Raw genomic sequence first — 83,340 nt, 5'->3', positions numbered from 1 at the left:
ACCCGAACCCACCACCGCCGACCTCCGACACGCACCCACCGACACCGCCCGCACCCGAATCCGACTCCTCCGCCGAAAACTACGACAACACAAAAGCATCCAACGCCTCCGCGAACGAAAGAAACCACCACCCTTCTGATCGGCCGCGGGCGGGACACGAGCATCTAGTCTGGAGGTATGGCTCGGAAGAACTCGACAACTTCATCACTCGCTACTTCGGCTCTGGCGGCCGCAGGCCTGCTGGGCGGCTTTGCCGTTGCGCAGCAGACGAAGAATCGACAACTCGGCGGCGCTGTGTTGGCAGCTGCGGGTGTCGCGAGCACCGCGTCATGGAACGCGGCTGCCGGTCCCAAGGTCGCAGGTGCGCTGTTGGCGACGTACCTCGTCGGCTTCGGCGCATCGCACCCGCTGGCCAAGAAGATCGGAGCGTGGCCGGCGGTGAGCGTCGCCGCGGGAGCCACCGCGGCAGCGTCGCTGGTGCTGACGCGTCAGGGCTGAAACTCGCCCGTTCGTACGAAGCGTTCCAATTCCTCGGTCGGCCCGGTGAGATCCATGCCCTGCGATGCGACCCAGGCGTCGTCGAAGTACGTGTTGGCGTAGCGCTCACCGCCGTCGCACAGCAGGGTGACGACGCTGCCGGACCTGCCGGCTGCAATCATCTCGGCGATGACGCCGAATGCGCCCCAGATGTTGGTTCCGGTAGAGCCTCCGACGCTTTTGCCGAGGGCCGTCGATGCGTGCCGTGCGGCCGCTACCGAGGCAGCGTCGGGTACCGCGATCATTCTGTCGATGACCTGTCCGACGAAGGACGGCTCGACGATGGGACGGCCGATGCCTTCGATCCGCGACGGCTTTCCGGTGGAGAAGTCGGCTCGGCCGGTCTCGTAGCCACCGATGAAGGCGGAGTTCTCGGGATCGACGACGGCCAGTCGGGTGGAGTGCCGTCGGTATCGGATGTACCGACCGATCGTGGCGCTGGTTCCGCCTGTGCCCGCCCCGACGACGATCCACGTCGGGATCGGCGATTCTTCATGGGTGAGCTGATCGAAGATCGATTCCGCGATGTTGTTGTTTCCGCGCCAATCGGTGGCGCGCTCCGCGTGGGTGAACTGGTCCATGTAGTGGCAGTCCGGCTCCGCTGCGAGTCGGTGCGCCTCGGTGTACATGGCGGAAGGATCGTCGACGAAATGGCAACGCCCACCGTGTGATTCGATCAAGGCAACCTTCGTCGGCGACGTACTGCGCGGCATGACCGCGACGAATCGCAGACCGAGCAGCCTCGCGAAGTACGCTTCGCTGACGGCGGTGGATCCCGACGAGGCTTCGATGACCGTGGTGTTCTCGGTGACCCATCCGTTGCAGATCGCGTACAGGAACAGCGAGCGCGCCAGGCGATGCTTGAGGCTGCCGGTGATGTGCGTCGACTCGTCCTTGAGGTAGAGCTGCACTCCCCACGCCGCGGGAAGTGGGTACCGCAGGAGGTGTGTATCAGCCGATCGTTGAGCGTCGGCGTCGATGAGGCGGACCGCATTGTCGACCCAGTCGCGGGCCTCGGAACGGTCGACGACCTTCGACACTACTTGCCGTCCTCGCCGCGCAGTTTCGCCTGGAGGTCGGCTCGGGCGCGGCGTCGGCCTTCGTCGACGCCGGCGATCGACTCGTTGACGCGAATCCGGAGGGACTTGAACAGTACGAGCGAGAGGGGCAGCGAGATCAGTACTGCGAACACCGCGGCGACCAGTACGGGGATCTCGACGCCCACGAGCAGCCCGACTCCGACGATCACGGCGGCGATCACGAGGACCAGAAGCAGACGCGCTCCGCTGTAGATCGCGACGTCTCGCAGGAGGCGTCCTTTGGTCGCGGTGGGCTCGGGTGGTGTGTTGCGTTCGTTCACGGCCTTCAGGCTACCCGCCCTTCGACCTGCGGTTGGACACGCTGCAACGTCGCATATCGGACAGCCGGACTTGACCGATTTGTCTATTACCTCCCCTTTACCTTCTTTAGATCAGTCGAGTACCTAGGGGTTCGAGTGCCACCATGGTGCTCGAACACGAATTTGCTCCATCCACTGTCCGGTTCGTGACCCGCCTTCGGGCCGGGCCTACCGGACACCGCACGCAGGAGGACACGACCAAGATGAGCGCACCAACACTGCACAAGGCTCAGGATTCACTGCTCACACCGGGGCAGGTAGCGGCGCTCTTCCATGTCGATCCGAAGACGGTCACCCGTTGGGCGCACGCCGGTCGTCTCGGATCGCTGCGCACACCGGGCGGTCACCGTCGGTTCCGCGAGGCCGAGGTCATGCAGCTTCTGTCGTCTCTGACCACCGAGGCCGCTCACCACTGACCCCGTAGACCGACTACCGACGCCAGGTCGAACACAAGTGCATATTCTCAGGAACTTGCGAACCGCGTTGGGGTGCACACCGCATCCCAACGCGGTTACGCTGGTCTGAGGAGGTGCGTCGTGATCTATCTTTTGGCGTTGATCGGTTTGGTGGCAGTCATCGTCCTGTTCTGGAAGGCCTTCGGTCCGACTGCGCAGGCTCCGGCTGGACGGACCGTCGGTCCGGATGACGACCCGGAGTTCCTGTGGCGTATGAACCGAGATGTTCGACGGTCGGGCACGGACAGTCAGGACACGGGCAAGACCGAACCTACAGAATGAAGTACAGCAGCCCGCCTCACGAGGCGGGCTGTTTCGTTCGCCCATCGGGTGCGCCTAGCGCGTCCTCGACTCATGTGCGCGCTGAAGATCTTCCGGCCGGTTGCTGGGAAATCCGGACGCCACCGCCGCCGCCAATTCCAGCAGCGCGGCGCGAGTTCCGCTCTTCAACCTGTTCAAGTCGATCTCGGCGCCCTCCTCGAGGTGTGGGTCGAACGGGATCAACACGACCTGACGGCAGCGTTGCTCGAAGTGCTCGACGACCTTACCGAGATCTACTTTGCCTGCTCGCGGCCGAACTGCGTTGACCACTGCGACGGATGAGCGCACCAACTCGCTGTGACCGTGCGCGTCGAGCCAATCGAGTGTCGCCGAGGCGCTGCGGGCCCCGTCCACGGAACCGGAGCTGACCACGACCAGCGCGTCCGATCCGGCGAGGATGCTGTTCATTGCCGAATGCATGAGCCCCGTACCGCAGTCCGTGAGCACGATGCTGTAGAACTTCTCGAGCAGTTCCACCGCGGTGTCGTAGTCCTGGCCGCTGAACGCCTCGGACACGGCGGGGTCGGTGTCCGACGCAAGTACCTCGAGACGGTGCGCATTCTGCGAGGTGTATGCCCGTACGTCGCTGTAGCGATTCAAATCCTCGATGTCCCGCAGCATGTTTCGAACCGTCGCGGGCGTCTCCAGCGGTACCTTCTGGCTCAGTGTTCCGCGGTCCGGGTTGGCGTCGACGGCAATGACGCGGTCCCCGCGAATGGACGCGAACGTCGATCCGAGCGATGCCGTCGTCGTCGTTTTACCGACGCCGCCCTTGAGGCTGAGTACCGAAATGCGATAGCAGCCGACGAGGTGGCGCTCCGCCTGCCGAGAGAGCCTGGCCAGACGCTCGTCGCGATGACTGTTGCCGAGATTGACCCGACGCAGCGTCACGTCGTAGACCCACTTCCGCCACCCGGACACAGGCGGCGGCGAAACCTGCCTCACGAGAAGGGCATTGGTGAGATCCGACGCCGACGCCGACGCGACCGGAGGCAACTGCCCCTGCGTTCCGAGGTCCGGTGGAGTCGGCGTGGGTTCTGCACTGTAGGTAGTCGATGCAGGCGGCATCGGGACCGGGATCGAGCGGAATCCCCCTGTTCTGGGCCCGGCACTCGCAGGCTCGACAGGCGACCCGGACTCCTCCGTCGGCGCTGCTTTCTCCGAAGCCACTGCTTTCTCCGAAGGCACTGTTTTTGCCGAGGTCACTGCTTTCGGCTTCTCACTCGGAGCTTCGGCGCGTCGCTGCCAGGGCGAGGCGTCCGGCTCGGAGACGTCAGGTTTCTGGGATGCCCCGGTCCCCGCCCCAGCCCCGGTCTCGGCCCCAGCCCGGGTCTCGGCCGAAGCAGTGCTCTGCGGTGGCGCGGTGGGTGCGTCGTCCTCCCCCGGCTCCGCCGGACGTACCGGCTGCCACGAACTCATCTGCCACTCGGCCATGGCGTTTCCCCCCGTCATCCGACTCCCCAGTCGGAGGGTGCGCGCCCCCGGCGCACCCGTCACCGCCGGACGTTACCAGCTGAGCCGGCGAGCCCTCGCCCGCGACCGATGCGGCCGAGCGGCTAGGTGAGGCCTGCGTAGGAGTGCAGTCCCGAGACCACCATGTTGATGATGAAGAGGTTGAACAGCATTGCCGCGAACCCGGTGATGTTGATCCACGCCGCACGGGTGTTGCGCCAACCGGACGTTGCGCGGGCATGCAGGTATGCGGCGTAGATGATCCAGGTGATGAAAGACATCGTCTCCTTGGGATCCCAACCCCAGAAACGGCCCCACGCTGCTTCGGCCCAGATGGCGCCCAGGATGACGCCTGCACCGAAGAGTGGGAACGCGACGATCGTGGTCTTGTAGGCGAGCCGGTCGAGCGCCTGGGCGTCGGGAAGCCTGGATGCGAAACGCCCCCAGAAGCTGCTGTTCTCTTCGCCTGCCGGCTGCTTCATGCGGAGCAGGAACAGCAGGCTGGCGACGCCGGAGACCAGGAAGATTCCGCTGCCGACGCTGACGATGGTGACGTGGATGGGCAGCCAGAACGAGCGAAGTGCCGGCACGACGGGTGCGGCGTCGGCGTACAACTTGGTTGCAGCCATGAACATCAGGACGATGATCGGTGCGAGGACGAAGACGATCATCGGTCGCATCGTCTTCTTGCGCAGCAGCACGATCGAGGTGAGCGTTGCGGCGGCGGTGGCCATGGTCACGAACTCGTACATGTTGCCGAGCGGGAACCGGTGTGTAGCGAAACCTCGAAGTACGACCGATGCCACGTGCAACACCAGTGCCAGGATCAGCAGCGCAAAGCCCATCCCTGCCAGTCGCTCCGACAGTGGACGCTTGGGGGTCTCGACGACACGTCCGGGTACGCCCGCCCCGAGTGGAGCGGGAGCGCCGCTACCGACGAGTTCGCGCGCCTGAACCTTGGTGGCCCGTTGCGACGCGTACTGCGCGATCAGCAGAACGAACGCGAGGACGTAGATGGCGAACGCGGATTCGAAGGACCAGTCGCTGTACTGCGAGAGCGTCTCGTTGATCGGCATCGGTCAGTTCTCCTGCTTGTCTGTGTTCACTGTCTTGACTTCGCCGATCAGCCGCTCACACAACCGGTCGAATTCTTCTCCCCAGCCCGCCTGATCGGTTCGGGCGAGTCCACCGAGTTCTACTACAGTATGTCGTGAGTCCGAATCGGTGTGCAGCCGGACCCAGACTCTGCGTCGTTTGATCACCAACGACACGAGCAGCCCGCCCATCATCGTCAGGGCGAAGACCAGTACCCAGTTCTGGGCTGGATCGTGCGATACCTGCAGGTTGACGAACTCCTCGGCGCCGTCGAAGCGGACGTTCGTGCCGTCGGACAGAGTCGAGGACTCTCCTGGCTTCAGGTTGACCCGGTCCTGCTTGACGAGCCTGCCCTGGTTGACCATTTCCTGGTTCAGGGAGAACAACGACTGCGGGTATCCGGTGTCCAGTCCGGTGTCACCTTTGTAGATGTCGATCGCGACGGCGGGATCCGTCATCGCGGGGTAGCTCGACGACAGTAGGTTGCCGTGGAAGAACGCCGTCGGCGCGAACAGACCTTCGATGGCGATCTGGTTCTTGCGACGCTCGGTCGCTTCCGGGTACAGGCCACCGGGCGGGTCGATCCGAAGGACTCCGCTGGAGAGGAACGTGGTGGCGTCGGTCGGTTGCCACTGGATCGTCTCGGTGCGTGTCTCGCCGCCCGGGAACGTCACGGTGAACGTCGGTGCGTATCCGTGGCCCTGCAGGTAGACGCGGTCGCCTGCTACGCGGAGCGGGTGGTTGACCTGCAGGACGTCGTCGCGCCAGGTGTTGTTCGCCAGATCCTCGCCCGCCTGGTACTCGATGTTCGACGTGAACATCTCGGCCTGACCGTTCTCGAGGTAGTCGGCCTTGAAGTCCTTCACGCGGATGCACAAGGGCTCGAGTCCGGTGCCGTCGACGAGTTGGCCGGCGCGGAAACCGTCGTAGACGGCGGGTGTCGTGCTGCAGAAGCCCGGACCGTCGTTGGCGATGACCACGACGTTGCCTTCGTATCCGAGCAGCTTGCCCAGAGCGATGGCCGCGAGCAGCCCGACGAGTGAGAGGTGGAAGACGAGGTTGCCGAACTCGCGGAAGTATCCCTTCTCGGCGGACAGCGTCACCTCGCCCTCGCCACCGGTACGCTGCGCGACGCGCCACCCGCGTAGCTGCGCCTTGACCTTCGCCGCGGTGTCCTCGGCGGATTCGTCGGACACGTACTGGCGGTGGTGGGGCAGACGGGACAGGTTGCGGGGCGTCGGGACGGGCTTGGTGCGCAGGGCTTTGGCGTGTTCGACGCATCGCGGCACGATGCAGCCGATCAGTGAGATGAACAACAACGCGTAGATCGCGGTGAACCAGAAGCTGGAGAAGACGTCGAACAGTTCGAGCCTGTCCATCCACGGACCGAGGGTCGGCCTGGCTGCGATGTATTCGTCGACCTTGCCGGAGTTGAGGCTGCGCTGCGGAACCAATGCGCCGGGGATCGCGGCGAAGGCGAGCAGGAACAGCAGCACCAGCGCGGTGCGCATGCTCGTCAGCGATCTCCAGGTGTTGCGTGCCAATGCGAGAGCACGCCCGGGCAGGGACTGCTTCTGCGGGGCGACGCGAGTGTCGAGGTCGGTCATATGGGAAGCACCACGTCGGACACGAAGGCGTCGCGAACCCAGCTCACGAACACGTCCCACGCACCCGTGACGAGTGCAATTCCTACTGCTATCAACATGATTCCGCCGAACACCTGTATCTGTCGTGCATGGGTGCGAAGCCAACCGACTCCGCGTAGAGCGCTTGCCGAGCCGAACGCGAGGATCACGAACGGCAGACCGAGGCCGAGGCAGTAGGCGACGATCAATGCGACACCGCGCACAGCTGTCGCACCTTCGGTTCCTGCGGCCAGAGAGATGACGCTTGCCAATGTCGGCCCGAGGCACGGCGTCCATCCGAGGGCGAACACTCCGCCCAGCAACGGAGCGCCGAACAGGCTGCCGACTCGGCGTGGTTCGAATCTGACGTCGCGTTGCAGTGCCGGTACCAGGCCGATGAACACCAGACCCATCGCGATGGTGACGACCCCGCCGATGCGCATCAGCAGTTCACGGTTGACCGACAACACCGAGATCGCGCCGAACACCGTGGCCGTTGCGAGGACGAAGACGACGGTGAATCCGAGGACGAACAAGCCTGCGGCGCCCGCGACTCGCAACTTGCTGGCCGTGCGCACCTTCGTCGTCGACGCTTCCGCCGCGGTGACGGCAGGCGCGTCGGCACCGACCACTCCAGCCAGGTAGGACAGGTAACCGGGAACGAGAGGTACGACGCACGGCGACGCGAACGAGACGAGGCCGGCGAGGATGCAGACACCGAACGCGAGAACGAGCGGCCCGGAAGCCGCCGTGGTCTGGAACGTCTCGCCGATGCCTGCCGCGTACAACTCGATCACTGGCTTTCCGTCTCCTCGCCCGCGATCCGCTCGACGACGGGTTGCAGGTCCTCGGCGAGCAGCTCACGCAGGTACACCGCAGCCACGCGGTGCTGCTTGTCCAGGACGATCGTCGTCGGGACGACCGATGTGGGGATGCCACCGAGGGCGGTGAGGGTGCGCATCGGCGGGTCGTAGATGGACGGGTAGGTCACTTTGTTGTCGATGACGAAGTCCTGCGCTTTGTCCTGCGCGTTGTCGCGAACGTTGATGCCGAGGAACTGGACGCCGAGGTCCTTGGTGTTTTCGAAGACCTCTTCGAGATCGTCGGCTTCACCACGACACGGCCCGCACCACTGGCCCCACACGTTCAGTACGACGGCCTGGCCCTCGAAGTCCGCGAGCGACGTCGTCTTTCCGTCTTCCATCAGGTCGGGGCCGGACAGTTCGCCGATGGTGCCTCGATCGGACGGGGGGTCGTAGAAGATCTCGGTCTGGCCGCCGGGTGAGACGAAGTCGAAGGTTCCGCCGGTGGCGACAGCGTCGGTACCCGTCGCGCAGCCTGCGGTGACTGCGACGACGGCCAGAGCCGAAGCGAGTACCTTACGCACCGGTGACTCGTGGATCGCTGGCGCCCGCGGGCTCGGAGTAGACGATGTCGACGAGCGTGTCTCCCTCGTAGACAAGGGAAGTCAGCGACGCGAGACCGCACTGACGGTGCCGAGGGTCGTGCCACAGACGCTCACCCTGCAGGAATCGACGCAGGGTCCAGACGGGGAGCTGGTGGCTGACGACCACGGCTTCGTGGCCGACGGCTGCGACACGTGCCGCGTTCACTGCCGCCAGCATCCGGTGCGCGATCTGCAGGTACGGCTCACCCCACGACGGCGTGAACGGGTCCCGAAGCTTCCACCAGTGCCGTGGCCTACGCAGTGCCCCGTCGCCGACGGCGACCCGGAGGCCCTCGAACTCGTTGCCGGCCTCGATGAGGTTGTCGTCGGTGGCGATGTCGAGTCCGTGCGCCTTCGCGATAGGACCTGCCGTCTCCTGCGCCCGCTGGAGTGGGGAGGCGATGACGGCGGTGATGTCGTGTCCGGCAAGCGCATTCGCCACAGCGGTCGCCTGCGTCTGCCCCTTCACCGACAGTCGGAACCCGGGGAGGCGTCCGTAGAGGATGCCCTTGGGGTTGTGGACCTCACCGTGCCGCAACACGTGGACGATGGTGCGCGTCGTCTGATGCGGATGTGCCTCCGGTGTACTCACTTGGTTCCTGCTTCGGCTCGGGCCGCTGCACGTGCGGCGTGGGGAAGGGCGTCGGCGATCTTCTCGAACGCAGCGTCGTCGAGGGCAGCGGAGACGAACCATGCTTCGAACGCGCTCGGCGGCGGGTAGACCCCGCGCGCGAGCAGTGCGTGGAAGAAGGCGGGGTATCGCCACGTCTCGGCTGCTTTTGCGCCTGCGTAGTCGGTGACGGGCCCGTCGGAGAAGAACACACTCACCAGTGTGCCTGCGAACTGGACGTGGTGACGAACGCCTTCGGCGGTCAGGGCGTCACCGAGCAGCCCGCCGAGTCGCTCCGCGTTGTTCTGCAGCTTCTCGTAGACGGACGCGTCGGCCAGTTGCAGGCTCGCGAGACCGGCCGCGACGGCGACGGGATTACCGGACAGGGTGCCTGCCTGGTAGACGGGACCGGCCGGTGCGAGGTAGGCCATGACGTCGGCGCGCCCACCGAAGGCTGCGGCGGGCAGGCCGCCGCTCATGACCTTGCCGAAGGTGTACAGATCACCCGCGACTCCGTCGATGCCGTACCACCCCGCTGCGCTCACGCGGAAGCCCGTCATCACCTCGTCCATGATGAGTAGGGCGCCGTTGTCGGTGGCCAGGCGTCGTAGCCCCTCGTTGAAGCCGGGAACCGGCGGAACTGCCCCCATGTTGCCCGCGGCGGCCTCGGTGATGATGCACGCGATCTGCCCGGCGTTCTCGGCGAAAGCGTGCTCGACGGCGGCAAGGTCGTTGTAGGGCACGACGATGGTGTCCGACGCCTGCGCACCCGTCACCCCGGGAGAGGTGGGCAGGCCGAAGGTGGCGAGTCCGGATCCGGCGTCGGCCAGAAGCGCGTCGACGTGGCCGTGGTAGCAGCCGGAGAATTTCACGATCTTGGTGCGCCCGGTGAAACCACGGGCGAGGCGGACGGCGCTCATGGTCGCCTCTGTGCCGGAATTCACAAGCCGAACCTGGTCGACCGGGCCGACGCGGCGGACGATTTCTTCCGCGAGTGCGATTTCTCGCTCGGTCGGAGCGCCGAACGACAGACCGGTTTTCGCGGCCTCCTGCACAGCCTGCACGACGACGGGATGAGCATGGCCGTGGATCATCGGGCCCCAGGACGAGATCAAGTCGACATAGGAGTTCCCGTCGGCGTCGATCATGGTGTATCCGCTGGCCTCGGTGATGAAGCGCGGCGTTCCGCCGACCGAATGGAACGCGCGAACCGGGGAGTTCACCCCACCCGGGATCACTGCGCTCGCGCGCTCGAAGAGCTGGGCAGATACAGGTGCGTCGTCGCCGGGGGAAACAGTCACGACCCCCAGTGTCCCAGGTTCGTCGATTTCGCCAACTACAGGGCGTAATAATTCAGGACTTCTCGTCCTCGTCGTCGTCCTTGTCCTCGGGCATGACCGCCATCGCGACGAGGATCAGCGCCCAGATACCGATGGGCCACCCGGGCCAGTACCCGTTCAGCTCCCCGTCGGAGATGGACTGAAATCCCCAGATTCCGGTCATGATGATGACGCCGCCGAGCCACCATCGCCATTCGTCCCAGTACTCGCGCCACTCGCGGGCATCCTTCGACTCCGCAGGCTCCGCGGTCTGCGTGGGCACAGGGAGATCGTCGGTCACTTTCGCGAGTTCGCCTCGCGTCGCTGATTTCCACACCAGGTCGAGGCGCTGCTCGTATTCCACGAGAGTCAACCTGCCGTCCGCCATCGCGGTGCCGAGAAGCTGCGCCGTGGCCTCGCGCTCCGCGGTGCTGACGCGCAGCTTCTCCATATCGGAACCCATGGACAAGCACCCCATCTCGGTCGGTGTCCGAAATGCCAGGTTATCGCGGATCGCCGACGAGTTCAGCCCGATAACGATCCAATCGGTCTGCAAGTTCGGCCGGCCTGGACAGGGCGACGAGATGGCCACCGGGCATCTCGTCCACCTCGATTCCCAACCTGTCGCGAACCACGCGTCGCTGAAACTCGACAGGGAAGAACCGATCGTCGACGCCCTGAAGAAAACGCGTCGGAATGTCGGGCCACGCCGTGAGCGGCCATGGCAGTGCGAATGGGCCGTCCGATTGGTCCGGTGCCGTGCCGCCCAACTCTGCGACGACATCGGCCGGAACGTCGTGCAGGAAGACATCCGCAACCAGATCCTCGGCGTCCAGGTCCCGCCCATCGCGCTCGGCTTGGACGACGCGTGCCTGCCCGAAACCCGTGGCTTCCCACCACTCCCCCGGAGTCTCACCGGGTTTCGGGGTCATCGCGTTGAGCAGGACGATCAACGACGCCTGGACCCGCGAGGCGACGAGCGGCGCAGTGAACCCGCCGAGGGACTGCCCGACGACGGTCACGCCTCGAAGATCGCCGACAGCGTCGACAACGACGTCGGCGTACTCGGCGAGCCCGGCGCTCGGATCCGACGCGGGAAGAGTCGCGGCAACGACGTGATGGCCGCGGTCGAGCAGTTCGGGCCCCAACCGCGACCAGTACCGCGCGTCACCGCCCGCACCGGGGATGAGAACGAATGTGTGCATCGCCGCTGAGCGTAGGCGCGTGCACATTCCGGCGACAACCAATTACGGCTGGCGATGCTCGCCGACGTGGTTGTTGTCGGTGCGGGGGTCGATCTTGCTGCCGCGAGGATCGAGCGGGTTACCGGGGTTCTGCGTGGCACTGTGGGTCGGGTTCTGCGTGGCACTGTGGTCGCCCGAGCGCGCGTCCTGGTGCACGATCTTCTCCGCCGATGCCTTGTCCACGTCACCCGAGCGAGAGCGGGTCTTCACGTCGGGATCGATCTTGTTGGCGCGTGCGAATTCCGCGTCCAGTTCGTCGCGGGAGGACGCTGCGTCGCCCTGGTGGTTCTCGGCCTGCAGTGTGAGCCTGCGCGCTTCGGCTGCTTTTGCCTCGGCGTCGGCTTGTGCACGCCGCGCTTTGGCGGCGCTTTCGTCCGCGCGTGCTTGACGCTCTTCGACTTCCGTTGTTCGGTCGGCGGCCTGCTCACGGATGCGTTCGGCCTCGACCCGTCGGCTTGCTTTCTGCTTCTTCGACAGGGCCAGAGCAACGGCCACGACGAGAAGTACGACTACGACTGCGATGACGATCCATACTGCTGTGTTCATTGTGGAGCCCCCAACTGTTGGTAGATGAGTTCGAGTACCCGCACCGGGGTTCGACAAACTACGAACCGGCGGATCGACGGTTCAGGATGTCGGCGACGGCCTTCGAGTCGAACCAACCAGGTGCATCGGCACAGAACTGCTCTCGACGTGCACTGCCTACCCCCGCCGGGATGCGGCCGAGGATCGGCACACCCGCTACGTCGGGAAGTTCGAGGAGGTTGGTTCGAGCAGCAAGGTCGGGCTCCGATGGCCACGATCCCACGATCAGGCCTGCGCAGAAGACCCCTGCCCGGTCGAGCGCCCCGACTGTCAGCGCGGTGTGGTTGAGGGTTCCGAGCTCGACGCCGCACACCACCACGACCGGTGCGCCTGACGTCGCCGCAACGTCGAGCAGCGTGAACCCCCCGGCGCCGAGCCGGACGAGGAGGCCACCGGCACCTTCCACCAGGACGACGTCCTCGGTCAGCGAGACGATGTCGTCCACCACCGAGCCCAATTCCAGAGCCGGCATTCCGGCGAGACGGGCTGCTACGTCGGGCGCGAGCGGGTCCGGATAGCGCGCAGTTTCCACGGTCCTGGTGATCCCGGTCAGCCGCTCGATGTCCTCGAGATCGCCCGCCTCCCCGCCGCACAGACCTGTCTGCGCCGGTTTCACGACGGCGACCGATACCCCGAGAGCAGAGGCAGTTGCCGCGATCGCTGCTGTGGTCACAGTCTTTCCGACGTCGGTGGACGTGCCGGTCACGACAAGAATCGTCATACCGCAGCCCGGTGGAGAACTGCATCGAGGACGTCCGCGACAGCCGCAAGCTCGGGGTCGGTGAGGTTCGCGCGAGCGGTCAACCGAAGTCGGGAGGTCCCCTCCGGCACGGACGGCGGCCGGAAACAGCCGACGTGTACGCCTCGGCGTAACGCTTGCTGCGCTGCGTCGTACGCCCGCTGCGGATCGCCGAGAACGACGGAGACGACGGCCGACTCGGAAGGCTCGACGCCGGCGATGTCGGCAAGGTGGTCCGCGCAGCGACGCACGGCCACCGACCGTTCCGGTTCTCGTTCCAGGATCGCCAGTGCCGCCCGAGCTGCTCCTGCAGCCGCGGGAGCCAACCCGGTGTCGAAGATGAAGGGCCGCGCGACATCGATCAGATGATCGCGCACCGCGTGCGTCCCGAGCACCACACCACCCTGCGAGGCAAGAGACTTGGACAGCGTCGCGGTGACGACGACGTCGGGCAGGCCCTGTAATCCCCGTTCGTGCACCAGACCACGGCCACCGGACCCACGGACGCCGATTCCGTGAGCCTCGTCCACGAGCAGGGCAGCCGAATACCGTCGGCACAGTCCGTGAAGCTCTCGCAGAGGCGCGAGAGAACCGTCGGTGCTGAACACAGAATCGGTGACGACGAGCGCGCGGTCCTCGGGACGTGTTCGGAGCACGTGTTCGACGGCGTCCAGGCGCGTGCCGTCGAACACCTCGATCCGAGCCCTCGACAACCTGCATGCGTCGATCAACGACGCGTGCGACGCGGAATCGGACAGCACCAGCGAACCCCGTCCGGCCAGCGCGGCGACGGCACCCAGGTTGGCGGTGTACCCGGAGGAGAACACCAGCGCGGATTGGGCGCCGGCGAACCGAGCCAGGTCCTCCTCCAACTCCTCGTGCAGCGTCGTGGTGCCGGTGACCAGCCTCGAGCCCGTTGCGCCCGCACCCCACCGGTGCACCGCAGCGCACGCGGCGTCCACCACCTCGGGGTGACGTGAGAGGCCCAGGTAGTCGTTCGAGGCGAGATCGATCACCGGGCCGTGATCATCGGGCTGCGCAGGGCGCGGACGCAGCGTTCGGTGAACCCCGCGGTCGCTGCGCAGGCGTGCTGCTTCGGTCAACCAGTCGAGTGCCGCCACATCGGCGACCCTACTTGAACGCCGTTCAAGTTCGCGCGACGGCCCCGATCGCACGTGCGATCCGTGCCACGTCCTCGGCCGCACAGACGTACGGCGGCATCGCGTACACCAGCTTCCCGAACGGCCTGAGCCACACCCCTTCGCCGACGGCGGCATCGGTCGCACGCTGCATGTCGACGGGCTCGTCCATCTCCACCACACCGATCCCGCCCAGGACACGGACGTCGGCGACGCCCGGAAGATCCTCCACCCCGGCCAGACCGTCGCGCAGGCCCTTCTCGATGCCTGCGACCTCGGACCTCCAGTCACGTCCCAGCAGCAGCTCCACCGCGGCGACGGCGACGGCGCACGCCAGCGGATTGGCCATGAACGTCGGGCCGTGCATGAGCCCGCCTGCCTCACCCTCGCTGATGACCTCGGCGACGTGCGATGTCGTCAGTGTCGCCGCCAGTGTCATGTACCCGCCGGTCAACGCCTTGCCCACACACATGACGTCAGGGGTGACCGCGACGTGATCGGCGGCGAACAACTCACCGGTACGCCCGAATCCGGTGGCTATCTCGTCGAACACCAGCAGTACGTCGTGCTCGTCGGCCATCCGGCGAAGCTCGGTGAGATACCGCCGGTCGTGGAACCGCATGCCTCCCGCGCCCTGCACGAGAGGCTCGACGACGATGGCCGCGATCTCGTCGGACCTCGCCGACAGGATGGCCTCGAACTGTGCGACGTAACCGGCGTCGAACTGCCTCGGCGGGGCGGGCGCGAAGATCTGCCGGGTGAGGACGCCGGACCACAGCGAGTGCATCCCGCCGTCGGGATCGCAGATACTCATCGGCGCGAACGTGTCGCCGTGGTAGCCGCCGCGCCAGGTCAGCAGCCGGTTCTTCGACGGCTTGCCGCGCCCGCGCCAGTACTGCACGCACATCTTGACTGCGACTTCGACGGACACCGAACCGGAGTCGGCGAAGAAGACCTTGTCGAGGCCGTCCGGGGCGATGCTCACGAGAAGCTCGGCCAACCGCGCCGCGGGTTCGTGCGTGAGCCCGCCGAACATCACGTGACTCATCCTGTCGATCTGGGCGTGCGCGGCTGCGTCGAGCACCGGATGGCGATACCCGTGCACCGCCGCCCACCACGAACTCATCCCATCGACCAGTTCGCGCCCGTCGGCGAGCGTCAACCGCACGCCCGATGCGCCCGCGACGACGAGCGGCGACGTCGTGGATGGAAATCCCCCGTAGGGATGCCACACGTGTTGCGCGTCGATTCCGGCGATCTGTGCTGCGTCCAAGCTGAAGTCCGTTCTCGTTCGGGGCGAAGCCGAGCATGTGGAACATGTAACACCCGTGTTACGCCTGCATTACACTCGCCTGCATGGAGGCACAACACGAACCGGCCAGGTACTCGTGGCCCGACGGGTTCCGCGAGCACCTGATCCGCGAGTTCGACGGGTACAGCCCTCTCGTCACACGTGCGCTCGAGGACAACGGCGCCTCGGTCTTCGGCGACGGTCCGTACGGGCGGAGCAAGTTCTGGTCTCGGCTGCGCAAGTTCGGCCGCGAATATCTGTGGCCTGCCTGAGCAAGCCGGATCCGTAGGTTACCGTCGAGTATGGCAACCACTTCGGAGCATCTGCGTAACACATTGGACGGCCGTTGGCGCGACGTGAAGAACGAAGCGCGCGCTCAACTGGTTCGCGACGAATTCCGTCCTCACTACACCCCCAACACCGTGATCGCGCGCACCAAAGCGCTGGAGCAGCTCAAGCTGCTGGCCCAGCACGGCGCTGCGGACGATGGTTTCAAGAAAGAACACGGAGGCACCGGAGACGTCGGAGCCGCGGTCACGATGATCGAGATGCTCGCGATGTCGGACCTGTCGCTGATGGTCAAGGCCGGAGTCCAGTGGGGGCTCTTCGGCGGGGCCATCGAGAACCTGGGCACCGAGCGTCACCACGACGCCTACGTGCGGCGCCTCATCGACCTCGACTTGCTCGGATGCTTCGCGATGACCGAGACCGGTCACGGCAGCGACGTGCAGTCGCTCGAGACCACGGCGACCTACGACCGTGAGACCGACGAGTTCGTCGTCCACTCCCCCACACCGTCGTCCCGCAAGGACTACATCGGCGGTGCAGCCGAAACAGCAACGGTGGCAGCAGTGTTCGCGCAGCTGATCACCGCGGGCCCGGGTGAGGAACCCGAAGGACACGGCGTCCACTGCTTCTTCGTCCCGTTGCGAGACGAGGACGGCAACGATCTCCCCGGCATCACCACCTCGGACTGTCAGTACAAGGGCGGACTGCCCGGTGTCGACAACGGCCGCATCATGTTCGACAACGTCCGCATTCCGCGGGACAACCTGCTGAACAAGTACGCGGACGTCTCCTCCGACGGCACGTACTCCTCGCCCATCGAGAACCCGAGCCGACGCTTCTTCACCATGCTCGGAACACTGATTCGTGGCCGTGTCACGGTCGGCGGGTCCGCGGCCGCTGCCGCTCGGGTGGCACTCGACATCGCTACGCGATATGCGCTGCAGCGCAGGCAGTTCTCGGCACCGAAGTCCGACGACGAGGTGCTCATCATGGACTACCTCGTGCACCAGCGCCGGTTGTTCCCGTTGATCGCGAAGTCCTACGCGCTGCAGTTCGCGCAGAACGAACTCGTCGCAAAAATGCACGAGCTGCAGACCTCGGACAACCCCGACGCCGAAGAGCAGCGTGAACTGGAATCCCGAGCCGCCGGACTCAAGGCTTCCAACACCTGGCACGCCACCAGAGCGATCCAGGAAGCACGCGAAGCATGCGGCGGCGCAGGCTATCTCGCAGAGAACAGGCTGATCTCGCTCAAGGCCGACACCGACGTGTTCACCACCTTCGAAGGCGACAACCACGTGCTCACCCAGCTCGTGGCGAAGGAACTGCTCACCGCGTACGCCGACGACGTCAAGTCCATGAGCCCCGTCGAATGGGTGCGGTTCGCCGCGGAGTTCGCCGGCGAACGCGTCGTAAAACGCACTGCGGCGCAGACGATCATGCAGACCATCCTCGACACCCGCCAGGACAACGAAGAAGAGGGCTCGCTGTTCAACCGCGGCACCCAGGTCAAGATGTTCGAGGACCGCGAGGACTACCTGCTCTCCACCGTCGCTCGCAGGCTGCAGAGCAAATCGAAGGAAACGAGCGCGTTCGACGCCTTCAACGCGGTTCAGGACCACGTGCTGCACGCAGCCAGCGCGCACATCGATCGCATCATCCTCGAAGCCTTCGTCGCCGGCATCTCTTCCTGCGAGGACGAGGCAGCCAGGGAACTACTCGAGCAGGTCTGCGACCTCTATGCGCTGTCGGTCATCGAGGAAGACAAGGCGTGGTTCATCGAACACCGCTACCTCTCCACCGAACGCTCCAAAGCCGTCACCCGCGGCATCAACGAGCGCTGCCGCACCCTCCGTCCGCACGCCCTCGAACTCGTCGAGGGCTTCGGCGTTCCCGAACAGCTCCTCGGCGCGGCCATGCTCGGCCACCCCCAGGCCGGTAGCGACGAGGAGTCCGCCTCGAACCCCAGCAAGGCCTGAGCACCTCCGCACCGGAGCGAACGTGCCGTTCAGTCACTTCAAGTGACTGAACGGCACGTTCGGTCTCGAAAACGGGGGGCCTCCGGGAGCCGGCGGGTCAGGCTCCGGCCGGTGTGACGCGGAGGATTCGGTCACCCGAGCCGTTGTCGGTGGTGAGCAGGAACGACCCGTCGCCAGTGGAGGTCAGGGAGCGCAGGCGCCCCCACTCTCCTTCGAGCGCGTCCACTTCCTGCTCGACGGAGATTCCGTCGGCGCCGAGTTTCAGGAACACCAGTTTCTCGCCCTGCTGGCTGGAGATGACAGCCGCGCCGGACCAGTCGCCCCATGCCGCACCGTCGACGAAGGTCAGTCCGGGGGTCGCGATGGTCGACTCGCCCGAGCTCCAGACTGCTTCGATGGCGTCGGGGACGCGCTCGGTGTCGGTCATCGGGACCGACTCGTCGTAGATCAACGGGTTCCGATCCGGCTTCCAGCCGTAGTTTCCGCCCGCGACCAGTAGGTTCAGTTCGTCGTCGCGGGTGGAGCCTTGTTCCACCTCGTACAGGCGGCCGGTGCCGGGTTGGAATGCGAGACCCTGAACGTTGCGATGCCCGAGCGTGTAGACGCGGCCGGGTGCATCCGCTGCGGCGGTGCCGTCGGTTGCATCGACGTGGAGCACCTTGCCACCCAGCGAGTTCGGATCCTGCGGCACGGACGGGGACGCTGTGTCTCCGGTGCCCACGTACAGGGTTCCGTCCGGTGCGGCCAGGATCCGGCAGCCGCCGTGCCTGCCACTGGACGAAACGGGAATGTCGTCGATGATGGCGCGGTCTCGCGTCAACGTCGTCCATGCTTCGTCGACGGTCCATCGGATGACCGCGATGTGATTGCCGCTTCCACCCTGCGAGCTACCGGGCGCTGCGCTTCCGGTGTCGACGCCGGCTCCCTCGACGCCCTGGCACGTGAACAGCGCCCGCGAGTCCTGGAAGTCCTGGGCGAGTTCGATTCCCATCAGCCCGGTCTCACCCTGGGCGTAGAGATCGTCGAGGTCCGCCGCCAGTTCACCGACCGACCCGTCCGCACGCTTGACGACGAATCTTCCGCTGCGTTCACCGGTGAGGATCGTCCCGTCGGGGGCCTGGACGACGTCCCACGGCCGGGCGAGCCCGTCGAGTTCGGTGGTGACGGTCAACCCGACGCCGCCTTCCGGGGGCTGAGCCACTGCCCCCGTCGAACACGCGAGTGTCAGAGAAAGACTGGTCACCAGGATTCCGGTACCGGCCAGCAACTTGTTCACAGATCGTCTCCTCGAAAGCGAGCAGGGATGATCTATGACCTGTACCACGAACCACGGCCGGTAAACCGGACATTTCTACGACACGAGACGGTAGCCCGCTTCGCTGACAGCACCGGCGATCGAATCTCGCTCCAGCGCAGCATCACTGGTCACCACCACTTTGCCCGACGCCACGTCCACCGTCACTCCGGTCACGCCACCGATCTCGGAAATCTCCTCCGAAACCGAAGCGGCACAGTGCTGGCAGGTCATTCCTTCGACGATGTAACTGTTCTCCACGCTCGAAACCTTCTTTCCGTTGGCTGCGACTTCAGGACCGAACGAGTCGTGCGATGGCGTCCGATGCCTCTTTCACCTTCGCGTCCGCGTCGGGACCGCCACGTTTGGCGGCCTCGACGACGCACCCCGCGAGGTGCGCGTCGAGCAGCTTGAGCGAGACGGACTGCAGCGCTTTGGTTGCCGCCGAGACCTGGGTCAGTACATCGATGCAGTACCGATCCTCGGCCACCATGCGCGAGATGCCGGCGATCTGACCTTCGATTCGACGTAGCCGCTTCAGCAGATCGTCCTGCTCGCTCGTGTAACTACTCATGCCGTCGATGATACCCCTACCGGGTATGGGAACGACCCGGGAACCGAACTCTGACTGCGTCGACCAGCAGTAGAAACGCGACGGTCACGCAGGCGGCACCTGCTGCTATCCAGGAACCGGAGTATCGAACCGCCACGAACTCCGGCCCGCCCTCGTCCGTGGCCGCGAACAGATGTTCCGTCGCGCCGAGGTTCCAACACACGACGGCCGCCGCGAACAACAGCAGGGCACCGAGAACCTCCACCGCGGATCTCATCGGTCGCTCACCACCACTTCTTCCAGGGCCTCACGCAAGCCGTCGTCGTCCTTCGCCCAGGCCTGAACCAGGCCGCCTCCCACCAGCCGCAACCCGATGCCGTGGCGTCGGCGAGGGATGCCGGTGAGTTCACCCAGCACCCGGGCCGTCTCCCACTTCTTCGGCTCGTACTCGCCCGCGGAGTACTCGGGCGCCGGAAAGACGACGGCGATGTCCGCTATGGACAGCCTTTCGGTGCCCTGGCGAAGCTCTGTCGCCGTGAGTGCCACGCTGACATGGCGGCGAGCCGCGCTGACCTGCACGTACGTGAAGCCCGTCAGCACGACGGCAACCACCGCGAGCGCAACCCAGTGGACAACAGGACCCGTCAGCATCTCGAACACCAACACCGCCGCGCAGAAGACAGGCCCCCACAGCAGCGATCGCCACCGAGCACCCGGCTCTTCGAACAGCGCGTCGTCGTTCGAGTCAGTCATGGGCGAACCACGGTGTCGCCGACGGCCGGTAGATCACCACACAGGCCGCGATCAGGACGAGGGCGACTGCGAGAAGTTCGGAGAACAGGCCGAACCCGAAAACCACCACGAGGAGTAGCAGGACGGTGACCAGCGACAGGAGGACGGACACGGCCCGCATCCTGGCGTGTCCGGCGCGCACGGGTCCGGCGAGGAATCCGAGCACGAGGCCCAGGAGTCCGCAGCCTGCACCGAGAAGACGAAGGGTGCCGAGGTAAGAATCGATCTGAGCGGGTGTGTTGCCCTCGTCGGCGAGCGAGGTGCGCAGTGGGTCCACCGGCACGGTCAGTGTGATCAATGCGACGAAGACGAGCAGTACCGCAGCGATCAGCCATAGCAGGTATGCGGCGGTGACGACGCGCGGGCGTGCGGTCCTGTCCGAATTCACGACTTCATAGTGCCCGGTTGCGCGTGAACGAACCACAGTGGGTCGGCCGAGTCTGCCGCGCGAAATTGTCAGTGCGAGACGAGCGCAGGAATGACGATTGCGACCGACGCGAGGACGCCCAGCGCAACCACGAGCGCGATCAGGAAGAGCTCTCGAGTGACACCGTGTTCGACGGGAATCGTGTGCTCGGCGGGTGGGGCGATCCGCCTCGAACTTGCCTGAACCATGGGTTCACCTCATCCTGGCACGCGGGCCTCTGCAGTGACAATTGTCACCGTACACTCGGGCGGGTGCTCACCCTAATCACCAGGTCAGCCGGCACTGAACCCCATACTGACGATCAGCACGGCTACCGAGACTGCAGTGAGCAGACCGAGGAGCGCCCACAACGGACGGCCGCGCTCGGGCTCGGGAACTTCGGATAGGGCCATGACATGTCCGATCTACTCGACGGGTTCCCCCATCGCGTGATCGTAGTCACATGTTACGCGTGTGGCTGGTGTGACACGCGGAGTGTCTGCCGAGTGTCAGCGCTTCCGCGCGGCCAGGAAGTACGCCTGCGAGTCCTTGCGATGCATCAGATAGACCGCCCCGCCCGCCAGGACGCCCTGCAGAATGCCCGCGACGCTCATGAGGATCTGCATGGCTCCACCGTCGACACCGAAGGCGAACAGTTGCGGGACGGCCAGCACCACCGTGACGGTTCCGATGACGGTGAGCACGGTTCGCGCCCAGAGCCGTCCGAGTCGCATCTTGTTCACCCAGTACAGGAACAGTCCTGCGAACGCGATGCCGATGACAGCCATCAACACCAGGGCGCCGGTCAGGTAGCTTTCCGCGGATTCGAGCGTCAGCGGCAGCGACGGATCCTGTCTCGCGACGTCGTCGACCAGTTGCTGGGCGAACGGCGTGCGATCGGAGTTCACCATCATCAGGGTCAGGATCAAGCTGATCAACCCGAGTGCGGTCACACCCCACCACAGGTGCCGAGACGTCTCGATGTCCAGAGGAGCCGAACTGCGGGCCGCGGGCCGTTCGGGCTGCTGCGGCGGGGTGGCGTCGAATCCGACGGGGCCGTGTTCGGCTTCCCAGCGTGCCCAATCGGGCTCCGGCGGGCGTTGTCCGTCATTACTCACAGCCAGCCCGCCGCTTCCGTCGCCCAGTAGGTCAGCACCACGTCCGCGCCTGCCCGGCGGATGCTGGTCAACGACTCCAGAATTGCCGCGTCGCGGTCGATCCACCCGTTCTGGGCGGCCGCGGTGATCATCGAATACTCGCCGGAGATCTGGTACGCCGCAACCGGAACGGTGGACATGTTCGCGACGTCGCGCAGAATGTCGAGGTAGGACATTGCAGGCTTGACCATCACCATGTCCGCGCCCTCGTTCAAGTCCAACTCCACCTCGTGCACGGCCTCGCGGCGGTTCGCCGAGTCCTGCTGATAGGTGCGGCGATCGCCCTGCAGCGACGAGCCGACAGCCTCACGGAAGGGACCGTAGAACGCCGACGCGTACTTGGCCGAGTACGCCAGTTGGCCGATCTCGCGGTGCCCGGCGGCGTCGAGGGCCTCACGGATGACGCCGACCTGCCCATCCATCATTCCGCTCGGTCCGAGTAGGTGAGCCCCTGCATCGGCCTGCGACAGCGCCATGTCCACGTAGCGCGTCAGCGTCGCATCGTTGTCGACCGCACCGTCCTCGGTGAGGACTCCGCAGTGACCGTGGTCGGTGAACTCGTCGAGGCACGTGTCGGCCATGATGACCGTCGCGTCGCCCAGATCCGACTTCAGCCGCCTCAGACCGCGATTGAGAATGCCGTCCGGATCGCTCGCGCCGGAACCCTCTGCGTCCTTGTCCTCCGCCTTCGGCACGCCGAACAACATGACGCCCCCGACGCCTGCCGCGACGGCCTCCTCCGCGGCCTTGCTCAGTGAGTCGAGCGTGTGCTGGAAGACCCCAGGCATCGACGAGATCTCACGAGGCTCGGCGATACCGTCGGCGACGAACATCGGCAGCACCAGGTGCCGTGGCTGCAGCGATGTTTCGGCGACCAGGCGCCGGAGCGCCGGGGTACGTCTGAGCCTGCGGGGACGGTCTACGGGAAACATCGGCCTCAGCGCCTACGGGACTTCTTGCGAGGAGGAGGCAGTGCACCTTCCGCGCGCAACCGGGCTGCGTGCTCGGCGAGCGCTTCGATGAGCGGACCGACCTGCGCCGTCTCCGGCTGCACGTCGACGCGCAGACCGAATTCCACCGCCGTCTCGGCCGTCTTGGGTCCGATGCACGCGACGAGCGTGCGCGCATGCGGCTTTCCGGCGATACCGACGAGATTGCGGACCGTGGAGCTCGATGTGAAGCACACGGCGTCGAACCCACCGGTCTTGATCATCTCGCGAGTCTCGGCGGGCGGCGGCGCCGCACGCACCGTGCGGTAGGCGGTGACGTCGTCGATCTCCCAGCCACGTTCGCGCAGGCCCTCGGCCAGGGTCTCGGTGGCAATGTCCGCGCGCGGCAACAGAACTCGGTTGACCGGGTCGAACACCTCGTCGTACGGCGGGAAATCCTCGAGCAGGCCGAGCGAGGACTGGTCGCCCGACGGCAGCAGTTCCGGATTGATTCCGAACGAGCGGACCTTGTCCGCGGTCGCTTCACCGACGCAGGCGATCTTGACGCCCGAGAACGCGCGAGCGTCCAGACCGAACTCCTCGAACTTCTCCCACACTGCGCGGACGGCGTTGGTGGAGGTGAAGACGACCCACTGGTAGCGGCCGTCGACAAGACCCTTCACCGAGCGTTCCATCTGCGCGGGGCTACGCGGCGGCTCGACGGCGATGGTCGGAACCTCGATCGGGATCGCACCGTGCGTGACGAGCCGATCGCTCATCTCACCGGCCTGATCCTTCGTCCGAGGCACCAGCACGGTCCACCCGTACAGCGCCCGAGATTCCCACCAGGACATCTTGTTTCGGCCGGACACGACCTTTCCGACGGTCACGACGAGCGAGCCGACGAGTTCGCTGCCCGCGTCGTTGAGCGTCGCGAGGGTGGCCTCGACGGTCCGCTGCTGACGGGTCGTACCGCGAACGGTGATCGCGGCAGGTGTCTGCGGGGCGAGCCCGTGCTCGGTCAGCGCACTCGCAGTTTCCGCGAGGTGGCCGGACGTCGCATGCAGAACCAGCGGGCCGGGAGCTGCCGCCAGAGCGGCCCAGTCGACTTCGCCGCGAACGTCGGCTTCGGTGTGACCGGAGCCCAAGGCCATGCCCGCGTAGCTGGGAACAGCGGATCCGGACGGAAGACCCGGCAGGACTTCGAACTGAACGTGAGTGCGAGCGACGGCAGCGACCTCGGCGATGACCGAATCGGTCGTCAACGGATCACCCGACACCAGACGAACCACGTCGTGGCCGTTCTTGGCCTCGGCAAGCAGAGTCTTGGCGACCTCGGCGGGCTCACCGAGGGCGGGACGGACGTCGACGCCGTTCTCTCCGGTCTCCGGGTCACGTGGCAGGTCGTTGCCGACCAACGCGACGACGCCCTTGTCGACGTCGGGATCGGTGAAGGCGAGTTCGGCTGCGCCGAGCACTTCGCGTGCGCGGACTGTGAGCAGAGCCGGATCTCCCGGCCCCGATCCCACGAACAGGATCCGTCCGTTTGCATTCTTGCGGACTGGGCTCATCGGTTGTTCTCCAGTGCTGTCTTGTGTGGGTAATGCAGTTCGAGCGGGGTTGCCGGGCCCCGTTTCGGTATCAGTCGCGCGGTCGCTATCGCGCCGCCGCGCACAGGTGGCCGAGGGGCCCTGCGTTTGGCTCGTCCGCGTGTCGGAGCCGTGATGGACCTAGACACGATCGACTCCCCCGGTAGCGGCGGAACCGGCTGCGGGTGCAGGCTCGGTCACCGCGACGAGATCCCGGGCGCCGAGGTCCAGGAGTTCGCGGGCGAGGTCGCGGCCGAGTTCCTCGGCACCGGACACTGCGCCGACGATGGACGCTCGGATGCTGTCACTGCCGTCGATCGCCGCGACACATCCACGAACCGACAACTCGTCGAACACTCGTCCGTCCTCGTCGATCGATTCGACGACCTCGGCGATGGCTCCGACGGGAGCCGTGCATCCCGCTTCCAGCTCGGCCAACAGTCCACGCTCCGCCGCGACGGATGCTCGCGCGTTGGCGTCGTCCAGTGTGCGGACCACCTCGATGAGGTCGACGTCGGCGGACCGACATTCGACGGCGAGGGCACCTTGAGCGGGCGCGGGAAGCATCTGGACCGGGTCGAGAGCCTCGGTGACGACGTCCAGGCGGCCGATGCGGGCCAGTCCGGCCCGCGCCACGACGACGGCGTCGAGTTCACCCGAGGCGACCTTGCCGATGCGGGTGTCGAGGTTTCCGCGAAGCGGCTGAACGTCGAGTCCCTGACCGAGAGCTCGAAGCTGCGCTGCGCGACGCGGCGCCGAAGTTCCGATCCTCGCGCCTGCGGGCAATTCGCCGAGAACGAGGCCGTCGCGTGCGACGAGGGCATCACGAGGATCCTCACGGGGTGGGATGGCCGCGATGACGAAGCGCTCGTCGGGAGCGGTCGGCAGATCCTTGTAGGAGTGAACCGCGATGTCGACCTTGCCGTCGGTGAGTGCCTCGCGCAGCGCGGCGGTGAACACTCCGACGCCGATGGTCTGCACCGGGGCCGCGGACAGATCGCCTGCGGTCTTGACGATGACGAGTTCGGCGTCGAGGCCTGCAGCGATCAAGCCCTGACGGACCGTCTCGGCCTGCGTCGTGGCGAGCAGAGACCCTCTCGTTCCGATCCGAACGACGTTCTTTTCACTCTGGCTCACTCCGACTGTCCCTTCCGACCATCGGTGCGGCTGGCAGTGAAATCGTCCACGAGTTCCATTCCATTGATCTCGATCGGGCTCGCGACGGCCTCGACCGTGCCCGGGCTCAGCTCGAACAGTTCGCGAAGAGCAGCCGCGTAGGAGTCCCCGCCCGGGGTCGTGGCGAGTTGCTTGACCCGGACCGTCGGAGAGTGAAGAAGCTTGTCGACGACGCGCCGCACCGTCCTCGCGACCTCGTCGCGCTGCGGTGAGTCCAAGCCGGGCAGTCTCGATTCGAGACGCATGAGCTCGCCTTCGACGACCTCCGCCGCGCGCTGGCGCAGTGCGGTCACCGTCGGTGTCACCTCGGCGAGTCGCTGGCCGGCCAGATAGCCGGAAAGTTCGGAGGACACGATTTCGCGGGCCGCCGACGCGTCCGACGAGGCCGCACCTGCGGCAGGATCGCGTTGCAGCGACTCCATGTCGAACACGCTGACTCCGGGGAGTCCTGCGACTGCTGGATCCACGTCGCGGGGCAGTCCCAGGTCGCACACGGCGAGCGGTCGACCGGCTTCTCGCTGCGCGAGCGCGTGGTGGGCGTCCGCGAGCGAGACGACGGCGCCGACCGCCCCGGTACAGGTGACGAGCACGTCTGCGTCGGCGAGCGCGGAGGCGAGGTCGTCGAGGTCGACGGAAGTTGCTGCGACACCGGCCGACACCGCGGTCTCGGCCAGGTGGTCCGCGCGCTCACGAGTGCGGTTGACGACGACGAGCGAGCCGATTCCGGCCCGACCGAGATGCGCCACGGACAGCCCGCCCATGGCACCTGCGCCCAGCACGACGGCGGTACGGCCTTCGAGGCTGCCGCCGAAGAGTGCAGCAGCGCGATCGAGCGCCACCGACACGACGGATGCGCCCGCGGCGTCGATCCCGGTTTCGGAGTGCACACGCTTGCCGACGCGCAGTGCCTGTTGGGCCAGTTCGTGCAGGACGCGACCCGACGCCTGCGAGGCATCGGATGCCGCGTACGCGGCGCGGATCTGACCCAGGATCTGCTGTTCGCCGATGACCATCGAGTCCAGTCCGCTGGCGACGGCGAACAGGTGCTCCACAGCGGCTTCGCTGTAGCGAACGTAGGCGTGCTTGGTCAGCTCGGGAACCATCAGGCCGGAGTGCTCGGCGAGGATCTCCCCCACCGATGCCAGCGCACCGTGGAAGGCGTCGACGACGGCGTAGACCTCGACGCGGTTGCACGTCGACACGACCATGACCTCGGATATGTTTCCGCTGGCCATGAGCTTGTCCGTCAACTTCGGACGGTCAGTGTCCGTGATGGCGACACGCTCGAGAACTGCGACGGGAGCGCTTCGATGCGAAATCCCGACGAGGAGGACACTCACGGTGTAATCACCGATCCGTTCTGTGTAAAGCTACTGCTTGCCGAACTACTTACCGGGGTACCGAGCGCGGATTGCGCCGTACTTGCCAGAGAACCGGGCGTGACGCGGGGGCCTCTGCTTCTGCCGAGCCGCGGCGCTGCCGACAGCGTGGCTGTCCGTGCGGTTGCGTCTTCACGAGAGGTGGATGCGTCGTTGCGGGAGCTGTTGAACGACAGGACCTGCATCTCGACGGCCAGGTCCACGCGGCGGACCTCCACTGCACCGGGGACGTCCAGCGTCACCGGCGAGAAGCTGAGGATGCTCTGGACTCCGCCTGCGACGAACGCCGACGCCACGTCCTGGGCCGAATCGTCGGGCGTGGCGATGACTCCGATGGTCGCTTCCAGTTCGCGGCACTTCGTCTCGAGCTGGTCGACGTGCTGGACGCGCAGTCCGTCGATGTCGAGGCCGACCCGCTCGGGGTTGCGGTCGAAAAGACCGACCATGGAGAAGCCGCGACGGCCGAATCCGCCGTATCGAGCGAGGGCCTCACCGAGGTTTCCGACGCCGACGAGCACTACCTTGTGCCCGCGGTCCAGTCCCAGAGCGGTCTCGATCTTGGCGCGTAGTCGTAGAACGTCGTAGCCGACCCCGCGGACACCGTTGGGCCCGAGAAAGGACAGATCCTTGCGAAGTTTGGCCGATCCGACTCCGGCGGCGGTGGCGAGTTCTTCACTCGAAACGATCAGGACGCCGTCGTCGGCGAGGATTCCGAGGACCCGCAAGTAGGTGGCCAATCGCGTCACCGTAGCCTGTGGGATGACCCGTTCGGCAGTTCCCGATCGGGCTGGATCGACGCCAGGTGACCGGTCGACACCAGCCGGCATGGCCGGGCGCTCTTCGGTCACGTTCATGGCTCCTCGTCCGATCGGCTGCGACGGCCGGTCTTCACGCTGATCCGCGGGCTTCACTCACCAGAAACTGCACGCAGTTCCATTCCTGCGCCGACACCACGGTAACTGCTTGTGAACGAATGAACAAAGTCGCTGCATCCGTGCTAGAGGGGCTCTCACCTGCAAAGCGAGCACCGACGGCCCGTTCTTAGGGTGTCCTTCTGGCTGCGAGGTCGGCACGTAGACGTGGTTCGTCGACCTCCCAGTAACTGTGTTCGCGGCCGTCGAGCAGCACCACGGGGACGCGGTCGCCGTACTCCGCGCGCAGGTCAGGGGAGGTTTTCGCGGCTTCGTCGACGTCGGTGGCCGTCGGCGTCACCCCGAATTCGTCGCACACGGCAACCAGTTGCTCGAAGGCGGCCACGCATGTGTGACATCCGGCTCGGGTGAGAAGAACCACGGTGGGACCAGCTGTAGTCATACCGTCCACTCTTCCACTCACGCCGGAGAGACGAAGGTCACATAGGAGTGGAGCCTGCAGGAACGACCCGGTCGCATAGGAGTGGAGCCTGCAGGAACGACCCGGTCGCATAGGGGTGAAGCCTGCAGGTCCTCGGTGGGGTGAGTGAGTGCGCTTGGTTCCCCGCGGTGGGCTACGGACTAGGGTTTGGGGCAGTGCTCGAACATGGAGGTGCGCGTGATGAGCAACGGGGGTTCCGAGACGCCTGGAAGTACTCCTGACGGCCCGCTCGAGAGCAGCGAACCGGACACGAACGCCGAGACGCCCGACCTCCCCATCACCGAGGTGCCCGACGAGGTCATGGTCGACACCGAGCACCCGCACGAGGACAAGCGCCGCAAGCGGCGCCTCCGTAATCCACTCGGGCCGTCCGATGCACAGGTGCGTGCGAATGTTGCAGGCGAGGCCAGCGCCGATGCCGCGATAGCCCTGCAGGCCGAGGCGGGCGGTTCGGTTCCGCTCGATCTCACCGCGGCAGCGTTCTTCGACGTCGACAACACGATGGTGCAGGGCGCGTCGATCATTCACTTCGCGCGCGGGCTCGCGGCGCGCAAGTACTTCACCAGCAGTGACCTCGCGCAGTTCGCATGGCAGCAGGTCAAGTTCAGGGTCAGCGGCAAGGAGAACAGCGACGACGTCGCGAGCGGCCGCGAGAAAGCGCTGTCCTTCATCAAAGGTCGCTCCACCGCGGAGTTGCGTCTCCTCGGCGAGGAGATCTACGACGAGCTGATCGCGGACAAGATCTGGCCCGGCACCGCGGCACTCGCCCAGATGCACCTCGACGCCGGCCAACAGGTCTGGCTGGTGACCGCGACCCCGCTCGAGCTGGCCCAGATCATCGCCGAACGCCTCGGTCTCACGGGCGCTCTGGGAACTGTGGCCGAGAGCAACGACGGAATATTCACCGGCAGGCTCGTCGGCGACATCTTGCACGGTCTCGGCAAGGCTCACGCCGTCCGCACCCTGGCCGTTCGCGAGGGCCTCAACCTCAAGCGGTGTACCGCGTACTCCGACAGTCACAACGACGTGCCGATGCTCTCGCTCGTCGGAACCGCGGTTGCGGTCAATCCCGACGCGGATCTGCGCGAGCTGGCGAAGAATCGGGGCTGGGAGATCCGCGACTTCCGCACGGGCCGCAAGGCGGCCAAGATCGGCGTTCCCACAGCCCTCGCCCTCGGTGCCGTCGGAGGAGGACTCGCCGCGGTCATCGGTCGCCGCCGAGCCTGAGGTACCGAACCCGAGCAGGCGCTAGAGCGTCAACTGCATCAAGGTGAGATCGAGCCAGCGGTCGAACTTGATGCCGACCTCGGGCATCTGTCCGACGGTGACGAATCCGAATTTCTCGTGCAGCGCTATCGATGTGGTGTTACGTGATTCGATGACCCCGACGAGCGCATGAATGCCCGCGGCCGATGCTCTTGCGATCAACTCCGTCATCAAGGCGCTGGCGATTCCGCGACGGTGGAAGTCGCCCCCGACGTACACCGAGTGTTCGACGGTGAGGCGGTATCCGCTCTTCGGGCGCCACTGCGCGTACGACGCGTAGCCCGCGACTGCGCCGTCGACGACTGCGGTGAGCACGGGGTATCCGGCGCGGAGTCGGCCGTCGAGCCAGTCCATCCGTTCGTCGAGACCGACCTCCGTTTCGTCCCAGATCGCCGTCGTGTTCCGGATGGCGTCGTTGTGGATGTCGAGTATCGACGGGAGATCTTCGGTGACGGTGTCTCTGATCAGCACACCGGCGAGGTTACTGCCTACCCGAGAAAGACATTGCGGCGCTTGGCCAGCAGTCGGTACAGGGTGTGCTGGATGGTTTCGCGGACGTGGTCGGTGAGTTCGAACAGCACCATCGGGTCCTCCGAGGCCTGCGCGTCGTACGAGTCGGTGTAGATGGGCTTGCCGAATTCGATGTACCACTTCGACGGCAACGGAACGAGACCGAGCGGCCCGAGATGCGGGAAGAACGGCGTGACCGGGAAGTACGGCATACCCATCAGACGTGCGAGAGGCGTGATGTCGCCGATCTTCGGATAGATCTCCTCCGAACCGACGATGGAGCACGGCATGATCGGCGCGCCGGTTTTCAGCGCGGCGGACACGAATCCGCCGCGACCGAACCGCTGCAGCTTGTACCGCTCGCTGAACGGCTTGCCGATGCCCTTGAACCCCTCGGGGAACACCGCAGCGACCTCGCCCATTCGAAGCAGACGTTCCGCGTCCGGGTTGCAGGCGAGCGTGTGGCCTGCTTTTCGAGCGATGGTTCCGACGCCCGGCATCTCGAACGCCATGTCGGCGGCCAACATTCGCAGTGGGCGGTGCGCGGGATGGTGGTCGCGGACGGCAACCGACGTCATCAGCGCGTCGACGGGAATGACACCTGCGTGGTTGGCGACGACAAGCGCGCCACCGTCGTCGGGGATGTTCTCGATTCCCTTGATCTCGACGCGGAACCATTTGTCGAACAGAGGTCGCAGCAGCGGCAGCCAGACGGCGTCGGCGAAATGCGGATCGTATCCGAACTCGTCGACGGTGTAATCGCCGGCAAGGCGGCGGCGCACGAATTCCGCTGTCTCCGAGATGGTGTCGACGATCTTCGCCTTGGCGTCGTCGATCTGCGACGACTCGGCCCCCGCCCCCGCGGCGGGTTCGATGTCGGGTTCGGTCGGGGTGAGCAGCGGGATCGGCGGTGTCGGCTCGGCGTACGACGACGGGTGCCTGCTGCGACTGCTCGCCGCACCGGTATCGGCACGGTTGTTGTCGGCACGGTTGTTGTCGGCACGGTTGTTGTCGGCACGTGCGCGCGCTGCTCGCTGCCGACCGGCGCCGTCACGTCCGGAACCGGTGCCGTGCAGCGGAATTACCTTCGCCACCTCGTTCACCCCTCCCGTCCCGAACCCGACACAGCCGTCAGTGCTGCCTTGGTGACCGCCGCGCCGCCGTCGACTGCGCGGAGTGCGTGCTGTTCCACCGAATCGACCCATTCCGTGCGAAGTACCGGCCGTAGCGCCGCGCCTCGAACGAAATCGTCGAATGCCTGAACCGTAGTCCATCGAGGCTCGAATCCGAGGTCCGATCGCATACGAGTGGTGTCGAGTCCGCACCCGAAGTGGAAGTAGTCCAACTGTTCGGTTGTGAACTCCCGCATCATCGATCCCATGAGGGCGCGCCCGACGCTCTTGAACAGCGCGAACGGGACGGGTACCTCGATGCGGCCTGCGCGTCTGATGGCCTGCGACAACATGATGGTGCCGTCTGCGCCGACGTTGAAGGTGCCCGCGGGACCACTGACGGTGGCTCGTTCGAGCGCCGCGAGTGCGTCCTCCTCGTGCAGCAACTGCATCCTCGCGTCACGGCCGATGATGCTGGGGATGATCGGAGACGTCATGTACCGCGAGATGGAACCGTTCAGTCGTGGACCGATCAGCGGAGCCATCCGCAGGATCGACACGGCGATGTCCGGGCGGCGTCGACCGAGGCCGCGGATGTAGCCCTCGATGTCGATCGTGTCCCGGGCGAATGCTCCGGACGGCGGCCGCCTGGCGCTCATCTCCTCGGTGAACTTCACCGGATCCTTCGCACTGCACCCGTATACCGAGGACGAGGACCGCAGGACCACCTTCTGCACGGATGGGGACTTCTGGCACACCGCGAACAGCTGCATGGCACCGATGACGTTCAGGTCCTTCATCGTGGCGCGACCACCCGAGCGAGGCGGTTTGGTGACGGTCGCGGCATGCACCACCGTGTCCACGTTCGCGTTCCGGAGGACCTTGCCGATCAGCGGGTTGCGGATGTCGGCGCGCACGAATTCCGCGCGGCCCATGCGACGCAACAGGTCTTTGCTCGGGGACTGTGCGTCGACGGCGATGACGCGCTCGACAGCCGGGTTCTGCGCAAGCCTGGTGACGAGATATCCGCCGAGGAAGCGGCTCGCGCCGGTGACCAGCACTACCTTCGGCGCCGCGACGCCTCGCTCGTTCGAAGTCACTCACACCCCCGATTGATTACCGCTGGCGGCAAGCCTACTGGAATCCGCGGAAGATGCGAGGACAGTGGAAAACGCAACGAGCAGTCCCACGAAACACGAAAGGCCCGACACCTCCTTCGAGGTGACGGGCCCGTCGAGACGAGATTTACTTGCCGAGTTTCCTGCGCTGAACGCGGGTACGGCGAAGCAGCTTGCGGTGCTTCTTCTTCGACATGCGCTTGCGACGCTTCTTGATCACTGAACCCATGGCGGGTGTCCTCACGTTCTTCTCTAGCGTTTCGCGCACGCAAGTTGCGTACGCCTACCTGGCAGCCTCGAACCCATCCGCCCAATTACTGCGGACCGAGCCGTCGATCCCCAAGCTGGCGCTCGGGCCTCGTTTGCCGAAGCTCGATGCAACCGACGAAGCTCTTGAAGCTCCTGGCACGAGTGTCGATGTTACTCGACCACGACGAAACCTCACCTTACCGGGGTGGACCTTGTTCCACGAAACCGGCTCGGCGAGGTGTACCGCCGACGACTCTCGGGCCGTTCAGCCTGCGTCGAAGTACGAGGTCTCGAGGTAATCGTGCACAGCCTTGGCATGCACACGGAACGATCGACCCACTCGCACAGCAGGCAATTCTCCGCCGTGCACCAATCGGTACACAGTCATTTTCGACACCCTCATCAGGGTCGCGACTTCCGCGACCGTGAGGAACTGCGTTCCAGCGACAGCTGACTGCCCGTCCTGGGACGCACTCTTGACCGGCTTGTTTGCAGGCACCATCAATCCACTTACCTCCGGCACGTCTCGCGCGGCAGGCTTCCCCTCCTGCCGAACAGACACGCACGTGCTACCTGTGAGCTTAACGTGACCAATGGGGTTACTGCGACGGGTGTAGGGAACTGATTTTTTATTCTGGTGTGACGCCCATCTCAGCTGCACGATCGTTGGCTGCGGACAACGCGTCGAAAAACGCGGTCCGCAGGCCCCCCTCCTCGAGCCGGCGCACCGCTGCCGCCGTCGTTCCCCCTGGTGAGGTCACCGCGTAACGCAACTCGGTCGGGGTGTCGTCGGAGCGATCCAACATCGCGCCTGATCCGACCATCGTCTGCACGACGAGCGCCGACGCGACATCGCGCGGAAGCCCCAAGCCGACACCGGCGTCGATCATCGCCTCGGCGACGAGAAAAAAGTACGCCGGCCCCGAACCGGACACCGCGGTCACCGCGTCGAGCTGATTCTCCTTCACCACTACGACCTTGCCCACCGAGGACAGGATCTTCTCGACCAGCTCGAGGTGTTCGGTCTTGGCGTACCGGCCGGGCGCGAGGACACTGACGCCCTCGCCGACGAGCATCGGTGTGTTCGGCATGACTCGGACGACGGGAAAACCTGCGGGCAGTTTCGGTTCGAACTTCGACGTCGGGACTCCGGCGGCCAAGGACACGATCAGCTGTTCACGCTCGCCGTCCAGGTCGATCTTCGCGACCTCGGTGATCACGCCGTCGACGTCACCGGGCTTCACGGCGAGAACGATGACGTCCGCGTTCTCCGACGCCTCCGAGATCGAGGTCGTGAGGATTCCGAAGGTGGACGCGAGCTCGGCCGCCCGGGCCTCGAACTTCTCAGCGACCACCAGGTCGCGGACTGCGTGTCCTGCTTCGAGCAGTCCGGCGATCAGCGCCTCGCCGATCCGCCCGCCTCCGATTACTGCAATTCTCGTCATGGATGACAAGCGTAGATTGCGGCCCGGGCGTCGCCGAACGCTACCGGGGCACCATCGCCAACTGCCTGCTCTGCACGACGACGTCGCCCGTCTCGTCGAGCACCAGGTGATCCTCCTCGAACCACGTTCCGCCGATGACGGTGCTGCTCGCCGCGACTCGGAGCCATCCCGGCGCAGGCTGCTTGCGCAGGTAGGTCGTCAACTGCACAGTCGGCGCCCAGCCGAACATCCCTCGGTTCATCGTCACGGGCGCGCAGATGTCGCCCGTCATGAGTGCGAACAGGGCTGCGGTGTCCACGTCGTTCTCGTCGCCGGACCGGGGCCTGACCCACATGCGAACTTCGGGTTCGCCCTGCTTGCCAGTGAGGAAATGCGCCGACGTCGGATCGATCCGCATCTCGCAGCCCTGCGCGAGGTGCACGATCGACGCCATCGGATGCTCGCCCCCGATTGCTTCCGTCTCCGGCGGCGGCGCGGCAGGCATCGACGCCAGCGACGATTCCACTGTGTGCCGGGGAGTATCGGTGTCCGGCCGTCCCAGGGTGACAACCGCACGAACCGCGGCCCGTCCGCCCTGTGTCAACTCGACGTCGACGTGCGAGACCTGCTTTCCTCTTTTGCGGAGTACGGCGGTCAGGTGCACCTCACCCGGGTCGGGTGCGCTGAGGTAGCTGACACTGACGGCGAGTGGCTGGACTCCTTCGTCCCCCAGCTGCGCCTTCGCTGCGGCTGCGCACATAGCCAGCATCGTGCCTCCGTGCACCTTCGGCCCGATCGTCCAGATCGAATCGATGACCGCGCCGTAGCTGCCCTCGAACTCGGATGTCTCCAGTGGGGTCAACGTCGTCGCCGCGGCGAAGGGGCTGCTCATCGGGTGATGTGCCTTTCGAATCGGGTGGTACTGGTGCGCTCACGCCAGGTGGCGGCGTGCGAACGCGAGGGCCTGACCGAGCATCGACGCTCGTTCCGGCAGAGTTCGTGCGTTCTGAGTGTTGATCTCGATCACCGCCTGGCCGCGGAAGCCGCGGCGAACCAGCTCTGCACAGACCTGTGCGCACGGCTGATCACCGTGACCGGGGATCAGATGCTCGTCGATCGACGCGCCCCGACCGTCGGCGAGATGCAGGTGTGCGAGCCCGTCGCCCATCCGGTTCATCATGTCGACGGCGTCGGTGCCTGCAGTCGCGGTGTGCGACAGGTCGAGGGTGTAGTGCGCGTGGCCGGAATCCGTCGGATCGTACGAGGGCGCGAACGCCGACACCGCAGCCCCTGGCCCACCACGCTTGCGGAGCCGAGCCGCCGAGCCTTCCTTGCGCCCGAAGAATCGGTCCGCGCGCATGGGAAACATGTTCTCCACGGCCACCACGACGTCGGACGCCGATTCCAGCTCGGCGACCTGGTCACCGAAGCCCTCGGCGTACTTCTTCTGCCACCGGAACGGCGGATGAACGACGACGGTAGCCGCACCCAACTGCTCGGCTGTACGCACCGAACGCTCGAGCTTCGCCACCGGGTCCGCTCCCCACACGCGTTGCGAGATGAGCAGGCACGGAGCATGAATCGCCAGGACCGGAACGCTGTACTTGCGGGTCAACGCCCGCACGGCCTCGGCGTCCTGGCTCACCGACTCGGCCCAGACCATCAGCTCGATGCCGTCGTAACCCAACTCGGCGGCGTATCGAAACGCAGCTTCGGTGTTCTGCGGATACACCGAAGCAGTGGACAACCCGACAGCTACGCCCGACACCCGAGGGCCTGTCAGCCAGTACTCAGTTGAAACGCCAACGGACCGAGTGTCACGAACACGCCGACCACAACGGCTATCACCATGCTGACCAGGTCGTCGGTGCGGCGCAGGATCCGCACGACGGCGACGAGACCGACGATCACCAGAACCGCGAGGACGAGCGCCACCCATGGCAGCACGTCCCACAGCCGCTCGAATCCCTTGAACAACAGCGCGCCGACGACTACTGCCACCACTCCCTGGCCCGCGAGCCCGAGCCATTGTTTGGCGGCATCCTTCTTCTCGGCTCTCGGCTGCGGCTCGTCCTTCTCCTCCACGCTCTCGGCCGAGGCGTCCCTGTCCTCGACAGTGCTGTCCTTGGCCGTGCTGTCCTCGGCCGTGCTGTCCTTGGCGGGAGCGTCCTCGGTGTCGGCAAGTGCGGCGACCTTCTTCACGAGGTCAGGAGTCTGAGTCGTCTCCTCCTCGGCGAGCGCTTTCTCGTCTGCATCGTCACGTCGAGCGAACGCACGCGTCGCTGGGCTCGACGGGGCTGCCGGGCCTGCCGCCTTCAAGGGCACAGCAGGCTTGGGTGTGACGTCGGTCTTCGGTTCTGCATCCGCAGGTCCAGGCGCGGACAGCTCCGGGCGCGACGGACGGGGGCGGGCCACGAATCCTGTGGTTTGCTTACCCGCGGTGTTGCGCGAGGTCTCGTCGGGCGTGCGTCGACCCGTCGCGGGCACCGGGCGCTGCGATGCCGTCGAGCCGTACGGTCGCCGTTCGTCGGCTTCGTCGTGAGCTCGGTTCATCAGGTCGCCGGCTGCCGTCGTCGACCCGGACAGCAACTCGGGTTCCGGTTCGTCGGCCTCGCGCTTGCGGACCGGCGCCGGGGCCTGCGCAGGCATCTGCTTCGAGTCCGTGGCGATGACCGGGGCCTCGTCGGAAGCGGGCTCGGCGCGGACGACGGGAATCTCGCCGGTCAGTTCCGCTACGGAGATGCCGCCCTTGACGCCGCGTCGACGGCGTCCACCGGTGCTCGACGACGTCGACTTCTGGCCGTTGCGAGCGAGTAGTTCGGCAACGGAGATCTGTCCGGTGTCCTCCGGATCGGTGTTGTTCTCGCTCATGTCGACCGCACCACCAGATCGCCGTCCGTTTCGGTGTCCAGCTTCCGCAAAATCAAACCTTCCCTCAGCGCCCACGGGCATATCTCGATCTGCTCGACCGACAGTGCTCGCATACTCGCTTCTGCTACCAACGCCCCGGCCACCAATTGCGGTGATCGGTCGGCGCTGACTCCTTCCAATTCTGCACGGTCGGATGCAGTCATCCTCGTTATGAAGGCTATGAGTTGCCTGAGACCGTTCGCCGTCAGCGTCCGGGTGACTCGCGGACCTGCTGCCGACGGCGCCGCTCCGGTCAGCCGGGCGAGGGAGCGGAACGTCTTCGATGTTCCGACGGAACGATCAGGTTCGCCGGCGGCCAGCAGTTCCTTCGCCGGAGTAGCGAGCTCGGCGTCGAGCCAGTCGCGGAGGACGGCGACGCGGCGCTTGCCCGGCGGGTCACCGTCGAGCCAATCCCTGGTCAAGCGGCCTGCGCCGAGTTGAAGGGAGAACGCGACGTCGGGGTCCTCGTCGGTTCCCGATGTCAGTTCCAGCGATCCTCCGCCGATGTCGAGGTTCAGGATGCGTCCGGCGCTCCACCCGTACCAGCGGCGGACTGCGAGGAACGTCAGACGGGCTTCGTCGACGCCGGACAACGTCTGCAGCACGACGCCGGTTTCACGCTGAACGCGTGCCAGAACATCGTCGCTGTTGTGTGCGTCACGCACGGCCGACGTGGCGAAGGCCATGAGTTCTTCGCACCCTGACTTCGTCGCGATCGAGGCGAAGTCTCCTACCTCGTTGACCAGCCGGTCCGCGCCTTCGCGGGTGATGTTGCCGTCGGCGTCGGTGTTCTCGGACAGCCGCAGCGTTGCCTTCGACGAGCTCATCGGTGTGGGGTGACCACCGCGGTGCGCATCCACCACCAACAGATGCACCGTGTTGCTTCCGACGTCGAGCACCCCTAATCGCACAGGACCACGGTACTGGGTCTACCGTCGACACTTGTGACAGCAGGTAGTAAGCAGCGCACCTTCGCTGCAGAAGTGGACCTGGATTTCCCTCGCGAGTGGGTGGAATTCCCCGATCCGGACAACTCCGAACACATCATCGCGGCCGACCTGACGTGGTTGCTGTCCAACTGGACGTGCGTGTTCGGCACTCCTGCCTGCCAGGGAACCGTGGCCGGGCGACCGGACGACGGCTGCTGTTCGCACGGGGCGTTTCTGTCCGACGACGATGACAAGAAGAAACTCGACGCGTCGGTGAAGATGCTGACGGCCGAGGACTGGCAGTTCAGGGACAAGGGGCTCGGAAAGAAGGGATACGTCGAATACGACGATCTCGAGGACGAGCAGTCGCTGCGCACGCGTCGGTACAAGGGTGCGTGCATCTTCCAGAACCGTCCGGGGTTCGCCGGCGGTATCGGATGCGCACTGCACTCGATGGCACTGCGCAAAGGCATCGAGCCGCTGGAGGTCAAGCCGGATGTGTGCTGGCAGTTGCCGATTCGCCGTACTCAGGACTGGGTGACGCGTCCCGACGGAACCGAGATCCTGAAGACGACCATCGGCGAGTACGACCGGCGCGGATGGGGCGAGGGTGGGCACGACCTGTCCTGGTACTGCTCGGGTTCACCCGACGCGCACGTCGGGAGCAAGCAGGTGTTCGAGTCGTACAAGCCCGAACTGACCGAACTGCTCGGCAAGCCCGCGTACGACGAGTTGGCGTCGCTGTGCAAGCGGCGCCGCGGCCTCGGTCTCATCGCGGTGCACCCGGCGACTCGTGAGGCGCAGCGGACCAAGTAGGCCCCTCCCCTATGTGAGTGGAAATGTAGGCTCTGGCCTACATTCCATTCACACGAGGATCTAGCCTTCGAGCTTGTAGCCCAGGCCCCGGACGGTCACGAGGTGCTCCGGCTTGGCAGGGTCGTTCTCGATCTTCGACCGCAATCTCTTGACGTGCACGTCGAGGGTCTTGGTGTCTCCGACGTAGTCCGCGCCCCACACCCGGTCGATCAATTGGCCGCGGGTGAGGACCCGCCCGGAGTTGCGGAGCAGGTACTCCAACAGATCGAATTCCTTGAGCGGCAACGTGATCTGTTCCGAGTTCACCAGGACGACGTGCCGTTCCACGTCCATGCGAACCGGGCCTGCCTCGAGCACACCGGTGTCCGCGGCGCCGTCGAGGTCTGCGTCGCTGCCCCGGCGCAGTACTGCGCGGATGCGGGCGATCAGTTCACGAGCCGAATACGGTTTGGTGACATAGTCGTCCGCACCCAGTTCGAGTCCGACGACCTTGTCGATCTCGCTGTCGCGAGCGGTCACCATGATCACGGGTACGCCGGACCGTGCACGCAGTTGCTTGCACACGTCGGTGCCGCTCATTCCCGGCAGCATCAGGTCGAGCAGCACGATGTCGGCGCCGGCCTTGTCGAACTCGGCCAGTGCGGAGGGTCCGTCGCCGACGACGGTGGCCTCGAATCCTTCTTTGCGCAGGAGAAAGGCCAGAGGGTCGGCCAACGATTCCTCGTCCTCGACGATCAAGACGTTGGTCACTGTTCTTCTCCTTCTAACGACGTGAGGTCGTCTTCTTCGAAATAGGCAGGGATCTGCAGAGTGAAAGTCGATCCGGTGCCGAGCTTGCTCCACAGCGAGATGCTCCCGTTGTGGTTGGCTGCGACGTGTTTGGCGATGGCCAGGCCGAGACCTGTGCCTCCTGTTGCCCGCGACCGAGCTTTGTCGACGCGGAAGAATCGTTCGAAGACCCGCTCCTGGTCTTCTTTCGCGATGCCGATTCCGCGGTCGGTGACCGCGAAGGCGACGCAGCTGCTTCTGAGCGCCCTCGACACCGATACGGGTGATCCGTCGGACGAGTACGCGATGGCGTTCTGGATCAGGTTGGCGAGCGCCGTCACCAGCAATGCCTGATCCCCCAGCACTTCGAGGCCGCTGGGATGGTCGGTGGTGACGGTGATTCCGGCGTTCTCGGCGGCGATCTTCGACCGATCGAGGGCCTCGTTGACGACGGTGTCGACGTCGACGACTTCGAGGTCGGGCAACTTCTCGGCGCCTTGGAGGCGTGACAGTGCGATCAATTCCGTCACCATGTTGCCGAGGCGCTTCGACTCCGCCACGACCTTTCCACCGAAATGGCGGACCGAATCGGGGTCGTCGGCGGACTCGAGCAACGCCTCGGCCAGCAGACTCATCGCGCCGACGGGCGTCTTGAGCTCGTGGGAGACGTTGGCGACGAAGTCCCGACGGGTCGCTTCCATCCGGACCTGCTCGGAATCGTCGTCGGCGAACAGCACGACGAAGCGTTGGTCTTCCTTGCTCAGCATCCGAGCCACACACCGCACGGCCATGCGATCTCGGCTGGTGGTGGTGCGGGCGTCCTTGGAGCTGATGTCGACTTCGACGGGGTTGCCGTCGGCGAGGACTTTCTGCGCGGCTTCCCATGCACGGTCGTCGATGAGGCGGTTACGCACCAGACCGAGCTCCTCGGCCCGTGGGTTGGACAGGACCACGTCGTGGAACCGGTCGACGACTGCGATGCCGCTTTCCGACGCCAGGATGATCAGATCCAGTACCTGCGACATCGTCAGTCCCGACGTTGCGCGTGCTCGTTCGGAGTGACGTGTCGCGAGATAGGGGATCAGAACACCGCCGACGAGATATCCGACGAAGGCCGTGGCGATAGCCAGCAGTACGGCCGATGCAACACTCACACCGGAATCGTACGTTCGATGGACACCTCACATACGCAGGGTGCAGGCATTTCCCTGGTCGTCATAGTCCTCGTCGGCAGTGTTCTTCGATCGTTCACCTGCTGTTTCGGACCGGGGCCTTACTTGCCGCCCTGATTGGCGACCGCGGCGGCTCCTGCGGCGGCGGCTTCGGGGTCGAGGTATGTTCCGCCCGGGTTCGACGGGACCAGCTTGCCCTCACCGTCCACGAAGTCGTACTGCAGGGGAATGCCCGTCGGGATGTTCAGGCCGGCGATGTCGGCGTCGGAGATCTCGTCGAGGTACTTCACCAGAGCGCGCAGGGAGTTGCCGTGCGCGGCTACGAGTACGGTCTTGCCTGCCTTCAGCTCGGCGACGATGACGTCTTCGAAGTACGGGATGAGCCGGTCGACGACGTCCTTCAGGCACTCGGTGAGTGGAACGCTGTCGAGGTCTGCGTATCGGGGATCGCTGTCCTGGCTGAATTCGCTGCCTACCTCGATGGGCGGCGGCGGGGTGTCGTAGCTGCGACGCCACAGCATGAACTGCTCGTCGCCGTACTTGTCCTTCGTCTCGGCCTTGTTCAGTCCCTGCAGCGCGCCGTAGTGACGTTCGTTGAGTTTCCAGTCACGGACGACGGGGATCCAGTGCCGGTCCGCGGCGTCGAGGGCGATGTTCGCGGTACTGATCGCGCGACGCAGCAGCGAGGTGTACAGCACGTCGGGGAGCACGCCTGCGTCCTTCAGCAGCTCACCTGCGCGCTTGCCCTCTGCTTCGCCCTTGTCGGTGAGGCGAACGTCCTGCCACCCGGTGAACTGGTTCGACGCATTCCATTCACTCTCGCCGTGGCGGAGCAGAATCAAGGTTCCGATACTCATGAGGAGAGTTTCTCATGCCCGGTTTCGTGGCGCGCCGCGTCGACAGGACGGTGTACGACGAGCACCGCCACGATCACCGCCATCACGACGGCCGTCAGCGTGATCGGGATGGGAATGACCGGGTCGAGGAGGACCAGGAGGGCCCCGACGGGAACGACGGTGTTGACGACGCGATCCGCGTTGTCCTTGATCGCGATGAACCAGATGCCGAGGACGAACACTGCGATGGGCACCGTCACGGTGAACGATGCGGCGACGTCGCCGAGTTCGCTGTGATGGGTCAGCACGTCGATCTCCACCTCGATGCCTGCAGAGAACGCGCCGGCCGCGGCGAAGATGAAGTAGTGCATGTAGCCGTAGGTCAGTGACGTGCCGAATCCACCGATCGCACGGTGATGCGGCGGCCAGAAGTAGATCCACCACAGTCCGGCGGTGACCACGAGGGTCAGCACCGAGATGGAGATCAGTGGCGCGAGCGCGGTCTCGTCGTGGAGAGCTTCGATGATGGCGTTGGCCGACGCGAGAAGTGATTCGCCGAGAAGGATGAGCGTGAACAGTCCGTATCGCTCGGTGATGTGATGCGGGTGCCACGGCGTTGTGCCGCCGGACTTCTCGGCGACGACGGGAATCGAGATCTCCAGTGCCGCGAACACCACGAACAGAACGATCTGCACCGGACTCTGCGGGACCAGCAGCCACAGAACCCACAGCACTTGAACGGCCGTGATACCGGACGCGTAGATCAACGCCGTCTTCCGATGCTCGGGCGCCCTCGACGCTCGAATCCACTGCGCCACCATCGCGATACGCATGACGACGTAGCCCAGCACCGGAATCGTGAAGTCCTTGTCGGTGAACGCCGGTTCGATTCCTGCGGCAAGCACGAGCACGCCCGCCATCTGCACCACCGTCAGTACGCGATACAGCCAATCGTCGGTGTCGAACGACGTCGCGAACCAGGTGAAGTTCATCCATGCCCACCAGATGGCGAAGAACACCATGAGGTAGCTGGCAATACCGTCGAGGACGTGGTTCTCGGTCAACGCGTGATGCAGCTGAACCGCCGCGATACTGACGGCGACCACGAACACCAGGTCGAAGAACAACTCCAGCGGACTCGCGGCGCGATGCGGTTCTGCTGCGTCACGCGGGCGCATGGGGTTGAGCCTGAACTTACTCGTCGGTTGGTTCACAGGCGTCGACGATAGGCCAAAGCAGACCGAATTGTCTTGTGCTGCACACGTTTATCGGACATTTCGGGCGAAAGTCCTTACCTGGCACCCCTTCTGCCGAAACAAATGTCAGCTCCGCCCCGCCCATTTCAATCCGTGGGACTGCCCGATGGCGGTGCTGGAGATGCGCTGACGGAAGACCCAGTACGTCCATGCCTGGTACAGGATCACGACGGGCGTCATGAAGGCGGCGACCCAGGTCATCACGGTCAGCGTGTACGGGCTGGACGACGCGTTCGCGATGGTCAGGTTGTAGGCCGGGTCGAGGGTCGACGGCATGACGTTCGGGAACAGCGACGCGAACAGCAGTGTCACGGTACTGACGACGGCGATCGACGTGAGCGCGAAGGCACGCCCTTCCTTCTCGTCTCGGGTGAAGACCACGACACCCAGAAGAGCTGCCGCGGCGAGGCCGACGAGGATCCAGGTCCATCCCTTGCCGTACGCGATCTGGGTCCAGAGTACGAAGGCTCCGGCAATCGGCACGGCAGGTATCGCGAGCCTGGCTGCGATGGCGACTGCGTCCTCGCGGATCTCGTCGGCCGATTTCAGTGCGAGGAACACCGCGCCGTGGAGTGCGAACACCACAGCGGTGGTGACGCCGCCCAACAGGGCGTACGGATTCAGCAGATCGAAGAGGCTGGACACCACCTGCTTCTGCGCATCGATCTCGACCCCGCGCACGATGTTGGCGAAGGCGACGCCCCACAGCACGGCCGGAACCCATGACCCGAAGACGATCCCCCAGTCGCATCGTCGGCGCCAGTTGTCGTCGTCGATCTTCGCGCGCCATTCGATCGCGACGATCCGCAGGATCAGGGCCACCAGGATCAGCAGCAGCGGAAGGTAGAAGCCGGAGAACAGGGTTGCGTACCAGTCCGGGAAGGCTGCGAACAGGGCGCCGCCCGCGGTGATCAGCCAGACTTCGTTGCCGTCCCACACCGGTCCGATGGTGTTCAGTGCGACCCGGCGTCGAACGTCCGGCGGGATGTCGGTGCGTCGTCCGACGATCGGCATCAGCATTCCGACGCCGAAGTCGAAGCCCTCGAGCAGAAAGTAGCCGACGAAGAGTACTGCGACGATCACGAACCACATCTCGGCCATCGTCGACTCCTAGTACTCGAACGAGAGTTGCTTCGGTTCAGCGGGATCCGGCGGCGTTCTGTCGTGATCCATGGGGCCTTCCTTCGCGTATCGGATCATCAGCTTCAGCCACACGACGCCCAGTGCCCCGTACAGCAGGGTGAAAGTGACGATCGAGATCCACACCGTCGCAGCCGAATGGTTCGATACACCTTGGTCGACGGTCAACCGGATCATGTCCACGCCGGTCGGATTGGGGTGCACCATCCACGGTTGTCGGCCCATCTCGGTGAAGATCCAGCCGGCGCTGTTGGCGAGGAACGGCATGGGTATGGCGATCAACGCCAGCCACGAGTACCAGCGCTGATCGGGCACCCGCCCGCGCCTCGTGACCCACAGCCCGGCGAGCGCCAGCGCGGCAGATCCGGCGGCGAGCCCGATCATCATTCGGAACGACCAGTACGTGACGAAGAGGTTGGGCGTGTAATTGCCCGGTCCGAATTCCTGCTCGTACTGCTCCTGTAACTGGTTGACGCCTTGCAGTGTCACTCCGGAGAACTTCCCTTCCGCGAGAAACGGAAGCACGAAGGGTAATTCGATCACCGATGTCACACTGTCGCAGTTGTTGTGCGTGCCGATCGTCAGGACCGAGAAGTCGGGGTCGGTCTCGGTGTTGCACAACGATTCCGCCGACGCCATCTTCATCGGCTGTTGCACGAACATCAGCTTGCCTTGCGAGTCCCCCGTCCACGCCACGGCGACGCCTGCCACGATCATCACCAGCAGCGCGAGACGTGCTGCCGGACGGAACAGTTCACGAGCGTCCTGTTCACGGCCCCGACGCATGGTTCGCACCGTCCACCAGCCGGAGATACCGGCGACGAAGGTTCCGGCCGTCAGGAATGCGCCTGCGATGACATGTGGGTAGGCAACCAGCGCAGTGTTGTTCGACAGCAGGTCACCGATCGAGGTCAGCTGCGCCCGGCCGGACTCGGCGTTGTACTCCGCGCCGACGGGATGCTGCATGAACGAGTTCGCGACGACGATGAAGTATCCCGACGCGTTCACACCGATCGCGACGAGCCAGATGGTCGCGAGGTGGACGCCCCGAGGCAGTCGTTCCCAGCCGAAGATCCACAGTCCGAGGAACGTGGATTCGAGGAAGAACGCGACAAGACCTTCCATCGCCAACGGAGCCCCGAAGACGTCGCCGACGAACCGCGAGTACTCGCTCCAGTTCATCCCGAACTGGAACTCCTGCACGATGCCGGTGGCGACGCCGAGCGCGAAGTTGATCAGCAACAGCTTGCCGAAGAACTTGGTGAGCCGGTACCAGGCGTCCTTCTTCGTGATCATCCACATCGTCTGCATGATCGCGACCATCGGCGCGAGACCGATGGTCAGCGGCACCAGCACGAAGTGATAGACAGTCGTGATTCCGAACTGCCACCTCGAAAGATCCAAAGCGTCCATTGCCACTCCAGCCCGCAGGTTGGTGGTGACTATAGACCCGTTTTCGACGCCTCACCTGTGAAACGAGACCTCGTCAGCGCACCCCGGCCCAGACTTCTCTCGTCGACGCACGGGGGTCGTCGACCACTCCGGTCCGGTCGCCGAACATCATCACCGATCGATCCGCCCCGTACCGAGCCCAGCCGGGCGAACCGTCGCGCACGAAGTCGACCCAGGCTCGGTGCATCTCGTCGGCCACCTTCTGGGGTGGGTTCGCTCCGGTGATGCGCGCTGTCTCCGGCTTGTCCAGCAGGTCGAACACGAACGGTATCTCCAGGGCATGACATGCCCCGAGGGAGCCGTCGAAGAGCGTGGATCGCCACGTGAACTCGTAGACGAATGCGTTTCCGCCGCGGGTCTCCGCGACCCGTACGGCGGGGATGCGGAAGAACCAGTCGGTGACCACCGCGATGAGCAGTTCGCCGGGTGACGCCTCGGGCAGCTGCGCCCGATAGACGTCGAGTGCCTGCTCGACGTCGGCGCCGTATGCGCCAATCGCCGCTCGGACCCGCGCCTCGTCCACGTACCCGACAACACCGGCCGGAACCAGGAAGAACGCGAACTCTTCGCTGGTGGTGCCGATCAGAACGTCGATCTCCGAGCCCGCGCCTGCGGCGATTCTCCGGTGCGGAACGTCGGGAACGACGTCGCCGTCGATGTAGGGCTCGAAGGGCATCATGTTGAACGCCAGTTCACCCCACGCTCCCGTCGGCGCCTCGGCCGTGACGCGGTCGCCGAGCTCTCGCTGAGCGTCGACGAACGCCTCCACCGGCACGGACCCGAAACCGTCCACATTCGGTTGCACGCCCAGCGAATCGGCAAGCGCCTCGGCTACTTTCGTGGCCGTAGCCTCGGTGATGACGTGGTATCCCGCGCCGCTCTGCAGTATCGCGCGCCGGAACAGCCCGTCCGCCGACGGCATCGACATCAGGGTCCCGACGCTCATCGCCCCTGCCGATTCACCGGCAACGGTCACCGCGTTCGGGTCTCCGCCGAAGGCAGCGATGTTGTCACGCACCCACCTCAGTGCGGCGACCTGGTCCAGCATGCCTCGGTTGGCAGGCGCTCCGTCGATTCGCGCGAATCCGTCGGCGCCGAGACGGTAGTTGACGGTGACGACGACGATGCCGTCCCGCGCGAACGCCGAGCCGTCGTAGATGGGCACGGCGTTGCTTCCGTTGACGAATGCACCGCCGTGAATCCAGACGAACACCGGCAGTCCCGACGCGGACACGTCGGGTGTCCACACGTTCACGTTCAGGCATTCCTCACCGGGAACCACTGGCTCGGTGAGTATTTCACTGACGGGCGGTCGGTATCCGATCTTGGGGGCCGTGGCGCCGAACGTCACGGCATCTCGGACACCACTCCACGACGGCGGCGCGCTGGGTGCCTGGAACCTGCGTGCACCGAACGGCGCTTCGGCGTAGGGAATTCCGAGAAAGGAAGTGACCGGTCCGCTCTGTTGACCGCGAACCGTGCCCTGAGCGATGTCGACTGTGACGTCCATACTTCTTTACTACCCGAACTACCGGGTGTGGTGTGACAATTCCGTCCGACGCAGGCGGGAATCCGACTGCTGAGCACGTGATTGTCACACCACTCCCGGAGGGTCCTTACTGTGCTGCTTCTGCAGCCCTCAGGTCCTTGCGCAGGATCTTGCCCGCGGCGGACTTCGGGACCGTGTCGATGAACTGGACCTTGCGGACCTTCTTGTGCGGGGACACACGTTCGGAGACGAAGGCGATGACACCGTCCTCGTCGATCGACGCGTTCGCCTGCAGTACGACGAAGGCCTTCGGCACTTCCTCGCCCTCGTCGTCGAGTACGCCGATGACGGCGGCGTCGGCGATCTCGGGGTGGGTGAGCAGCAGAGCTTCGAGCTCGGCGGGCGGAACCTGGTAGCCCTTGTACTTGATGAGTTCTTTGAGCCTGTCCACGATGTAGACGACGCCCTCGGAGTCGACGACTGCGATGTCACCAGTGTGCAGGTAGCCGTCGTCGTCGAGGGTCTCGGCGGTAGCGGTCGGGTTGTTGAGGTAGCCGGCCATGACGTTCGGCCCCTTCACCCACAGTTCGCCCGGCTTGGACCGTCCTTCTGCCGGAATGTCGATTTCCTCAAGGGTCTCGGGGTCGACGAGCTTGTTGACGGTGTTGGCCAGCGGGAGGCCGACGGAGCTGAGCGGCATGTCGTCGCGGTCGAACGGGATGGCGTGGCTGACCGGGCTGAGTTCGCTCATTCCGTAACCCTGACGGATGCGCGTGTTCAACCGGGCTGCGACGGCCTTGCCGAGCTCTTCGTCGAGCGGGGCGGCGCCGGAGAAGATGGTGTGCACGCTGGAGAGGTCGTACTGGTCCACCAAGGGATGCTTGGCGAGTGCAACGGCGACGGGGGGCGCGATGAAGAGGTAGGTCAGCTTGTTGTCCTGGATGATGCGCAGGAACTCGACGAGGTCGAACTTGGGCATGGTGACCAGTCGTGCACGCAATTTCAGTGCGATGTTGAGAAGCACTGTGAGGCCGTAGATGTGGAAGAACGGCAGCAGTGCGAGGATCGCGTCGTCGGTGTCGATGCCGACGCGGGGTTCCATCTGCGCGACGTTGGCGACGAGGTTGCGGTGTGTGAGGATGACGCCCTTGGGCACACCCGTCGTCCCGGACGAATACGGCAGCACGGCGACCTGGGTGGCGGGGTCGAACGTCACGTCGGGCGCGGGTGCGCCCTGGGTCAGCAGATCCCGCAGATTCGGGTGGCCTTCGGCGCCGTCGAGAACGATGACGTGGTCGTCGTCGATACCGACCTTCTCCGCGGCGGCCTTGGCCTGCGGGTACAGCGGCGAGACGGTGAACAGGAACTTCGCGCCGGACCCGGTGAGCTGCTTGGCGATGTCCTCGGCGGTGTACAGCGCGTTGATCGTGGTCGCGGTTCCGCCTGCGCGCAGGATGCCGTGGAGGACCGCGGCGAACGCGGGCACGTTGGGCGAATGCAGGCCGACGACGTCGCCCACCTCGAGACCGCGTGCGGCGAGCGCGCCTGCGATGCCGTTGATCTGACCGATCAGAGCCTGGTACGTGGTGACGTCACCGGAGGCGCCGTCGATCAGTGCCGGCTTTTCCAGGTCGGCGTCCGAGATGGACCCGAACAGATAGTCGTAGACACTGAGATTCGGGATCTCCACGTCCGGAAAGGGGCTGTTGAAGCTCATGACTCTCCTTCGAACACGCATCGGCAAGATGTCCGAAATCCTACAGTGAACGTGGTCACAGTGACGCAGGCACCCTACTCGGGAGTCAGGACTTCACATAGGGCTTACCTGCGGCCGCGGGTCCACGAACGTGCCCGACGAGACCGGCAACGGCGAAGATCGTCACCACGTAGGGCAGCATCAGCATGAACTCGCTGGGCACGGGTGACCCGATGATGCCGAGCACGTTCTGCAAGTTCGACGCGAAGCCGAACAGCAAGGCAGCCAGAGTTGCGCGTATCGGGTCCCAACGGCCGAAAATGACTGCAGCCAACGCGATGTAGCCGGCACCGGCGGTCATTTCCTTGCCGAATGCGCCCACCGATCCGAGCGTGAAGTAGGCGCCGCCGAGGCCGGCGATGGCTCCGGCGAGGCAGACGTTCCAGAACCGGGTGCGCGCGACATCGATACCGACGGTGTCGGCCGCCTGAGGATGTTCACCGACGGCGCGCAGGCGCAGACCCCACTTGGTGTGGAACAGACCGAACCACACCAGCGCGACGACGACGTACATCATGTAGACGATCAGGGTCTGGCGGAACAACACCGGACCGATCACGGGGATCTGGGACAGCAGTGGAATCTCGATGCGCCCGAACCGCGGCGGCGAGTTGAGGGTCTCGGGGTTCTTCGTCAGCACCACCGAGTACAAAAAGCTCGTCAGTCCCACGACCAGAACGTTCAGCACGACGCCGACGATGACCTGGTTGACGAAGTACTTGATGGAGAACATCGCGAGCAGTGCCGCGGTCAACGCTCCGGCGAGCAGTGCGGCGAGTAGGGCCACGTAGGCGGATCCGGTGATCGACGCGACGACGGCGCTGACGAAGGCGCCGGACAGAAGCTGGCCTTCGATGGCGATGTTGACGACGCCGACGCGTTCGGAGATGACGCCGCCCATCGCGCCGAAGATCAGTGGCGTGCTGAGCGCGACGGCCCCGATGAGCAGGCCGGGTACGGGCACCGTCGCGCCTGCGGCGGCCCACGTCAGGAACCCGATCACGAACAGCACTGCGAAGACTGCGAGGACCCACAACGGTGTTGTCTTGTGGCGCAGTACGTTCCACACGGCGAACGCGAGAATCGCAGCCAACGCCACGACGACGAGAATTCCGGTCGCCCCGGTCGGGACTCCCACTGCCGGGAGCGCGAAGAAGTCGTTCTCGCTGGCGAGGCCGAAGGTGGTCGTACCTGATTTGCCGCGCAGGACGAACAGGATCAGCCCGAGCAGAGTCGCTGCACCGAGGACGCCCGGTACCTTCCAGCTTCGCTTCGGCGTCAGTACTTCCGGCGCAGTGTCGAGGGTGGTCACAGTGCTCCCACCTTCGCGGTGTCGGCGCGAGCCGCGGTCTCGGCTCCCGGTGGCGGTAATCGGAAGACAGCTCGCACCAGCGGAGGCGCCGCGATGAACAGAACGATGACCGATTGCACGACGAGAACGATGTCGATGGGGATGCCCTCGGCCGCCTGCATCGCGAATCCGCCGGCCTTGAAGGCGCCGAACAGTATGCCGGCGAAGAACACTCCCCACGGTTTGGACCGACCGAGCAATGCCACGGTGATGGCGTCGAAGCCGATGCCGGCGTCGATGTCCGCGCCGAAGCCGGTGGTGACCGTCCCCAGAACCTGTGCGACACCTGCCAAGCCGACCAGTGCTCCGGACATCACCATCGCGTACAGATACATGCGGTTGACGTCGATGCCGGCGATCCTCGACGCATGCGGGTTCTCGCCGACGGCCCGGAGGCGGAACCCCAACGACGACCGTTCGAGAAGCCACCAGACCGCGACGGTCACCACGACGACGAGGACGAAACCCAGATGCAGCGAGTAGCGGTCACCGAACAATTTGGGGAAGACCGCCGTCGATTCCATCGCGGCGGTCTTGGGGTTGTTCTGGCCGGGAGCCTGGAGTGCGCCCGGTGTGCGCAACAGGTATGCGACGAGGTAGAACGCGACGTAGTTGAGCATGATCGTGACGATCACTTCGTGGGCACCGGTGCGCGCCTTCAGCACTCCGGCGATACCGCCCCACACCGCGCCGCCGACGACACCCGCGAGGATCGCCAGGATCAGGTGAATCCCCGCTGGAAGCTGTAGCGAGAACCCGACCCACCCGGCACATGCCGCCGCGATGAGCATCTGGCCGCGGCCACCGATGTTGAACATCCCGACTCGGAAGGCAAGTGCCACACCGAGACCGGCGACGATCAACGGCGTCGCGAAGGTCAGTGTCTCCATGAGCGGCCGGATGCCGTTCTCGAATCCGGGTCGCCGGAAGTTGTACACCGACCCCTGGAACAGTGACGAGTACGCCCCCGACACTGCGTCCCAGACCGCCACCAGCATGTCCGACGGCCGGGAGAAGAAGTACCCGGCGGTCTCCTGCACCTGATCGTCGGTGACGGCGATCAGCACTGCTCCGACGATCACCGCCATGAACACGGCGAGCACGGAAATGATCGCGCTTCCGGTGAATATCTGCCGCAGAACCACATGGGACCGCGACGGTGCAGGCGTTTCAGCCATGCTTCTCTCCACCCATCATCACACCTAGAACTTCGCGGGACGTGTCGGCGGGCACGATGCCGACGATGGTCCCGCGGTACATGACTGCAATTCGATCGGCGAGCGCCGCGACTTCGTCGAGTTCGCTGGAGACGACGATCACCGGCACACCGGAGTCCCGTGTCGCGACGATCCGCTTGTGCACGAACTCGATCGAGCCGACGTCGATACCTCGTGTCGGCTGCGACGCGACGAACAGCCGGAGGTCTCGGCTCAGCTCACGCGCGAGCACGACCTTCTGCTGATTACCGCCGGACAGGCGCCCGACGCGTGTGTCGATTCCCGGCGTCCGGACGTCGAACTCCTCGACCTTCTCGGTGGCGAACGTGTCCAGATATTCGCGTCGGATGGCGCCGCGACGCACGAACGGCTCCCCCGTCGATCTGTCCAGCATGAGGTTCTCCGCGATCGAGAACTCGCCGACGAGTCCGTAGACCGTGCGGTCCTCGGGCACGAAGCCGACGCCTGCGCCGAGTACGTCGTGCACGGATGCGCCGACGAGTGACCGGCCGTCGAGCTCGATCTCGCCGCTGATCTGCTCACGCGCTCCCAGCAGTGCCTCGACGAATTCGCTCTGCCCGTTGCCCTGCACACCGGCGACGGCGAGGATCTCACCTCGGTGGACTTCGAGACTGACATCGTCGACGACCTTCTGGCCGGATCCGTCGAAGACCGTCAGGTTCTTCACGACGAGTGCTGCGTCCCCGGGCTGGGCCGGTTCCTTCGACACGGTCAGCTGCACGTCGCGGCCCACCATCATCGCGGCGAGTTCGGCGTTGGTCGCCGTCGGTTCCGCCTCGCCCACGACCTTGCCGAGCCGGATGACGGTGATCCGATCTGCGACCTCGCGTACCTCCCGCAGCTTGTGGGTGATGAACACGATCGCCGTGCCGGATTCGGCCAGCTCACGCATGATGCGCATGAGATCGTCGGTTTCCTGCGGCGTCAGCACGGCCGTCGGCTCGTCGAACACCAACACCTTGGCGTCGCGGCTGAGCGCCTTGATGATCTCGACGCGCTGCTGCACGCCGACGGGGAGTTCGTCGATCCTGGCGTCCGGGTCGAGGTCGAAACCGAAACGCGACGAGATCTCCCGCACCAGCTTTCGCGCCGCGTCGAGATCGAGCCTGCCGCCGGACTTGGTGGTCTCGTGGCCGAGAATGATGTTCTCGGCGACCGTGAACACCGGGATCAGCATGAAGTGCTGATGCACCATGCCGATCCCGGCGGTCATCGCTTCGCCCGGGCCGGCGAAATTCTGCTCGACGCCGTCGAGCAGAATCTTGCCTTCCTCGGCGCGATACAGGCCGCTGAGAACATTCATCAGGGTCGACTTGCCCGCCCCGTTCTCACCGAGCAGGCAGACGATCTCCCCCGGCTCGACGACGAGGTCGATGGAATCGTTCGCGACGAGCGAGCCGAACCTCTTCGTGATGCCCTGTAATTCTAGTTTCACGTCACTTGGGCGAGGACGGGGACTCGACGGTGATGGAGCCGTCGATGATGCCTGCCTTGATGGTGTCGAGTTCGCCCTGCAGTGCCGGGTCGACCTGTGACTCGAAGTCGTGGAACGGCGCGATGCCGACACCGTCGTTCTCGAGCGTGCCGACGTAGGGTGCGTTGTCGAACGATCCGTCACCCGAGGAGGCGACGATTTCGTCGACACTGGTCTGCAGGCCCTTGGTGACCGACGTGAGGAGCAGGTCACCGACGGACGGGTCGGACACGTAGACGTCCGCGTCGGCACCGATCAGAGCGATGGGACGCGAGGAGTCACGGATGGCCTGTGCCGCGCTCTGGTAGATCGGTCCGCCCACGGGGAAGATGACGTCCGCGTTCTGGTCGATGAGGCCCTGTGCGGTGTTCTTGGCGACGGCATTGGCTTCGAAACCGCCGGTGAACGAGCCGTTCTGGGCCGGGACGTCCCAGCCGATGACGCGAACGTTGCCGTTCTTCTGCTCGTTGAAGTAGTTGACGCCGTCGGCGAATCCGTCCATGAAGATGGTGACGGTGGGCAGCTGCGAGCCACCGAAGGTACCGACGACACCGGTCTTGGAGAAGCTCGCAGCGGCGTAGCCGGCGAGGAATCCGCCCTGGGCCGCGTCGTAGGTCAGCGGTTTGACGTTCGGCAGGTCGATGCTGGAATCGTCGATGATCGCGAAGTCGATGTCGGTGTTCGCTTCGGCGGCGGACTTGGTGGCGTCGGCGAGGTCGAATCCGACGGTCAGGATCAGCGAACATCCCTGGTCGATCAGGTTGTTGAGGTTGGGGTTGTAGTCCGTCGGCGACGCCGATTCGACGGTGATGGGCTCGACACCGAGCTCTTCGGAGGCGTTGGTCAAGCCCTCGAAGCTGAGCTGGTTGAACGACTTGTCGTCGAAGCCACCTGCGTCGGACACCATGCAGGGCTTGAAGTCGCCCGCGGCCGTGCCACCGGAATCCGATCCACTGTCCTCGGGGGCGGAGCCACATCCAGCGACGAGTGCGACCGCACCGAGCGACGCGACTCCCCCGAATACCAGTCTGCGGGTGTGTGAGCGGGGAACGACGGTCAAAACTTCCTCCAGTGTTCGGTGCAGCACGGTGGCGCTGCTGCGTGTTCGCGGGTCTCGTGAACACGCGATCGGTGTGTGGCTAGTTTGTCTGATTGCGGACGCTACTACTCGCCCGGGTTACCCGCATGATTTCGCGCCTTACGCCTCCGGGTCCCGCGGGTTCGGTTTTCTGCGGTCGACGCTGCTCCCGTCACGGTCTCTCGGGACGTCGGCTTCGTCGTCGCGCACCATGACGGCGGGGCCCGCAGCGACGATCGAGGGGTCCTCGGGCTTGCCGGGTCTGAATACGTTGAAGAAGAGATTGAGTATCACCGCGACAATGCTCGCGGCGCTGATGCCGGAGTGGAACACAGTGACGAACCAGTCCGGGAACTCGTCCCAGAAATCGCTCGCCACAACGGGAATCAGTCCGAACGCCAGCGTCACCGCGACGATGACGAGATTGTTGTTGTTGTCGTAGTTCACCTTGCCGAGGGTGCGAACACCGCTCGCCGCGACGGTACCGAACAGCGCGATGCCCGCGCCGCCGAGAACGGAAAGTGGAATCACGCCGACGATCGCGGCGAGAATCGGCGAAAGCCCCAGCACCGCAAGCACTCCACCGCCCACCGCGACGACGAATCGACTCTTCACTCCGGACATCGCGACGAGGCCGACGTTCTGTGCGAACGCGGTGGCGGGGAACGAGTTGAAGACCGGGGCGATCGCCGAGGACAGCATGTCCGCCCGCAGACCGTCGCCGACGCGCCGGGTGTCGACGTCGGTGCCCACGACCTCGCCGACGGCGAGGATGTCGGCGGTGGTCTCCACCATGATCACGAGGATCACGATGGTCATCGAGATGATCGCGCCGACGGCGAAGATGGGGCTGCCGAACGCGAACGGCGTCGGCAATGCCACGATGTCCGCGTCGCCGACACCGTCGAAATCCGCTTTCCCGAAGGCGAACGCGGCGATCGTGCCCACGAGAAGTCCGAGCAGAATCGACAGCCGCGACACCGTGGGGGTCTTCGTCAGGATCAGCACCACGAGCAGAGTGAACATCGCCAGTCCGATGTTGCCGACGTCGAGGTACTCCGGATTCGGTACGCCGCCGACCATTTCCTGGCCGGTGATCCATCGGGCCGCGACGGGCATCAGCGAGAGGCCGATGACCGTGATGATCGATCCGGTCACGATGGGCGGAAAGAACCTCACCACTTTGGAGAAGAAGGGTGCGACGGCGAGGCCGATCAGAGCGGCGACGATCACCGAGCCCAGGACGGTTCGCAGGCCTGCCTCGCCGCTCTCCGCGCCGACGATGATGGTCAGCATCGTGGAGACGGCGGCGAACGAAATGCCCTGCACGAGCGGCAGTTGCGAACCGAAGAACGGCACACCGACCGTTTGCAGAACGGTCGCGATACCGCTGACGAACAGAGCGCAGGAGATGAGCAACGCCTGGTCGGAGCCGGAGAGACCCGCCGCACCACCGACGATGATCGGCACTGCGATGACGCCGCCGAACATCGAGAGAATGTGTTGCATGCCGTACCCGAACATCTGGAGTACCGGCGGCGTGGCGTCCTCTGGCCTGGTCATGTAACGGAGCGTACGAACGCTCCGTTACGTCCGATCAAGTATCGAGTTTCGGCGGTGTAACCAGGTGCTCGAAGGCCTTCAGGTTCGCCAACGACTCGCCCCTGGACACACGCCAGGCCCACTCGCGTTTGATGGATTCGGCGAAGCCCAGTTCGAGCAGGACATTGAAATCTCCGTCGGCGGCTTCGAGCACCTGGCCGAGTATCCGGTCGATTTCCTCGCCCGTCACAGCATGAGTCGACAACCGACCGACGAGGTAGATGTCCCCTACCTTGTCGAGCGTGTAGTGCACTCCGTAGAGCCGTCGATTTCGCCGCAGCAGGTATTTGTAGACACCCTCGAAGTTCTCGTCCGGTTTGCGGCAGACGAACGCCTCTATCCGCACGCCGTGGTGCCCGACGGTGAGGATCGTGGTCGTCTTCAGCTTCCGCTCACCGGGCAGCTCGACGACGAACGCGTTGTCCCCCTTGCGTTGGTACTCGAGCTCGCGCTCGCTCAGTACCGAATCGATCAGCTCGATCAGCTCGCTCATGCCGTTGCCCCCGCCCTTCGTAGCTTCGACAGTCCGCGTACGCGCCGCGGCGAGAACTCGCTCGGGGCCTCGTGACGGTCGAAGTGGAATTGTGCTGCACGATAACTGTCCAGCAGGCCTTCCGCGGTGTGTTCCCACGAGAAGTTCGCGGCGTGGTCCGGTGCCGCCGATGCCATGCGCGCCAAGCCATCTCGGTCTGCGAGCATCGCGCCGAGAGCTCGCGCCCACTCCGCGGTTCGGTGCCCTTGCACGAGCACACCCGTCTCCCCGGACCTGACGGCGACCCCGAGCCCGCCGACGTCCGCTGCGATCACCGGGGTTCCGCTGGCTTGAGCTTCGATCGCGACGAGTCCGAACGATTCGTTGTAGCTCGGCACGGCCACGACGTCGGCAGCACGGTAGACCTGGACGAGTTTCTCGGACGGCTGCGGCGGCAGGAACGTCACTCTCGCCGAAATCCCCAGTTCTGCCGCAAGTTCGATCAAACTGTCGGGACGGTCCAGTCCGCTGCCGGACGGCCCGCCGACCACGAGTACCCGGAGCGGCAGGCTCGGTCGAGAGGCCAGCAGTTCCGCTGCCGCGCGCAGCAACACGTCCGGGGCCTTGAGCGGCTGGATTCGGCCGACGAAGGCGACCACGGTTTCCGACGGATCGATACCGAACTGTGCTCGCGCAGCGGCTTTGTCACCGGGTCGGTACCGGCCGAGGTCCGCGCCGGGCGCGACGACGTCGATCGACCGAGGCGACGCGTGGTAGATCTCGATCAGCTGCTTCGCTTCTTCACCGGTGTTGGCGATCAGCCTGTCCGCCTCGGCGACCACCTGTTGCTCGCCGATCTGCCGCGCGGCCGGTTCCGGAGAATCCCCCGCTGCCAACGACGCGTTCTTGACGGCGGCGAGAGTATGTGCCGTGTGGACCAGCGGCACACCCCAGCGATCGCGGGCCAGCCAGCCGACCTGGCCGGACAACCAGTAGTGAGAGTGGACCAGATCGTAGTAGCCGGCGTCGTGCCGCGCCTCTTCACGAAGGACGCCTGCCGCGAATGCGCACAGCTGCGTCGGGAGATCCTGTTTGTCGAGTCCCTCGAACGGCCCTGCCACGATGTTGCGCACCAGAACACCCGGTGCCGCCTCCTCGAGTGGCTTGTCCGCCGACGACGTCGCACGCGTGAAGATCTCTACCTCGACGCCCCGTTTCGCCAGCTCCTTGGCACTCTGCAGCACGTAGACGTTCATCCCGCCCGCATCCCCCATGCCCGGCTGCGCCAACGGCGAGGTATGCAACGACAACACTGCAACCCGATTCAACTGGCGACCACTCACCACACCAGTTTGCACTCTCCCGCGCCGCCGTCGTTCACAGACCCTGAACGAAGGCCGTCACCTCGGCCAGAAACCGGTCGGGATCGGCGACGAACGGGCCGTGGTCGACACCCTCCCAGAGGGACGCGGTCGCCGCCGGAATCAGCGACGCAGCATGCTCACCAGCGGAGACGTCGACGACGGTGTCCGCGGTGCCGTGCAGGACCAGTGCGGGTACGTCGAGGCCTGCGAGCAGGTCGTCGTGCGAGACAGTCCGATCGAACAGCGCCGCTCTCACTCGGGGCGGCGTCGACAGCGTTGCACCGAACAGGGCCTGAGCCTGCTCGCCTTTACCCGCGGTCGGCCCCTTCAGGGCTTCGCCCTCGATCGGTCCTGTCAGTGCGTGACCGAAGCTACCGAGCGCCTTGATGGCCGTCCGCGGCTCCTCCGACATCGCGTCCGGGATTGCCGCGCGCATCGCGCTGCCGACTCGACCACCGGCCTCCCCCCTGCCGATGCTGGTGATCGCGCCGACGAGCACGATGCCCGCGACCGTGCCCGTCCCGTGCGCGGCCAGATAGTCGCAGAGCACCAGGCCGCCGTAGGACCAGCCGAGCAGAACCGCATCCTGATCGATTCCCTCGGCGGTCAGCACTGCGTGCACGTCTGCCGCCCAGTTGGCCGATTCGCCGTACCCCGTGCTCGGAGCGTCCGAGTAACCGTGGCCCCGCAGGTCCACCGCGATCACCCGGAACGACTCCGCCAGCGTCGTCAGCACCCGGTCACCCCAGCACGCGGACGACTGCGCCCACCCGTGCAGCAGGACGAGCGGGCGGTGCGACTCGTCGCCGCTCACTCGATAGACGATGTTCGTGCCGGCCGTGGTGGTGTCGATTCGGCTCGTGGCTTGGCGTACCGATCCAGTCATGCCCTCATCATGCCCGGCCGCGCGCAGCGCGAGTTACGCGGCAGCCCGGCGCATCGACGCGAGCGGATCGGAGTAGACCGAGCTGAGGGACACCACGGCCGCTGCGAACTCCTGCACCCTGTTTCCGAAGCCGGAGATTCGAATGTCCTTGCGCGGCAGCGTCGACGTCTGGCCGAATGCCTCGGCGACGTACGGAATACCCGCGGCGTACTGGGTGAAAGCCTGTCCGCCGAGGACCACCCGATCGGGGTTGAACAGATCCCGCAGAAGTCCGACCGTCCGACCGAGCACCTTCGCACGTTCGACGAGGATCTGCTGCGCCGCCGCCGATCCGTCGTGGGCGGCCTGGTACAGCGCGGCGACGCCTGAGCCTGCCGCGAGAACTCCACGCTCGACGGCGATGGCCAGCACCGCGCGGTCGCTCACGGTCGCCTCGAGGCATCCGCGGTTTCCGCACTGGCACAGTACGTTCGAACCGGTGGGCAAATGAGCGATGGAACCCGGACCGGTGGAGGGCGTGTGCACCCGGCCGTCGATCGTCAACGCGATCCCCGCGGTCTCGCGTGCGTAGAAGTACAGGCTGGTGCCGGCAGTCGAGTTGTCGGCACGTGCCGGCGTCAAGAGCAGTTCGGAGCCCGCCATCGCCTCGACGTGACCGGACACGGAGACGGGCAACCCCAGGCCGCCGCCGACGATCGCGCCGACCTGAGCGCTCTCCCAGCCGAGACGTGGATGGTCCACCGTGCCCGACGCACCGTCGACTCGACCACCGAGGGCGACACCCACCCAGAGAGGCGTTCTACGGTGCCAGCGCGCCGCGAAAGCGCCTGCGCTGCGGGTGATCACGGACAACGCTTCGGAGGCGGGACCGCCCGGCGTCGGGATCTCGACGGCGCCCAGGATGCGACCGCGCAGGTCGCTGACGACGATTCCGGTGACGATGGCACCGATGTGGATTCCGATGGTGGCGTAGGGCTCATGGTTTACCTCGAACGGCACGCGGGGGCGGCCGATCGCACCGGAGGCCGTCAGATCGGCACGTTCGCGCAGCAACCCGGCACTCAACAGGGCGGAGACCTGACGGTTGACCGTCGCGATACTCAATCCTGTTGCACGAGCGGCAATGTCGCGGGAGAGCGGCCCGTCGGCGGAGGCTACGCGGAGCACCGACGCGGCGGGACTGTCGGCGACGCGAAGGTCGGGCGCTACGACCTGAACTCGACCCCGTCCCGCTGCACGGGACACGGAGGTGGGTCGTGAACCACGAAGGTTCACGGTGGTGGAATTTACCGGCAAAGTTGCAAGTGACACTGTGGTTCGTCCTCGGCAGTAGACCCACACGAAGCGTGGGTGACACAGGTGCTGGAGAAGGAGAAAGTCGAGCGAACGAAGCCTGCAGATCGGCCGATACGGCCGGAAATCGGAAATCGACGAGCGATCTCGAGAAAGCTACAGGCCTAGAAGCTGCGACAACACAGTTCACGAGGGAGCGGCAGCCGGGAACCCAGAGCAGCGGTCACGTACGTGACGCGCAGTGCAGGAGTGTGGCTGGCGGACATGAACGCAAAAGTAGCACTTCCCCGCCCGATCACCAATACGGGGAAGATTTCCGCTGCCCACCGCCCGTGGCAGGACCGGAGTCTAGAATTTCTGCCATGACATTGTCCGAACAAATTCCGTCCGACGCCCGCATCGCCGTAGTCACCGGCGCAAGTTCCGGCATCGGTGAGGCAACCGCACGCCAACTCGCCGAGCAGGGCTACCACGTCGTCGTCGGTGCGCGACGCGTCGACCGGCTCGAGAAGCTGGCATCCGAAATCGGCGGAACCGCACTGCAACTCGATGTCACCGACGAAGATTCGGTAGCTGCATTCACCGCTGTGATCCCTCGTGCGCACGTGTTGATCAACAACGCGGGCGGCGCCAAGGGACTTGCACCCGTCATCGATGCCGATCTGGACGACTGGCGCTGGATGTGGGAGACGAACGTGCTCGGCACTCTGCGCATCACCAAGGCATTGCTACCGAAACTCATCGAGTCCGGCGACGGACTTGTGGTCACCATCACGTCGGTGGCCGCCTTCGAGGCGTACGACAACGGCTCGGGATACACCTCCGCCAAGCATGCACAGGCCGTCCTGCATCGCACGCTGCGCGGCGAGCTGCTGGGGCAGCCGGTTCGGCTCACGGAAATCGCGCCGGGAGCCGTGGAAACCGAATTCTCGCTCGTCCGTTTCGACGGAGACGAGGACAAGGCCGACGCCGTCTACCAGGGCATCACGCCGCTCGTCGCCAAGGACATCGCCGAGATCATCGGGTTCGTGGCATCACGACCGTCGCACGTGAACCTCGATCAGATCATCATCAAGCCGCGTGACCAGGCCGGCCCAGGCCGCTTCAGCAGAAAATAAAACCCTGTGCGAGTGGAAATGTAGGCCCTGGCCTACATTTCCATTCACACAAGATGCGCCTCACAGCGCGGACATCGACTCCCACGTCGGCCAGTCGATCGCCCAGTCGTAGAGGTCACCGTCGGCGGCCGACAGATCGATGGACGTACCCGTCACCTCCACCGGATCGCCGTACATGGCGATACCGAAATACTGCTCCGCATCCGACGTCGACAGGTTGATACAGCCGTTGGTGACGTTGGACGCCCCCTGCACACCCGTCGTCTCCGGGTTGGCGTGGATGAACTCACCGTTGTTGGAGATCCGCACGGCCCATCGTTCGCGCACGTTCTCGTAGAACGGCGGGTTCGACATCAGGAAGTCCTCGTGCTTCTCGGTCACCACGTGCACTCCGCTGCGCGTGACGTTGCGCGCTTCGTTTCCCTCGCCGTAGCTGACGGGAATGTCCATGATGGTCTGGCCGTCGCGCACGACCTGCATGCGATGGCTCGTCGCCTCCGCCTTGACGATCTGGCTACGACCGATGGTGAAGTCGAGTGTCACGTCGTCGGCGCCGTACGCACCGCCGCCGTAGTCGACCCCGTACAGGTTCGCTTTCACCGACACCGTCGTGCCGGGAGCCCAGTAGTCGGTGGGGCGCCAGTGGACGCGTGAGCCGTTGTCGTCGGGGAACCACGCCCACGCGCCCGGCGTCGGCGGGTTGGTCGTCACCGTCAACGCCTTCTCGACGGCGGCCTTGTCCTCGATCGAGGAGTCGAACTGCAGGATGATCGGGGCCGCGATCCCCACTTCCTGGCCGTCGCCGATGTTGGTGCTCACCGACGTGCGACTGTCCGGCGTAACCGTCGTGAAGCTGCCCTCGACGGGTACGGACTTGCCGTCGCTTCCGACGGCGTTGCCCGCCCAGGTGTACGAGACGCCGTAGCCCAGCGGCTCCGTGACGGAGTACGACGCTTTGTCCGGCGCCAGCGCGCCTTGGACGACCTTGCCGTCGGGGTTGGTGAGAGTGACGTCGGCCAGGGTCCCGTTCTTCACTGCCACGGAGATCGGCGCGACGGGGCTGACGTCCTCGGCTCCGTCGGCGGGGTTCTGCGTCACTTGGGCGACGGGAGCTGCTTCGGTGGTCGGCTCGGATCCCCCGGAGGAACCATCGGTGCCACCGATGGTGCAGCCCGCGACGAGCGCCGCGAACGCCACGATTGCTGTGACCAGCCACAACAACCGCGTCCGTTTTGTCTGTTCTACCTGCTCATACACGTATTCCAACGTACTCGCGGCGAATCGATGGACCACCATCGAAAGCCGGGGTGCGCGGAGATTCACACCGAATACTCAAGGGAATTCGGACAATCCGTGCAGCTGGACAAATCCGTGCACCTGGACAAATCCGTGCACCTCGACAATCCGTGCACCTCAGAGCTTCGTCGACCTGAGTTCGTGCCCCTTGGACGTGAGGCACCGGCCGGTATCGAGGTTCCAGTCCCAGCCGTGCAGGTTGCAGGTCAGCTTGTTGCCCTCGACGATGCCGAACTTCGACAGGTCCGCTTTCAGGTGCGGACAGCGACGCTGGATCTCGTATCCATCCTTGACGATGGTGGCGGTGTCGTCGTGCGCTTCGGCGAACCAACCGTCGGCGTAGGCGATGCGCTCGTCGGTGAGGCACTTGAAGAACGTGTAGAGGAACTCGTTGTATCCGCCGACGCGTCGGGCGCGGAACCTGGTGGACAGGAAGATCGAGTTGACCCAGTCCGGTTCCTTGTCGCGCACGGCCGTCCGCACGAGCTGCGGTGAGATCGTGAAGCTGTACCGGAACCGCTCCTTGAGCAGAGGCTCACGCACGATGCGCTTGGGGAAATCGAGTACGACGGTTTCCGCGCCGAGCATCAGGGCCACCGGGTACCCGATGCCGTCGCAGATCTGGTCCGTTTGAATCATGATGGGCTCGAACAGCTCTCGCAGTGGCTCGAGCAGTGGCTCGCCCTCGGCCGGTGCCCACGCTGCCTTCTCCGCGGCGATGACGCCTGCCTGACGCTGCGCGAAGTCCTCGATGTACTGGGCCTTGCCGGTGGTGAAGATGGCTTCGGCTTCTTCGGTGGGAATCGGGTGCTCGTGCGAGACGAGCTCGCTGCCCGAGAACGTCGACGTGGTGCCGGGGATCTGCAGCAGGCCCTTGTCGTGGCCGTTGCGGCGCATCTGATCGAGGAACACCATCTGATCCGGGAAGATGTTCGACGGGTCCTCGTACACGTCGTTGAGGAAGCGGAGTTCGTCGTCGAGGAAACACGGCGGGCCTGCCGACGGAATGACCCAGGTCGCGCCGATCTGCTCGATGTACTGGCGAGCACGATCCATCTGACGCTGACGCTTCTGCTCACCGAACGACTTCTTGGCGCGCTCGACCATGTCGTAGACCATCGGGTACCAGATCGCGCCCGAGTACTGCAGCATGTGCACGTCGACGTGCCCGAATTCCTCCGTCAACACGTCGAGGTCGACGGGCCGGGCGTCGTTCATGTTGAACGCGACGGTCTCTCCGTCGGAGACGACCAGGCCGGAGTCACCGATCGGGCCGTCGGCGGGTGCGCGCAGGGCGATGATCATGATGTCGAGATCGCCCTTGGGGCCGGAAATGCGGTGCTTGACCGAGTCGGTCGTCTCGAAGAACTTGTGGAAGCCGAGCTTCTCGAGCTCGTGCTTGAGGTCCGGCACGGGGTAGTCCGGCAGCAGAACGGTGGTGTTCTTGTCCACGTGCTCGGCGAGGTTCTTGGGGTCGAAGTGGTCCTTGTGCAGGTGCGAGACGTAGAGGTAATCGCACTTGCCGAGCTCGTCCCAGTCCAACTGCGTGTTGTCCGGGAACGGGAACCACGACGTGAAGTAGGCAGGATTGACCCACGGGTCGCACAGGATGGTGCCTGCATCGGTCCGAATGTGGAACCCCGCGTGCCCGACGCTTGTGACCTGCAACGAACTACTCCTTAACTTGCTACGAAGAATCAATGGTAGGCGCTGCTACCGACTCGATGCCGCTACCGAGTCAACTCAAGGAGCAGCCGACGAGATCGCACTCCGGCACCAAGGTGATGCCGAACTCGGCTTCCACTCCGTCACGGATGTGCGACGCCAACGCCATGACGTCCGACGTCCTCGCCCCGCCGCGGTTGGTGACGGCCAGCACGTGCTTGGTGGACAGCGACACTGTTCCGTTGCCGAACTCCGTGCCGTAGCCGTGGGCGAAGCCGGCGTTCTGGATCAGCCAGGCGGCATGGATCTTGATGCCCGACGGGTCCGGATACTGCGGCGCCCTCGATGCCGACGCGGGAATCTCCGTCAGCACCGGGTTCAGGAAGAACGAGCCGACGCTCCACGTGTCGTGGTCCTCCGCGTCGAGCACCATTCCCTTCTGGCCGCGCAGATCGAGTACTGCTTCTCTCACCTCGAGCGCAGGGACCGTGTCACCGATGTCGACGCCGAGCCGGTCGGCGAGACCGGCGTAGCGGACAGGATCGGAGGACGCGGACCGTCGCAGGCCCATCGTCGTATCGAGAATGACGTATCGCATCGAATGCTTGAACACCGACTGACGGTGCAATCCGAAGCCGCAGCGGTCCGGCGACCAGACGGCGGTCTCGCCTGTCTCGCGGTCGTACACCGTCAGCGATTCCAGCACGTCGGACGTGACCGTGCCGTACGCACCGACGTTCTGCACCGGCGTCGCACCGGCCAACCCAGGGATGCCGGACAGGGTTTCGATCCCGGCAAGACCCTCGTCCAACGACGCGGCGACGACGGAGTCCCACCGCTCACCGGCAGCGACCCACATGGAATCACCGTCGACGCGCACTCCCGACGTTTCGACCTTGATCACCAGACCGTCGAAACCCTGGTCCCCGACGACGAGGTTCGATCCGCCACCGACCAACAGCACCGGGGTTCCCGACGCATCGGCGTCACGCACGAGAGAGACGAGCTCGTCGGACGTCGTCGCGACGGCGAACTCGCGAGCCGGGCCACCGAGTCGCATGGTGGTGAGCTCGGAAATTGCGGTAGGCACGGGAATCCAGGGTACCGGTCGACGCGGATGTCAGGAGCCACCGGTACCCTCCGCCTATGCCTCGCCCCATCGCGCACAGCGCGCCCGTTCCCGCACCCGTCGACAAGGTGCACGCCGCGCTCGTGTCCGAGCAGTACTGGAAGGACCGCATCGAGCAGATCGGCGGCCCGGGCGCACAGTTGGTGAGCGTCACCGCGATCAACGGAACCATCAGCGTCGTCATCACGCAGACGGTTCCCGAGGAGGAACTGCCCGCTGCAGTCACTGCGTTCAAGAAGGGCCCGCTGATCATCGAGCGCACCGAGTCGTGGGGTCCTCTCGGCGGCGGACGCGCCGAGGGCAAGTTCGGAGCCACCGTCGACGGCGCTCCGGCAACCATTTCCGGCACCACGCTCCTCGAAGGCGACGACACGTCGTCGACGATGTCGCTGTCCGGAACCACCGAGGTCAAGATCCCTCTCTTCGGGAGCAAGATCGAAGCGATGATCAGCGAACAGGTACTGGGGCTCATCGACAACGAGCACGACTTCACGGGCAACTGGATCGCAGAAAACCTCGGATAGGTACCCTCTCCGGTTATGGCGCGCCGAATGAACTACTCAGCCCGGTTCACCTACTCCACCGAGCAGGTGTACGCGGCGCTCTCGAGCCGCGATCACTGGGACGCTCGCATCGAGGAGATGAAGAAGTACTCCCACAACGAGCTGAAGAGCTTCGAGGTCTCCGACGCAGGCATCGACGTCGTGATGCACCACATCATTCCCAGGACCGAACTGCCGGACATCGCGCAGACGGTCATGAAGAAGGACATGGTCATCACCCGCAACGTGCACTTCGACCCCTACTCGGACACCACCGAAGGCAAATACGACGCCTCCATCCCCGCCGGCCCCGGCAGCCTCAAAGGCGTCACCTCCCTCTTCTCCACCGACACAGGCTCGACGCTGCGAACCTCCTCCGAGGCCAAGGTGTTCCTTCCCTTCGTCGGCGGAAAACTGGAACAGCTCATGCTCGTCAACCTCCGAGACCTCTGGCGCGGCGAAGGCGAAGTCACCGCCGACTGGCTTGCCCAGAACAACTAGAGGCTCCACTCCTGGCCAACCGGGTCGTTCCGCAGGCTCCACTCCTGGCAACCTGGGTCGTTCCGCACGCTCCACTCCTGGCCAACCGGGTCGTTCCGCAGGCTCCACTCCTGAAGGCACCGTTACTCGCGGCACCACCGGCATCAACCGCCTCCGCCGCAGTGATCGGTGGCTGATGCACGACCCACTCGTACGCCGTGTGCTGTCCGATGCACCCGATCCCCTGGTCGTAGACCTCGGGTACGGCGCACGGCCGGACACGACGCTCGAGCTTGCTCGCCGGCTTCGTACCGTTCGGCCGGACCTGCGGGTCACCGGCCTCGAGATCGATCCTGCGCGAGTCGTCGAATCACAGGAGAACGTCACGTTCGCGCGCGGCGGCTTCGAGCTCGCCGGCCTGCGACCGAACCTGGTGCGCGCGTTCAACGTGCTGCGCCAGTACCCCGAGGACGCTGTTCCCGACGCCTGGGCCCGCATCCTGTCCAGGCTCGAACCCGGCGGGCTCCTGGTCGACGGGACGTGCGACGAACTCGGCCGCCGGTGCGCGTGGGTGCTCGTCGGCCAGCAGGGTCCGATCTCGTTGACGTTGGCGTGGGATCCGTTCACCGTCGCGACGCCGTCGGACATCGCGGAGCGTCTGCCGAAGGCGTTGATTCACCGCAATGTGCCGGGTGAACGCATTCATGCGGTGCTGCGGGCCGCGGACAGGGCGTGGTCGACGGCGGCGCCGCTGGCACCGTTCGGCCCACGAGTGCGATGGCGGGCAGCCTTGGATCAGTTGGTCGCCGAGGGTCTTCCCACCACGGCGCCGCGGCGCAGGCTACGCGACAACATCATCACCGTTCCCTGGGATGCTGTGGCGCCCGCCGAGACCTAGGTGCAGGACGAGAGGGCGAGCTCGACGCGTTCGGCCACTCGTTCCGGTCCGCCGACGGCTTCGTCGTACAGGGTTCCCGGGTCGACGCGGCCGATGGCGACGGCGTCGCCCACCACTTCGTCGAGGGTGATCTGGGAGATTCCTCCGGCGGCGAGGTCGAGGACAGTTCGAACCGGGGTGGTCATCCGGAACGTGCCGGTGGACTCGAAGTCCTTCGGAGACAGCTGCAGTCGGTGCACGGCGAGGCGAGTGTCGGTCAGACGCAGGTTGGTGTAGGCGGAGACGTGCACGAACTGCGGGTGCAGGTGCCCGAATCCGTGTAGCTCGGCGGCGCTTTGGTGAGAGATCACAGCGTCACCACCGAACCAGGCGCACCACATGGCGAACTGTTCGAGGTCGCTGTGCGGCCAGTCGGTCAGCCGGCACAGGTTTCGCTCCACTTTGGTCCAGTCGCCGACGGCGATGTTGGCGACCACTGCAGGGGCCTCGAAGCCCAGAGCCTCGGCCTGCTCGATGGTGAAGTATCCGTCTTGGCGTGCTGCCAGACGACGCAGTTCGACGGTGCTCGGCCGTAACGTGCTCATGCGCCCCAGCGTACGACAATCTGTGTTGCACATCACAAAGAATCGGCACTACTCCCGTGTCGATCCATCTTTCCCACGCTTGTATCTCTGTTTCCCACGCTTGTATCCGTATTTCACAGAGGACTTTCAGAATCATCGGGAAGACTGCGGCGAATGACACGAAGCAAAGCTCCCATGATCGCGGTGCTCGTCGTACTCGTTCTCGTCGCGGCGTTGCTCGGCGGGGAACTGTATTTCCGGCAGCAGATCAAGTCGTGCCTCGCCGGCCAACTGGAGTCCGAGATCGGCAGCCAGGTCGACGTCGGTCTCGGATGGAAGCCCATTCTGATCTCGCTCGTCGACAAGCAGGTTTCTTCGGTCACGCTCGATTCGAACGATGCCCGCTTCGGCCCCGCCGAGGGCATGACCGTCCACGCCGAGGTGGAGGACGTCGACCTCGCGCAGACCGCGGACAGCAACGGGACCATCGGCAGCTCCAGCGCCGACATCTCGTGGTCGACCGACGGGATCGCCCGCACCCTGCAGTCCCAGGGCATCGGTGCCCTCGTCTCGGGTGTCACGTCGGACGCCGCGGCGGGCACGCTGTCCTTCGCCGTGGGCGGCCTCGCGCAGTTGACGGTGAAGCCCACCGTCACCGGTGACCGCGTCGACGTCCAGACCGTCGACGCATCGATCCTCGGCCTCGGCATCCCGACCGATCTCGTCGACAGCATCGTCGGGGTCCTCTCCGACAGCCTCCAGCAGTACCCGCTGGACATGACGCCGACGTCGTTGACCGTCACCGACAGCGGCATCGCACTGAACCTGCAGGGCGGGCAGTACTCGATTCCCGCCGCCCAACAGGGTCAGACAGTCGAGGCCCCCGAAGGCTGCGGAATGCTCGCTTAGCGGAAACTGGCCCCTACACACCTGCTACCTGGTCATTCCGCAGGCTCCACTCCTGCCAGAACGGCGCGCGTACCCGAGAGACCCAATCGGGTTGCGCCCGCGTCGATCATCGCCAGGGCGGCGTCCGTCGTACGGATGCCGCCGCTGGCCTTGACGCCGAGTCGTCCGCCGACGGTCTCCGCCATCAACCGCACTGCTTCGACGCTGGCGCCGCCTGCCGGATGGAAGCCGGTGGAGGTCTTGACGAAGTTCGCTCCGGCTTTCTCCGCGACGCGGCAGGTTTCGACGATCGCGTCGTCGGACAGGGCTGCCGATTCGATGATCACCTTGAGCACAGCCGTCGGTCCGATCGCTTCGCGGACAGTCAGGATGTCCGACAGAACAGCGTTGTAGTCACCGGCGACAGCCGCTCCGACGTCGATGACCATGTCGATTTCCTGCGCACCTTGGTCGACGGCGAGCCGCGCTTCCGCTCCCTTGACGAGCGAATGATGTTTGCCCGATGGAAATCCCGCGACTGCGGCGACGACGAGTCCGTCGGCCTCGATCGGCAGCATCGAGGGCGACACACACACTGCGAGGACACCGAGTTCGAGCCCTTCGGCGATGAGTGCGGTCACGTCCTCGGGCGTGGCTTCGGGCTTGAGCAGGGTGTGGTCGACCATCCGGGCGAGGGCTCCGCGTGAAAGAGACATGAGACCACCCAACCACAGCCCCTGAACGACATAAACTCATCGGTCATGAGCGTTGCAGGCACTTTCAATTTCACGAGTTCCGATTTCGACTCCGTCACCCCGCTCGTCTGGGGTCCGGCGGGCCAGTCGTTGGCGTTCGCGCTCGGACTGACGGCCGGGGAGTCGGTGCTCGACGTCTGCGCGGGTACGGGCGCGTCGGCGCTGCCGGCAGCGCAGGCAGTGGGTCCGGACGGCATCGTCCACGCCATCGATCTCGCCGACGACCTCCTCGAGATCGGGCGAGTGAAGGCCACGGCGGTCGCGCTGCGCAACATCGACTTCGTGTGCGCCGACGCCACCGTGTGGGAGACACCGAGTTCCGTTCCGGACGGGTACGACGCATTGTCCTGTTCCTACGGCATCTTCTTTCTTCCGGACATGGACATCTCGTTCGCGCGGTTGGTTCGCTTGGTTCGACCTGGCGGCCGTGTCGGCGTCACCGTGTGGCGCAAGGGAGCAGTGGAGGCGTTCGGTAACGCGTTCTTCGACGTCGTTGCCCGCTACGCGCCGGACGTCGCGCACAACGGTCCTCGGTCGAGGAGCAACTACGACACCAACCCCATCCGACGGGTGGAGACAGCGGACTCCTTGGCCGAGTGGCTGCAGTCCGAGGGGTGCAGCGACGTACAGGTTCAGGAACTGTCCAATCACGTTCCCGCCACCGAGGAGTTCGTGTGGAACTTCGTGTTGGGCAGCGGCTTTCGTGGTGCGTTGAGCAACTTCGACGAGTCCACCACACTCGCGATCCGACGAGAGTTCGGCGAGCTGCTGACCGAGCGCGGTATCGATTTCGTCGACGCCACCACACTGGTCGCAACCGGCGTCAGGGCCGCCTGAGAGAATCGAGGCATGAGTTCCGCTGCTGTAGCCGACGACCGTCGCTACGTTCTGTCCCTCGGGTGCCCCGACACCACCGGCATCGTTGCCAGGATTTCCACGTTCCTCGCGGACGTCGGCGGCTGGATCGTCGAAGCCGCGTATCACGCCGATCCGGACACGGGCTGGTTCTTCACGCGCCAGGCCGTCCGAGCGTCGTCGGTGAACATGAGCATCGAGGATCTGCGCGCACGATTCCAGGAAGTCGCCGACGACATCGGCCCCGAGACGGAGTGGACGCTCCAGGATTCCGGCGAGCGTAAGCGCGTCGTACTTCTCGTCAGCAAGGAAGCGCATTGCCTGCACGATCTGCTGGGCCGCGCGGCGGGAGGCGAGCTACCTGCCGAGATCTCGGCCGTGATCGGTAATCACAAGTCGCTGGAACCGGTGGCGAAAGCGCACGGAATCACGTTCCACCACGTCGAGTTCGCGAAGGACCCGGCCGAACGCGGCCCGGCGTTCGATCGGGTTCGCGAACTGGTCGATTCCTACGATCCCCACGCCGTCGTTCTCGCGCGGTTCATGCAGGTGCTGCCGGAGGAGCTGTGCGAGCACTGGGCGGGCCGTGCGCTGAACATCCACCACAGCTTCCTGCCGTCGTTCGTCGGCGCACGGCCGTACCACCAAGCGTTCGCCCGTGGCGTGAAGCTGATCGGGGCGACGTGCCATTACGTGACGGCCGAGTTGGACGCGGGCCCGATCATCGAACAGGACGTCATCCGCGTCGACCACTCCGACGAGGTCACCGACATGGTGCGTCAGGGCCGCGACATCGAGAAGCTCGTTCTCTCCCGTGGCCTCCGGTGGCATCTGGAGGACCGTGTCCTGGTGCACGGCCGCAAGACAGTGGTCTTCAGCTAGCTCTACGCGGGCGTCACAAGTTGCGTAGGCGCGCCACTTCGGCGTTGAACTCGTCGATGGCCTCGACCGAACTCATGTGGCCGATGCCGGGGATTTCGACGAGGGCGCTGAGGTGGTCGTGGGCCTCGAGTGCTTCGGCCAGTTTGCGCGCGTGCACGGGAGGAGTGAGGCGATCCGCGGTTCCCACGAGCACGGTCGTCGGCACGTTGAGGTTCTTCAGCGCCTCGTGGATGTCGAGATCGGTCAGTGCAGCGCCCCAGATTCCGCGAGTTCGCGGCGCACACTCGAGCACGATCTTCTCGCAGAACGCGACCTCGGCAGGCGTCGATCCCGGCGCCATCGACACGTACTTGATGGCGTGGCGGGTGACCGACGACGGTCGTAGCGGGACCGCGGACTTGAGGACCACCCGCCCGACGGGCACGGGCACGCGCGGGAATCGCTGAGGGAGCGGGATCACCGTGGTCTCACGGACCAGGCTGTCGGTGGCGGTCGAGGCGAGCAGGACTGCGCTCACCAGACGGTCGACCTGCTCGGGGTACCGTCCCGCCCAGGCCATGACCGACATTCCGCCCATGCTGTGGCCGACCAGTACTGCTTTGTCGGATTCGTCGACGGTTGCGGCGAGAACGTCCGCGAGGTCGTCGGCGAGAACGTCGGGGCCGAGCGGCCTGGTGCCGACGTCGCTGCGTCCGTGGCCACGCTGGTCGTAGACGATGACTTTGTAGTTGTCCGCGAAGGCGTTGATCTGCGGTGTCCAGTAGTCCACCGAGCACGTCCAACCGTGGCTGAACACGATCGGCTGTGCGTCGGGGTCACCGTAGATCTGCACGTGCAGCTGCGCGCCGTCGTCGGTGACGACGGGGACGGTACGAGGAACGTGTGTCGGACGGTGTAGCAGTTCGTCGGGTCGACTGTCCGCCGCACGAACGAAGCTGTTCGCGTGGCGGTTCCTACGGACGAGGGCGCCGATGCCGGCCACTGCCGCGAGACCTCCGACTCCGAGAATCGCTGCCTCGACTGCCTTGCGTGTAACCACTTCAAGCCTCCCCTGTCTGCGACAGCGCGCCGCCTTCCGACGCAGTACCGCCTGTCGCGCTGAACTGCGCGACTATCTCTTCCATCGTCAACGTGATTCGGTGTTCCATTGCTTCCCTGAACAACGCCCCGACCACGCGATGCGTCAACGGTCGAAGACTGTCGATCAGCGTTGCCAGTTGCCCTACGGTCAGCGCGTCGGTGTCGAACGGATCCTTGCCCTCGCCGACGAATTTGTCTGTGATCAACGACACAAACCTTGCGGCGACATCGTCGAGGTCCTTCTGCACCGCTTCGGTCTCGTCGAGGATCCGACCGACCGAGGTTCCCGCATCGTGGAGCAGTGTCGCGGCGTCGAGCAGATCCGGCTGGTCGACGCGGTAGCCGTCCGAGCTTTCGGCCAATACGCCCAGGGCAACTCCCCGGTCGAGCTCGCCGTCGGTGATGCCCCGGGCAAATCTTCGTGTGATGTCCTCGCGGCTCAGATGTGTCGATTCCCGTTGCCGGCGAGCGGTGTCGTCGATGTCGTCGGTGGTCAGAACATCCTCGATACGGAGCCCCGATTGCGCTGCGATCAGCAGTTCACTGATGGTCGCAAATGTGTAGCCGCGGTCCAGCATCCGACTGATCAGCTCCAGCCGAGCAAGGTGGGACTCGCTGTACCAGCCGGTTCGTCCTTCTTTTCGCGGCGGCGGAAGCAGTCCGCGGTCCTGGTAGACACGGACGTTACGAACGCTCACCCCTGCGCGACGCGCCAGATCGTCGACCCGGTACTCCATCATCCCTAGAAGATAGGCCCACGCCTCGCGGGATCGACGAGCGAGGATCTACCAGCGCGAGCCGCCGCGCTGAATGCTGTCGACCTTCGGTCGGACGTCGACCAGGTAGACGCAGACCGCGACGATGCCGATCAGCCCGATGAAGTTGATTCCGAACGCGAAGATGACCAACAACGCAACAACGAGGATTCCCAGCCACACGGGCTTGGTCAGCTTGTCCACCGCGGTGAAAGCGTCAGGCCGCTGCCTTACTGCGTGGAACACCGCGTAAGCGGCGCCCGCCAGCGCGATGAAGCGCAGGACGAGAAGGATCAGTCCGGTGAGGCTGTCTACGGCTGGCACATGGCCCATACTAACCACTCGAACTGGGCAATTCGACCCCTGCACCGTTCGGCGCAGGGGTCGAATACCGTTCGGACGATCAGCTGGTGGTCTTCTTGGCCGGAGCCTTCTTGGCCGGTGCCTTCTTCGCTGCGGTTGCCGGCGTCGCCTTCTTGGCGGGCGCGGCCTTCTTGATCGGGGCGCCCGACGTGCCACGAGTCTTGGACTCGACCTTGCCTGCCACACCGCTCACCTTCTGCGATGCGTCGGTTGCGGCTTCCTTGGCGCCTTCGCCTGCCTCGTCGATGCCCTCGGCCAGTTCCTCGGCCGAATCGGAGATGTCGTCGGCGGTGTCCCGGACCTTGTCCGACGCGATGCCTGCGAGTGCGGCAGCGCGCTCACCGACGGCGCGGGTTTGCGATGCGACGGTGCCGAGCGCCTGCTCGGTCAGGTCGACGACGTCGTTGGCGGCGGAATTGGCGCGCTCGAGTCCTTCTTCGACGGCAGGGGTGCGGCGAATCCGCTCGACGGTCTCTTCGCCGCGCTCGGCGAGCGAGGTGTAGAGATCGGACGCGACCTTCAGGTACGCCTCGGCGACCTTGCGCAGCTCTTCCGGGGTGAAACGCTCACGGAGATCGGCGATTTCGTCGGGCAGCTCGGCGGGGAGGTTCGCCAGGCGCTCACGGAGGGACTCGACTCCCTCGGTGACGTCCTCGGACAGGTCTGCGATCCGTGCCCGTGCCGTGTCGACGCGATCGGTGACCTCGCTGCCGCGAGTCTCCGCGCGGCTGCGTACCTGGGATACGACGTCGGCGACGGCCTGAACGACGGCATCGCCTGCGCCGACTGCGGCGTAGAGGGGGGTCTTGACGTTGTCGAAGTTCTTGGGATCAGTCATGGGAAGACTCCTGTAAGGGTGTTTCGGTGTCGGTTGTCGGATCTGGTCCGGCTGCGCTCTTCTGGTCGTTCTCTCGACGGAAGGAGTCGTAGATCTCGATCAGCACGTGTTTCTGCCGTTCGGTGATCTCCGTGTCGCCGAGCAACGCGTCCCGGACTGGACCGTGTGGTCGTTCTTCCAAGAACCCGGCCCGTACGTACAAAGCTTCCGATGACACACGCAGACCCTTGGCGATCTGCGTGAGCACCTCGGCGGACGGCTTGCGCAACCCGCGCTCGATCTGGCTGAGATACGGATTGCTCACCCCCGCCCTCGACGCGAGTTGCCGCATGGATACCTGGGCTGCCTCGCGTTGGCTACGGATGTAACTACCGATGTCCGACGCCGCGGTTGTGACGACGCTTGCGACGAGGTCGCTCGCTTCGGCCACGACGTCCGTCGCCTCGGACACCTTCGCGACTATCCCCTGGTTGTCGATCTGACTGTCGATCGGATCTTCACTGCTGGGGGTCATGGTCACCACTCGATTCGTGTGTCTCGAACTTGTGGTCTTCGGTGTACTCGTCCGAGGCTACCCAAGGGTGCTAACTATTGCAAGCACTTTGCTAGCAGCTGTTTCCGTCAGCCGAACAGCAGGTGCGACAACGTGTAGATGACCAGGCCCGCAATGGACCCGACCACGGTGCCGTTGATTCGAATGAACTGCAGATCGCGACCGACCTGTAGTTCGATCTTGCGGCTCGCCTCGTCGGCGTCCCATCGTGCGACGGTGTCGGTGATGATCGTCGTGATCTCGTCCGCGTAGTTCGACGCCACGTACCGGGCCCCGCCGAGCAGCCATCCGTCGACTTTGGCTCGCAGTTCCTCGTCGTCCCGGATTCTGGCGCCCCAGCTCGCAACGTTCTCGCTGACCTTGCGTCGCAGTGTGCTCGACGGGTCGTCGACGGATTCGGTGATGAGCCGCTTGGCCACCTTCCACGTTGCCGCGGCGAGCCCGGTGATCTCCTCGCGGCCCATGATCTGCGCTTTGAGTGACTCCGCCTTCTCGATGGTCGCGGGGTCGTTCTGCAGATCGTGGGCATAGTCGACGAGGAACTTGTTGGCGGCGAGGCGCAGCTCGTGCTGCGGGTTCGACCGAACTTTCCAGGTGAACTCGACGAGTTCCTTGTAGATCTTCTCGCCGAGCAGGGCGTCGACGAACTTCGGCGACCATGTCGGTGAGTCACGGGACACGACGCGCTCGATGGTCTCCTCGCTACCGAGGGCCCACTGGTGTGCGCGCTCGGCCAACATGTCGATGAGCGGTAGCTGGCGGTTCTCCTTGATCAGCTCGTCGAGAACTCGTCCGATCGGCGGGCCCCACTGCGGATCGCCGAGGCGTTTGACGATGGTGCTGTCGATGATCTGCGTGATGTCCTCGTCCTTGAGGACTTCGACAGCACCGTGCAGGACGGTCGCGGATTCTGCTGCGACGCGTTCGGCATTGCGGGGCTCGGCCAGCCACGTTCCGAGCCGCAGCGGGATCTGGGCGGACCGTACTTTCTCCGACACGACGTCGGGCGCGAGGAAGTTGTTCCCCACGAACGACCCTAGCGAGGACCCGAGCTGATCCTTCTTCTTCCTGATGATCGCGGTGTGCGGGATCGGAATGCCGAGCGGATGCTTGAACAACGCAGTCACCGCGAACCAGTCCGCGAGCGCACCGACCATGCCTGCCTCGGACGCGGCGCGCACGTACCCGACCCACTCCCCCGCACCGCGGGATTCCTGCCAACGGCAGATCAGATAGACCACGGTCGCGAACGCCAGGAATCCGGTCGCTACGACCTTCATCTTGCGCAGATCACGACGTTTGGTCACGTCGTCCATATTCATCAGTTCCACAGCGCCATTGTGCCCGCGCACCGGCGCGGCAAACGTGAGCCGCACCATGGCATACCTCTGTCGGCACGGACGCCTAAGCTGATCTTCATACGAAGGCGATGGGATACGGCGGGCACACGTGGCGAGAAACGCAACATCAGCGGACAAAGAAGATACCGAAGCAGCAGCCAAGGACACAGCAACCGGCAAGACCGAGGCCACCAAGGCGGAGAAACCGGACGGCCGCAAGCGGCGCTGGCGCGACCACAAGATCGCACGCCGGGAAGAGTTGGTCGACGGCACCCTCGCTGCGATCCGTCTGCGTGGGCGCGAGATCGGAATGGACGAGATTGCGTCGGAGATCGGTATCTCGAAGACCGTGCTGTACCGGTACTTCACCGACAAGGCGGACCTGACCAACGCGACGATGACGCGGTACGTGGAGACGACGCTTGCGCCGAGGATCTATTTCGCGATCTCGGAGGAATTGGACGAGTACCACCTCACCCGGGCGGTCATCGCCGCGTACGTGGAGACGGTTGCCACCGATCCCGAGGTCTACCTGTACGTGATGGCGAACAACGCGGGCAGTAACCGAGACGTCGTCGCCGAGTCGGAGCGCATGATCGCCGAGCTGTTGGCGACGGTTCTGGGCGAGCGTCTACGCCAGCGCGAAATGGATTCCGGCGGTTCGGTGCCGTTCGCGTTCGCAATCGTCGGGGCCGTGCAACTCGCCACCCACTGGTGGATTTCGAACAAGTCGATGTCGATGGAAGACCTCATCGACTACCTCAGCATGATGACGTGGGGCGGAATCCACGGCGTCGCGATGGCGGACGGTTCTCCCTCGAAGTTCAACGCGCAGCCGCATCCTCTCGTCACCCCGAAGGACCAGGAGGACCAGCGCTCGGTTTGAAACGCTGGTTCCGCGGTCACCCTGCCACCATGAGCCCTTCGTTGACAGGACGCACGGTGGCCATTCTCGCTACCGACGGCGTCGAAGAAGTAGAACTGGTCCAACCCCGCGATGCGGTCCGATCCGCCGGTGGCACAACGACATTGATCTCGCTGACTCATGGGGACATTCAGGCGATGACCGGTGACGTCGACGCCTCCAACACCTTCGAGGTCGACGCAGTCGTCGCCGACGTGTCTCCCGAGGATTTCGACGCGTTGATCCTGCCCGGCGGGACCACCAACCCGGACAAGTTGAGGACCGACTCCGACGCGGTGGAGTTCGTCCGCCGATTCGTGTCCTCGGGCAAACCCGTTGCCGTCATCTGCCACGGTCCGTGGACCCTCGCGGAGGCCGACGTTCTTCGGGGCCGCACCTTGACGTCGTTCCCGAGTATCCGCACCGATCTTCGGAATGCGGGCGCGACCGTCGTGGACGAGGAAGTCGTGGTCGACGGAAATCTGATCTCGAGCCGTAACCCGGATGATCTCCCCGCCTTCTGTGCTGCTCTGGTGGAACAGTTCTCGAAATCGGAGACCGTAGGTTAGCGTTGCCTATGCGCACATCCCGCCTTGCTCTACTCGCCCCCGCGGTCGCCGCGGTCGCGGCCCTCACGATGACCGCCTGCAGTAGTTCCGACTCGTCGGGCACGGACGCCGAAGGTGCCACCGTCTCCACCATCTTCGGTGACGTCACCGTGCCCGAGAACCCACAACGTGTGGTGGCCCTCGGTTGGTCCGACGCCGAGACCGCGCTCGCTCTCGGAGTGCAGCCCGTGGGAGCCAGTGACTGGCTCGCGGTCGGCGGCGACGGACTCGGCCCGTGGGTCGAGGAGTCCTACGACACTCCACCCACGATCCTGGGCACCTACGAGGTGGACGTCGAGTCCGTGGCCGCACTCGACCCCGACCTCATTCTGTGGACTCGGAGCACCAACGATCAAGCCACGTACGACAAGTTGTCCGAGCTCGCGCCGACCGTCGGGGCACCCGTCGGCACCGAGATCGCGTACAGCACCACGTGGGACGGTCAGACCGAACTGGTCGCCGAGGCCCTCGGCAAGGAAGCAGAAGGCCAGGCGCTCATCGACGAGACCAACGCCGCCTTCGACGCCGCAACGTCGGCCAACCCAGAGTTCGACGGCAAGAACGTCGTCGTCGGCACGCTGTACAGCGGGCAGTTGGGTGCCTACGTCGACGGAGACACTCGCGTCGAGTTCATGAAGCGGCTCGGCTTCGTCAACAAGCCGGAGATCCAGGCCCAGGCGTCGGACGGGAAGTTCGCCATCGACCTGTCCGCCGAGAACGCAGCACAGCTCGACGCGGACCTGACGGTGATGTTCCCCATCGGCGAGACCGCCGACGCCATCGCGAACGACCCGTCGATCCAGGGTCTGCCTGTCGCCCGCGACGGCCGTCTGGTGGTCCTCGGTGACCTCGACCTCAGCAACGCCTTCTCGGCCGCATCCGTTGCAGGTACTCGGTACGCGCTCGAGAATGCTGTGCCGCTGTTCGCAGCTCCACTGAAGGGCTGACGAACGACGCTCCCGCGGCCTCGCCCCACGACAGTGGAGCGGGGCCGCTCGTCGTTGTCATCGAAACCACTTTGGTTCCGCACTGCCGACCGTGGTTGGATCGACGCGTGTTCGGTTCTCGCGCTCCCCGGTTCCTGCCGGCGAAACCGACAGCAGGTCCGGCGGGAGGCGCGGCGGTGATCGCCGTATGCGCAGCACTCACGGCGGCGTGCAGCTCCACGTCCGCCCAGCCGCCCGCACACTCACCCGCCCAGCCGCCCGCATATTCGACGAGCATCCCCACCGCCACGGCCGAGACCGTCGCCGCGCGCGGCACCGTCGTGTCGAGTTCCACGACGACGCCGTTCGATCCAGCACTGTTTCCGGCCGGCACCACCGCGGCGACTGTCGTGTACAACTCCGCATCCGGCGTGGACGGTAGCCCGACCCAGGTGAGCGGAGCAGTGTTCGTCCCCGACGGCCCCGTCCCCATCGGCGGACGGCCCATCGTGGCGTACGCGCACGGAACCGTCGGGATTTCCCCCGGGTGCGCCCCGTCCGAGAAGCGAGACCTCGCCGGAGACGCCGATGTGGTGTCGCGCTTCCTCGAACGCGGATACGCCGTCGCGTACACGGACTACCAGGGCTTGAGCAGCACCGTCGACTCGCCGGCACACCCGTATCTGGAACCGCGTACCGCGGGCTTCGACGTGATCGACTCCGTCCGCGCCGCCCGCAACCTCGACCCGCGCCTGTCGACTCGGTGGGTCGCCGTCGGCTGGTCACAGGGTGGCCAAGCAGCGTGGGCGGCAAACGAATTGGACGGCGTGTACGGAGACGGTCTCGACCTGCGCGGCGCCGCAGTCCTGTCTCCCGCGCTGGATATCTCGCCCGGAATCATCGAAGCCCAGAGCTCGGGAACGTCGGGCGAAGCAGATGGCCAGCGGGCGGTGTACCCACTGATCGTCGAGGGTGCCGCCCGCGTCGACCCGTCCATCGACCCCGCCGACCACCTGCACGGAGCCCTCGCCGGCAACCTCGACGACCTCGTCGGATGCAGCACCGCGAGCAGCGAGGCACAAGCCGCCGCAGCCGCCGACGTCCAGCCGGGCGACACCACCGCGTCGACTCCCGCAGCCGCAGAACAACTCACGCGCCGCATGCAGGACTACTCGCTACCACGCACAGCGTCACCCGCACCGATCCTCGCCGTCTACGGCTCCGAGGACACCGTGGTGAAACCCGCCTGGACCGAAGCCGCGCTCGAACGAGCCTGCAGCCTCGGCGACACCCTGCTCGCCGTCCGCCTCGAAGGACAAGGCCACGACGTCGACCCCGGCACCCTCGTCGAAACCTGGGTCGACGACCGCTTCACCGGCGGCCCCGCACCCAGCAACTGCTGAGCCGTCACATTCTTCCCGGCGGGCTTGTCACATTCTCCCGGGTGGGCTTGTCACATTCTCCCGGGCGGGAAGCCACCTTCGGCGACGGGACCCCAGGATTCGATCGTGATGCGTATCAACGACTTTCCCTGCTTCAGCATTGCCTCGCGGTACTCGTCCCAATCGGAATGCTCCCCGGCGATGCTGCGAAAGTACTCGACGAGCGGTTCGACGGCGTCCGGCACGTCGAGGATTTCAGCGGTTCCGTCGATCTGGACGTAGGCGTCGTTCCATTCGTCGGAATGAACGCAGACGGTGACGGCGGAGTTCCGCCTGATGTTGGCCACCTTGGCACGTTCGGGGTACGACGCGATGACGATGCGACCCTCGGAGTCGACGCCGGATGTCACCGGTGAAACCTGTAGGCCACCATCGCGTTTGTGCGTGATGAGCGTCGAATGATGACGTGGGCGGATGAAGTCGAGGAGTTGTTCACGTGCGACGGATTCAGCGGTTGCCAGTTTCGGAGCCATGCCTCCAGATTAGCCGCGCAGCGCGACGCGATCTCGGTTCTCGGCGGAGAAGGGTTCACACTGCTACTAGGGTCCAATCATGGCAAAGCATTCGAAGAAAAGCGGCAACCTGTGGTCGACCCCTGCGGCCGAGATCCTCCGCGCGACCGACGAGACGTCCGTCGCGGACCTGGATTGCTCACTGACACCGGGTTTCGAAGGCACCAAGACCGACGGGCAGGCGCTGCTCGCGGAGCGCGGCGAGGTGCTCTCTGCGTTGCAGGAGAAGCTGTACGCCAACGGCCGGTCCGGTGATCTGCGCTCGATCCTGCTGGTACTTCAGGGCATGGACACCGCAGGCAAAGGCGGCATGGTGCGCCATGTCATCGGAATGGTCGACCCGCAGGGCGTCGACCTGGCGTCGTTCGGAGTTCCGACGCAGGAGGAGAAGCAGCATCACTACCTGTGGCGCATCCGAAACGCCCTGCCCCGCGGTGGACGGATCGGGGTTTTCGACCGCTCGCACTACGAGGACGTGCTGGTAGTCGCCGTGCACGACCTTGTTCCGCGTCAGGTCTGGGAACCGCGGTTCGACGAGATCAACGCGTTCGAGAAAGAGTTGGTCGACGGCGGCACGCACATCGTGAAGGTCGCGCTGTTCGTTTCTCCGGAAGAGCAGCGAAGCAGGTTGCAGGAGAGGTTGGATCGGCCGGACAAGCACTGGAAGTACAACCCGGGAGACGTCACCGAACGCGGATTCCTGCCGCAGTACCGCACCGCGTACCAGCGTGTCATCGACAGGACCAACACGGACTACGCACCGTGGCACGTCATTCAGGCCGACCGCAAATGGTACGCACGCTTGGCGGTGACCGAGCTGCTGATCGACGCACTGCAGAAGCTCGACCTCGATTGGCCGAAAGCCGATTTCGACGTCGAGGTGGAGAAACAGCGTCTCGCGGACAGCTAGCGACGGACTTCTCCGACCGGGTCAGGAGTCCGACTGGGTCAGGAGTCGGGGTGCCCTGTTCCGCCGACGAGACCCATCGCCGACGCCATCGCGACGACGCACACACAACCTGCGATGACGGCGACGGTGCCGAGACCGTTGAAGGCCGACAGTGCGAACAGCACGAGCGCGAGCAAACCGACCGTGATCAGTGCATACCGCGCGGCGCCGGGATGGGCGTCGACCAGTGCATGGCCGGCAGAACTGTGCCCGGCAGCGGCCATCTTGCCGTGACGGCTGGACGAAGTCTTCATGAAAGTGTCCTTTCCTTGCGGAGAACATCTTCCGACCCGACTTCGACGTTACGCCTGTGGGCGGCAGGTAGCGCCCGTCGCTACCTGCCGCCCACAGGAATGGATCAGAAGGTGTCGGCGTCGATGACGAAGCGGTACCGAACGTCGCTCTTCAGGACGCGCTCGTAGGCTTCGTTGATCTTGTCGGCCGGGATGGTTTCGATCTCGGCGCCGATGTGGTGTTCCGCGCAGAAGTCGAGCATTTCCTGAGTTTGCGCGATACCGCCGACCATCGAGCCTGCGAGGCTACGACGGTTCGCGGCGAGCGTGAATCCACGAACCTCGATCGGCTCCGACGGCAGTCCGAGGATGACGAGCGAGCCGTTGATCGCGAGCAGCGACATGTGCTTGTCCATGTCGATTTCGGCGGAGACGGTGTTGATGATCAGGTCGAATTCGCCGCGCAGCTTCTTGAACGTCTCCTTGTCGGAGGTCGCGTAGTAGTGATCGGCTCCGAGGCGCTTGCCGTCCTCTTCCTTGCTCAGAGTCTGGCTCAGCACGGTGACCTCGGCTCCGAGGGCGTGGGCGATCTTGACGCCGACGTGGCCGAGTCCGCCCATCCCGATGATGGCGACCTTCTTGCCCGGGCCTGCACCCCAGTGCTTGAGCGGCGAGTACAGCGTGATGCCGGCGCACAGCAGCGGTGCGGCTACGTCGAGTTCGATGCCCTCGGGGATCGACAGCACGAAGCCCTCGGTCACGACGATGTGCGTCGAGTAACCGCCCTGGGTGATCGACCCGTCTGCCTGCTTGGAGTTGTAGGTCTGGGTGACGCCCTTGAAGCAGTACTGCTCCTCGCCTGCCAGGCAGGCGTCGCATTCGCCGCACGAGTCGACGAAACAGCCGACACCGACGCGGTCGCCGACCTTGTGCTTGGTGACGCCGGAGCCGACCTCGGCAACGATGCCTGCGATTTCGTGGCCCGGGACCACCGGGTACGTGGTGCCGCCCCATTCGTTGCGGGCGGTGTGAATGTCGGAGTGACAGATGCCGGCGAACTTGACCTCGATGAGGACGTCTTTCGGTCCGAGCTCGCGACGATCGATCGTCACCTTCTCGAGCGGTGCATCGGGGGCTGTCGCTGTGTACGCGGTAGCTGAAGTCATGACTACATTGCTACCTACGCATCAGTAGCTTGGCAAACGGCCGAGGCATGTTTAGCCAGGTGAAAGCACTGCGAGCAGGGAATTCCCGTTCGGCGGGAGGCGTTCGCTACATTCTCGTCCGGGCTTCAGCTGTTGCGAGCGATGTTGTACCCGAGCCAACCGACGTACGCACCGAGGCCGACCAGACCGATCTTGCGTGTCTTCGGGTACGCAATGGCGGCTCCGACGACCAGTTCCGTTGCGCCGTTGCGCGTGATCCAGTCGCGGGTGTCCTTCGGGAACGGCCGCTTGGTGATGGGCTCGAATGCCTCGGGAACTACGAAGTGAGCTGCGCCCGTCGCGGCCAGTCCGATACCGAACGCCTTCGGCAGCACTCCACCGGACTTCTTCGACTTGCTCATTCGCTCTCCCCTAACGTCGTCGGACGCGCCGTGTGCGCACCACCAAGTTATCGCGGTCGTGAGTGGAAATGTGTCCCGACACCTACATTCGCTCACGAGGGCTCTTTCACTACCCGGCCGTTCTCGTAGCGATAGAACCCTGCGCCTGTGCGTTTACCGGTCGAACCCGATTCGACCATACGAAGAAGCAGCGGCGGGGCGGCGAAGAGTGGTTCGCCGAATTCGGCGTACATGGAATCCGCGATGGACTTGACCGTGTCGAGTCCGATCAGATCTGCGAGCGCGAGCGGCCCCATCGGATGCGCGAGACCGAGCACCGTCGCCTTGTCGATGTCTTCCTTGGTGGCGAACCCGGACTCGACCATCCGAACAGCGGAGAGCAGGTAAGGAATGAGCAGCGCATTGACCACGAACCCGGATCTGTCCGCCGAGCGGACGACCTGCTTGCCGAGTACGTCGCCGGCGAATTTCTCGGCGCGTTCGGCCACTGCGTCACTGGTTTTCACGGTGGTGACCAGCTCCACGAGAGGGAGAACCGGCACCGGATTGAAGAAGTGCAGCCCGACGACTCGGTCGGGCGAGGCCGTCGCGACACCGAGTTTCATGATCGGGATCGACGACGTGTTCGACGCGAGGACTGCGCCGGGGTCCGTCACCACTGCGTCCAGACGAGCGAAGATGTCGGACTTGATGTCCTCGTCCTCGGTGACGGCTTCCACGACGAGTTCCCGATCCGCGAAGTCGTCGAGATCGGTCGTGAAGCGCAGTGTGCACGCTGCCTGTTCGCGTTCGCGTTCGGTGATCTTGCCGCTGCTGACGCCGCGGTCCAACGACCGTAGGACGCGTGTGCGTCCTACGGTCGTCAGCTCGCGAGTGTGCTCGTAGACCAGAACGTCGAGGTGCGCCCGGGCGCAGACTTCTGCTATCCCGGCCCCCATCTGGCCGGCGCCGACAATCCCCACCCTCTCGACCGTCACGGCGGACTCCTTCGATGCATACACGACAACAGCTGTAGGCGAGGTGGGGTAACTCTGACCGGGTACCCCCAGAACCCGGGCGATACAGATCAGGCGGCCCGCAGCGAA

Annotated in this window: 91 protein-coding genes; 19 read left to right on the top strand and 72 right to left on the bottom strand. The window is 65.2% G+C overall.

Features of this window, described 5'->3' with window-relative positions; all coding sequences use genetic code 11:
- Positions 1-177 precede the first annotated feature (177 nt).
- Positions 178-498, top strand: coding sequence for a hypothetical protein (locus ACFULT_RS13420; RefSeq protein WP_037114214.1), 321 nt, complete (start codon positions 178-180; stop codon positions 496-498).
- On the opposite strand, the gene ACFULT_RS13415 is transcribed toward ACFULT_RS13420, so the two are convergent.
- Both ACFULT_RS13415 and ACFULT_RS13410 read right to left on the bottom strand, forming a co-directional pair.
- Positions 489-1,577, bottom strand: a complete 1,089-nt coding sequence (locus tag ACFULT_RS13415; protein WP_094720761.1) for a PLP-dependent cysteine synthase family protein — start codon at positions 1,575-1,577, stop codon at positions 489-491. The two genes, ACFULT_RS13420 and ACFULT_RS13415, sit on opposite strands and share 10 nt — an antisense overlap.
- A complete protein-coding gene (locus ACFULT_RS13410) occupies positions 1,577-1,897 on the bottom strand; it encodes a DUF4229 domain-containing protein (protein WP_019666475.1) in 321 nt (106 codons plus the stop codon). Before ACFULT_RS13410 ends, ACFULT_RS13415 begins: the two co-directional genes overlap by 1 nt.
- A gap of 242 nt (positions 1,898-2,139) precedes the next feature.
- Here ACFULT_RS13410 and ACFULT_RS13405 point away from each other — a divergent pair, with 242 nt between their 5' ends.
- Complete coding sequence (locus ACFULT_RS13405; protein ID WP_026348035.1) at positions 2,140-2,352, top strand: BldC family transcriptional regulator; 213 nt, start codon at positions 2,140-2,142, stop codon at positions 2,350-2,352.
- Between the two features lie 120 nt (positions 2,353-2,472).
- Positions 2,473-2,673 carry a hypothetical protein gene (locus ACFULT_RS13400; protein WP_019666477.1) on the top strand — a complete coding sequence of 67 codons (201 nt, stop codon included), beginning with the start codon at positions 2,473-2,475 and terminating at the stop codon, positions 2,671-2,673.
- A 54-nt stretch (positions 2,674-2,727) separates the two neighbouring features.
- Here the strand turns inward: ACFULT_RS13400 and ACFULT_RS13395 are convergent, their stop codons facing one another.
- The 13 genes from ACFULT_RS13395 to ACFULT_RS13335 form a co-directional block, all read right to left on the bottom strand.
- Positions 2,728-4,164 (bottom strand): AAA family ATPase, encoded by a 1,437-nt coding sequence (locus ACFULT_RS13395; RefSeq protein ID WP_378481673.1) that lies wholly within the window; start codon positions 4,162-4,164, stop codon positions 2,728-2,730.
- Positions 4,165-4,268: 104 nt separating this feature from the next.
- Positions 4,269-5,240: a c-type cytochrome biogenesis protein CcsB gene (ccsB, locus tag ACFULT_RS13390; protein WP_378481672.1), complete on the bottom strand. Its 972-nt coding sequence runs from the start codon at positions 5,238-5,240 to the stop codon at positions 4,269-4,271.
- A gap of 3 nt (positions 5,241-5,243) precedes the next feature.
- The gene (locus ACFULT_RS13385; RefSeq protein WP_378481671.1) at positions 5,244-6,866 is read right to left on the bottom strand and encodes a cytochrome c biogenesis protein ResB; all 1,623 of its coding nucleotides are present in this window, start codon (positions 6,864-6,866) and stop codon (positions 5,244-5,246) included.
- On the bottom strand, positions 6,863-7,681 hold the full coding sequence (locus ACFULT_RS13380) for a cytochrome c biogenesis CcdA family protein (protein WP_019666481.1): 819 nt from the start codon (positions 7,679-7,681) through the stop codon (positions 6,863-6,865). The genes ACFULT_RS13385 and ACFULT_RS13380 overlap by 4 nt, the downstream gene beginning before the upstream one ends.
- Complete coding sequence (locus ACFULT_RS13375) at positions 7,678-8,271, bottom strand: TlpA disulfide reductase family protein (RefSeq protein WP_019666482.1); 594 nt, start codon at positions 8,269-8,271, stop codon at positions 7,678-7,680. Before ACFULT_RS13375 ends, ACFULT_RS13380 begins: the two co-directional genes overlap by 4 nt.
- Positions 8,264-8,923 (bottom strand): histidine phosphatase family protein, encoded by a 660-nt coding sequence (locus ACFULT_RS13370; protein WP_019666483.1) that lies wholly within the window; start codon positions 8,921-8,923, stop codon positions 8,264-8,266. The genes ACFULT_RS13375 and ACFULT_RS13370 overlap by 8 nt, the downstream gene beginning before the upstream one ends.
- Positions 8,920-10,242, bottom strand: a complete 1,323-nt coding sequence (gene hemL, locus ACFULT_RS13365) for a glutamate-1-semialdehyde 2,1-aminomutase (RefSeq protein ID WP_037114204.1) — start codon at positions 10,240-10,242, stop codon at positions 8,920-8,922. The genes ACFULT_RS13370 and hemL overlap by 4 nt, the downstream gene beginning before the upstream one ends.
- A gap of 52 nt (positions 10,243-10,294) precedes the next feature.
- Positions 10,295-10,723: a DUF1707 domain-containing protein gene (locus ACFULT_RS13360; RefSeq protein WP_037114202.1), complete on the bottom strand. Its 429-nt coding sequence runs from the start codon at positions 10,721-10,723 to the stop codon at positions 10,295-10,297.
- Positions 10,724-10,763: 40 nt separating this feature from the next.
- Positions 10,764-11,465, bottom strand: coding sequence for an alpha/beta fold hydrolase (locus ACFULT_RS13355; RefSeq protein ID WP_037114200.1), 702 nt, complete (start codon positions 11,463-11,465; stop codon positions 10,764-10,766).
- Positions 11,466-11,507: 42 nt separating this feature from the next.
- Positions 11,508-12,050: a hypothetical protein gene (locus ACFULT_RS13350; RefSeq protein WP_378481670.1), complete on the bottom strand. Its 543-nt coding sequence runs from the start codon at positions 12,048-12,050 to the stop codon at positions 11,508-11,510.
- 58 nt (positions 12,051-12,108) lie between these two features.
- Positions 12,109-12,810, bottom strand: coding sequence for a dethiobiotin synthase (gene bioD, locus ACFULT_RS13345; protein ID WP_378481669.1), 702 nt, complete (start codon positions 12,808-12,810; stop codon positions 12,109-12,111).
- Complete coding sequence (locus tag ACFULT_RS13340; protein ID WP_378481668.1) at positions 12,807-13,949, bottom strand: 8-amino-7-oxononanoate synthase; 1,143 nt, start codon at positions 13,947-13,949, stop codon at positions 12,807-12,809. Before ACFULT_RS13340 ends, bioD begins: the two co-directional genes overlap by 4 nt.
- Positions 13,950-13,974: 25 nt before the next feature.
- Positions 13,975-15,240 (bottom strand): adenosylmethionine--8-amino-7-oxononanoate transaminase, encoded by a 1,266-nt coding sequence (locus tag ACFULT_RS13335; RefSeq protein ID WP_378481667.1) that lies wholly within the window; start codon positions 15,238-15,240, stop codon positions 13,975-13,977.
- Positions 15,241-15,323: 83 nt separating this feature from the next.
- Here ACFULT_RS13335 and ACFULT_RS13330 point away from each other — a divergent pair, with 83 nt between their 5' ends.
- Together ACFULT_RS13330 and ACFULT_RS13325 are read left to right on the top strand one after the other, a co-directional pair.
- Positions 15,324-15,530, top strand: coding sequence for a hypothetical protein (locus ACFULT_RS13330; protein ID WP_033188642.1), 207 nt, complete (start codon positions 15,324-15,326; stop codon positions 15,528-15,530).
- A gap of 30 nt (positions 15,531-15,560) precedes the next feature.
- Complete coding sequence (locus ACFULT_RS13325) at positions 15,561-17,525, top strand: acyl-CoA dehydrogenase (RefSeq protein WP_378481666.1); 1,965 nt, start codon at positions 15,561-15,563, stop codon at positions 17,523-17,525.
- A 97-nt stretch (positions 17,526-17,622) separates the two neighbouring features.
- Here ACFULT_RS13325 and ACFULT_RS13320 read toward each other — a convergent pair whose 3' ends face one another.
- From ACFULT_RS13320 to ACFULT_RS13255, 14 genes are all read right to left on the bottom strand, one after another.
- Complete coding sequence (locus ACFULT_RS13320) at positions 17,623-18,801, bottom strand: sorbosone dehydrogenase family protein (RefSeq protein WP_094720751.1); 1,179 nt, start codon at positions 18,799-18,801, stop codon at positions 17,623-17,625.
- Positions 18,802-18,876: 75 nt separating this feature from the next.
- Positions 18,877-19,080 (bottom strand): heavy-metal-associated domain-containing protein, encoded by a 204-nt coding sequence (locus ACFULT_RS13315; protein WP_255032869.1) that lies wholly within the window; start codon positions 19,078-19,080, stop codon positions 18,877-18,879.
- 31 nt (positions 19,081-19,111) lie between these two features.
- Positions 19,112-19,393 carry a metal-sensitive transcriptional regulator gene (locus ACFULT_RS13310; RefSeq protein WP_019666495.1) on the bottom strand — a complete coding sequence of 94 codons (282 nt, stop codon included), beginning with the start codon at positions 19,391-19,393 and terminating at the stop codon, positions 19,112-19,114.
- A 16-nt stretch (positions 19,394-19,409) separates the two neighbouring features.
- Positions 19,410-19,649 carry a hypothetical protein gene (locus tag ACFULT_RS13305; protein WP_378481665.1) on the bottom strand — a complete coding sequence of 80 codons (240 nt, stop codon included), beginning with the start codon at positions 19,647-19,649 and terminating at the stop codon, positions 19,410-19,412.
- The gene (locus ACFULT_RS13300) at positions 19,646-20,125 is read right to left on the bottom strand and encodes a hypothetical protein (protein WP_378481664.1); all 480 of its coding nucleotides are present in this window, start codon (positions 20,123-20,125) and stop codon (positions 19,646-19,648) included. Before ACFULT_RS13300 ends, ACFULT_RS13305 begins: the two co-directional genes overlap by 4 nt.
- Positions 20,118-20,552 (bottom strand): hypothetical protein, encoded by a 435-nt coding sequence (locus ACFULT_RS13295; protein WP_094720749.1) that lies wholly within the window; start codon positions 20,550-20,552, stop codon positions 20,118-20,120. The genes ACFULT_RS13300 and ACFULT_RS13295 overlap by 8 nt, the downstream gene beginning before the upstream one ends.
- Before the next feature lie 68 nt (positions 20,553-20,620).
- Positions 20,621-20,779 carry a hypothetical protein gene (locus ACFULT_RS13290; protein ID WP_170945253.1) on the bottom strand — a complete coding sequence of 53 codons (159 nt, stop codon included), beginning with the start codon at positions 20,777-20,779 and terminating at the stop codon, positions 20,621-20,623.
- 300 nt (positions 20,780-21,079) lie between these two features.
- Entirely contained in the window at positions 21,080-21,688 is a 609-nt protein-coding gene (locus ACFULT_RS13285; RefSeq protein ID WP_037114183.1) for a hypothetical protein, read from the bottom strand.
- Positions 21,685-22,659: a porphobilinogen synthase gene (hemB, locus tag ACFULT_RS13280; RefSeq protein ID WP_037114180.1), complete on the bottom strand. Its 975-nt coding sequence runs from the start codon at positions 22,657-22,659 to the stop codon at positions 21,685-21,687. The genes ACFULT_RS13285 and hemB overlap by 4 nt, the downstream gene beginning before the upstream one ends.
- A 5-nt stretch (positions 22,660-22,664) precedes the next feature.
- On the bottom strand, positions 22,665-24,227 hold the full coding sequence (locus ACFULT_RS13275) for a bifunctional uroporphyrinogen-III C-methyltransferase/uroporphyrinogen-III synthase (RefSeq protein ID WP_020112525.1): 1,563 nt from the start codon (positions 24,225-24,227) through the stop codon (positions 22,665-22,667).
- 159 nt (positions 24,228-24,386) lie between these two features.
- The gene (hemC, locus tag ACFULT_RS13270) at positions 24,387-25,382 is read right to left on the bottom strand and encodes a hydroxymethylbilane synthase (protein ID WP_378481663.1); all 996 of its coding nucleotides are present in this window, start codon (positions 25,380-25,382) and stop codon (positions 24,387-24,389) included.
- Positions 25,379-26,761 carry a glutamyl-tRNA reductase gene (locus tag ACFULT_RS13265; RefSeq protein WP_037114176.1) on the bottom strand — a complete coding sequence of 461 codons (1,383 nt, stop codon included), beginning with the start codon at positions 26,759-26,761 and terminating at the stop codon, positions 25,379-25,381. Before ACFULT_RS13265 ends, hemC begins: the two co-directional genes overlap by 4 nt.
- Positions 26,758-27,654, bottom strand: coding sequence for a redox-sensing transcriptional repressor Rex (locus tag ACFULT_RS13260; protein WP_037114387.1), 897 nt, complete (start codon positions 27,652-27,654; stop codon positions 26,758-26,760). Before ACFULT_RS13260 ends, ACFULT_RS13265 begins: the two co-directional genes overlap by 4 nt.
- Positions 27,655-27,841: 187 nt before the next feature.
- A complete protein-coding gene (locus tag ACFULT_RS13255) occupies positions 27,842-28,114 on the bottom strand; it encodes a glutaredoxin family protein (protein ID WP_037114175.1) in 273 nt (90 codons plus the stop codon).
- A gap of 339 nt (positions 28,115-28,453) precedes the next feature.
- Here ACFULT_RS13255 and ACFULT_RS13250 point away from each other — a divergent pair, with 339 nt between their 5' ends.
- On the top strand, positions 28,454-29,380 hold the full coding sequence (locus tag ACFULT_RS13250) for an HAD family phosphatase (protein ID WP_241483961.1): 927 nt from the start codon (positions 28,454-28,456) through the stop codon (positions 29,378-29,380).
- A 21-nt stretch (positions 29,381-29,401) separates the two neighbouring features.
- Here the strand turns inward: ACFULT_RS13250 and ACFULT_RS13245 are convergent, their stop codons facing one another.
- The 10 genes from ACFULT_RS13245 to ACFULT_RS13200 all read right to left on the bottom strand — a co-directional run bounded on the left by ACFULT_RS13245 (position 29,402) and on the right by ACFULT_RS13200 (position 37,653).
- Positions 29,402-29,890, bottom strand: a complete 489-nt coding sequence (locus tag ACFULT_RS13245) for a GNAT family N-acetyltransferase (protein ID WP_037114170.1) — start codon at positions 29,888-29,890, stop codon at positions 29,402-29,404.
- Positions 29,891-29,907: 17 nt separating this feature from the next.
- Entirely contained in the window at positions 29,908-31,032 is a 1,125-nt protein-coding gene (locus ACFULT_RS13240; protein WP_378481662.1) for a lysophospholipid acyltransferase family protein, read from the bottom strand.
- Positions 31,029-32,141, bottom strand: coding sequence for an NAD-dependent epimerase/dehydratase family protein (locus ACFULT_RS13235; RefSeq protein WP_170945252.1), 1,113 nt, complete (start codon positions 32,139-32,141; stop codon positions 31,029-31,031). Before ACFULT_RS13235 ends, ACFULT_RS13240 begins: the two co-directional genes overlap by 4 nt.
- Before the next feature lie 145 nt (positions 32,142-32,286).
- Positions 32,287-32,388: a 30S ribosomal protein bS22 gene (locus tag ACFULT_RS13230; RefSeq protein ID WP_003402602.1), complete on the bottom strand. Its 102-nt coding sequence runs from the start codon at positions 32,386-32,388 to the stop codon at positions 32,287-32,289.
- 285 nt (positions 32,389-32,673) lie between these two features.
- Positions 32,674-32,910 (bottom strand): helix-turn-helix domain-containing protein, encoded by a 237-nt coding sequence (locus ACFULT_RS13225; protein WP_019666513.1) that lies wholly within the window; start codon positions 32,908-32,910, stop codon positions 32,674-32,676.
- A 127-nt stretch (positions 32,911-33,037) separates the two neighbouring features.
- Positions 33,038-33,853: a pyrroline-5-carboxylate reductase gene (proC, locus tag ACFULT_RS13220; RefSeq protein ID WP_037114162.1), complete on the bottom strand. Its 816-nt coding sequence runs from the start codon at positions 33,851-33,853 to the stop codon at positions 33,038-33,040.
- Positions 33,854-33,893: 40 nt separating this feature from the next.
- Positions 33,894-34,724 (bottom strand): thioesterase family protein, encoded by an 831-nt coding sequence (locus tag ACFULT_RS13215; protein WP_378481661.1) that lies wholly within the window; start codon positions 34,722-34,724, stop codon positions 33,894-33,896.
- A 39-nt stretch (positions 34,725-34,763) separates the two neighbouring features.
- A complete protein-coding gene (locus ACFULT_RS13210; RefSeq protein ID WP_176460026.1) occupies positions 34,764-35,600 on the bottom strand; it encodes a sugar phosphate isomerase/epimerase in 837 nt (278 codons plus the stop codon).
- A gap of 11 nt (positions 35,601-35,611) precedes the next feature.
- A complete protein-coding gene (locus tag ACFULT_RS13205; protein WP_378481660.1) occupies positions 35,612-36,703 on the bottom strand; it encodes a hypothetical protein in 1,092 nt (363 codons plus the stop codon).
- Positions 36,700-37,653, bottom strand: coding sequence for a Ppx/GppA phosphatase family protein (locus tag ACFULT_RS13200; protein ID WP_094720744.1), 954 nt, complete (start codon positions 37,651-37,653; stop codon positions 36,700-36,702). The genes ACFULT_RS13205 and ACFULT_RS13200 overlap by 4 nt, the downstream gene beginning before the upstream one ends.
- Positions 37,654-37,686: 33 nt before the next feature.
- Between ACFULT_RS13200 and ACFULT_RS13195 the strand changes: the two genes are divergently transcribed.
- Positions 37,687-38,487: a hypothetical protein gene (locus ACFULT_RS13195; protein WP_378481659.1), complete on the top strand. Its 801-nt coding sequence runs from the start codon at positions 37,687-37,689 to the stop codon at positions 38,485-38,487.
- Between the two features lie 60 nt (positions 38,488-38,547).
- Here the strand turns inward: ACFULT_RS13195 and ACFULT_RS13190 are convergent, their stop codons facing one another.
- The 17 genes from ACFULT_RS13190 to ACFULT_RS13110 form a co-directional block, all read right to left on the bottom strand.
- Entirely contained in the window at positions 38,548-39,237 is a 690-nt protein-coding gene (locus ACFULT_RS13190; RefSeq protein WP_037114149.1) for a response regulator transcription factor, read from the bottom strand.
- Positions 39,234-40,409, bottom strand: a complete 1,176-nt coding sequence (locus ACFULT_RS13185; protein WP_037114147.1) for a cell wall metabolism sensor histidine kinase WalK — start codon at positions 40,407-40,409, stop codon at positions 39,234-39,236. Before ACFULT_RS13185 ends, ACFULT_RS13190 begins: the two co-directional genes overlap by 4 nt.
- Positions 40,410-40,528: 119 nt before the next feature.
- Positions 40,529-41,284 carry a phosphoglyceromutase gene (locus tag ACFULT_RS13180; protein ID WP_378481658.1) on the bottom strand — a complete coding sequence of 252 codons (756 nt, stop codon included), beginning with the start codon at positions 41,282-41,284 and terminating at the stop codon, positions 40,529-40,531.
- Positions 41,281-42,441: a low temperature requirement protein A gene (locus ACFULT_RS13175; RefSeq protein ID WP_037114144.1), complete on the bottom strand. Its 1,161-nt coding sequence runs from the start codon at positions 42,439-42,441 to the stop codon at positions 41,281-41,283. The genes ACFULT_RS13180 and ACFULT_RS13175 overlap by 4 nt, the downstream gene beginning before the upstream one ends.
- Positions 42,442-42,585: 144 nt before the next feature.
- On the bottom strand, positions 42,586-43,620 hold the full coding sequence (gene cydB / locus ACFULT_RS13170; RefSeq protein ID WP_037114142.1) for a cytochrome d ubiquinol oxidase subunit II: 1,035 nt from the start codon (positions 43,618-43,620) through the stop codon (positions 42,586-42,588).
- A gap of 9 nt (positions 43,621-43,629) precedes the next feature.
- A complete protein-coding gene (locus ACFULT_RS13165; RefSeq protein WP_378481657.1) occupies positions 43,630-45,072 on the bottom strand; it encodes a cytochrome ubiquinol oxidase subunit I in 1,443 nt (480 codons plus the stop codon).
- Positions 45,073-45,145: 73 nt separating this feature from the next.
- On the bottom strand, positions 45,146-46,621 hold the full coding sequence (locus ACFULT_RS13160) for a carboxylesterase/lipase family protein (RefSeq protein WP_378481656.1): 1,476 nt from the start codon (positions 46,619-46,621) through the stop codon (positions 45,146-45,148).
- Between the two features lie 106 nt (positions 46,622-46,727).
- Entirely contained in the window at positions 46,728-48,317 is a 1,590-nt protein-coding gene (locus ACFULT_RS13155) for an AMP-binding protein (RefSeq protein ID WP_037114135.1), read from the bottom strand.
- 85 nt (positions 48,318-48,402) lie between these two features.
- Positions 48,403-49,668, bottom strand: a complete 1,266-nt coding sequence (locus tag ACFULT_RS13150) for an ABC transporter permease (protein WP_378481655.1) — start codon at positions 49,666-49,668, stop codon at positions 48,403-48,405.
- Positions 49,665-50,885, bottom strand: a complete 1,221-nt coding sequence (locus tag ACFULT_RS13145) for an ABC transporter permease (RefSeq protein ID WP_378481654.1) — start codon at positions 50,883-50,885, stop codon at positions 49,665-49,667. The genes ACFULT_RS13150 and ACFULT_RS13145 overlap by 4 nt, the downstream gene beginning before the upstream one ends.
- Complete coding sequence (locus tag ACFULT_RS13140; protein ID WP_037114130.1) at positions 50,878-52,380, bottom strand: ABC transporter ATP-binding protein; 1,503 nt, start codon at positions 52,378-52,380, stop codon at positions 50,878-50,880. The genes ACFULT_RS13145 and ACFULT_RS13140 overlap by 8 nt, the downstream gene beginning before the upstream one ends.
- 1 nt (position 52,381) lies before the next feature.
- Positions 52,382-53,479, bottom strand: a complete 1,098-nt coding sequence (locus ACFULT_RS13135) for a BMP family protein (protein ID WP_249300131.1) — start codon at positions 53,477-53,479, stop codon at positions 52,382-52,384.
- A gap of 138 nt (positions 53,480-53,617) precedes the next feature.
- Positions 53,618-55,060 (bottom strand): nucleobase:cation symporter-2 family protein, encoded by a 1,443-nt coding sequence (locus ACFULT_RS13130; protein WP_378481653.1) that lies wholly within the window; start codon positions 55,058-55,060, stop codon positions 53,618-53,620.
- Between the two features lie 34 nt (positions 55,061-55,094).
- On the bottom strand, positions 55,095-55,592 hold the full coding sequence (locus ACFULT_RS13125; RefSeq protein WP_037114124.1) for a YbjN domain-containing protein: 498 nt from the start codon (positions 55,590-55,592) through the stop codon (positions 55,095-55,097).
- The gene (gene mshA, locus ACFULT_RS13120) at positions 55,589-56,917 is read right to left on the bottom strand and encodes a D-inositol-3-phosphate glycosyltransferase (protein WP_176458392.1); all 1,329 of its coding nucleotides are present in this window, start codon (positions 56,915-56,917) and stop codon (positions 55,589-55,591) included. The genes ACFULT_RS13125 and mshA overlap by 4 nt, the downstream gene beginning before the upstream one ends.
- A gap of 31 nt (positions 56,918-56,948) precedes the next feature.
- Positions 56,949-57,821, bottom strand: coding sequence for an alpha/beta fold hydrolase (locus ACFULT_RS13115; protein ID WP_378481652.1), 873 nt, complete (start codon positions 57,819-57,821; stop codon positions 56,949-56,951).
- Between the two features lie 33 nt (positions 57,822-57,854).
- Entirely contained in the window at positions 57,855-59,096 is a 1,242-nt protein-coding gene (locus ACFULT_RS13110; RefSeq protein WP_241483951.1) for an ROK family transcriptional regulator, read from the bottom strand.
- Positions 59,097-59,476: 380 nt separating this feature from the next.
- Between ACFULT_RS13110 and ACFULT_RS13105 the strand changes: the two genes are divergently transcribed.
- Positions 59,477-60,232: an SDR family NAD(P)-dependent oxidoreductase gene (locus tag ACFULT_RS13105; RefSeq protein WP_037114121.1), complete on the top strand. Its 756-nt coding sequence runs from the start codon at positions 59,477-59,479 to the stop codon at positions 60,230-60,232.
- 60 nt (positions 60,233-60,292) lie between these two features.
- Here the strand turns inward: ACFULT_RS13105 and ACFULT_RS13100 are convergent, their stop codons facing one another.
- The 3 genes from ACFULT_RS13100 to ACFULT_RS13090 form a co-directional block, all read right to left on the bottom strand.
- Positions 60,293-61,489, bottom strand: coding sequence for an Ig-like domain-containing protein (locus tag ACFULT_RS13100; protein ID WP_378481651.1), 1,197 nt, complete (start codon positions 61,487-61,489; stop codon positions 60,293-60,295).
- Positions 61,490-61,645: 156 nt separating this feature from the next.
- On the bottom strand, positions 61,646-63,196 hold the full coding sequence (locus ACFULT_RS13095) for an MBL fold metallo-hydrolase (RefSeq protein ID WP_037114119.1): 1,551 nt from the start codon (positions 63,194-63,196) through the stop codon (positions 61,646-61,648).
- Between the two features lie 70 nt (positions 63,197-63,266).
- Positions 63,267-64,283, bottom strand: coding sequence for a UDP-N-acetylmuramate dehydrogenase (locus ACFULT_RS13090; RefSeq protein ID WP_037114117.1), 1,017 nt, complete (start codon positions 64,281-64,283; stop codon positions 63,267-63,269).
- Between the two features lie 56 nt (positions 64,284-64,339).
- Here ACFULT_RS13090 and ACFULT_RS13085 point away from each other — a divergent pair, with 56 nt between their 5' ends.
- The 3 genes from ACFULT_RS13085 to ACFULT_RS13075 all read left to right on the top strand — a co-directional run bounded on the left by ACFULT_RS13085 (position 64,340) and on the right by ACFULT_RS13075 (position 66,242).
- Positions 64,340-64,846, top strand: coding sequence for a DUF2505 domain-containing protein (locus tag ACFULT_RS13085; protein ID WP_378481650.1), 507 nt, complete (start codon positions 64,340-64,342; stop codon positions 64,844-64,846).
- Positions 64,847-64,861: 15 nt separating this feature from the next.
- Positions 64,862-65,365 carry a DUF2505 domain-containing protein gene (locus ACFULT_RS13080; protein WP_020112541.1) on the top strand — a complete coding sequence of 168 codons (504 nt, stop codon included), beginning with the start codon at positions 64,862-64,864 and terminating at the stop codon, positions 65,363-65,365.
- A gap of 175 nt (positions 65,366-65,540) precedes the next feature.
- Positions 65,541-66,242, top strand: a complete 702-nt coding sequence (locus ACFULT_RS13075) for a class I SAM-dependent methyltransferase (protein WP_378481649.1) — start codon at positions 65,541-65,543, stop codon at positions 66,240-66,242.
- Here the strand turns inward: ACFULT_RS13075 and ACFULT_RS13070 are convergent.
- Entirely contained in the window at positions 66,239-66,826 is a 588-nt protein-coding gene (locus ACFULT_RS13070; protein ID WP_037114109.1) for a type IV toxin-antitoxin system AbiEi family antitoxin, read from the bottom strand. The genes ACFULT_RS13075 and ACFULT_RS13070 overlap by 4 nt on opposite strands.
- Before the next feature lie 153 nt (positions 66,827-66,979).
- Here ACFULT_RS13070 and ACFULT_RS13065 point away from each other — a divergent pair, with 153 nt between their 5' ends.
- Positions 66,980-67,714, top strand: coding sequence for a DUF2993 domain-containing protein (locus tag ACFULT_RS13065; protein WP_378481648.1), 735 nt, complete (start codon positions 66,980-66,982; stop codon positions 67,712-67,714).
- 32 nt (positions 67,715-67,746) lie between these two features.
- Here ACFULT_RS13065 and deoC read toward each other — a convergent pair whose 3' ends face one another.
- Positions 67,747-68,409 carry a deoxyribose-phosphate aldolase gene (gene deoC, locus ACFULT_RS13060; protein ID WP_094720787.1) on the bottom strand — a complete coding sequence of 221 codons (663 nt, stop codon included), beginning with the start codon at positions 68,407-68,409 and terminating at the stop codon, positions 67,747-67,749.
- A gap of 45 nt (positions 68,410-68,454) precedes the next feature.
- Here deoC and ACFULT_RS13055 point away from each other — a divergent pair, with 45 nt between their 5' ends.
- Together ACFULT_RS13055 and purU are read left to right on the top strand one after the other, a co-directional pair.
- Positions 68,455-69,285: a class I SAM-dependent methyltransferase gene (locus ACFULT_RS13055; RefSeq protein ID WP_378481647.1), complete on the top strand. Its 831-nt coding sequence runs from the start codon at positions 68,455-68,457 to the stop codon at positions 69,283-69,285.
- Positions 69,286-69,297: 12 nt separating this feature from the next.
- The gene (purU, locus tag ACFULT_RS13050; RefSeq protein ID WP_094720735.1) at positions 69,298-70,185 is read left to right on the top strand and encodes a formyltetrahydrofolate deformylase; all 888 of its coding nucleotides are present in this window, start codon (positions 69,298-69,300) and stop codon (positions 70,183-70,185) included.
- Positions 70,186-70,198: 13 nt separating this feature from the next.
- On the opposite strand, the gene ACFULT_RS13045 is transcribed toward purU, so the two are convergent.
- The 6 genes from ACFULT_RS13045 to ACFULT_RS13020 all read right to left on the bottom strand — a co-directional run bounded on the left by ACFULT_RS13045 (position 70,199) and on the right by ACFULT_RS13020 (position 75,096).
- Complete coding sequence (locus ACFULT_RS13045; RefSeq protein WP_037114100.1) at positions 70,199-71,224, bottom strand: alpha/beta fold hydrolase; 1,026 nt, start codon at positions 71,222-71,224, stop codon at positions 70,199-70,201.
- Position 71,225: 1 nt separating this feature from the next.
- On the bottom strand, positions 71,226-72,005 hold the full coding sequence (locus tag ACFULT_RS13040) for a MerR family transcriptional regulator (protein ID WP_378481646.1): 780 nt from the start codon (positions 72,003-72,005) through the stop codon (positions 71,226-71,228).
- A 45-nt stretch (positions 72,006-72,050) separates the two neighbouring features.
- Positions 72,051-72,344, bottom strand: coding sequence for a DUF2516 family protein (locus tag ACFULT_RS13035; protein ID WP_026348050.1), 294 nt, complete (start codon positions 72,342-72,344; stop codon positions 72,051-72,053).
- A gap of 79 nt (positions 72,345-72,423) precedes the next feature.
- Positions 72,424-73,221 carry a heparin-binding hemagglutinin gene (locus ACFULT_RS13030; RefSeq protein WP_094720733.1) on the bottom strand — a complete coding sequence of 266 codons (798 nt, stop codon included), beginning with the start codon at positions 73,219-73,221 and terminating at the stop codon, positions 72,424-72,426.
- The gene (locus ACFULT_RS13025) at positions 73,214-73,735 is read right to left on the bottom strand and encodes a helix-turn-helix domain-containing protein (protein ID WP_371828903.1); all 522 of its coding nucleotides are present in this window, start codon (positions 73,733-73,735) and stop codon (positions 73,214-73,216) included. Before ACFULT_RS13025 ends, ACFULT_RS13030 begins: the two co-directional genes overlap by 8 nt.
- A 107-nt stretch (positions 73,736-73,842) precedes the next feature.
- Positions 73,843-75,096, bottom strand: a complete 1,254-nt coding sequence (locus ACFULT_RS13020; protein WP_170945259.1) for a DUF445 domain-containing protein — start codon at positions 75,094-75,096, stop codon at positions 73,843-73,845.
- Between the two features lie 127 nt (positions 75,097-75,223).
- Here ACFULT_RS13020 and ACFULT_RS13015 point away from each other — a divergent pair, with 127 nt between their 5' ends.
- The 4 genes from ACFULT_RS13015 (at position 75,224) to ACFULT_RS13000 (ending at position 78,955) form a co-directional block, all read left to right on the top strand.
- Entirely contained in the window at positions 75,224-76,000 is a 777-nt protein-coding gene (locus tag ACFULT_RS13015; protein ID WP_037114089.1) for a TetR/AcrR family transcriptional regulator, read from the top strand.
- Positions 76,001-76,029: 29 nt separating this feature from the next.
- Positions 76,030-76,587, top strand: a complete 558-nt coding sequence (locus ACFULT_RS13010) for a type 1 glutamine amidotransferase domain-containing protein (protein WP_176460025.1) — start codon at positions 76,030-76,032, stop codon at positions 76,585-76,587.
- Between the two features lie 8 nt (positions 76,588-76,595).
- Positions 76,596-77,573 carry an iron-siderophore ABC transporter substrate-binding protein gene (locus ACFULT_RS13005; RefSeq protein WP_378481645.1) on the top strand — a complete coding sequence of 326 codons (978 nt, stop codon included), beginning with the start codon at positions 76,596-76,598 and terminating at the stop codon, positions 77,571-77,573.
- Positions 77,574-77,680: 107 nt separating this feature from the next.
- Positions 77,681-78,955, top strand: coding sequence for a lipase family protein (locus tag ACFULT_RS13000; RefSeq protein WP_378481644.1), 1,275 nt, complete (start codon positions 77,681-77,683; stop codon positions 78,953-78,955).
- Positions 78,956-79,005: 50 nt separating this feature from the next.
- Here ACFULT_RS13000 and ACFULT_RS12995 read toward each other — a convergent pair whose 3' ends face one another.
- On the bottom strand, positions 79,006-79,467 hold the full coding sequence (locus ACFULT_RS12995; protein ID WP_037114084.1) for a PPOX class F420-dependent oxidoreductase: 462 nt from the start codon (positions 79,465-79,467) through the stop codon (positions 79,006-79,008).
- A gap of 79 nt (positions 79,468-79,546) precedes the next feature.
- Between ACFULT_RS12995 and ACFULT_RS12990 the strand changes: the two genes are divergently transcribed.
- Positions 79,547-80,416: a polyphosphate kinase 2 family protein gene (locus tag ACFULT_RS12990; protein ID WP_378481643.1), complete on the top strand. Its 870-nt coding sequence runs from the start codon at positions 79,547-79,549 to the stop codon at positions 80,414-80,416.
- A 38-nt stretch (positions 80,417-80,454) separates the two neighbouring features.
- Here the strand turns inward: ACFULT_RS12990 and ACFULT_RS12985 are convergent, their stop codons facing one another.
- The 4 genes from ACFULT_RS12985 to ACFULT_RS12970 all read right to left on the bottom strand — a co-directional run bounded on the left by ACFULT_RS12985 (position 80,455) and on the right by ACFULT_RS12970 (position 83,232).
- Positions 80,455-80,709, bottom strand: coding sequence for a hypothetical protein (locus ACFULT_RS12985; protein ID WP_378481642.1), 255 nt, complete (start codon positions 80,707-80,709; stop codon positions 80,455-80,457).
- 104 nt (positions 80,710-80,813) lie between these two features.
- Entirely contained in the window at positions 80,814-81,854 is a 1,041-nt protein-coding gene (locus ACFULT_RS12980) for an NAD(P)-dependent alcohol dehydrogenase (RefSeq protein WP_037114077.1), read from the bottom strand.
- A gap of 125 nt (positions 81,855-81,979) precedes the next feature.
- The gene (locus ACFULT_RS12975) at positions 81,980-82,255 is read right to left on the bottom strand and encodes a hypothetical protein (protein ID WP_094720729.1); all 276 of its coding nucleotides are present in this window, start codon (positions 82,253-82,255) and stop codon (positions 81,980-81,982) included.
- A 92-nt stretch (positions 82,256-82,347) separates the two neighbouring features.
- On the bottom strand, positions 82,348-83,232 hold the full coding sequence (locus ACFULT_RS12970) for a 3-hydroxybutyryl-CoA dehydrogenase (protein ID WP_037114071.1): 885 nt from the start codon (positions 83,230-83,232) through the stop codon (positions 82,348-82,350).
- Positions 83,233-83,340 lie beyond the last annotated feature (108 nt).

The sequence above is a fragment of the Rhodococcus sp. NPDC057297 genome, from assembly GCF_042667435.1.
In the GTDB taxonomy this organism is placed as follows: Bacteria; Actinomycetota; Actinomycetes; order Mycobacteriales; family Mycobacteriaceae; genus Rhodococcoides.
Note: the sequence above shows the minus strand (reverse complement) of the source record. Positions and strands in the feature narration are given on the sequence as shown.

What these genes read in the sequence shown, in the direction of transcription:
- ACFULT_RS13420 (WP_037114214.1), top strand. Translation starts at nt 178, where the DNA reads ATGGCTCGGAAGAACTCGACAACTTCATCACTCGCTACTTCGGCTCTG.
- ACFULT_RS13405 (WP_026348035.1), top strand. Translation starts at nt 2,140, where the DNA reads ATGAGCGCACCAACACTGCACAAGGCTCAGGATTCACTGCTCACACCG.
- ACFULT_RS13395 (WP_378481673.1), bottom strand. Translation starts at nt 4,164, where the DNA reads ATGACGGGGGGAAACGCCATGGCCGAGTGGCAGATGAGTTCGTGGCAG.
- ccsB (WP_378481672.1), bottom strand. Translation starts at nt 5,240, where the DNA reads ATGCCGATCAACGAGACGCTCTCGCAGTACAGCGACTGGTCCTTCGAA.
- ACFULT_RS13385 (WP_378481671.1), bottom strand. Translation starts at nt 6,866, where the DNA reads ATGACCGACCTCGACACTCGCGTCGCCCCGCAGAAGCAGTCCCTGCCC.
- ACFULT_RS13360 (WP_037114202.1), bottom strand. Translation starts at nt 10,723, where the DNA reads ATGGGTTCCGATATGGAGAAGCTGCGCGTCAGCACCGCGGAGCGCGAG.
- ACFULT_RS13355 (WP_037114200.1), bottom strand. Translation starts at nt 11,465, where the DNA reads ATGCACACATTCGTTCTCATCCCCGGTGCGGGCGGTGACGCGCGGTAC.
- ACFULT_RS13350 (WP_378481670.1), bottom strand. Translation starts at nt 12,050, where the DNA reads ATGAACACAGCAGTATGGATCGTCATCGCAGTCGTAGTCGTACTTCTC.
- bioD (WP_378481669.1), bottom strand. Translation starts at nt 12,810, where the DNA reads ATGACGATTCTTGTCGTGACCGGCACGTCCACCGACGTCGGAAAGACT.
- ACFULT_RS13330 (WP_033188642.1), top strand. Translation starts at nt 15,324, where the DNA reads ATGGAGGCACAACACGAACCGGCCAGGTACTCGTGGCCCGACGGGTTC.
- ACFULT_RS13325 (WP_378481666.1), top strand. Translation starts at nt 15,561, where the DNA reads ATGGCAACCACTTCGGAGCATCTGCGTAACACATTGGACGGCCGTTGG.
- ACFULT_RS13310 (WP_019666495.1), bottom strand. Translation starts at nt 19,393, where the DNA reads ATGAGTAGTTACACGAGCGAGCAGGACGATCTGCTGAAGCGGCTACGT.
- ACFULT_RS13305 (WP_378481665.1), bottom strand. Translation starts at nt 19,649, where the DNA reads ATGAGATCCGCGGTGGAGGTTCTCGGTGCCCTGCTGTTGTTCGCGGCG.
- ACFULT_RS13300 (WP_378481664.1), bottom strand. Translation starts at nt 20,125, where the DNA reads ATGACTGACTCGAACGACGACGCGCTGTTCGAAGAGCCGGGTGCTCGG.
- ACFULT_RS13290 (WP_170945253.1), bottom strand. Translation starts at nt 20,779, where the DNA reads ATGGTTCAGGCAAGTTCGAGGCGGATCGCCCCACCCGCCGAGCACACG.
- hemB (WP_037114180.1), bottom strand. Translation starts at nt 22,659, where the DNA reads ATGTTTCCCGTAGACCGTCCCCGCAGGCTCAGACGTACCCCGGCGCTC.
- ACFULT_RS13275 (WP_020112525.1), bottom strand. Translation starts at nt 24,227, where the DNA reads ATGAGCCCAGTCCGCAAGAATGCAAACGGACGGATCCTGTTCGTGGGA.
- ACFULT_RS13260 (WP_037114387.1), bottom strand. Translation starts at nt 27,654, where the DNA reads ATGAACGTGACCGAAGAGCGCCCGGCCATGCCGGCTGGTGTCGACCGG.
- ACFULT_RS13255 (WP_037114175.1), bottom strand. Translation starts at nt 28,114, where the DNA reads ATGACTACAGCTGGTCCCACCGTGGTTCTTCTCACCCGAGCCGGATGT.
- ACFULT_RS13250 (WP_241483961.1), top strand. Translation starts at nt 28,454, where the DNA reads ATGGTCGACACCGAGCACCCGCACGAGGACAAGCGCCGCAAGCGGCGC.
- ACFULT_RS13230 (WP_003402602.1), bottom strand. Translation starts at nt 32,388, where the DNA reads ATGGGTTCAGTGATCAAGAAGCGTCGCAAGCGCATGTCGAAGAAGAAG.
- ACFULT_RS13225 (WP_019666513.1), bottom strand. Translation starts at nt 32,910, where the DNA reads ATGGTGCCTGCAAACAAGCCGGTCAAGAGTGCGTCCCAGGACGGGCAG.
- proC (WP_037114162.1), bottom strand. Translation starts at nt 33,853, where the DNA reads ATGACGAGAATTGCAGTAATCGGAGGCGGGCGGATCGGCGAGGCGCTG.
- ACFULT_RS13215 (WP_378481661.1), bottom strand. Translation starts at nt 34,724, where the DNA reads ATGAGCAGCCCCTTCGCCGCGGCGACGACGTTGACCCCACTGGAGACA.
- ACFULT_RS13205 (WP_378481660.1), bottom strand. Translation starts at nt 36,703, where the DNA reads ATGAGCGAGAACAACACCGATCCGGAGGACACCGGACAGATCTCCGTT.
- ACFULT_RS13180 (WP_378481658.1), bottom strand. Translation starts at nt 41,284, where the DNA reads ATGAGTATCGGAACCTTGATTCTGCTCCGCCACGGCGAGAGTGAATGG.
- ACFULT_RS13175 (WP_037114144.1), bottom strand. Translation starts at nt 42,441, where the DNA reads ATGCGCCCGCGTGACGCAGCAGAACCGCATCGCGCCGCGAGTCCGCTG.
- cydB (WP_037114142.1), bottom strand. Translation starts at nt 43,620, where the DNA reads ATGGCCGAGATGTGGTTCGTGATCGTCGCAGTACTCTTCGTCGGCTAC.
- ACFULT_RS13165 (WP_378481657.1), bottom strand. Translation starts at nt 45,072, where the DNA reads ATGGACGCTTTGGATCTTTCGAGGTGGCAGTTCGGAATCACGACTGTC.
- ACFULT_RS13160 (WP_378481656.1), bottom strand. Translation starts at nt 46,621, where the DNA reads ATGGACGTCACAGTCGACATCGCTCAGGGCACGGTTCGCGGTCAACAG.
- ACFULT_RS13155 (WP_037114135.1), bottom strand. Translation starts at nt 48,317, where the DNA reads ATGAGCTTCAACAGCCCCTTTCCGGACGTGGAGATCCCGAATCTCAGT.
- ACFULT_RS13145 (WP_378481654.1), bottom strand. Translation starts at nt 50,885, where the DNA reads ATGGCTGAAACGCCTGCACCGTCGCGGTCCCATGTGGTTCTGCGGCAG.
- ACFULT_RS13130 (WP_378481653.1), bottom strand. Translation starts at nt 55,060, where the DNA reads ATGACCAGGCCAGAGGACGCCACGCCGCCGGTACTCCAGATGTTCGGG.
- ACFULT_RS13125 (WP_037114124.1), bottom strand. Translation starts at nt 55,592, where the DNA reads ATGAGCGAGCTGATCGAGCTGATCGATTCGGTACTGAGCGAGCGCGAG.
- ACFULT_RS13115 (WP_378481652.1), bottom strand. Translation starts at nt 57,821, where the DNA reads ATGACTGGATCGGTACGCCAAGCCACGAGCCGAATCGACACCACCACG.
- ACFULT_RS13105 (WP_037114121.1), top strand. Translation starts at nt 59,477, where the DNA reads ATGACATTGTCCGAACAAATTCCGTCCGACGCCCGCATCGCCGTAGTC.
- ACFULT_RS13085 (WP_378481650.1), top strand. Translation starts at nt 64,340, where the DNA reads ATGCCTCGCCCCATCGCGCACAGCGCGCCCGTTCCCGCACCCGTCGAC.
- ACFULT_RS13080 (WP_020112541.1), top strand. Translation starts at nt 64,862, where the DNA reads ATGGCGCGCCGAATGAACTACTCAGCCCGGTTCACCTACTCCACCGAG.
- ACFULT_RS13075 (WP_378481649.1), top strand. Translation starts at nt 65,541, where the DNA reads ATGCACGACCCACTCGTACGCCGTGTGCTGTCCGATGCACCCGATCCC.
- ACFULT_RS13070 (WP_037114109.1), bottom strand. Translation starts at nt 66,826, where the DNA reads ATGAGCACGTTACGGCCGAGCACCGTCGAACTGCGTCGTCTGGCAGCA.
- ACFULT_RS13065 (WP_378481648.1), top strand. Translation starts at nt 66,980, where the DNA reads ATGACACGAAGCAAAGCTCCCATGATCGCGGTGCTCGTCGTACTCGTT.
- deoC (WP_094720787.1), bottom strand. Translation starts at nt 68,409, where the DNA reads ATGTCTCTTTCACGCGGAGCCCTCGCCCGGATGGTCGACCACACCCTG.
- ACFULT_RS13055 (WP_378481647.1), top strand. Translation starts at nt 68,455, where the DNA reads ATGAGCGTTGCAGGCACTTTCAATTTCACGAGTTCCGATTTCGACTCC.
- purU (WP_094720735.1), top strand. Translation starts at nt 69,298, where the DNA reads ATGAGTTCCGCTGCTGTAGCCGACGACCGTCGCTACGTTCTGTCCCTC.
- ACFULT_RS13040 (WP_378481646.1), bottom strand. Translation starts at nt 72,005, where the DNA reads ATGATGGAGTACCGGGTCGACGATCTGGCGCGTCGCGCAGGGGTGAGC.
- ACFULT_RS13030 (WP_094720733.1), bottom strand. Translation starts at nt 73,221, where the DNA reads ATGACTGATCCCAAGAACTTCGACAACGTCAAGACCCCCCTCTACGCC.
- ACFULT_RS13025 (WP_371828903.1), bottom strand. Translation starts at nt 73,735, where the DNA reads ATGACCCCCAGCAGTGAAGATCCGATCGACAGTCAGATCGACAACCAG.
- ACFULT_RS13020 (WP_170945259.1), bottom strand. Translation starts at nt 75,096, where the DNA reads ATGAATATGGACGACGTGACCAAACGTCGTGATCTGCGCAAGATGAAG.
- ACFULT_RS13010 (WP_176460025.1), top strand. Translation starts at nt 76,030, where the DNA reads ATGAGCCCTTCGTTGACAGGACGCACGGTGGCCATTCTCGCTACCGAC.
- ACFULT_RS13005 (WP_378481645.1), top strand. Translation starts at nt 76,596, where the DNA reads ATGCGCACATCCCGCCTTGCTCTACTCGCCCCCGCGGTCGCCGCGGTC.
- ACFULT_RS12995 (WP_037114084.1), bottom strand. Translation starts at nt 79,467, where the DNA reads ATGGCTCCGAAACTGGCAACCGCTGAATCCGTCGCACGTGAACAACTC.
- ACFULT_RS12990 (WP_378481643.1), top strand. Translation starts at nt 79,547, where the DNA reads ATGGCAAAGCATTCGAAGAAAAGCGGCAACCTGTGGTCGACCCCTGCG.
- ACFULT_RS12985 (WP_378481642.1), bottom strand. Translation starts at nt 80,709, where the DNA reads ATGAAGACTTCGTCCAGCCGTCACGGCAAGATGGCCGCTGCCGGGCAC.
- ACFULT_RS12980 (WP_037114077.1), bottom strand. Translation starts at nt 81,854, where the DNA reads ATGACTTCAGCTACCGCGTACACAGCGACAGCCCCCGATGCACCGCTC.
- ACFULT_RS12975 (WP_094720729.1), bottom strand. Translation starts at nt 82,255, where the DNA reads ATGAGCAAGTCGAAGAAGTCCGGTGGAGTGCTGCCGAAGGCGTTCGGT.